The sequence below is a fragment of the Nitratireductor sp. B36 genome (genome assembly GCF_020833685.1).
Classification (GTDB): Bacteria; Pseudomonadota; Alphaproteobacteria; order Rhizobiales; family Rhizobiaceae; genus Nitratireductor.
On sequence record NZ_JACKZY010000002.1, the window covers coordinates 114,887 to 230,229 of the forward strand.

The window sequence follows — 115,343 nt, forward strand, 5'->3', positions numbered from 1 at the left end:
CATTGTCAGCGCCGTGCTCGTGATCGTCGTCAATCTTCTGGTGGATATTGCCTATGCGGCGCTCGATCCGCGCGTTGGCAGCGGGGAGGCGTCGTCGTGAACCGCGTTGCGGGCCGACTCATGCGTTCGCCCGAAGGGGTGGCGGGGTTTTGTCTTCTGGTGCTGCTTGCCGCCATGGCGCTTGCAGCGCCGCTTCTCTTTCCGGGCGATCCGCTGGTGATTGTCGGGCGACCTTTGACCGCGCCTTTCACCGATCCGGCGCTTCCGCTTGGCACGGACCGGCTGGGGCGGGATGTGGCTGCGGGCCTGATGCATGGCGCGCGGACGTCGCTTCTGGTCGGGCTTGCCACGGCGCTGGTCGCACTTGCCGCCGGGGCGCTTGTCGGCACGGTTGCCGGGCTTGCCGGCGGGCTGGTGGACGAGGCGCTGATGCGGGTGGTCGATGCGTTTCAGATCGTGCCGGGCTTCCTTCTGGCGCTTGCCTTTGTCAGCGTCACCGGGGCATCGCTGCCGGTGATCATTCTCGCCATTGCCCTTGGCGCGTGGACCGGGCCGGCGCGACTGGTGCGGGCGGAAGTCCTGTCGATCCGCGAGCGCGACTATGTGGCGTCGGCGCGGGTGATCGGCATGCACCCGGCCGAGATTGCTTTGCGCGAAGTGCTGCCCAATGCGCTGCCGCCGGTTCTGGCGCTCACGGCGGTGATCGTCGCCACGGCGGTTCTGGTGGAGGCGGCGCTTTCGTTTCTCGGGCTTGGCGATCCCAATGTGGTGACCTGGGGCTCGATGATCGCCGAAGGGCGCAATGTGCTGCGCACCGCACCGCATCTTTCCATCGTGCCGGGGCTGGGCCTCGTGGCCACCGTGCTCGGCGTGTATCTTCTGGGCGAGGGGTTGGCGGATGCGATGGCGGGCCGTGAGGCGCGCGGATGAGCGCGCCGCTGGCCGAAATCCGGGGCCTCTCCGTCTCCTACGGGCGTGACGATGCGCGAAGCTTTGCGCTTCAGGACGTCGATCTCGATATTGCCAAGGGCCGCCGGCTGGCGGTGATCGGCGAAAGCGGATCGGGCAAGAGCACACTGGCGCTGGCGCTCGCCGGGCTACTGCCGCCGCAGGCGCGGATTGAGGGGGCTATCGGCTGGCCGGGTCTTGCGCATCCGCCCGTGGCGGGACGCGATATCGGCATGGTGTTTCAGGACCCCGGCGGCAGCCTCAACCCCGTTCTGACCATTGGCGAACAGGTGGCGGAAGGCGCGGTGCGTCATCTGGGGCTCGACTGGCGCGCGGCACAGTCGCATGCGCTGGCCCTGCTTGAGCGGGTGCGCATTCCCGATCCGCAGGCCGCACTTGGGGCCTATCCGCATCAGTTTTCCGGCGGGCAGCGCCAGCGCATCGCCATCGCCGCCGCCATTGCGGCAAAGCCGGGGCTGCTGATCGCCGACGAGCCCACAAGCGCGCTCGACATGGTGGTGCAGGCCGAGATCGTGGCGCTACTCGACGATCTGGTGCGCGAGGCGGGCATGACACTGGTGTTCATCACCCACGACATTGCGCTCGCCTCCGGCTTTGCCGACGACATTGCCGTGTTTCAGCGGGCGCGGCTGGTGGAGAAAGGTCCGGCGCAGGCGGTTCTGACGAAGCCGACGCATGCCTATACGAAACACCTTCTTGCCGCGCAGATCGATTTTTCAACACCGCGCCTGATCGACGGGGCGGCCGATGCCTGAGCCGCTTCTCGTTGCGCAGAACCTTTGCAAGACCTTCACCAGCCGGGGGCGCAGGGTGACCGCGCTTGACGATGTGAGCCTGACGCTTGCTCCGGGCGAGACGCTGGGTCTGGTGGGCGCGTCCGGCAGCGGCAAGTCGACGCTCGCGCGGGTGCTACTCAGGCTGTTGGCGGTCGACGCGGGGGCGGTGCGGCTTCTCGGCGAGGATTGGCTTCAGCTTCGCGGGCAGCCGCTGCGCAGGCAGCGCCGGGCGATCCAGATGGTGTTTCAGGATCCGCTTGCGGCCTTCAATCCGCGCGCGACGATCGGCGGAGTGCTGGCGGACCCGCTGCGCATCCACGCGCTTGCGGACCGTGCGGCGCGCCCGGTGCGGGTGGGCGCGCTTCTGGAGCGGGTCGGGCTTCCCGCAAGCTATGCCGCGCGCGGCGTCCATGAAGTGTCGGGCGGCGAGCGCCAGCGGGTCGCCATCGCGCGTGCCTTGGCTGCGCGCCCCTCGCTGATCGTGTTCGACGAGCCGGTTTCCGCGCTCGACCAGTCGATACGTGGAGAGATCCTGAAACTCATCACTGATTTGCAGAAAAGCGAAGGCCTCTCCTACCTCTTCATCGCGCATGATCTCGCTGTCGTGCGTCTTGTTTCCCACCGGGTGGCTATCATGGAGAGCGGCCGTATTGTCGAGACGGGTCCGACTTCGCAAATCATCGACAGCCCGCAATCGCCGGCGGGGAGGTCGCTCGTGGCGGCGGTGCCACGGCTGGAGTTTCCTCGCGCTCAATAGGCTGAGGGCAACCGCATATCGCGGGTTGTGCAGTTGTTGCGCCATGCCGCTATAGTGATGCCGAAACGCACAACTCGCGCGAGCCCGGAGTCATCGTTCATGACGATCCGCAATCTTGAATTCGCCGCCCGTCCACGCTCCGTTGCCGTCATCGGTGCTTCAAGCAGGCCCGGCGCCGTCGGTCATATCGTCATGCAGAATCTGCAGGACGGTGGGTTTGACGGCGAGATCTGGGCGGTCAATCCGAAATACAGGGAAGTGGCAGGCCGGCGCTGCTATAAGCGCGCCGCCGATATTCCGGGGATCCCCGACATCGCCGTCATCGTCACGCCTCCGAAAACGGTGCCGGGCATCATCACCGAGCTCGGCGGGAAGGGAACACGCACCGCTGTCGTCATCACAGCCGGGCTGACACGGGAAAACGGGTTGCGTCAGGCCATGCTCGACGCGGCAAAGCCATATCTGTTCCGGATCATCGGGCCGAACACGGTGGGGCTGATCGTGCCGCCGATGAATTTCAACGCCAGCTTCGCGCATATGCAGGCAAGGCCCGGCGGGCTGGCGCTGCTTTCGCAATCGGGTGCGATTGCCACGTCGCTCGTGGACTGGGCGGCGGCGGAAGGCGTGGGCTTCTCGCATATCGTCTCGCTGGGCGATATGGCCGACGTGGATGTGGGCGACTATCTGGAAATGCTTGCCGGCGACGGGCGCACGCGCGGCATTCTCATGTATCTCGAAACAATTCCCAACCCGCGCAAATTCATGACCGCCGCCCGGGCGGCGGCGCGGTTGAAACCGGTGATCGCCATCAAGGCAGGCCGTCACGCGCAGGCCGCACAGGCGGCCGCGACGCACACCGGCGCCCTTTCGGGTGCAGACCGCGTGGTGGAGGCGGCGCTGCGCCGCGCTGGCATTCTGCGCGTGCTCGATCTTGGCGAACTGTTCGATGCCGCGGAAGTGCTAGCCCGCTTCCGCCCGCTGCAGCGGGCCCATGTGGGCATTGTCAGCAATGGCGGCGGGGCCGGTGTTCTGGCGGTGGATCGGCTCAACGATCTTGGCGGCACGATGGCGGAGTTTTCGCCCGAAACCATCGCCCGTCTGGACCGGGCGCTGCCGCCCAACTGGTCGCATTCCAACCCCGCCGACATTATCGGCGACGCGCCGCCGGAGCGTTACAGCGAGGCGGTTCTTGCGGTGGCCGACGATGCGGACACGGACGCCGTTCTTGTCTTCAATTGCCCGACGGGGCTTGCCTCGCCCTCCGATGCCGCCCGTGCGGTCGCGGCCCTTGCCGACCGGGGCAAGATCAACGGCAAGCCGCTGATCACCTGCTGGCTGGGCGAGGAGACCGCGCGCGAGGGGCGGCGCATCCTGCAGGAATCCGGCATTGCCAATTTCAGCACGCCGTCCAGCGTCACGGCGGCGCTTTCCTATCTGGGTGAATGGTCCCGTGCCCAGAAGGCGCTGACCCGTGTGCCTTCGAGCCGCAGCGAGGATGTGCAGGGAGACCGCGAAAGCCTGCGCGCCATCCTTGAAAAGGTCGCTGCCGAAGGCCGTCGCATGCTGACGGAGCCGGAGGCCAAGGCGGCCATTGCTGCCTACGGGATTCCCGTGCCTGAAACCGTGATTGTCGAGACACCAGAAGCTGTGAGTGAGGCCACTGCACGCTTGCTCGAAAGCTCGGAAAGGGTTGTCGTCAAACTTCTTTCCAGAACCATCACGCACAAATCGGATGTCGGCGGCGTGGTGCTTGGCCTCAAGACGCCGGAAGCGGCGCAGAAAGCCGCCGAGAACATCATGAAGCGGCTGGACGATGCGGGCATGGCCGACGGGCTTGAAGGCTTTGCCGTTCAGCCCATGGTGGTGCGCAAACACGCCCATGAGCTTATCCTCGGTGTCAGTCAGGATCCGATTTTCGGGCCGGTGGTGATGTTCGGTGCGGGCGGCACGGCGGTGGAGGTGATGGAGGATACGGCCATTGCGCTGCCGCCGCTCGACGATGTGCTGGCCGGCGACCTGATGGCGTCGACCCGCATAGGCAAACTGCTGGCCGGATACCGCGATCGTGCGCCCGCCGACAGCGATGCGATTGCTGGCGCCCTCAACGCCGTGTCGCAGATGATCGTCGATTTCCCCTGCATCAAGGGCATGGACATCAACCCGCTGCTGGCCGATGCCGACGGTGTCGTGGCGCTCGATGCGCGCATAGAGATCGAGCCGGCGGAAATCGACCGCAAGGGTCCGAACCCGGATCTTGCCATCCGCCCTTATCCGGATGGCTGGGAAAAGGATGTAAACCTCGAGGGGCACCGCTACCATCTGCGCCCGATCAAGCCGGCGGATGTGGCGCTGTTTCCGGATTTCCTGGCGCGCGTTTCGCCGGAGGATATCCGGTTCCGCTTCCTCGCGCCGCGCAAGCACTTTCCAGACGAAATGCTGGAACGGCTGACCCAGCTCGACTACGAGCGTGACATGGCCTTCATCGCGCTCAGGGAAGAGGATGGGGAAATGGCGGGCATTGGCCGTCTTTCCGCCGATCCCGACAAGGAGATCGCCGAGTATGGCCTGCTCGTGCGCACTGATCTTCAGGGGCACGGGCTTGGCTTCGCGCTGCTGAAACAGCTCATCGATTATGGCCGGGAAGAGGGCATTGGCGCCATCGAGGGCATTGTCCTGAGCGACAACACCAAAATGCTCGCCATGTGCCGCGATTTTGGCTTCGTGGTGAAGGACAGCGGCGAGGCCGGCGTGACAACGGTGGTGCTGGAGCTCTAGGCAGACCCACTGTAGCCCCTCACCCGTCTGGCGGATGAGGGGTGTTTGACAGCGGTCAAACGTCAGATACAGGCTTCGAACAGCGCCTTCGTGTTGGCAACGGTGAGCTTCACCGGGTTGCCGCCGGCACTCGGATCCTCCAGTGCCATGGCCACCATCTCATCGATGCGGTCCGTTCCGACGCCCATTTCCCCAAGCCTCTCAGGGATGCCGAGCTCTGCGCGAAGGCCCATGACGAAATCGAAGAAACCATCGAACCCGCCCGCAATGCCCAGATAGGCGGCAGCCGCATCGATGCGTTCCTCGATCTCCGGCCGGTTGAGTTTCAGCACAGCCGGCATCACCACCGCATTCGTGGTTCCATGGTGTGTGTTGTAGATCGCCCCGACCGGGTGCGACACCGCATGGATGGCGCCGAGCCCTTTCTGGAAGGCGACCGCGCCCATGGCGGCTGCGCTCATCATCTGCGCACGGGCTTCCAGATCGCTTCCGTTCTGATAAGCCCGGGGGAGATATTCCTTTACCAGACGAAGTCCTTCGAGCGCGATGCCCTGGCTCATCGGGTGGTAGAAGGGTGAGGAATAGGCCTCCAGACAATGCGCAAAGGCGTCCATCCCCGTGCCGGCGGTGATGGCCTTCGGCATGCCAACCGTGAGTTCCGGGTCGCAGATGACCACGGAGGGAAGCACTTGGGGATGGAAGATGATCTTCTTCACATGGGTTTCGGAGTTCGTGAGAACGCCGGCGCGACCCACTTCCGAGCCGGTGCCGGCTGTCGTGGGAACGGCCACGTTCGGTGCGATTTTCGATGCATCCGCGCGGGTCCACCAGTCGCCAATGTCTTCGAAATCCCACACCGGTCTAGTCTGGCCCGCCATGAAGGCGATCAGCTTACCGAGATCGAGACCGGAGCCGCCGCCAAAGGCGACGACGCCATCATGACCGCCATCCCTGAAAACCTTCACGCCGGCTTCGAGGTTCTTGTCGTTGGGGTTGGGGTCGACGTCCGAGAACATGGCCCGGCCAAGGCCCGCGGCCTCCAGAATGTCGAGCGCGTTCTTCGTGATGTCCATGCCGGCAAGGCCGCGGTCGGTTACCAGAAGCGGCTTTGAAATGCCGGCTGCCTTACAGGCTTCGGCGAGTTCCCTGATGCGCCCTGCGCCAAACCGTATAGCGGTGGGATAGGACCAGTTTCCTTCGAGCTTCATGCCTGTTTCTTTCTCATGTGGTAGGATTTCGGGCGGGTCAGATTGTGGTAGCCGATTTCGGAAAGCGCGCCGCCGCGCCCGGTGTTCTTACAGCCGGTCCAGCAAAGGGCCGGGTCGAGATAGTCGGCGCGGTTCATGAACACGGTGCCCGTTTCGATGTCTGCACCGATAGCCGCCGCGCGCTCGGGATCGGATGTCCACAGCGAGGCGGTCAGGCCGAACTCGCAATCGTTCATGAGGTCGAGTGCCTCGGTATCGTCCTTCACCGGCATGATGCCCACGACAGGGCCAAAGCTTTCCTCGCGCATCACGCGCATCTGGTGGTTCACGTCGATCAGGATCTGCGGCATGAGATAGGTGCCGCCATCATCTTCCGGGAAGGCTTTCGGATCGACCAGCGCCTTTGCGCCCTGCGCCAGCGCGTCTTCGGTCTGGCTGCGCACTTCGGCCGCAAACCGCTTGTTGGCCATGGGGCCGATGGTGGTTTCGGCGTCCAGCGGATTGCCGAGTTTCAGCTTGCCCACCCAGTCCACGGACTTCTCGACAAAACTGTCGAAATGCTTCTCCGCGACATAGATGCGTTCGATGCCGCAGCAGCACTGGCCGGCATTGAACATTGCGCCGTCCATCAGCACATCGACGGCCCAGTCGATGTCGGCATCCTCCATCACATAGGCGGGATCCTTGCCGCCGAGTTCGAGCCCGAGCCCGGTGAAGGTGCCAGCTGCGGCGCGCTCGATGGCGCGTCCACCGCCGACGGAGCCTGTGAAATTGATGAAGTCGAAGGAGCGCTTCCCGATCAACTTTTCAGTACCGGCATGGTCAAGGAAGAGATTGACGAACAGCTCTTCGGGAATGCCCGCTTCATGGAAGGCGCGCACGATGCGCTCACCCACGAGCAGCGTCTGCGTGGCGTGTTTGACGGCAACGGCATTGCCGGCGATGAGGGCGGGCACGATGGTGTTCATGGCCGTCATGTAGGGGTAGTTCCACGGCGCGATGACGCCGACCAGCCCGTGGGGAACGCGTTCGATGCGGCGCGCGAAGCTTTCCGAATCCTCCAGAACGATGGGTGCGAGGGCACGCTCGGCAATCTCCGCCATATAGGCGGAGCGCTCGTTCATGCCGCCGAACTCGCCGCCATAGCGCACCGGGCGGCCCATCATGTGGGCAAGCTCCGGCACCACTTCGTCTTTCATCTCGTTGAGGCGGGCAACGCCGGCATTCACCAGCTTGATGCGCTCATCGAGCGGACGTGCGGCCCAGGCCTTTTGAGCATGGCGGGCATTGGCGAGAAGCCTGGCCGCCTTGTCGGGGTCCATCACCGGGCGCTCGGCAAAGACCGTGCCGTCGATGGGGGAAATGCATTGCAGGGTTTTCGTCATGTCATGCTCTCTCAAAACCGCGCCTGACCTCCCAGTCGGTGACGCGGCGATCATATTCGGATTGTTCCCAGCGGGCTGCGTGGACATAATGATCGACAACGTCGTCACCAAAGGCCGCACGCAGCATTTTTGAACCGTCGAGCGCGGTGGCGGCATCGCGCAGGGTTTTGGGGATCTCGCGGATCCCTTCGCCCTCATACGCGTCGCCGACAAAGGCCGGCTCCAGCTCTTTCTTGTTTTCGATGCCATCAATGCCTGCCGCGATCAGGGCCGCGAAGGCAAGATAGGGGTTCAGGTCGGCGCCGCCGACCCGGCATTCCACACGCACTGATTTCGTGTCCTCACCGCAGACGCGGTAGCCCGCCGTGCGGTTGTCGAACGACCAGATCGCCTTGGTGGGGGCGAAGGTGCCGGCGGCAAAGCGCTTGTAGGAATTGATGTAGGGCGCGAGGAAATAGGTAATTTCGCCGGCATGGGCGAGCAGGCCCGCCATATAATGTTTCATCATGTCCGACATGCCGTGCTCGCCCGAGGGGTCGAAGAAGAGCGGCTTGCCATCGAGCGTCCAGAGCGATTGATGGATGTGCGAGGAATTGCCGGCTGCCTTGTCGTCCCATTTGGCCATGAAGCTGATGGCGCGGCCGGCCTTCCAGGCGATTTCCTTGCAGCCGTTTTTCACGATGGCGTGGCGGTCGGCCATGGTGAGCGCGTCGGTGTATCGGACATTGATCTCCTCCTGACCGGCATCCGCCTCGCCCTTGGAGTTTTCCACCGGCACATCCGCGCCGTTGAGGCCGTTGCGGATCGCCCGCATCACATCCTCCTCCTTGGTGGTCTGGAAGATGTGGTAATCCTCATTGTAGGCGCTGATGCGCTCCAGCCCGCGATAGCCTTTCGCTGCGGCTTCCTCGAATGTGTCGCGGAAGAGGAAGAATTCCAGTTCCGAGGCCATCATCGCCTTCATGCCCATGGCGTCCAGCCGCGCGACCTGCTTTTTCAGGATGGCGCGTGGCGAATGGGGCACGTCTTCATGGGTGTGGTGGTCGAGCACATCGCATAGAACCAGCGCCGTGCCTTCCAGCCAGGGAATGCGCCGCATGGTCGAGAGGTCTGGCTTCATCGTGTAATCGCCATAGCCTGCCGACCAGCTCGTCGCGCGATAACCCTCGACCGTGAACATCTCCATGTCGGTGGCGAGCAGGTAGTTGCAGCTATGGGTTTCCTCGAATGCGCTTTCGAGGAAGAAATCCACATGGAACCGCTTGCCCATCAGGCGCCCCTGCATGTCGACCAATGCCACGAGCACCGTGTCGATCTCGCCGGCTTCCGCTGCCGCCTTGAGGCTTTCCAAAGTCAGTTTGCCCGCCATTCAACTCGTCCTGTTGGTGGTTTTGGATATGGCCCCGGCAATGACGCCGGGGCCATGATTTTGTTCTGATCAACCGTAGCGATAGGGAGGACCGGCCTTCTGCATGAGCGTGCGGTAGTCGCGCAGGATTTTCACCACACGCTCCTTGCGCCCGCCTTCGGCAGCAATCTCGTCCCAGAATTTTTCCGCCTCGGCTTCCACCGTCGCCCATTCGGCGTCGGGGATGGTGGTGAGTTCCATCTTGCCGCCATTGACGCGCAGATCCGCTTCGCCGGCCCAGTACCAGTGCAGGCGATAATAATGCGAGGAGTCCATCGCCAGCCGGAAGAGCTGTTTGAGATGATCCGGCACCTCGTTCCAGCGGTCGGAATTGGCGAAGAAGGAGCCAACCCAGGCACCGCAGATATTGTTGGTGAGCAGATAGGGCGTCACGTCAGCCCAGCCCACCGTGTAATCCTCGGTGATGCCCGACCAGGCGATGCCGTCGAGCTCGCCCGTCTGCACGGCAACTTCCACGTCTTCCCATGGAAGCGTGACGGGCACGACGCCGAAGCGGGAAAGGAACTTGCCGGCTGTCGGGAAGGTGAAGACACGCTTGCCCTTCAGGTCTTCAAGGCTCTTGATGGGTTCCTTGGTGTTGAAGTGGCAGGGGTCCCAGGAGCCGGCGGAGAGCCATGTCACACCCTCCACCTCGCCATAGGCCTCTTCCCATATCTCGGCCAGGCCATGCTTGTAGAAGAGCGCCTGCACATCGAGCGAATAGCGCGTGGCAAAGGGGAAATAGCCGCCGAAGACCGACACATCGACCGGCGCCGCCATGGAATCGTCGTCCGACTGCACGGCGTCGATCGTGCCATTCTGCATGGCGCGGAACAGTTCGCCCGTCGGCACCAGCTGGTCGGCATAATAGAGCTCGATTTCCATCTCGCCATTGGCCGCCTTGTTGAAGGCGTCGATGGCCGGTTTGACGACATGTTCGGCAAGGGCAGCGCCGGCATAGGTCTGCAGCCGCCAGCGGATCGGGCTTTGCGCATGAACATAGGGCGTTGCAAGGGCCGTGGTTCCGGCTGCTGCCGCCGATGCCATGCCCGCTTTCTTGAGAAAGTCGCGTCTGTTTTGCATCTTCGTTCACTCCTCTGGTTGTTGTCCCGGTCGTTGTTGCCGGGCATTGCCGCAGGCTGGTTCTGGTCGTCACCTCCTTGGTTGTGTGGTTTCAGCGCGCATAGACATGCTCCGGGAGCCATAGCGCGATCTGTGGGAAGGCCATGACAATGATCAGCGCGAACACCATGACCGCCACGAAGGGCACAATGGACCGGTATATGTCTCCGAGCTTGATTTCCGGCGGCGCCATGGCCCGCATCAGGAACAGATTGTAGCCGAAGGGCGGGGTCATGTAGGCGATCTGGCAGGTGATCGTGTAAAGCACGCCGTACCAGATGAGGTCGAAACCGAGCAGCTTGACAAGCGGCACGTAGAGCGGCGCGACGATGACCAGCATCGCCGTGTCGTCCAGAAACATGCCCATGATGAGATAGGAAAGCTGCATCAGGATCAGCACTTCCCACGGCGACAGGCCGAGCTGATCCAAGAAGAATCCCTCGATGGCCCTGACCGCGCCCAGACCGTCAAACACCGCGCCGAAGCACAGCGCGGCCAGGATGATCCACATGAACATGCACGAGACGGAAAGCGTCTTGCGCACCGTGTCGTGGATCACCTTCAACGTGAGCCGGCCACGGATGGCGGCGGCGGCGGTCGCCGAGACGGCGCCGATGGCAGAGCTCTCGACAAGGCTGGTAACGCCCATGACGAAAAGCCCAGTCATCAGGAAGAAGATCATGAAGGGCAGAATGCCGGCCGACAGGAGCTTGAGCTTTTCCGACATCGGGATGCGGCGCTCTTCGGCAGGAAGCACTGGCCCGAGATTGGGCTGCAGCCAGCACCGCACCGCGATGTAGAGAATGAAAAGCCCGGCCATGAGCAGGCCCGGAAACACGCCTGCAAGCCAGAGCTGGCCGACCGGCTGGCGCGCGATCATGGCGTAGAGCACCAGCACCACGCTGGGCGGGACGAGAATGCCGAGCGATGAGCCGGCCTGAATGACGCCGGTCACCATGATCTTGTCGTAGCCGCGTCTGAGCAGTTCCGGCAGGGCGATTGTCGCACCGATGGCCATGCCGGCGACGGAGAGGCCGTTCATGGCAGAGATGACCACCATCAGCGCGATCGTGCCGATGGCAAGCCCGCCGCGCACGGGGCCGAACCAGACATGGAACATCTTGTAGAGATCGTCGGCAATGCCCGATTCCGAAAGCATGTAACCCATGTAGATGAAGAGCGGCAGCGTCAGCAGCGCGTACCATTTCATCAGCTTCATGGCGGCGGAAAAGGCGATTTCGGATCCGCCCGTGCCCCATAGCAACAGCGCGAAGGCCACGGCGATGAAGCCGATGGCCCCGAACACGCGTTGCCCCGTCAGGAGGAGGCCCATCATGCCGGTGAACATGAGGATTGCTGTCAGTTCATAGCTCATGACAGCTCCTCCCCGCGTGCCCGCGCGATATCCTTGAAGAGCTGGGCAACGGCCTGAAGCAGTGTCAGCGCGATGCCGATGCACATGATGATCTTGATGGGCGCCATGTAGGGCGACCAGGCCGAATAGCTGGTCTCACCATACTTCAATGCATAGGAGGTGGAAGAAAAACCGCCATAGAGCAGAAGCGAGAGGTAGAAGATCAGGAACAGAACGGTGATGGAATCGACAAGCGCCTTCGTGCGGGGCGACCATCGGGCATAGATCAGGTCCATGCGCACATGCGCGTCGTTCTGCAATGCCCAGCCGCCGCCGACCATGTAGTAGGCAACCATGGCAAACTGGGCCATTTCAAGCGTCCAGAGCGGCGGAATAGCCACGGTTTTCATGATCGACGAATAGAGCAATATGCCGATCATCAGGAAGATCATGTACATGACCACCAGGCCGACATAATGATTTGTACGATCGATCAGCCGCACATAGCGCCTTATGGCATTCGGCATCGCTTCCCGTCTCCCATTTTATCTCCTCTGTCTTCCCGCTCTGGTTCTGCGCCGGCCTTTTCTTGTCAGGCTTGTTGTGGTCCGGCTGCGTGTATGTCGATGTGAAAGCGCTCCAGTGTCGTCTCAAGCAGCTTTGCTGTACGCTTTGCCCATTCATCCTGTCCCTGTTCCGTATCGATCAGATCGCTGCAATACTCGATCATGACGTTGAGGAGGCCGTTCTGGACTGCGTGCAGGCGCAGAGTGTGTGTCACACCATCCTCCGGCCCGTAGGGATAATTGCGCATCGCATTGGAGATGCCTTGCTCTTCTGCCAGCTGCAGCATGGCATCGGCGAGCCGGCGGTCCCGGTCGTGCAGAAGCCCGATCGCGCGATGCCGGGCGATGCCGAAATAAACACGGGTGAAGGAATGGACTGTAACGATGACCGGTTGTCTGGATGGAGCCGTCCGTGCTGCGATGAGCTGCGCAAGGGCCTGACGAAAAGGCTCGTAAATCTCTGTGACACGCTGTCTGCGCGCTTCGTCGGAAAGATTGCGATTTCCGGGGATGGCGTGAATCTCGCTCCTCTCCGGGATTGCATCCTGCGCATCCGGGGGACGGTTGCAGTCGTAAACAAGCCTTGAGAAGCGCTGATGGATGAGGGGAGCATCCAGAAGTTCGGAGAGTTTTCGAGCTATGGCCAGAGCCCCAATATCCCAGGCTGCGTGGCTGGTTAGCGTCTCAGGTTTTGCTCCGAGATCGGAAAGGGTCCGGGGAATGGTGCGAGAGGCGTGTTCACAGACGAGAATGACCGGCGACCGCCCATCGGTACGCTCGATCTCGAATGGTTCGCCCTCGGATGGATCAAGCAGCACTCTGACCATCAAACCTCCACACACCCGCCCGCGCCCCTGCGGTTTATCTGTAATATTGATTAGCATTGCGGATAATTTGTCAATTGTGTAATTTTTATTACGGACACGAAGTCGGCAATGCGGGAGAATGGCGTTTGGGTACGAAAGAGCTAGTGCATGGCGCGCTCGGTCAGATGACCGATGCGGAACGCAAGGTGGCCCATGCGTTTCTCGCCAACTATCCAAGCACCGGCCTCTCCACGGTTGCCGAGTTTGCCGGGCTGGCCGGAACAAGTGCGCCGACGGTTCTACGCTTCGTGTCGCGGCTCGGCTTTTCCGGTTATCCAGAGTTTCAACGCGCGCTGCGGACCGAGATCCAGGCGGAATTGCTCTCGCCCTTGGAGAAAGGAGACAGTTCTGCTGCGCGAAATATGGATGGTTCGGCACTCGGCTCCTACTTTTCCCGTGCCACGGCCAACATTCAGGCGACGCTTGAAGCAATTCCTGAAAGCGAGTTTGAAGCCGCCTGTGCGCTTCTCTCCGACCCGAAGACAGCCTGTTACACGCTCGGTGGCCGTTTCAGCGATGCGATTGCCCGCTATATGGCTTCGCATCTGCGCATCGTGCGACCCAATGTGCGCCGCTTTCAGGACCAGACATCCACCTGGGACGATCAGTTGCTCGACGTGAAGGCGGGTGACGTGGTGGTGTTGTTCGATATCCGTCGCTATCAGCGCGATCTGGTGCATTTGAGCGAGCTTTTATGCGAACGCAAAGCGCGCATTGTGTTGATCACCGATAGCTGGCTGTCACCGATTTCGCGCTATGCGAAGGTTGTTCTGCCCTGCGCCATCGATTCAGGCCGAACCTGGGATTCGGGCGTTGTTCTGCTGGCGCTGGTGGAGGCTATTGTAGATCGTGTAACCCACGGAGATTGGGACACGGCCCGGGAACGCATCCAGGCGCTGGAGCATATTCACTGGAACAAACCGGCTGCAGGGGAGTGAACCGGGGTTTTATCCGTACACGGCTGCTGCAGCGTCCTTCAGCGACGCCATCGCCGCCCGGTAGGGCCCGGGGCCATGGCTGATACGGGCTACCCCCAGCTGCCCAAGTGTCGCGGCATCCGGCGCGCTCTTCATGGCCATGATGTTGACGGGCAGGGGCGAGGCGTCGCAAAGGTCCTCAATCAGCACCTCGTCCACCAAGGCGGGGGCGAAGAAACCGCTGGCGCCCGCGTCCGCAAAAGCCTTCGCGCGTTGCTTGGCTTCTTCGATCAGGCCTGAATGACGGTCACGCTCGCTCTCTTTGAGGAAAAGGTCGGTCCGGGCATTGATGAAAAGGGGCACGCCGCGTGCCTCCGCCATCGCCCGGATGGCTGCAATACGTTTTGCCTGATCGGCGATCGTATGCAGGCCGCTGCCACCGACGATCTGATCCTCGAAATTGATGCCCACCGCACCCGCGTCGAGAATGCGCGAGACATTGTCTGCAGCACCTTGTGGATCGGTTGCATAGGCACCTTCGAAGTCGACAGAGAGCGGCAGGCCGACCGTCTCCACGATGCGGCGGGCCACCTGAGCCAAGAACTCGACGGGGATTTTCTCGCCATCGCCAAAACCATGGGCGGCGGCGACCGACCAGCTTCCGGTCGCAAGGGCCTTTGCGCCAGCCTCGGCTACCGCTGCCGCAGAACCTGCATCCCAGATATTATAGAGGATGAGAGGACTGCCTTTGACGTGAAGAGCGTGGAAGGTATGAGCCTTGTCGGTCTGTTGCATGACCGGTCTCCATGAGAAATGGGGTGGATCCGACTTCAGCTTTTCACATTCTTTGGCGGCGCGCTTGCTCCAAAGCGTGCTGTGCCGCGGGCCAGTGCCCCAAGGTCAGATCAGTCACAAAGCGGACGAAGCAGCGTTTGAGTCGCCTTGATGTCTTCGCTGATGGCATCGCACACGCCCGCTGCATCGCGCTTGCGCAGTGCCGCGATCACATCGTGATGGTGGCGCGCGTAGGTTCCGCCTTCGCGTGAGCGCAGGGTCGGCTCGAGATGACGTGTCAGCATGCGCATATAGGGTCCGAAGCGCAGCCATAAGGACTCGGCCAATTGCAACAAAACTTCAGAGCCGGAGCTCTGGTACAGGGTGAAGTGGAACTCCTGGTTCTTCACCAGCATCGTGTAGATGCTTTCCTCGTGACTTGACGTCTCGTGCGCTTTCACCAGTTCTTCAAGCGCTCCGATGTCAGCCGCTCCGCAGTTTGGGGTCGCGAGCTCTGCGGCCAAGCCTTCGACGGCAATCCGAGCGCGGCAGAGATCGTCAAGCCGTGCCTTGCTGATGGCGGGGACACATGCTGAGCCATTGGGTGCGATTTCCAGCGCGTTTTCCGCAGCCAGGCGACGTAGCGCCTCCCGGACCGGCATGTGACTGGTGCCGAAGGAGTCCGCCAGAGAGGCAATGGTGAGCGTCTGGCCTGGGTCGAACCGGCCGACCATCAGCGCGTGACGAAGTTGCTGGTAAACACCGTCCTGTATGGTGACGCGTCTGGACACCGGAACGAATTCGCCTTCCATCGCCCTGCCACCCCTCGTCGACCTCGCCTTTGCCGATACAGCTTCTATGTGTATCGGTTAATGATCGACTAAGCGCGTACTTCTTGTGATGCAAGGTTTTCGGGTAGTGGAATGCTTTAAGTCACATGATTTCGTCACAAAATGGAACAGTGTTGTTTGGCAGGCGGTGAAAAAGTCCCGCCGCCAATATTGCCTTACCGTCTCAATTGGTGGGGCGGATTGCCTGACCCTTGTCGTCGAAACGGAAGACGCGAGTTTCATCGAACTTGGCATGCACCATGCTGTCGATCTCGAAATTCTGCTCGCCGAAGAGGCGGGCGCAGACCAGCCCGGCGGCACCGCAGTCGAGGTAGACATTGGTGTCCGCGCCCAGATGCTCGACATGAGAGACGCGGCCGGAGATGTCTCCGCCCGAAGGCACGATGGAAATGTGCTCCGGGCGTATGCCGATCGTCTTGGCATCTTCGCGGGAGAGGTGGCCGGCCTCGATGAAATTCATCTGAGGTGAGCCGATGAAGCCGGCGACGAAAAGGTTGGCCGGGTCGTTGTAAAGCTCCATGGGCGTGCCCACCTGCTCGATCTTCCCGCCATTCAGAACGACGATGCGGTCTGCGAGCGTCATGGCTTCGGTCTGATCATGGGTCACATAGACCATGGTGGCGCCCAGTTCCCGATGGAGGCGCGCGATTTCAAGCCGCGTGTTGACACGCAATGCCGCATCGAGATTGGAGAGCGGCTCGTCGAACAGAAAGAGCTTGGGCTTGCGCACCACGGCGCGGCCGATGGCGACGCGCTGGCGCTGGCCACCGGAAAGTTCCGCCGGCCGCCGGTCGAGATAGGGTTCGAGCGACAGCATCTTCGAGGCAAAGTCCACACGTTCGGCAATGTGTGCGGCCGGATACTTTGCCTGTTTGAGGCCGAGGCTCATATTGTCGCGCACGGTCAGATGCGGATAGAGCGCATAGGTCTGGAAAACCATGGCGATACCCCGCTTCGAGGGGGGCGTCGAGCTCACCTCCGAACCGTCGATCTCCACGCTCCCGCCGCTGGCATCTTCAAGCCCCGCGATGATGCGTAGAAGGGTGGATTTGCCACAGCCGGACGGGCCGACGAAGATGACGAATTCGCCGTCCTGAACTTCGAGGTCCACGCCCTTGATGACGTCGACCTGGCCGAACGATTTGGTGATGTTCTTGAGTGCGAGTGAGCCCACGGTTTCGTCCTAGAGTTCGATTTCCTTGCCGCTTCGCACGCTTTCGTCGGCGGCGAGGCAGATGTTGAGGGATTGCACGGCGTCATGCATGTGCCGTGAAAGGTCGATGTCTTCGCGGATGGCTTTCAGGACGAAGGCCTGTTCGCGGTCGCACAGTTCCTGATGCCCCGGCTCGCCTTCCATCGACAGAAGCGTGTCCTCTTGGGCGAAACGACCGCTGGCGTCGGTCTCTGCCCTGTGGATGCGGATGCGCGAGGTCTGTGTGTGCGCGTCGATGTCATCCGACTTCGCGCCCTCGTCCATCACGATGGAAACGCAGCCATTGGGGGAGATGATGTCTTTCACGAAGAAGGCCGTCTCCGACATCATCGGTCCCCAGCCGGCCTCGTACCAGCCCACCGAGCCATCGTCGAAAATCACCTGGAAATGTCCGTAATTGTACATGTCCAGGGCGATCTCCTCGGAAAGCCGGACCCCCATGCCGCGTACCTTGACCGGCTTCGCATCGGTGATCTGGCACATCACGTCCACATAGTGCACGCCGCAGTCGACGATGGGTGGCGTCGTCTGCATAAGCTGTTTGTGCGTCATCCAGGTTGGACCGGAGGATTGCTGGTTGAGGTTGAGCCGGAACACATAGGGGCCACCGAGTCCGCGCGCTTCCTCGATCAGCTTCACCCAGGAAGGGTGATGGCGCAGGATGTAACCCACCACGAGCTTGCGCTTGTGCGTTGTCGCCGTCTCCACCACGCGCCTTGCGTCGGAGACATTCGTGGCCAACGGCTTTTCCACGAACACATGCGCACCAGCCTCCATGGCGGCAATCGCATAGGGGGCATGGCTGTCAGAATACGTGTTGATCGAAGCCAGATCCGGTTGTGATTCGGCCAGCGCCTCTTCGAAATTGGTCGAGTGCCGATATCCCTTCAGCGCATCTGGCAGGTCCGGCTTTGAACGGCTCACGAGCCCCACAATCTCGAAGCCGGGATTGGCGTGATAGGCGAGCGCGTGGCTCATGCCCATATTGCCGAGGCCTGCAACCAGCACCCGGACGGGTTTGTCCTGCGCACTCATTTCACCGCTCCCGACGTGATGCCGCGGATCAGCTGGCGCGAGAAGATCAGATAGAGGATCAGCACCGGCAGGATGGCGAGCGACAAGGCTGCCAGAACCGCGTTCCAGTTGGTGACGAACTGGCCGATGAAGACCTGCGCGCCGAGCGTGATGGTTTTTGTTGCTTCGGCTGGCGCCAGGATCAGGGGGAACCACAGATCGTTCCAGATCGGGATCATCGTGAAGACCGCGACCGTCGCCATGGCGGGCCGCACCAGCGGCAGGACGAGGCGGAAGAAGATGCGGTATTCGCTGAGCCCGTCGATGCGACCGGCGTTTTTCAGGTCGTCCGAGACTTGCCGCATGAACTCCGACAGGATGAAGATGGCCAGCGGCAGCCCCTGAGCCGTATAGACAAGAATCAGCGAGGTCAGCGTGTTGACGAGGCCGGAAGCGGCCATCATCTGGAGGATCGCCACCGTGCCGAGCCGGATCGGGATCATGATGCCGAGCGCCAGATAAAGCCCCATCAGCGTGTTGCCCTTGAAGCGGTATTCGGCGAGCGCAAAGGCGGCCATGGCCCCGAAAAGCAACACCATGAACAGCGATACCACGGTGACGACGAAGCTGTTCTGGAAATAGAGCAGGAAGTCGCCCTGTTTCAGAACCGTCTCGAAGCCGACCAGGCTGAAGGTTTCCGCATTGGGTAGCTCCAGCGGCGTACGGAAGATCGCCTTGCGCGACTTGAAGGCGTTGATGACGATCACGAACACCGGGAAGAGCGCGATGATCGTGTATGTCGCCAGCACCGCATGGGCGGCGATCGAACGGACGGGGGAGTGCCTGGCTGTGCTCATCGGTTTCTCCCCCTCAGAATTGGTAGCGGCGCAGCCGCGTCTGGATGCCGAACAGATAGATCGACACGCCGATGAGAATGATGGCGAACATGGCGGTCGCAATCGCCGCGCCAAGGTTCGGGTCGCCAAGCTGAAGCTGGAAGCCGAAGAAGGTGCGGAACATGAAGGTGCCGAGAATGTCGGTGGAGAAATCCGGACCCGCCAGCGCGCCCTGCGTCGCGTAGATCAGGTCGAACGCATTGAAATTGCCGACAAAGGTCAGGATCGAGATGATGCCGATGGCCGGCAGGATCAGCGGCAGCTTCACCTTCCAGAATTGCGACATGCCGGTGATCCCGTCGCATTCGGCCGCTTCCAGAAGCTCGTCGGGAATGGAAAGAAGCGCTGCATAGATGAGCATCATCGGAATGCCCACAAACTGCCAGACCGAGATAAGCGCCAGCGTGGTCAATGCATAGGCTTCCTTGCCAAGCCAAGGCTGGAACAGGCTTTTCAGGCCAACGAGATCAAGCAGGTTGGGCGCCACGCCCCAAAGCGGGCTCAGGATCAGCTTCCAGGCGAAACCTGCAATCACAAAGGAGAGGATCGTCGGGATGAAAATGGCCGTGCGATAGAAGGAGCGCATGCGGAGCCGCGGGCTCGACAGAAGGGCAGCGAGCAGTATGCCGATCGGGTTCTGCACGATCATGTGCACGATGAAGAACCAGGTATTGTTCTTGAGCGCGTTCCAGAACTGGTCCGACCATTGCGGATCTCCGAACAGGGCCCGGAAATTCTGAAGGCCGACAAAGACCTGGCTGTTTTGCACCTCACTGTACAAGGCAAGTTGCAACGTGCTGAACAGCGGTATGATCATGATCGCCGTGTAGATCAGAACGGCAGGCGCCAGAAACACGGCAATGTGCCAGCGTCGGGGCTTCTTTGTGGCTTGGGCCATGGAACGTCTCTCTATGATCCGGGCCCGCGCGAGAGGCGGACCCGGTTTTGTTCAGAGCTTGCGCTTACTGCTGCGGCTCGTACCAGCCGGCAAGGCCGTCCTGAAGCTGTTTTGCACCGTCTTCAGGTGTCTGGGCGCCGCGCAGAACGTTGGCGGAAACGTTCCACATCTCGTTCCACAGGTTCGGCGTGCCGCGCGAGAGAATCTGGTGCGCGGGACGGATGGTGGACTTGCAGTTCTCACGCCAGGAGACGAATTCCTTGGCCAGCGGATCTTCCATCTCCACGGTTTCGTTGGACAGAGAGAAGAAGCCCGGCAGCGAGTTGGCATACAGTGACGCAAACTCCGCGGAGCCGACCCAATTCAGGAAGGTGCGGGCGGCTTCCGGATGTTTGGTCTTGGCGTTCATGCCGATGCCGATATCCGTGTGGTCGGAAATGTAGCACTCGTCGCCCGCATTCTGCACCGGTGGCGGGAATGCACCCAGTTTGAAATCGGCCTGCTCGTTGAAAATGGCGATTTCCCAGGAACCAGCGGGGAAGATTGCTGCACGACCAAGCGTGAAGAGGTTCTGGCTGTCGGGATAGGCCTGCGCCTCGAAGCCGTCGCCAAGATAGGGAGCCCATTTGGCGATCTCGCGGAGGGGCTGGACCCACTGCTCATCGGTGAGCTTCTGCTCGCCGGCGATCAGGGCCAGTCGGCCTTCCTCGCCCTTCCAGTAGTTCGGACCGATATTGGTGTAGCCCATGGTGGCAGCTTCCCATTGATCCTTGGCGCCCATGGCCATCGGGATATAGGTGCCGTCTTCCTTGATTTTCTCGAGGACCGCGTAGAATTCCTCATTGGTTTTCGGCGGTTCGATGCCAAGCTCTTCGAAGGCATCGGCATTGTAGATGAAGCCGTGGATCACGGAAGCCATCGGTACGCAGAAGGTGGCCGAGCCATCGTCCGTGCTCCATGCTGCCTTGGCCACGTCGGAGAAGTTCGACATGTTCTCAAGGTCCTTGAGATCCGTCAGATGGCCTTTTTCATAAAGGCTGAGCGAGGCATCGAACGGGCGGCATGTGACGAGATCGCCTGCCGTGCCGGCGTCGAGCTTGGAATTGAGAACGGCATTGTATTCGGTAGGCGCGCTCGGAGCGAAGTTCACCTTGATGCCGGGATGCTTGGCCTCAAAGGCCGGGATCAGTTTTTCCTGCCAGATGGTCAGGTCGTCATTGCGCCAGCTTTCGATGGTGAGTTCGGCATCCTGTGCCATCGCCGTGCCGGTTGCACCCAGCATGGTCGCGGCAAGCAGTGCCAGTCTGGTGGATTTCATCATGGTAGTCTCCCTGTTTTGCTCAAGAGGCATCTCCATGGCTCGGCATGCAAGCATGGAGCGCGCTCCGGGCGCTGCTGAACTTGTCCGATGGAGGCAATCTTGGCAGGGCCGTGGACCCTACAAAGCCTTGTCAGCGCTTCCGGGTAGTCTGTGCGTGCACGGGATTCTTCTTGTGTGCCCCTTATACGCGCCGCTCCCCGGACCCCTCTGCATCCTCCAATGGAGAAATTAAAGGCCAAAAAGATACCATTTGTCCAGAGTGAATTCTGAGTATTCCCGAGTGGGCTTTGAAGATTCCCATTTTTAAGCTTTTTTATCATGCACTTAAAGTCAGAATGGTGGGTGTTGATTTTTTGTTGTTCCCTGGAGGTATCTTTTTGGTATTATGTTCCAGAGGAGTGATCATGAGCGAATACGTGATAGCGATAGATGGAGGGGGAACCAGTTGCCGGGCTGCGTTGGCGGATCGCCACGGGCGCGTGGTGGGGCGCGGCAAACAGGGATCCGCCAATATTTTCACCACATCGGATACCATCGGCGCGAACATCATTGCCGCCGCAGGGCAGGCTTTGAAAGATGCAGGCATCGAGGGGAGCAAACTTTCGGAGATACCCGCCTTCTTGGGACTTGCAGGGATCAATGTTGGAGAACGTCAGCGGGAACTCGCAAAGGCTCTTCCTTTTGCGGACACCCGGTTTGTTCATGATGGCCTGATCGCGATGCAGGGCGCGCTGGGCGATGAGGACGGCGTGATGGCCATTCTGGGCACCGGCTCGGTTTACGTTTCCCGGGTGGACGGGACCTTGCGCAATGTTGGCGGCTGGGGGTTTGCCATCGGGGACCAGGCAAGTGGCTCATTCATCGGCAGAACACTGCTGCAACAGACGCTTCTTGCCCATGATGGAATTCGTGAACACACGTCGCTGAGCCGCGCAGTGATGGCGCGTTTCAATGATGACCCAGAAGCCATGGTGGAATTTGCACAGCAGGAAGCGTGTCCTGCCGATTATGGCGCTTTCGCTCCAATGATTTTTGAATACGACACCAAGGGTGACCTGCTCGCCAGGGACATCCTGCTCGATGCCGTGCGGGACATTACCATGGCGCTCGATGCCGTTGTTTTCGAAGGCTGTGAAAGGCTTTGTCTCCTTGGAGGGCTGGCCCACGAATATGCCAAGCGGCTCGCGCCGCGTCATAGAGCGATCCTGGCCGAACCCCAAGGCGATGCCCTTGCAGGTGCGGTGCAATTGGCGTTGCGTACGTTTCCGCTTGAGACGGCAAGGGAGAAGCGGTGATGACAGCCCCGGGCCTCTTTTCCGCAGATCGGGTGGCGGCTACGGGGTCAGGCCCCCTTTACCTGCGTTTGCGGCGTTTGCTCGAAGACGCAATTGCCGGCGGGATATTGCGCGAAGGCGAGGCTTTGCCGACTGAGCGAGATATTGCTGAGCTGACGGAGTTAAGCCGCGTAACCGTGCGCCGTGCCGTCGATGATCTGGTGAAGCAGGGGCGGCTTATCCGCCGGCACGGGTCGGGCACGTTCGTGGCGCCTTCCGTTTCCCGTGTTGAACAGTCTCTCTCCCTTCTGACTTCGTTTACCGAAGATATGGCGCGGCGGGGTCTCACGTCACGTTCTGAATGGCTGGAGCGCATCGTTGCAGCGCCATCCCCTGATGAAATGATGGTGCTGGGCCTTTCGATGGGCGATACGGTCGCAAGACTGGAGCGACTACGCATCGCCGACGATGTGCCGATGGCCATCGAGCGCGCCTCAATCATCGGCAGTTTCCTGCCGGATCCGGCTTCGGTGACAGACTCCCTCTACGATGCGCTTGGTAAACGGTCGGCCCGGCCATGCCGTGCCACTCAGCGAATCTCGGCCCGAAATGTGGATGAGCGGGAAGCTTCGCTTCTTAAGGTCGCTCCCGGGGAAGCCGCGCTCTATATCGAACGCGTTTCCTATCTGCCCAATGGTCGGGTCATCGAATTCACCCGTTCGGTCTATCGCGGTGACGCGTATGATTTCGTCGCCGAACTGAAGATTCCCGAGCGCTGACGCGCTCTGACAATTGGAACGTAGCATGTCTTCTTTCGCACTTGCCGGCGCGCGTATTTTTGATGGGGAAACCTGGTTCGACGATCACATCCTGATGGTCGACGATGGCCGGATTTCAGCCATCGAGACGCGAGAAAACGCCTCTCGCGATCTGCCCGTCCGTGATGCCGGCGGCGCCATGATTGTCCCTGGCTTCATCGATCTTCAGGTCAATGGCGGTGGTGGGGTGATGTTCGACGGTAATTGCGGAGTGGAAGGGCTTGGCACGATCTGCCGTGCGCATGCGCGGTTCGGGACCACCGGTCTCTTGCCGACTTTGATTACCGACACGCGAGAAGCAACAGCCGTTTCAGTCGCTGCCGGGTTGGAAGCTGCACGGTCGCGCATGCCGGGATTTCTCGGTTTGCATCTGGAGGGGCCGCATCTTTCTGTTGAACGGAAGGGCGCCCACGATCCGGCTCTTATCCGGCCGATGGAAGACAGGGATCTTGCCGCCTTGATAGAGGCGCGGAAAGGGCTGCCCTCGCTGATGGTGACGCTTGCCCCGGAAAACGTGACAGCCGACCAGGTTCGGGCCCTGGTGGACGCAGGCGTGAAGGTCAGCCTCGGCCACACCAACACCACTTGCGAAACCGCGCTGGCCTACGCGGAGGCTGGGGCGTCGCTCGTCACACATCTTTTTAACGCAATGAGCCCGCTTGCGCATCGTGAGCCGGGCGTTGTGGGGGCTGCGCTGCAGAGCGGGCAACTCTGGGTGGGAATCATCGCCGATGGCGTGCATGTCGATCCGGTGGCCATCGGTGTTGCTCTGCGTGCCAAGAATGGCCCCGCGCGCCTCTTCGCCGTGACGGATGCCATGTCGACCATCGGGACGGACATGACGTCTTTCACGCTGAACGGGCGGACCATCATGAGGGAAAATGGGCGCCTGACACTGGCGGATGGCACTCTGGCTGGCGCAGATATCGATATGATCTCCACGGTTGTCTATCTTCACCGCACGGTAGGCTTGGCGCTTGAAGAGGCGCTGCGCATGGTGAGCGTTTATCCTGCACAGGCCATAGGGCTCGATCACTCCAAGGGTGGTCTTACGGTGGGAAAGGACGCGGATTTCGTCGTACTCGACGATGATCTAGGTGTCGTTTCGACCTGGATCGGCGGTGAAGCGGTATATTCGCTCCTCTGAGCAGAATCTTTATTTTTCTTCTTGAAGCTCTAGTGACTAGAGCTCCTATCCTTGCTGTCATTGATTGACTGCAAGGAGAATCATCGTGTCCTTGAAACAGGATGATAACGCCGCAAACACCCATTCCTGGACCGTGGGCGGCATGGACTGCGCAAGCTGCGCTGGCAAAATCCGGACAGCGCTTGAGCGCCTTCCGGGCGTAAGCGACGTCAAGGTTTCGGTCATGTCCGAGACGCTGGCGCTTGCCCTTGATGAGGGCAAGACCGGACGGGAAACAATTGAACGCACGGTCGAAAAGCTGGGCTACAAGGTTTCCGCACGTCAAAAGTCTCGGACGGATGCTGGTGGAGATGCCAGCGGGGACGCATGTTGTAGCGGTAAGGAGCGGCAGCCTCATCCGGCTTCTGGGTCATCGGAACCTGGGCATGGTAGCGCCGGTCATGTGCATAGCGCGGATGAGGGCAATAAAAGCTGGTATCGCACCGGGAAAGGGCATTTGGTTATTCTGACCGGTCTTTTGCTGGCCGCTGCCTGGGGCGCTGAATTCCTTCTGCCGGGCGACCTGGGCATGTGGGCTTTCGTGGCCGCCTGTCTGATCGGTGTCGCGCCGGTCGCGCAACGCGCTTTCGCGGCCCTGCGCGCCGGCATGCCTTTCACGATTGAAATGCTGATGACGGTGGCGGCTGCGGGTGCGCTGTTTATCGGCGCGGCCGAGGAAGCTGCGCTGGTGGTTTTCCTGTTCGCTGTCGGTGAATTGCTGGAGGGCGTGGCTGCAAACCGCGCCCGCGCCGGCATCAGGGCCTTGGGAGACCTTGTCCCTAAAACAGCTCTGATCGAAGAGAATGGCGCGACCCGAAAGGTGCAGGCATCAGAGCTCGTTATTGGGCAGATCGTGGTCGTGCGACCGGGTGACAGGATTCCTGCCGACGGCGAGATCGTTGATGGGACTGCAGGCATCGACGAAGCGCCCGTGACGGGAGAATCTGTCCCGAAATCGAAGGGGGAAGGGGAGGAGGTGTTTGCCGGATCAATCGTTACCGACGCGGTGATCAGGGTTCGCGTAACACGCGCGCCGGAAGACAACACCATAGCCCGCATTATCCGGCTGGTTGAGGAAGCTCAGGAGGCGCGTGCGCCCACCGAGCGCTTCATTGATCGGTTCAGCCGCTACTACATGCCCGCGATCGTGGCCCTGGCTGTTCTGGTAGCGGTGGTGCCGCCATTGGCAGTGGCTGCTCCCTGGGATGTATGGATCTATCGGGCGCTGGCTTTGCTTTTGATCGGATGTCCATGTGCACTGGTGATTTCGGTGCCTGCTTCTATTGCATCCTCCCTTTCGGCCGGCGCTCGTCGCGGTCTTCTCTTGAAAGGTGGGGCGGTTTTGGAGGCTGCTGCACGGGTCGATCTGGTGGCGCTCGACAAGACAGGCACGCTGACGGTGGGGCGGCCTGCGGTAACGGATATATGGTCGCCTGACAGCGAAGAACGTCGCCTTCTGTCTCTGGCAGCCAGTGTCGAGGCGGCGTCCAATCATCCCCTGGCGGAGGCCATATTGAGATTTTCTGAGAATCTTGGGGTCTCGTTTGAGCCGGCAAGCGATGCTCGGGTTATTCCGGGTCGCGGGGTGGAAGCGCGTATAGACGGGCAGACTGTGTTTGTGGGGTCGCCGCGGCATGCGGAGGAGCAGGGGGCCATGACACCCGAAGCCAGCCAGCGCATCGAAGCATTGGAAGCTCAGGGCAAGACGGTTGCCGCCGTGTTTCAGGCCAATGAGCTTTGCGGGCTGATCGCCTTGCGTGACGAACCTCGTGAAGATGCCGCTGGAGCGATGCGAGAACTGGCGCAAATAGGCGTGCGGTCTGTAATGCTTACTGGAGACAATGCCCGCACGGCCGAAGCTATAGCCGGAAGCCTGTCTATGGAGTTTCGTGCCGAGCTCCTGCCTGACGACAAGGTTTTTGCCATTCGCGAGCTGACTGCAGATCACACGGTGATGATGATTGGCGACGGAATCAATGATGCGCCCGCACTCGCCACAGCCGATGTCGGGGTGGCGATGGGATCGGGCACTGATGTCGCTCTGGAGTCGGCGGATGGGGCTCTTCTGCGAAACCGTGTGAGCGATGTGGGAGGGATGTTGCGGCTGGCGCGGGCGACGATGACCAATATCCGTCAGAACATCGCCATCGCCCTCGGCTTGAAGGCTGTGTTCCTGGTGACAACGGTGCTTGGCATCACTGGATTGTGGATCGCTATCCTCGCCGACACGGGCGCTACCGTGCTCGTGACGCTCAACGCTTTGCGGCTTCTCGGCTTTCGCGCTGAGCGTTGAATCGAACAGCGGGTTGGAGTGTCTCCCGACTTGCGTACGCCGGCCTTTTGGCCGGCGTTTTCATACGTGGTTGTATACGTATATATCGGGCATTTCAGGCGTCTGGGCAGGATGCGATGTCTCTGGTCTCTTTGGGATTATGTTCTACTATCCTGTTGTAAAATAATAATTATTTTTCTTTCTATAATTTACCGCAGCGCCCGGGGTAGAAAGATATCCACATAAACCACTATAGGTTGTATATGTAATCGGAATACGTTATCGTTTAGCCAATCTGGTGATTGGAGGGCGTTGCGAATTCTGGGGGAAAGAGTGTTTCAGCGGACAAGTGTTTAGCGCTGCGGAGATCTCCATCTGAGGTCATGAAGACCCCGGATCTGGTGGATTGGCGAGGTATTGGCAGAGGTTTCTCTGCCGGTGTCAGGCGTTTCCCGCGGGGCGGCGGAACTGCATTGCGCAGATGAGATGCGTGATGCGGACGGACGGATTGTGCCGTCTTTCAACAGTGTTGCGTGCCGCATTCGCGGCGGCGTCCTTCGGGTCAGATTTCCACTCTTATCAAGCGAGGCGTAGAGCATATGGGCATGCACAAACAGGATGGACTTTCATTCGCTACCTTGCGAGCCGCGGAAGCGGTTATCGACACGCGCAGCCTGACCGGTGCGGCGCAGAAGCTGGGCATCAGCCAGCCAGCGGTCAGTATGCATCTGGGGCGCCTGGAGCGGGCAATAGGAACACCTCTTATCAAGAAGCTCGGCAATCGCATTGTCGTAAAAGAAGAAATATCGGGCCTCATTCGGCAGATGCTCGATCTCGAACGCCGGCTTCGTACGGTCGGGTACGAGAAGAATGTCTCTAAACTCAAAGTGGGGATCTGCACCTATACAGCCCCACTGCTTCTGGGTGGTCTCGGGCGACTGGGCAAGATCAAGGAAACCGTGAGCTGGCGTATTTCCGATTCCAGGCGTCTGGAGGAAATGTACGATCTGGGGCAGGTGGATGCCGCATTCCGCGCGCTCTACCCCAATGAACTGGGTCCCGATCTGGTCTGCGACTACTCCATGCGTTGGATGGGCGCGCGTGAACTGGCCGACCAGGTCAAGCGCAACTCCGCCGCGATACCTGTGGTACTTGCAAATCCACAGTCTCCCTTGGGCATTATGGCGCGTGACTGGCTTCGCCAGCGCAACGTACCCTATGAGGTGATCGGCGAGGTGGATGATCTCACAAGTGCCATGAAGCTTGTGGTCGGCGGTGTTGCCGTGTCTCCGTTGCCGGGTTTTGTCTTCGAAGGAAACTCCTCATCGCTGGAGGATTGCGCAGAGATCATCCCTGGTGGACTCGATATTCGCTACGGTATGTTCTTCGATGACAAGCGTTTCAATCTGCGGCTGGCGATGGATATTTTCGAGCTTCTGCAGGGAGAGCTTCACCGGCTCACACCGCCACCCTCCGCGTATCAGGGGCACAGTCTGGCCCGTCAATAAATTCCCACCCATGCCTGACGCCGCGCAGCCTCCTGCGCGGCGTGGTTATGCCTAGAAACTGTCGTCAAAATTTCACCCAGCCGCCGCTTTGCCGTCAGGTTCGGCGCGCAAGATTCCAAACCATGAGCAGATCGATTCACAACGCCCGCCCGGACGCACAAACCGATGCGCAAATTGAGGCTCTCCTGTCACCACAGGACGAGATATCCATTGTCGATTCTCTCTTCGCAATGTCGAAGGCGCACACGCTGCCTGGATCACGCGATGTGCTTGAACGTGTTCTCGCAGCCCGGCTGGAGGCGCGGCTTGCGCGCCGCATGCGCCAGACAATCGAGCAGTCTCCCGATCAATCTGACAGAGCATCAAGGAGTGCGGCATGACACGCCATAGTCTCCCCGGGCACGAGTTGAGCGCCCGCCACGACAACGCACTACTGCAAAGCGAGAAAGTCTTCGATCTCGCGCGCGCCCGCCCGCAGATGGGGCAGGATTGTCTGCTCCATCTCGACGCAGGTGAACCGGGCCGATTGGGTGGAAACGTTGAGCGCAGCCGCAATGCGTCCCGTCTTGTCGCGAACCGGCACCGCAATCGACCGCAGACCGAGTTCCAGCTCCTGGTCGACAATGGCGTAGCCGCGCGCGCCGGCCATATTCACGGCTTCGGCGAGTGCGGTCCGGTCCGTCAACGTTCGCTCGGTCTTGGAGCTGATCGACGCCTGCGCGAGAAAACGGGTGAGTTCGGCCGCGTCCAGGTCTGACAGAAGGACCCGGCCCATCGAGGTGCAATAGGCCGGCAGGCGTGTGCCGACATTGAGCGCCACCGAAACGATGCGTCGTCCGGCCACCCTGGCGACGTACACCACCTCTTCGCCTTCCAGAACCGCTGCTGAGCAGGATTCGCCAAGCGTTTCAGAAATCCGCCGCATGATGGGCTCTGCATAGCGCCAGAGCGCAGCCCCACCCATCCATGTGCGTGCCAGGCCAAGCAGTCTGGCGGACAGCAAGAACTGTCGGTTCTCCTGACGGGCATAACCGCTCGCCACCAGCGTGAGCAACAGGCGCCGGGCGCCCGCGCGCGTCAGACCCGCTTCCGTCGCCACTTCCGTCAGCGTCATGCCGTCCGGCGCATTTGCCAGAATTTCCAGAACGCCAAGCCCCTTCTGCAGCGATCCCACGAGATCGCGCGAAGCCTGGGCGTCAGCTGCGGCGGGGGCATTTGACTCAGTTTCAATCTCCATCTAATAAGTATCGCATACAAAACTTGTGTTCGCAATACGAACTTTTGAGGAATGCCATGGCGCGTTTTGTTCCGCTGTCGCAGGCGGTCGCGGAGAACCTCGGCAATGGCGACAGTGTCGCTTTCGAGGGGTTCACGCATCTCATCCCCACGGCGGCTGCCCATGAGGCGATCCGCCAGGGTTTTAGAGATCTCACCCTGATCCGGATGACCCCAGATGTGGTCTATGACCAGATGATCGGCATGGGGATGGCCAAAAAGCTGGTCTTCTCTTACGCGGGCAATCCGGGGGTCGGGCTTTTGCGACGCCTGCGTGATGCGGTTGAAAACGGCTTTCCGCACCGGATCGAGATCGAGGAACACTCCCATGCCGCCATGGCCAATGCCTATGAGGCGGGTGCGGCCGGGCTTCCCTGTGCTGTTTTCCGGGGTTATCGCGGCGCGGAGCTGGCCCGTGTGAACCCGAACATCAAGTTCATCGAGTGCCCCTTCACCGGCGAAAGCCTGGCCGCCGTCCCGGCGCTCCGGCCCGATGTCACCTTCATCCACGCCCAGAAGGCGGACCGAAAGGGCAATGTTCTAATCGAGGGCATCGTCGGCATTCAGAAAGAGGCGGTGCTGGCGGCGAAACGCGCTGTCGTGACCGTGGAAGAAATCGTCGACGATTTCTCCGACCTGCACCCCAATCTGACCATTCTGCCGCATTGGACGGTGACCGATATTGCCGTGGTGCCGGGTGGCGCGCATCCCTCCTACACCCATGGCTATTACGCGCGTGACAACGCCGAATATCTGAAATGGGACAAGATCGCCGCAGACCGCGACCTGTTCCGCGACTGGATGCAGAAGAATGTGCTTGATGCGACGCCCGAGGATTTTGCAGGCCGTGTCGAGAAGCTGAGGGACGCATGATGAGCAAGCCCGAATTCACTCCCAATGAAATGATGACGATTGCCGCCTCGCGCGCGCTGAAGAATGACGATGTGTGTTTCGTCGGCATCGGCGCGCCCTCGGCTGCGTGCAACATTGCGCGCCTGACGCATGCGCCCGACATCACGCTGATCTATGAATCCGGCACCATCGGCACCGCGCCGGATGTGCTGCCGCTCTCGATTGGCGATGGCGAGCTGTGCGACACCGCGCTGACCACCGTGCCGGTGCCGGAGATGTTCCGCTACTGGCTGCAGGGCGGGCGCATCACCATCGGCTTTCTGGGCGCGGCCCAGATCGACAGATACGGCAACATCAACACCACCGTCATCGGTGACTATGACAGCCCGAAGACGCGGCTTCCCGGCGGCGGTGGCGCTCCGGAAATTGCCACCTCCTCGCAGGAAGTCTACATCACGCTCGCCCAGTCGAAGCGGGGCATGGTGGAGAAGATCGATTTCTACACCTCCTTTGGACATGGCGATGGCGGTGATCACCGCCAGACGCTCGGCATTGACACCAAGGGTCCCACGCTGCTCATCACCGATCTTGCGATCTGGAAGCCCGACCCGGTGACGAAGGAGTTCACCGTCGTGTCGCTGCATCCGGGCGTGACGCGCGATCAGGTGCAGGAAACCTGCGGGTGGAGCGTAAAGTTTGCCGACGGTGTGGAGGAGACGCCGCCGCCCACCGAACTGGAGCTTGCGACACTGCGCGACTTGAAAGCCCGCACCGATGCGGCCCATAAGGGCGCATGATCTTTTTGGCCCGCGTGCGGCGCGGCAACCGGGCGCTGCCCGGTATTGATGGTTAGGAGACCTTACTCATGGCTGAAGCTTTCATCTGCGATTACATCCGCACGCCGATCGGCCGTTTCGGCGGCGCGCTTTCCTCCGTTCGCGCCGACGATCTGGCGGCCCTGCCGATCAAGGCGCTGATGGAGCGCAATCCGAAGGTCGACTGGTCGGCGCTGGACGATGTGTTCTATGGCTGTGCCAATCAGGCCGGTGAGGACAACCGCAACGTGGCGCGCATGGCCGTGCTTCTTGCGGGCCTGCCCATCGAGGTGCCGGGGTCCACGGTGAACCGTCTTTGCGGTTCGGGCATGGATGCGATCACGATTGCCGCCCGCGCCATCAAGGCTGGCGAGGCGGAGATCATGATCGCCGGCGGTGTGGAATCCATGAGCCGCGCCCCCTTCGTCATGCCGAAGGCCGAAACAGCGTTTTCCCGCAACGCCGAGGTCTACGACACCACGATTGGCTGGCGCTTCGTCAACAAGGTGCTCAAGAAACACTATGGCATCGATTCCATGCCGGAAACGGGTGAAAACGTGGCGGCGGATTTTTCCATCAGCCGCGCCGATCAGGATGCTTTTGCCGTGCGCAGCCAGGACAAGGCTGTCGCCGCGCAGGAAAACGGGCGTCTCGCCAAGGAAATCATCCCCGTCACCATTCCCCAGCGCAAGGGCGATCCGGTGGTGGTCGACAGGGATGAGCATCCGCGCCCTGGCACCACGGCTGAAAAGCTCGGCAAGCTGCCGACGCCCTTCCGTGAGGGTGGTACGGTGACCGCCGGGAATGCCTCCGGCGTCAACGACGGTGCGGCAGCACTTATCATCGCTTCGGAAGAAGCGGCAAAGAAATATGGCCTGACGCCGATTGCCCGGATTCTCGGTGGTGCAACCGCCGGCGTTCCGCCGCGCATCATGGGTATCGGCCCCGCACCGGCAACGAAGAAGCTCTGCGCCCGGCTTGGCCTGAAACCCTCCGATTTCGACGTGATCGAGCTGAACGAGGCGTTCGCCTCGCAGGGCATCGCCGTTTTGCGCAATCTCGGGATTGCAGAAGATGCGCCGCATGTGAACCCGAATGGCGGCGCGATTGCGCTTGGTCATCCGCTCGGCATGTCGGGCGCGCGCATTTCCGGCACGGCAGCACTTGAGTTGCAGGCCACCGGCGGCAAACTGGCACTCGCCACCATGTGCATCGGTGTCGGCCAGGGCATCGCACTGGCGATGGAACGCGTTTAACCACGATGGCGATGGGGCGGGGTAACCCGCCCTGTTCTTTTTGGGGCGCTCAGGTGGTGGGGGCCTTTATCCTCGCTGGGGGACAACATCAGCCCTCACAGCACAGTAACGCCAACACAGCCCTAATCCTGAGCTTGTCGTAGGGCGAGGGCGGCTTGACGCGCTCAGGTGGTGACGTTGGCGCGTGCCTCCACCCCGCCCTTCGACAAGCTCAGGATGAGGTGAAGGCAGGGGGATGTGGGGCGCTTGTCTTGCCCCGCCTTGGGTTGCCTCGCTTGGGTTGCGTTGCAGCGCTTTGTGATGCCGTGGGACGCTTGTTTGTCTCTCCCAGATCATCAGCGCTTCCGCATTGTCTTGGTTTTTGAAGCGCTCAGAGCATCGTCTCGCGCGGCGACTTCGCCAACACAGCCCTCATCCTGAGCTCGTCGAAGGGCGAGGGCGGCATGACGCGCGCAGGCGGTGATGTTGTGCGTGCCTTCACCTCGCCCTTCCACAAGCTCAGGATGAGGTGAAGGCAGGGAGGTGTGGGCGCGTCTAAGCGGTCGGTCGGAGCAGACCAGCCCAGCCATCCCCGTCAGTTCAGCGGAATGTCGTTCTCCGCCTTGCTGTCCTGATAGCGCTTGGAAAGGGCGGCATAGGCTGCGGCGAGCGTTGCGATCCGTGCTTTCACCGCTTCCGCATCAGCCTCAGGCAGTGCGGTAGCCAGAGTGGGCAGGGCGTAGCTTTTCCAGAAGGCGTTTTCGGCATTGTAGCCGCCGGGCTCCAGCGTGAAGACCTCTTTCAAAATCTTCAGATCGTGCGGGATGGCGAAGGCGTCGCGCGAATCCTCGTGGCTGAACAGATAGTAGAAATTGTCGAAACCGGTCCAGGTGATCGCCGAAAGACACAGCGAGCAGGGCTCGTGCGTGGACAGGAAAATGCAGTCTTTCGTGTCCGGGCGCGCATCTTTCGGCAGTTCGTAGAACCGCTTCAGCGTGTGCACCTCGCCATGCCAGAGCGGGTTTTCCAGCTCATTGTTGGTTTCGGCAAGCACCAGCGATAGATCGCTTTTCTTCAGGATCGCCGCGCCGAAGAGCTTGTTGCCATGGGCGACGCCCTCGGCGGTCTTCGGCAGGATGTCCTGTTCGATCACGTCGAGCAGCCGGTTGATGAGATGAATGTCGGGCGCAGTCATGGGAAGGATCGCACCGTGATTTCATAGGGGTCGGGGAAGTGGAATTCTTCGAGATTGTTTCCGTCGCCACCCCGGTCGACCACGACGAAATCCTGAGGCTCGCCGATGGGTGTCAGCACGCCATGCCAGGTGCCGCGCGCATAGTTCACGCCCTGCCCGGGGCGGGTGATGAAGGCGCGGGGTTCGCCGGGCCGCCCGTCTTCATCCGGGCAGACGATCACCAGAAAGGGAGCCGGCGAAAGCGGCACGAAGGCCTGGCTTCCAAGCGGGTGCCGCTCGACCATCGAAAGCTCGAGCGGCAGCGTATAGGGTGTGCCGCGAAAGATGTTGATGAGCACGCGGGCGTTTTCGCCCGCCGCCTCGACCGTCGCCAGATCATGGAAGCGGCGGCACTTGCCGGCATTGATGAGGAAGCTCTCCGCGCCTTCGGTCTCGATCACGTCGCCGAAGGGCGCGAAGGCCGCGCGTGTCAGCTTCTCGGCTTCGATCCGTTTCATCGCGCGAAGCTGCCACCCAGCCGGGCGTGCCGGTTGACATCCTTGTAGAGCAGGTAGCGGAAATTGCCCGGCCCGCCCGCATAGCAGGCCTGTGGGCAGAAGGCGCGCAACCACATGAAATCGCCGGCTTCCACTTCCACCCAGTCCTGGTTGAGCCGGTAGACGGCCTTGCCTTCCAGCACATAGAGACCGTGTTCCATGACATGCGTTTCGGCAAAGGGGATCACCGCGCCGGGCTCTAGCGTGACGATAGTTACATGCATGTCGTGGCGCAGATCGGCCGGGTCGACAAAGCGTGTCGTTGCCCATTTCCCATCCGTTCCCGGCATGGGAGAGGGCGCGACATCGGCCTCGTTCAGAAACAGCGGATCAGGCGTGTCGAGTCCGTTGACGGGCTCATAGGCCTTGCGGATCCAGTGGAACCGCGCGGGTGCATTTCCCCGGTTGTGCGCGGTCCAGCCGCTCGATGGTGGCAGATAGGCGTAGCCGCCGGGCGTCATCTTGTGCGTTTCGCCGGCGATCTCGACGGTCAGCTCGCCCTCGACGATGAAAAGCACACCTTCCGCAGTCTCATCGAGTTCGGCCCGGTCGCTGCCGCCGCCGGGCTGAACCTCCATGATGTACTGTGAAAAGGTTTCTGCAAAACCGGAAAGCGGCCGCGCGATGATCCAGCAGCGGGTTTTTTCCCAGAACGGCAAAAGGCTGGTAACGATGTCCTGCATGACGCCCTTTGGCATCAGCGCATAGGCATCTGTCAGAACCGCGCGACCGGTCAGGAGCTGGGTCTGTGGCGGATGCCCGCCATGCGGGGCGTAATAGGTGCGGGCGCTCATCTTCTTTGTCCTGAACTCATGCGGGAAGGATGTCGTTGAGCCGCAGCCGGGCGATCCGCTCCACCTGCCGGCAGGCGGTGGCGAATTCCTCGTCGCGGCTGTTCTCTAACCGGGTTTCGAAGGCCTTCAGAATGCTGTCCTTGGTATTGTCCTTGACGGCGATGATGAAGGGAAACCCGAATTTCTGCGTATAGGCGGTGTTGAGTTCGGTGAAGCGCGCGCGCTCGCTGTCGGTCAGCGCATCGAGCCCTGCCGAAGCCTGCTCCTTGCTCGATTCCTTGGTCAGCCTTTTGGCTGCCGCCAGCTTGCCGGCAAGGTCCGGGTGGGCTTTGAGAACGCCGAGGCGCTCGTCTTCGCTGGCGGAGCGGAAAACGCGTGCCAAAGCATTGGCAAGGCCGCCAGCCGTGTCATGTGCGGGGCCAAGCTCCAGCTTTGCCGCGCGCTCGGCGATCCAGGGCGAATGCTCGTAGATGCTGCCGAACCGCTCGATAAATTCCGGTTCGCTCATGCGGCTCGGGCGCAGGGCCGGCGCTTCATAAGGGTGCTTTTCGCGCCAGTGCCGGGCGATCTCGCCGCGTGTCGCAAGCCACACATGATCGTGGCTCTTCACATAGTCGATGAAGCGCTGGAGGGCCGCGGCGCGTCCCGGCCGGCCGATGAGGCGGCAATGAAGGCCGATGCTCATCATGCCCGGTCGTCCTGCTTCCCCCTCGGCGTAAAGCGTGTCGAACGCATCCTTCAGATAGCTGAAAAACTGATCGCCCGAATTGAAGCCCTGCGCCGTGGCAAAGCGCATGTCGTTGGCGTCGAGCGTGTAGGGGATGACCAGCTGTGCGCGCGTGCCGTGCCCATGGCCGTCATGGTCGATCCAGTAGGGCAGGTCGTCGTCATAGGTGTCGGAAATCCAGTCGAACCCGCCTTCCTCGATGGCCAGTTTCACCGAATTGACCGAGGTGCGTCCGAGATAGAGGCCGCGCGGGCGCTCGCCCACCACTTCGGTGTGCAGCCGGATGGCCTCCAGAAGGTCGGCGCGCTCGCTTTCTTCCGAGTGGGCGCGGTAGTCGATCCATTTCAGGCCGTGCGAGGCGATCTCCCAGCCGGCGTCCTGCATGGCGGCAAGCTGGTCGGGGCTGCGGGCAAGGGCCGAGGCGACGCCGAAAACGGTGACGGGGATATTGGCTGCCGTGAACATGCGATGGAGTCGCCAGAATCCGGCACGCGCGCCATATTCATAGATGGATTCCATGTTCCAGTGGCGCATGCCCGGCCAAGGGGCTGCGCCCACCACTTCCGAAAGGAAGGCTTCTGAGGCTTCGTCGCCATGCAGAATGCAGTTTTCGCCGCCTTCCTCATAGTTGACGACGAACTGCACCGCGATCTTCGCGCCGCCAGGCCAGTCAGCATTGGGTGGGGTCTGGCCGTAGCCGATCATGTTTCTGAGGTAGCGGGTCATGCAATCTGTCCGAAATTCGCCATTGGCAAGGATAATAGATGGAATGCTGGAGGTACTTTCCTGAAAAATTTGAAAGAGTTTAGTTGTCGATCCTCCGCAGGGCCTCTTATGCTCGCAGCCGATTTGCCCCACAATCAACACTATATATAGGGCAAGTGGCTTGAGCGAATTCAAAGGGAGGCCGCATGAGCAATGCGGGTGAGGGCCGTCTGACGACCCATGTGCTGGACACGGCCAGCGGAGAGCCGGCTGCAGGGCTGGAGATCGCGCTCTATCGTCTGGAGGGCGAGGCGCGGGTTCATGTGAAAACCGTCACGACCAACAGCGATGGTCGCTGCGATGCGCCGCTGCTTGAAGGGGAGGCTTTTCGCACCGGCTTCTATGAGCTGGTGTTCGAGGCCGGTGCCTATCTGCGGGCCCAGGGTTCTAAGCTGCCGGCCCCGGCCTTTCTGGATCAGGTGCCGATCCGCTTCGGAATGGCCGACCACGCGCATTATCACGTGCCGCTGCTTCTCTCGCCGTATGGCTACTCCACCTACAGGGGAAGCTGATGAAAGCGCGTTCTGAAATCCGCTTTCTCTTGAACGGCGCGCCTGTCTCGCTCGCCGACGTGCGGCCGGACGAAACCCTTCTCGATTATCTGCGCCTGCGCCAGCGTCTAACAGGCACCAAGGAAGGCTGCGCGGAAGGCGATTGCGGCGCCTGCACAGTTCTTGTCGGGCGGTTGCGCAAAGGCGAGATCGTCTACGAGGGCGTCAATGCCTGCATTCGTTTCCTCGGTTCGCTCGATGCCTGCCATGTGGTGACGGTGGAGCATCTGAAACGCGCCGATGGCAGTCTACATCCGGTGCAACAGGCGATGGTCGATTATCATGGCTCGCAATGCGGCTTCTGCACACCGGGCTTCGTCATGTCGCTTTACGCGCTCTGGATGCGCGAACCGCAGCCCACCGAGCGTGCGGTCGAAAAGGCACTGCAGGGCAATCTCTGCCGCTGCACCGGCTATGAGCCCATCGTGCGCGCGGCGCTCGCCGCCTCCACCTATGGCGATGCGGCGTCGGATCCGCTGGCGACGGAGCGCGCTGCGGTGATCGCTGCGTTGGAAGGTATGAAGGATGGCGCGCGGGTGGAGATCGGCTCGGGCCGCGAGCGCCTGCTTATCCCGGCCGACGTCGATGATTTCGCCGCGATCCTCGAAAACGAGCCAAAGGCCACCATCGTTGCCGGTGCCACGGATGTAGGCCTCTGGGTCACGAAGTTCATGCGCGAGATTGCACCGGTGGTGTTCATTGGCGGGCTCGATGAATTGCGCGATATCCGCGAAGACAATGGCACGATCAATATCGGCGCTGGCGTCAGCTATTCCGATGCGTTCGCACTATTAGCGAAACGCATTCCCGCGCTGGGCGCACTGATCGACCGCATTGGCGGCGAGCAGGTGCGCAATATGGGAACGATCGGCGGCAACATCGCCAATGGCTCGCCCATCGGTGACACACCTCCGCCGCTGATCGCACTTGGCGCGACACTCACCCTCCGCAAGGGCAAGACCCGCCGCACGATTCCACTGGAAGATTTCTTCATCGACTATGGCAAGCAGGACCGCGCGCCCGGCGAGTTCGTCGAGGCGGTGCATGTGCCGGTGCCCGATGCGGCCTCCCGTTTCGCTGTCTGGAAAATTTCCAAGCGCCGTGACGAAGACATCACCGCCGTTCTCGGCGCGTTTGATCTGCGGATCGCCGATGGCCGGGTCGATGCCGCGCGCATCGCCTATGGCGGCATGGCGGCGACACCAAAACGCGCCAAAGCCGTTGAGGTAGCGCTTGTTGGAAAGCCGTGGACTGAGGAAACTGTCGAGGCAGCACTTTCGGCCTATGAGGAAGATTTCCAGCCGATCAGCGACATGCGTGCCTCTGCCGACTATCGCATGATGGTTGCGAAAAACCTGCTCCGCCGCTTCTATCTTGAAAGCACAGGCGGCTCGGCAAACCTCTCCAGATATGAGGCGGCCTGATCATGACTCGGCACGAAACGCTTGATCTGGACAAGGCAAGGATCGCCGGCGGCGTCGCCAGTGATCAAAAACACGATTCCGCGCACAAGCATGTCAGTGGCGAGGCGATCTACATCGATGACATGGCGGAACCGGCGGGCACACTGCATGCCTGTCTCGGCCTTGCCGAAGTGGCGCATGGCACGATCACGAGCATGGACCTCTCGAAAGTGCGTGCCGCGCCCGGTGTGGTCACCGTTCTGACAGCGGACGACATTCCCGGCGAAAACGACATCAGCCCCACCGGTCTGCATGACGAGCCCATTCTCACAAAAGATCTCGTTCAGTTCTTCGGCCAGCCCATCTTTGCGGTGATAGCCGAAACGCGCGAAGCCGCCCGCCGTGCCTGCCGTCTGGCCAAGATCGAGTATGCGGAAGAACCCGCACTGATCGACATTGCCGATGCGGGCGCCGATGCGCGGCTTGTCACCGCGCCTCTCAAGCTTGAGCGCGGCGACAGTGCCGCGGCCATCGCAGCCGCCCCGCGTTCCATCAAGGGCCAGATGCGCGTCGGCGGGCAGGACCATTTCTATCTGGAAGGGCAAATCGCCTTCGCCATGCCGGGCGAGGATGGCGATGTGACCGTGTTTTCCTCCACCCAGCACCCGAGCGAGGTGCAGCACATGGTGGCGCATGCGCTGGGCGTTTCCTCCCACGCCGTCACCATCGAGGTGCGGCGCATGGGTGGCGGGTTCGGCGGCAAGGAAACGCAGGCCAATTTGTTTGCGGTGATTTCGGCCATTGCCGCCAAAAACCTCAACCGCCCCGTCAAGCTGCGTCCCGACCGCGACGACGACATGACGGCGACCGGCAAGCGCCACGATTTCCTGATCGACTACGAGGTCGGCTTCGATGATGAGGGAAACATTCTCGGCGTCGATTTCACCTATGCCGCGCGCTGCGGCTATGCGGCCGACCTCTCCGGTCCGGTGACCGACCGGGCGCTGTTTCACTGCGACAACACCTATTTCTACCCCGCCGCCCGCGCCATCTCGCGCCCGCTCTACACCAACACCGTCTCCAACACTGCGTTTCGCGGTTTCGGTGGGCCGCAGGGCATGGTCGGCGCAGAGCGCATCATCGATGAGGTGGCTTTTGCGCTGGGCAAAGACCCGCTCGAAATCCGCAAGAAAAACCTCTACGGCACCGACGACCGCAACGTCACACCCTACCACCAGACGGTGGAGGACAATGTTGCCGAACGGGTCATCGCCGAACTGGAGGCAAGTGCTGATTATGCCGCGCGTCGGCGTGAAATCGCGGCCTTTAATGCGAAAAGCCCGGTCATCAAGCGTGGGCTTGCGCTGACACCGGTCAAGTTCGGCATCTCCTTCACGGCCACCCATTTCAACCAGGCCGGCGCGCTGGTGCATGTCTATACGGATGGCTCGGTGCATCTGAACCACGGCGGCACCGAGATGGGGCAGGGGCTCTACACCAAGGTGGCGCAGGTGGTGGCCGAGGAATTCCAGATCGACATTGATCAGGTGAAAATCACCGCCACGACCACCGGCAAGGTGCCCAACACCTCCGCTACGGCGGCCTCCTCCGGTTCCGATCTGAACGGCATGGCGGCGCAGGACGCGGCGCGCCAGATCAAGACCCGGCTGATTGACTTCGCGTCCGAAGCCCATGACGTGCCGAAGGATCAGGTCGTGTTCCTGCCGGGCCGCGTGCGTATCGGAAACCGCGAAATCCCCTTTGCCGACCTCATCCGCGAGGCCTATATGGCCCGCATCCAGCTTTCGGCTGCCGGTTTCTACAAGACACCGAAAATCCACTGGGACCGCGACAAGGGCGAGGGGCGGCCGTTCTACTATTTCGCCTATGGCGCGGCGTGCGCCGAGGTTTCCATCGACACGCTGACCGGCGAATACATGGTCGAGCGCGTCGACATCCTGCATGAGACAGGCCGCTCGCTGAACCGCGCCATCGACATCGGCCAGATCGAGGGTGGCTTCATTCAGGGCATGGGCTGGCTGACGACCGAGGAACTGGTCTGGGACGGCAAGGGGCGGCTTCGGACCCATGCGCCGTCCACCTACAAGATCCCGCTCGCGTCCGATCGCCCAAAGGTGTTCAACGTGGCGCTTGCCGACTGGGCGGAAAATGCCGAACCGACGGTGCACCGTTCCAAGGCCGTGGGTGAGCCGCCCTTCATGCTCGCCATGTGCGTGCTTCACGCGCTGTCCGATGCGGTGGCGAGTGTTGCCGATCACAAGGTCTGCCCGCGTCTCGATGCGCCGGCCACGCCTGAGCGTGTGCTGATGGCGGTGGAGCGGGTCCGGGCGGAAGGTGCGCGCTGATCGATATGGCCGATTCGACCTCCGGTCTCAAAACCTTCCTGCAAGCCTCGCCGTCCGTCGCGCTTGTCGAGGTGCGCGAGGCGAAAGGCTCCACCCCGCGCGAAGAGGGCGCGTGGATGCTGGTTTCGCCAGAATCGATTTTCGGCACCATCGGTGGCGGCCAGCTTGAATTCATGGCGATTGCCAGGGCGCGCGAACTGATCTCGGACAATCTTGCAAACGGGGCTCTCGACATTCCGCTTGGGCCGGAAATCGGCCAGTGCTGCGGTGGTCGGGTGGCGCTCGACATTCGCGTTCCAGATCAAGAGGAACGCAGCGCCATCCTGAAACGCGCCAGCGAAGAGGCGGCTTCCTTCCCGCAGGTGATCCTGTTTGGCGGCGGCCATGTCGGTCATGCGCTGGCGGCAGCGCTGACCCCGCTGCCCGTGCGGGTGCTGGTGGTCGAGACCCGCAAGGAGGCGCTTGAGGATTTTCCGGACGATGTGGAGACGCGCCTTGCGGCCCTGCCGGAAGAGGCGGTGCGTGAAGCCCCCGCCGGAACCGCCTTCGTGATCCTGACCCACGATCATGCGCTCGACTTCCTGCTGGTTGCCGAGGCGCTGGCGCGCGATGACGCGGCCTATGTCGGCATGATCGGCTCGAAGACCAAGCGCGCGACTTTCAAAAGCTGGTATCTCAAGAATGGCGGCGATGAAGACTGTTTTTCGAAGCTCGTCACCCCCATCGGCGGCGATGCCGTACACGACAAACGCCCCGCCGTCATCGCGGCGATGGCGGCTGCGGAGATACTGGTGGCTTTGAACCGCTGACTATTTTACATCGAGTACATCGCCGATCATCTTCTGGCAGCGGCTTGCCATGAAGTCGACCAGCAACCGCACTTTCGGGTCCTGAAATTTCTTGTGCGGGTAGAGCGCGGCTAGTTTCACCGGCACGGGCGGTGTGTCGGGCAAAACCACCTGGAGCCGGCCGTCGCGCAGGAATGGTTCGATCTCGAAGCGCGGCTTGTTGACGATGCCGCGCCCGGCGAGCGCCCAGTCGGTGATCACGTCGCCATCGTCGGAATCGAACGGGCCGCCCACCTCGAACTTTCGCGCACCCTCCGGCGTCTGCAACACCCAGAAATGCTCGCGTGCGCCGGGAAAGCGCAGCATCAGGCAATCGTGCCGCTCATCGATCAGCGCTTCGGGCGTCTTCGGTTCGCCGCGCCGTTGCAGGTAATCAGGCGCCGCCGCCAGAACGCGCTCGCAATCCATGATGCCGCGCATGCGGAAGGAGGAATTCTCCAGAATGCCGAGCTTGAAGGCGACGTCGATGCCCTCGCGCATCATGTCCACCTCATGGTCTGAAAGTCTTAAGCGAACCTCGATCTCGGGATACCGGTCACGAAATTCGGGAATGCCGCTGGCGATCAGCCGCTTGCCGATGCCGAGCGGCGCGGTGACGCGGATCGTGCCGCGCGGCTGGCCGGAAAGATCGGCCACCGAGGCTTCGGCTTCCGCCACCGCTTCGAGAACCTTGCGCGCGCCCTCATAGAAGACGCGGCCCTGCTCGGTCGGGGTCAGTTGCCGCGTGGTGCGGTTGAAGAGCCGCACGCCCAGGTGCTTTTCGAGCTCCTTCACCCGGTTCGAGGCAACGGCCGGTGAAAGCCGCATGTCGCGTCCGGCAGAAGATAGGTTGCCGAGCTCCACCACGCGGACAAAAACAGCGATGTTGTCGAGATAGGCCATGCACTGCCCCCAGAAGTTTCGCGCGCATTATTTTCCAAAAATTTTTGAAAGTCATCGTGATCTTATCCGCTTTCCGTTTATATCGGGTTCCGTCACCCTGCGCCCGGTGGAGTTGAGGAAACTGGCATGAACGAATACGCGGTTTTGTGGGATTGGCTGTCCTTTGGCGTGCGCTGGCTGCATGTGGTCACGGCCATCGCCTGGATTGGCTCATCCTTCTATTTCATCGCGCTCGATCTGGGGCTCGTTAAGCGGCCGGCTCTGCCCGAGGGCGTGCATGGCGAGGAATGGCAGGTCCATGGCGGCGGTTTCTACCACATCCAGAAATACATGGTTGCGCCGGCCTCCATGCCCGAGCACCTGACCTGGTTCAAATGGGAATCCTATTCCACCTGGCTCTCCGGCTTCGCGCTGCTTGCCATCGTCTATTATGCGGGCGCGGATCTTTATCTTATTGACCGCAACGTGCTCGATGTGCCGGCCTGGGGCGGCATCCTGATCTCGCTCGCCTCCATCGGGCTTGGCTGGCTGCTCTACGACCTTCTGTGCAAGTCGCCGCTCGGCAAAAGCGACACGGCGCTGATGCTGGTGCTCTATGTGATCCTTGTGGTGATGGCGTGGGGCTATACGCAGCTCTTCACCGGCCGCGCGGCCTTCCTGCACCTGGGCGCTTTCACCGCGACGATCATGACCGCGAACGTCTTCCTGATCATCATCCCCAATCAGAAGATCGTGGTGGCCGATCTGAAGGCGGGAGGCACGCCCGACCCAAAACTTGGCCTGCAGGCCAAGCAGCGTTCGCTGCACAACAATTACCTGACACTGCCCGTCGTCTTCCTGATGCTGTCGAACCATTATCCGCTGGCCTTCGGAACCCAGTTCAACTGGGTGATCGCATCGCTCATCTTCATCATCGGCGTGCTGATCCGCCATTATTTCAACACCATGCATGCCCGCAAGGGCACACCGCACTGGACCTGGGGGCTGGCCGGCGTTCTCTTCATCATCATCATGTGGCTTTCCACCGTGCCGCAGGTGCTGATGGGCGAGACGAAGCTTTCGGCGACGGGCGAGACCTTCGTCGCCTCGACCCATTTTCCGGCGGTGCGTGACACGGTCATGGGGCGTTGCGCCATGTGCCATGCCGCGGTGCCGGGCTATGAGGGCGTTCCCTTCCCGCCGAAGAATGTTGTGCTCGACACGGATGCCTCTATTGCCGAGCACGCGCGTGAAATCTATCTGCAGGCAGGCCGCAGCCACGCCATGCCGCCCGGCAATGTCTCGGGCATCACCGAAGAAGAGAGGCGGCTGATCGTGACCTGGTTCGAGGAGGCACGCTAGCGCATGGCACAGAAACTCATCCGTGGCAGGCTTCTGTCCTTCAAGACCGAACCGCGGAGCATCGACGACCACGACGCCTATATCTTTGAAGAGGACGGTGCGGTTCTGGTCGAAGACGGCGTCATCCTCGCTGCCGGCAGCTTTGCCGAGGTCGTAGCCGGCGCCGAAGCGGGGCACGCGGTGGTGGATCACCGCCCGCATCTCATCCTGCCGGGCTTCATCGACGCCCATGCGCATTTCCCGCAGATGCAGGTGATCGCGAGCTATGGCGCCGAGCTTCTGGACTGGCTGAACAACTACACCTTCCCCGAAGAAACCAAATTCTCCGACATTCAGCATGCCCGCCACATTGCCCGTCTGTTCTTCGATGAGCTGCTGCGCAACGGCACGACCACGGTGGCGGCCTATTGCTCGGTTCACAAGGAAAGCGCGGAAGCGTTTTTTGAGGAAGCGCTGGCGCGCAATCTGTGTGTCGTCGGCGGCAAGGTGATGATGGACCGCAACGCGCCGGCAGCGCTCACCGACACGCCACAATCCTCCTATGACGACACGAAAGCGCTGATCGGCGCATGGCATGGCAGGGGCCGGCTCCACTATGCCGTCACGCCGCGTTTTGCCATCACCTCCAGCCCAGAGCAGCTGGAAATGGCCGCAGCACTGATGCGGGAGTTTCCCGACCTGCACATGCAGACGCATCTTTCCGAAAACCACGACGAGATCGCCTTCACGCTGGAGCTTTATCCAGACGCGCCGGACTATACAGGCATCTACGAGCATTACGGCCTGCTTGGCCCCAAGGCGTTGCTCGGCCATTGCATTCATCTTTCCGAGCGCGAGGCGGATGTGCTTTCGGACACGGGCTCGGTCGCTGTGTTCTGCCCTACGTCCAATCTCTTCCTCGGCTCCGGCCTGTTCGACTATCAGCGCTATCGCAAACGCGAAAAACCGCTGCGGCTGGCCTCGGCGACGGATGTGGGTGGCGGCACCAACTACTCCATGCTGCGCACCATGGATGAGGGCTACAAGGTGATCGCGCTCAATGGCGAGAAGCTGAACCCGCTCGCTTCCTTCTGGCAGATCACGCGCGGCAATGCCGAGGCGCTTTCCCTGTCGGAGCGCGTGGGCACGCTGGAACCGGGCACCGACGCCGATATCGTGGTTCTGAATGTGCGCGCGACGCCGGTCATGGAGTTGCGCATGGAGCGTGTGGAAACTCTCGCCGAGGAGCTTTTCCTGCTTCAAACGCTTGCCGATGACCGCGCAATCGTGGAAACCTATGTCTCAGGACAGGCGGCCAAAAGCGCCTTGTGAATCAGGGGGGCGCATTTGAACCGCAGCATCGATCCGAAAGCATTTTTCACAACGCTGTTCGAGGCTGCCGTCTCTGCCGCCGACCCGTCCAAGACCATCCGAACGTTCCTCCCGCCAAAGCCGAAGGGCCGCACCATCGTTGTCGGTGCAGGCAAAGGGGCGGCGCAAATGGCGGCAGCGCTCGAGGATGCCTGGGACGGCCCGCTTGAGGGGACTGTCGTCACCCGCTACGGATACGGTGCGCCAACCCGCGTCATAGAAGTGCTGGAGGCAGCGCATCCGGTGCCGGATGAGGCAGGCCTTGCCGGCGCGAAACGTCTCATGGAAACAGTTGCCGGTCTCGGGCCGGATGACTTGGTGATCGCGCTGGTGTGTGGTGGTGGCTCGGCTTTGCTTCCTGCACCTGCAGGCTCCCTGACGCTCGCCGATGAGATAGCCGTCAACGAGGCGTTGCTTGCCTCCGGTGCGCCCATCTCGGCCATGAACACTGTCCGCAAGCATATTTCCACCATCAAGGGAGGCCGGTTGGCGGCTGCCGCACATCCTGCCCGTGTCGTGTCGCTCGTGGTCTCCGACATACCGGGGGACGACCCGGCTCTTGTGTCTTCCGGGCCCACCGTTCCCGATTCTGCAGGCCGCGCCGATGCGCTGGCCATTGTGGAAGCCTTCGGCATGGATCTGCCCGAGGCCGTCATGCAGCATCTTGCTTCGCCGCAGGCCGATGCTCCATCTCCCGATGATGAGGGATTTGCGCAGAATGAGGTCCACGTTATTGCCTCGGCCGCCCGTTCGCTCGAAGCGGCGGCTCGCGAAGCCGAGAAGCAGGGCGTGCCGGCCGTGATCCTGTCTGATGCGATAGAAGGCGAGGCGCGAGAAGCGGGTGGGTTTCACGCGGCAATCGCGCGTGAGATCGCCGCGAAGGGCCGGCCTTTCCAGAAGCCGGTCATGCTGTTGTCCGGGGGGGAGACCACGGTGACGCTTTCTGGCAAGGGAGGCCGTGGCGGTCGCAACACCGAGTTTCTGCTGGCCCTTGCGCTTGGCATCGAGGGTGTCGCGGGCGTTTCCGCTTTCGCCGCCGACACTGACGGCATAGACGGTTCCGAAGACAATGCGGGTGCTTTTGCCGATCACCACACGGTCGTGCGGTTGCGTCAGGCAGGGCACGATCCGAAGGCACTTCTGGCCAAACATGACGCCTGGGGCGCGTTCGACACGCTCGATGATCTGTTCGTGCCGGGTCCTACCGGCACGAATGTCAATGATTTGCGTGTGGTTCTGGTACGCTAATCCCGGCCACTCGACCGGATTGGCCGAAATATTCTACACACGGTTCCGAGGGCGCTCCTCCGGCTGATAGACGGACAGGACATGTCCATCCGGGTCGGCAAACTCTGCCGACCAGCCGCCCGGCGCGTGACTGACAGGCGTGACGATGGTTGCGCCCTTTTTCGCCAGCCCCGAAACCACATCGTCGATGCCGCCTTCGGAAAGATCGAACACCACGATGGGCGTGTTGCCGGGCCGGGATTCCATCTGAAAGAAGATGAGTTCGATATTGTTCTCGATGCTGGCGAGCAGCCAGTCGCCCGATTCTTCGTCTCCTGCCATCCGCTGAACATCGAGCCCGATCACATCGCGATAGAACGCCTCCGTGCGGTCGATGTCGTTGACGTAGTAGCAGATATTGCCGATGCGGATGTTGGAAAGCATGTGGGTCTCCTGATGTTACACTGCTGGTTCTGCTTCCCTATTGCCGCAGAAATCCGTTTCGTGAGCTTTGGAAGAAGAAAAACTGACCGTGAAGAGATGTCCGTCCGGGTCATGGCTTGCCAGGAACGCCCCGTCGCGACGGGTCAAAGGAAGGAGGCTCTGCCGGATGGCGCCGAAAGCGAGCGTGCCTGACAAATGCTCCTTGCCCGGTTGATCACCGTCATCTGCCGCGTTGCGGCAGCGCGCGCGCAGCCCGGCAATGCGCTGTCGCAGACTTTCATCCGAGATACGCAGCAAATGGCGAATTTCCTTACGCGTGTGCCCTCCCAGAGCAAGAAGAGCGACAATTCTTTGGCTCTTCGGCAGGCTTGCGAGGAATTCGGCTGGGAGAAACGGCACGGCGCCGTTCCCGGAAACGTCCGTGGTGCGCTCGCGTTTCATGCGGCGATAGGCAGAGCGCCGCCTTGTCGCTGCCACATTGCGCATCACACCCTGCAGCCAGGCGCCACTGGCCACTTCCGGTCGCTTGGATGCTGTCAGCGCCACGATGAGCGTTTCATGGAGCAGGTCTTCCGCTTCCATGAGCTGTGAAGCGTGGCGACGCGCTGTCTTCAGCAGGTGATTGTAGGTGGCGGTGGTGAGGTCGAGCCGGGCATGCGCGTCCATTGTTTCTGTCCTGCTTTCCACCTGCGGCTCCCATCGGTTCTTGAGCAGATCAACGCTAGAGGTCGTGACGCGCTCTGCAAGAGAGGGTCGTGTGGGGGGCGTGACGGGTCAGCCGGCGATATCGATCACGCCGCTTTCGCCGCTTTCCGTGCCAAAGGCGAGGCGCCGTCCCTCATCGTCCCAGGCCATGGCCGTGATCGCACCCTTGCCCTGTCGGCGCAGCAGCACCTCTTTCTGGTCTGCAAAGCGTCCGGCCAGGATCATGCCGTCGGTATAGCCTATCGCGACGATTTCCTCCGTGGGATGGCAGCAAACCTGCGTCACCATTGTGTCGCCGCGTGTGCCGAGCTCCAGCGGTGCCTTGCCCATCGGGCCGTCCTTGGCCTGGAATGGCCAGATGATGGCGGCTGGGGCGCCAGACGTAGCCAACCATTTGCCCTTCGCACTCCAGGAAAAACTCTTCACCTTGGCTGGATAGCCGGCCATGCGCATGTGCTTTCCGTCGGCGAGTTTCCAGCCATGCAGGGCATTTTCCTGCATGGTGGTGACAAGGAACTTTCCATCGGGGGAAAAGGTGATGCCGGTGTGGGGCCCGGCCCATTCCAGCTCCGTCGGCTTGCCCTCGGTTGCGGGAAAATGCAGCGTTGCGCCATTGTATCGAGCGATGGCGAGACGCATGCCCTTCGGCGCGAAGGCAATGCCTTCCACCGAGCGCGGGTGCTGAAACTCGCGCTGTTTTCCATCGGCAAAGCGCACATGGGCTGAGCGCCCGACCGCGAAACCGACTGCGCCCTGCGGACCAGCCGCTACGCTGGTCACCCATTTGCGCCCGATCTCGGCCAGCGTTTCCATCGCCCCGTCGGATGAAAGCCGCGCCACGCGCCCGTCTTCGCCTCCCGTGATGAGGCAGGCGCTGTCCTGACCGATGCAGGCGGCCAAAAGCCCGTCATGAAGCTCAGTCCATTTGTGGCCATTGTCGAGGCGATGCACCACGCCATCGGCCAGGGCGAAATGCGGTATGTTGTTCAGCCACGCGGCAGCAATGCATTGGCTGTCGAGATCGAGCGGTGCGACTGTTGGCATACATCAGGCCTGACAGGCTTCGAAGGTGCGTTGCAGGCGCTCGGTATCGAGATCCCGTCCGATGAAGACGAGACGTGTCTCGCGTTTCTCGTCGTCGCGCCAGGGACGCTGGTGGTCTCCTTCGACGATCATGTGGACGCCTTGCACGACGAAACGGTCGGGATCGTCCGCAAACGCGATGATGCCCTTGAGGCGCAGAATGTTCGGTCCGTCGATCTGCGTGGTCTTTTCCAGCCATGGAAGAAACTTCTTTGGATCCATCTCTCCCGCACGCAGCGAGAGCGATTTCACGCCTGCATCATGAATGGGCGACGCTTCGCCGTGATGGTGATGATGCCCGTGATCATGATCGTGGTGGTGATGATCGTGATCGCAGTCGGGGCCGCAGACATGATCGGGGTGATCCTGATCGAGGAAGTGCGGGTCATTGTCGAGCACACGCTTCAGGTCGAAGGCGCCCCGATCGAGCACTTCGGACAAGGAAACGCTCGCACGTTCGGAGCGGTGGATGCGCGCCATCGGATTGATCGCGCGGATCGTCGCCTCCAAGGCGGCGAGTTCTTCAGGTGTGACAAGATCGGTCTTGTTCACGATCACGACATCGGCGAAGGCGATCTGGTCTTCCGCCTCATTGGAATCCTTCAGGCGCAGGGGCAGGTGTTTGGCGTCGACCAGTGCCACAACGGCGTCAAGCCTGGTCTTGGCTCGCACATCGTCATCCATGAAAAAGGTCTGCGCCACCGGTGCCGGATCTGCCAGCCCCGTGGTCTCCACGACGATGGCATCAAAGCGCCCGGCACGTCTGGTCAGGCCCTCCACGACCCGCACCAGATCGCCGCGCACCGTGCAGCACACGCAGCCATTGTTCATTTCGTAGATTTCCTCGTCGGATTCCACGATCAGGTCGTTGTCGATGCCGATCTCGCCAAACTCGTTGACGATCACTGCATAGCGTTTGCCGTGATCTTCGGTAAGGATCCGGTTCAGAAGGGTCGTTTTGCCTGAACCGAGATAGCCGGTCAGTACCGTTACGGGGATTTGCTTCGCTTCGGCTTCGCCGGGTGTCTCAGTCTGCACGTCGGACATGATTTCTCGCAAAACTAGAATGGTGTTTCGACTATATAAGATGGAGGCGCATCGATTGCACGGTCAGCGCTCGAAATGACCGATATCGAACCGATGCACATCCTCGAGCAGTTCAAGGAAGCCGGCAACGCTGTGGGCGATGATACGGCGCCCGGCCTCAGCACTCGCTGCAGACGCGTCCCCAGTAACGCCTTCTGGGGCGAGGTCGCGCATCATCCATCCAAAGGCGTGCGGTCCATAGGCCCGCAGATGCTTGAACCGGCTTTGGAATTCTTCCTGGGCGGATTTGAAATCCGCGGCCTTTTGCATGTCCACAAGGTCTGGACGCAGGGCAAGCATGACCGAGGTTTCGATAAAGCCTCCGTGAATGCCCAGAGCTCGCTCCTTATCAGAAACCAGGCCCTGCGGGTAGCCGAACCGAGTCCAGCTTGTGGCGGCAGCCAACATGCCGAATCGCACGCGAAGCTCTGTCGTCACAATGGTGAGCAGCGGCGAGTTCCCTCCATGGGCGTTCAATATGACCAGTTTTCGCACACCGGCTTTGAATTGCCGGGCACCGATGTCGATCCACCGGTTCGCAGCATCCTCGAATGGAATGCTTCGGGTTGAGCTGGAATCGGAGTGCTCGACCGAATAGCCAATCTTCTCGACGGGAAGAAAAACGACATCCAGATGCTCGGGGATTTCTTTTTTGACTTCTTCTACAATGCCTTGCGCGATGATCCAGTCGGTATCCGGGGACAGATGCGGGCCATGTTGCTCTGTCGCTCCAATTGGCAAGACCGCAATTTTCTCTGCGATAGCGTGGGTGTTATCTTGTGTATTCACAGCGTCCCCCGCGATGTATCAAGAAACTTGTCCGGCAAAACTCTTATCCAAAAGTAGTGGATAATTATTTGTCTAAACAAGAGCAATCTATGGTTGCAATGGGAATCGTTAGAGCTATTTTGTGTACGGGGCGTTCTATCTCATCGTTAAGGATGTCTAAAGGGGAGTTTGTATGGCCAAAGCTGCAAAAGGCGCGACAATTGGCTTATTACAGTCGGCCGCCCGGCTTTCACGTACCGCTCTGGCCGAACGGCTTTTAGAGCACGGGCTATATGCGGGGCAAGACAAGCTGATGCTGGCACTGTCGGTGGAGAATGGGCAAACGCCCAGTCAACTCGCCAATCTTCTGGGGGTCCGTCCGCCAACAATCACGAAAACCATCAACCGCCTGACGAATCAGGGGTTTCTCGAAAAGCGATTATCTCAGGAAGATGGGCGCCGAGCCTATGTCTTCCTGACCCGGGAAGGTGAAGAGGCTATTCGCTCCATCGAGAAGTCGGTGCGCAAGACAGAAAAAATCGCGCTCAAAGGATTCGATAAGAAGGATCGTCAGACCCTAACGGATCTTCTTTCCAAGATCGAAGCCAACCTCAATGGTACCGGTTTTGAGGGGGTCGATGACGATGAAAATGTCGACGTTGATGCCTAGCCCCTGAGTTTCCTCTCCATATTCCCACAAAACTGACCGATTTTTCCGGAACAGGACGTTGCGGGCACGCATCCTGATTGACCTTTCAGTCATCCGTGGCGTAATCAGGTCTTTAAACAGTTTAGGCAGGGTGCATTCGCGAGGCCGATCTCCAGATAAATGGAGGGAGTGATCGCGGATCGGCCATGTCTGGCATCGACGGCCATCCGCATGTGGGGGAAATCAGGCTGGCGCAGAAGATCAAGCTTTCTACCATCGCCGAGGCGCTTGGCGTCTCCACGGCCACTGTTTCTCTGGCGTTGCGTGACAGCCCGTTGGTTGCGGATGCCACGCGCCAGCGGATCAAGGAACATGCGCGCGAGATCGGTTATATCTACAATCGGCGCGCCGCCAGCCTGAGAACGTCGCGTTCGGGCATTATCGGGGTCGTGGTGCATGACATCATGAACCCGTTCTTTGCCGAAATCCTGCGCTCCATCGAAACCGAGCTTGATCGATCCCGGCAAACCTTTCTTTTGTCTAATCATTACGATCAGTTGGAAAAGCAGCGCACCTTCATCGATACGCTCCTTCAACTGGGCGCCGATGGTGTGATCATGTCGCCGGCTATCGGTACGCCGCCACAGGATATCCGCCTTGTGGAGGAAAATGGTTTGCCGACAGTGCTTATTGCGCGATCTGTCGAAGGCGCGCGCGTGCCGGTGTTTCGCGGTGACGATGCCTATGGAACCGGTCTTGCGACCAACCATCTGATTTCGCTCGGTCACACACGCATCGCTATGATCGGCGGCACGGACCAGACTTCGACCGGACGTGACCGGTATCAAGGCTATGTGGACGCGATGGGCAAGGCCGGGCTTGAGATCAAACCGCAATGGCGTTTTCCGGGGCCGCGCACAAAGCAGGCCGGTTTTGAGATTGCCGGTGCTTTTCTAGCGCTCAAGGACAAGCCGACAGCTGCGGTGTGCTGGAACGATCTTGTCGCAATCGGCCTGATGAACGGTATAGCCCGTGCAGGTCTGGTGCCGGGAGTCGATATTTCCGTCACGGGTTATGACGATCTCGAAGAGGCGGCGATCGCCACACCGGCGTTGACGACCGTATGGAATGGTCAGCGCGATGTGGGTCGGCGGGCAGCGCGCGTTCTGCTCGACAGGCTCAACGGGGCCGAGGTGAACCCGGCGCAGGAGCTAATCAAGCCGGAGTTGCATGTGCGTCAGTCAACCGGCAAACCTGTCGAGCGCTGATCTCATTGGTGAGATGTTCGCCGGCTTACCCGATCAGGAGAATGGAATTGGCAGAGACAAGCAAAATCGCAATCCTGGTGCCTGGGAAACTGCATCCACACGCGGCAAAACGTATCGATTCACGGTTCGAGCTCCTGACGATCGAGAAGGCCGATCCGTCGCTCGTGACGGGGGAGGTCGCGGCAAGGGTGCGCGGGATGGCTGCAATGACCGTTGTGGATGCGGCCTTCATTGATGCATTGCCCAATCTCGAGATCATCGCCAATTTCGGCGTTGGCTACGATGCTGTCGACGCCGCGCATGCCGGTCGGCACAACATCATGGTCACCAACACGCCCGACGTTCTCACCGAGGAGGTAGCCGATACCGCGGTGGGGCTTCTGCTCAATACCGTTCGCGAGTTCCCCCGGGCGGAGGCGTGGCTGCGTGAGGGGCGTTGGGCGCGGGAGGGGGGCTACCCGTTGTCTCGCGGTTCATTGCGCGGACGGACCGTTGGCATTTTCGGCATGGGACGTATCGGTCGTGCCATTGCCCACCGCCTTTCTGCCTTCGGTTTGCCGATCGCCTATCACAACCGCAGGCGACTGAATGACGTATCCTATGCCTATCATGAAACGCTTGTCGGGCTGGCTGCAGCGGTCGATACATTGATCTGCGTTGCTCCGGGAGGTGCGGAAACGCACAAGGCGGTCAACGCCGACGTCTTGAAGGCGTTGGGCGAGAACGGCGTGTTCGTGAACATTGGACGCGGCAGCACGGTCGATGAAGCTGCCCTGATCACTGCCCTGAAAGAGGGCACCATCTTCGCCGCGGGACTGGATGTATTCGAGAATGAACCTCAAGTGCCGGAGGCTTTAGTCGCTTTGGAGAATGCGTCCCTCCTTCCGCATGTGGGCTCGGCTTCGGTCGTGACCCGCGAGGCGATGGCGGATCTGGTGGTCGACAATCTCATTTCCTGGTTCACGCAGAATTGCGCAATAACGCCAGTGCCTGAAACCAGCCATGTGAAGCGAGAAGGTATTTCCTCATCAGTGGAATGACGCCTTAAAGTTGTATTTTTAGCAAACGATTAACCAGAACATTGGAAGCTCTCGGAAAGACATTCCGTTGGCGATGGAGCTCCCGATTTATGAAACTAATTGCGTCAGGCGCTCTGGTGTTCGCTCTTGTGGGAGCGTTCGGCTATTTTTCTGATGTGCGGGTGGCAGAGATGGCTGCAGCTCCGGGTGAGGAGATGACCGCGTCTCAGAAAGAAGCCGTTTCGGAGTACACCCTGACAGGGGTGGGGCTGAATGACATCTGCCGCGTCCGCCACGCGCCGGGACCGGAGAAGACGCAACTTGATCTTGATGGAAGCTGTGCCCGCTTGATGCCAAGCCTTGTGGAGGCGCGTATCTGGGAGGAGCGCGAAGACGGGACGGTCGCTTTTGTCTCAGCGACCGGAGAGGCTCTGGTGGAATTCTATCCCGGCGACGGCGCAGCCTATGAATCACTGCGGCCCGGTTCGCCGCTGCTCAGCATGTACCCCGGAAACTGACTACTCTGCGGCGATGTGTGCGTTGCTGCGCTTGGCCGCGTGCTGGCGAACCGCGTTGCCGAAGGCTTCGAAAATGCGGGCCGAGGCGCTGTCCTTGTGAGCCCAGTATTCGGGATGCCACTGGACGCCGACGGCAAAGCCCGCCGCATCCTTGACCGAAACGGCCTCCACCGTTCCATCATCCGCCACAGCTTCGATCTCAAGACGCGGAGCGGGCGTGTCCACGCCCTGCCTGTGAACTGAGTTCACGCGGACCTCTGACGTATCGAAGATGCGAGCGAGGCATCCATCCGGCGCCACCTTCACCGTCTGTCGAATGGCGAAACGCGTGTCCTGGTCTGCCTCCTGCGGGCCCCGATGGTCGAACGCGCCTTCGCGTTCGTGGATTTCCGTCGCCAACGTGCCTCCCAGCGCGACGTTCAATTCCTGGATACCGCGGCAGATGGCCAGAAGCGGCACACCGCGTTCAACAGCCTTGCGGATCAAAGGAAGCGTGGTGGCATCGCGTGCGTGGTCGTAGGGGCCGTTCTCTTCGCTGGCTTCGCCGCCGTAGAGCGCCGGATAGACGTTTGACTTCGACCCCGTCAGCAATACGCCGTCGACAGTGTCCAGCAGGCTGTCCAGGTCGAGCTTTTCGCCGAGCGAGGGGAGCAGAACCGGCAGAACGCCGGCGGCGGCGATTGCTGCCTCAAGATATGCTTGTGGCGTGGCATGCCAAATATATTTCTCGAAATCCTTTGCATCGGTCGAGACGGCGATCAGTGGCGTGCGCATTCGAAAATCCATTGGTTTGCAGTCGCTCTTCAGACAGCGAATGTAGAGATTTCTCGCGCCTTTCCAATGGGCAGTCCGAGGATTTCGTTGGGCCTTCGACATTGGTCGCAGACAGGGTCCATTTGCTGGACTTGGGGCGCCATGCATGCATTGATACCAGTGGTTTTCGGCGCCTGACAAAAAGTAAACAGCAGCGGGCGGCGAGGCCGGCATACAGCCGGGTGCCAGCGGCACTGCGGCGGACGGTTCCAGAATGGGAGGAGTACATATGGACCGCAGAACCTTCTTCAAGAAGGCAGGTATTGCAGGGACGGGCGTTGCCGCCGCGTCGGCACTTTCTGCACCTGCCATTGCCCAGTCGATGCCAAAAATCACGTGGCGTTGCACGTCTTCGTTTCCGAAGGCGCTCGACACGATCTATGGCGCGGCCGAAACGATGGCCGAGTTCGTGAAAGGTGCAACGGACGGCAATTTCGAGATCCAGGTCTTTGCTGCCGGCGAGATCGTGCCGGGGCTTCAGGCCGCGGACGCGGCAGCCGCCGGCACTGTCGAGATGGCGCACACAGCGTCCTACTACTATTGGGGCAAGGACCCGACCTATGCGTTGGGCACGGCTATTCCGTTCGGCCTCAACTACCGCCAGCAGAATGCGTGGTTCTATTATGGCGGCGGCAATGATCTCATGAACGAGTTCTACCACACCGAGGGGCTCCACACATTGCCCTGCGGCAACACAGGTGCCCAGATGGGAGGCTGGTTCCGCAAGGAGATCAACACCGTTGAGGATCTCAAGGGCCTCAAGATGCGCATCGGCGGCATGGGCGGCAAAATCATCGAGAAGCTCGGTGTGGTGCCCCAGCAGATTGCCGGCGGCGATATCTACCCCGCGCTTGAAAAAGGCACCATCGACGCAACCGAGTGGGTCGGGCCCTATGACGATCAGAAGCTCGGCTTCAACAAGGTCGCACAGTATTATTACTACCCTGGATGGTGGGAAGGTGGGCCGGTCCTCAATGCCATGTTCAACAAGGCAAAGTGGGATGAACTGCCCGCGGCCTATCAATCGGTGCTCGACGCGGCATGCCGCGCGGCCAATGCCGACATGATGGCGAGTTACGACTACAAAAACCCGTCGGCTCTGCGGCAGCTGGTGGCGGATGGGGCACAGCTGCGTCCCTTCAGTCAGGAGATCCTTGAAGCGTGCTATAACGCCGCCATGGAGACCTATGAGGAGATCAACGCCTCAAACCCCACCTTCAAGAAGATCTACGACAATCAGCAGGCCTTCAAGAAGGATGCATATCTCTGGGCTCAGTTGTCCGAATATACGTTCGACACTTTCATGATGATTCAGCAGCGGGCAGGCAAACTCTGACCTGTTCTGATGTTGCAGGAAAACCCCGGGGTAGGTGCCCCGGGGTTTTTTATTGGGTGAATGCGTCAGTTGAAACTTGGAGGCTGACTGAGATCTGGCAGTGCCGGCTGTTCAGGCGAGCGTTCCTCTTCAGCGTCCTTTGGTGATGTGCCAAGTGGCGGGAGCCCGCCGAGCCCCGGTAGCTGCAAGCCGTTGTCTTGTTGGTCGTCCCTGTCATCCTGCGGGGACGGTGGGGAGCCGAAGGGTGAGCCACCCAATGCGCCCGGCAGTCCAAATCCCGGTCCCCCGGAACCATTGTTCCCGAAAGAGGGAATGTTGATTTCCACCTCGTTCGGGTCGACCGTGCTCTCCTGCTTGTAGTGCGTGACAAGACCGGGAAACGAAATCACCAGAATGATCATCAGAAACTGGATTATGATGAACGGTATGGCGCCCTTGTAGATTTCCGTTGTTCTGACGGCGGGCAGGATGCGTCCGGAAACCTCGTCTTTCCATTCCTTCATCGGTGCGATGGATCTCAGGTAGAAGAGCGAAAAGCCGAAAGGCGGCGTCAGGAACGACGTCTGCAAATTAATGCCGAGAATGACCCCGAACCAGATCAGGTCGATGCCAAGCGTTTCGGCAGCCGGCACCAGAAGCGGGACCATAATGAAGGCGATCTCGAAGAAGTCGAGAAAGCAGCCCAGAATGAACACGATGACGGTCACGGTCAGAAGAAAACCGATCTCCCCGCCAGGCAGTGCCAGAAGCAGTTCCTCGATCCACACATTGCCGTTGATACCGTAGAAGGTCAGGCCGAACACCCGAGCGCCGATCAGGATAAACATCACGAAGGCTGCAAGTTTCGTGGTGGCGTCGAGTGCCTGTTTGAGGACAGAGAAGGATAGTCTGCGCTTGACCAGAGCCAGAACGAGCGCGCCGGTAGCACCCATTGCACCGCCTTCCGTCGGTGTCGCAATGCCGAGAAAGATGGTTCCCAGCACGAGGAAGATCAGCGCCAGCGGCGGTATCAGGACGATCACCACCTGTTCGGCGAGCCGGGACAGAATGTTCAGTTTGAGGTAGCGGTTGGCCAGGCTGAAGGCGAGCGCGAAGAGCGTGGCAGCCGTTGCTGCCCAGACCAGCCTCACCTCGCTGCGCATGTCGGCGAACAGCGTGTGATAGGTGGCGAAATAGATTGCAACTGATGCAGCAAGAAGGACGACCAGCGAGGTGACGCCGCCACCGAGCGTGCGGGTTTCAGGGGGCAAAGCCGGTGCCCAGTGAGGCTTGACGATGGTGACGGCGAAGACCAGAAGGCAGTAGGCGCCGATGATGGCGAGCGCCGGCAAAAGCGCGCCCACATACATATCCCCCACGGAGCGCCCAAGCTGATCGGCCATGACGATCAGAACGAGCGAAGGAGGCACGATCTGCGCCAGCGTGCCGGATGCGGCGATGGTGCCGGTCGCAAAGCCGCGATTGTAGTTGTAGCGCATCATGATCGGCAGTGAGATGAGGCCCATGGCGATGACCGATGCTGCGACCACACCCGTTGTCGCGGCAAGCAGGGCCCCCACCAGCACGGCCGCATAGGCAAGCCCGCCACGCACCGGGCCAAAGAGCTGACCGATCGTGTCCAACAGATCCTCTGCCATCCGGGAGCGCTCCAGGATCAGCCCCATGAAGGTGAAAAATGGAATGGCGAGCAGGGTGTCGTTGTACATGATCCCGTAGATGCGCTCGGGATGTGACTGGAGCAGGGGCCAGAAAAGACGGATCTCGCTTGAGATGTGCGAGAGTTCAACGCCGAAAACGAAAAAGAGAAGGCCGCCGGCGGCAAGCGTGAACGCTACGGGGTAGCCGATCAGCAGCATCGCCATCACGGTCACGAACATGATGGGCGCGAGATTATGCGCGATCAGGTCAATCATCGCGCTTCTCCTCCATCTCAATGGCTGCTTCAGCGGCCGGATGAATATCGTGTTGAGGGTTGGGCTCGTCGATCAATCCCCGCAGAACCGCGTATCGTTTGACGATCTCCGAGATGGCCTGGGCCGTGAGAAGCACGAAGCCGGCAAGCACCATGAATTTGGCGGGCCAGATGATCAGACCGCTTGCATTGGCTGAAATCTCGCCGGAGATGAAGGAGCGCTTGAACCAGGGCCAACTCAGCCAGACGATCAGAGAGACGAAGGGTAGCAAAAAGAATACGTGGCAGAAGAGATCGATCCAATCTCGGGTTCGCTTGGAGAACAGGCTCGAAACGATATCGATGCGAATGTGTTCATTGCGCTGCAACGTATAGGCTGACGCCAGCATGAACACGGTGCCGTAGAGGTACCACTGCAGTTCAAGCAGGCTATTGGAAGCCCTTGGTATCGGCAGATAGGCAGGCAGGCCGTCGCCGAGAAACCGAATGATGGCGTTATAGGCCGATACAAGAACGGCGACCAGGATTAGCCATGAGACCTGTTTGCCGATGAATTGGTTGACAGCGTCGATCAGGCGCGAAAGGCCAAGAAGCCCCGCCATGCTTTCCTCCCAGCAATGTGTTCCCCCCGGATCGTTTTTGTGATTCTCGGGTTTTATGCTTTGTCTTGCATCTGCAGCCTGCCTTCAAGTGAGCCAAAAGTCGACATTGAAGACGCAGCCAAGGCAATCCAGGGCAGGTTCGAAGCTTGCAACGGGAAAACACGGCCAGATCGAACAGATTGCAAATCGTCTCCCCCCGCAGATAGCGGTCTGGACAGTTGTGCTTGTGCGTGTATTGATAAGTTTCCGCTGCGCCGGGGAGGTTGTTACCGGCGCTGTAGTAAAGTCGAAGAGGCCGTTCTGCGGCCCTTTTTTTCGCTTGATGTTCTTTTGGGAGGTATTCATGGATCGTCGTTCTTTCCTCGGGAAAGCGGGGCTGGCCGCTGCTGGGGCGGGTGCAGCCGCATTAGCGACGCCTGCCATCGCGCAGGGCAACCAGACCTGGCGCATGGTCACCACTTGGCCGAAGAATTTTCCTGGCCTGGGTGTTGGCGCACAGCGGCTTGCGGATCGCATCACGGCCGCTTCCGACGGTCGGCTGACCGTGCAGGTCTATTCTGCAGGCGAACTCGTTCCGCCGCTGCAGTCGCTGGATGCCGTTATCGATGGTTCGGCCGAGATGAGCCACGGTGCGGCGTATTACTGGCAGAACAAGAGCCCGGCCCTGTCATTCTTCACGGGTGTGCCCTACGGCATGACCTCGCGTGAAATGGCGGCGTGGGTCCGCTATATGGGCGGTCAGGAGATCTGGGACGAGATTTATGACCAGTTCGGCGTTCAGGGCTTCCTGTCCGGCGATACGGGCACCCAGGCCGGTGGCTGGTTCCGCGAGGAACTGACGGGCCTCGACTCCGTCAAAGGTCTGCGCTTCCGTACGCCCGGCCTCGGCGGTCGGGTATGGGAGAAGCTTGGCGCGACGGTGACCAACATGGCTGCCGGCGAAATCTTCCAGGCACTGCAGTCGGGCACGCTTGATGCGGCTGAGTTCGTCGGCCCCTACAATGATCTGGCGCTCGGCTTCTATCAGGTTGCCAAGAACTATTATTTCCCGAGCTTTGTGGAGCCGGGTCTGGCAACCGAACTGGTGGTCAACAAGGCGAAATATCAGGAACTGCCCTCCGACTTGCAGGCGATCGTCAAGGATGTCTGCCAGGCGGAATATGACCAGGTGGCTTCGGATTTCTATGCCAATGACCCGCGGGCGCTGAAAACGCTCGTCGATGAGCATGGCGTCAATGTTCGCCAGTTCCCCGACGATATTATCGAGGCAGGTGCGAAGGCCGCGACCGAAATCCTCGGTGAACTGCGCGATTCCGGAGACGCCCTGACGAAAAAGACGACCGAGAGCTTCATCGAGTCGCTCAACATTCTGCGCACCCGTACAGAAGGCACAGACGGTGCCTTTGTCGAGGCACGCAAGAAATACTTCTCGATCTGATCCGGATTGCGATCTACGAAAAAGCCCGGCTTGTGCCGGGCTTTTTTGTTGCCTGTCGTTTGTGATCCTAGCTGTAGATCGCTCTCGGCAACCAGGTGGCGATCTCCGGGAACATGAACATGATGGCGATAGCCAGGAGCTGAAGCAGCACGAAGGGCAGAACCCCCTTGTAGATCATCGATGTCTTCACTGAATCCGGGGCAACCCCGCGCAGATAGAACAGTGCGAAGCCGAAAGGCGGGGTGAGGAAGCTCGTCTGCAGGTTTACGCCGACAAGAACGCCAAGCCAGACCGGATCCACATCAAGAGCCAGCAGGATCGGTGCGGTGATCGGGATCACGATGAAGATGATCTCGAACGTGTCGAGAATGAAGCCCAGAAGGAACATGATGAACATCACAACAGCGACCGCCGCCAGCGTGCCGCCGGGCAGGTTGGCGAGGAATTCGTGCACCAGGTTGTCGCCACCCATCAGGCGGAAAACGATAGAAAACACTGAAGCGCCGAACAGGATGATGAACACCATGCAGGTGATGGAGGCTGTGGCGATTGCCGTTTCCCTCAGCACGGCAAAGGAGAGCCGCCAGCGTAAGGCCGCAAGCACCATCGCGCCGACGGCGCCAACGGAGGCGGCTTCCGTCGGCGTTGCAATGCCACCGAGAATGGAGCCGAGAACGGCCATGATCAAAAGAAGCGGCGGCAAAAGTGCGACAGAGACCTCTCCCAAAAGCTCCTTTTTCTCTTCCGCGGGAACTGGCGTGGCTGGACAGGAGGCTGGATCGAAGATCGCCTTCAGGATTGTCCAACCGAGATAAAGGCCCACCAGCAGCACACCCGGCAGAAGGGCGCCTGCGAAGAGGTCGCCTACCGATACAGGAACCGGGGCGAAGTTGCCCTTGGCCATCTGCACCTGTGCGTTGATGCCCGAAAGCATGTCTCCCATGAAGATGAGAACGGTCGAGGGCGGGATGATCTGCCCGAGTGTGCCAGAGGCGCAAATGACGCCGGTTGCAAGCCGGGGATCGTAGTTCGCGCGCAGCATTGCCGGGAGCGAGATCAGGCCCATGGTGACGACTGTGGCGCCCACCACGCCGGTGGATGCGGCCAGAAGCGCCCCCACGATGATGACTGACATGCCAAGTCCGCCACGCAGATTGCCGAACAGCTTGCCCATGGTCAAAAGCAGTTGCTCGGCGATCTTGGAGCGCTCCAGCATCACGCCCATGAAGATGAAAAGCGGGACCGCCACCAGCACTTCATTGGTCATGTAGCCGATATAGCGGTTTGCCAGGCTGCCGAAGTTCGAGGGGTCGAATACGCCGAACCACATACCGACGAGACCGAACATGAGCGATACGCCCGCCAGTGTGAAGGCTACGGGAAAGCCCAGAAGAAGAAAGCCGATAATGCCAAAGAACATGAGCCCCGAAAGGAGCTCGCCAATCAGAACCGGATCCATCAGACGTTTGCCTCCGGCTGCTCTTCGTCATTGGTTTCGTATCTCAGGTGCTGCGGAAGCAGGTCTTCCCTGTCGCTCAGGACCAAGACCGAACGCAAGGCCATCGCAATGCCCTGCAGCGCAAGCAGAACGGCAAAGCCAAGTATGAAGGCCTTGAGAATGAACAGGCCCGGCATGCCGCCTACATTGGCGGATGCTTCTCCCAATCGCCAAGCACGGCTGACAAAGCCCCAACCGTAGTAGAAGACGATCCAGGAGAAGGGGAGAAGAAAGAGGATCACACCGATCAGATCCACGGTCGCCTTACGCCGCGTGCTGGCCGGCCGGTAGAAAATATCGACCCGCACATGATCATTTCTGAGGAGTGCGAAGCCGGCCACGGCTGTGAACATCGCTCCGTTCAGCCAGATATAAAGATCCTGCATCCACACAAAGCTGGTTGAGAACACGTAGCGTTGCACCACAACGGTGAAGCAAACCAGAACGATGGCCAAGGACAGCCATGAAAAGACATTGCCGACAAGGGCGTTCAGACCGCTGATTGCGCGGACCAGGAAAGCGATCGCGCGCACGGTCAGTTGCCTCCGCCGTTGGCGCGCACGGTGTGCAGCGCTTGATGGTATGCCATGTGGCCCTCTTGCGTTTCCCCGATGCGGGCGGAAGTTGTTTCCTGTCCTACCCTTCAACCTGACAACCAGGCAGCGCCTGATTAGCAGCTTTGTTTCAGGTGAAAAAGTAACCGGGTGGGAAAACTCGCCATTTTGCCTGTCGAAACGCAGTGCCGACCCTAAATAATCAGGTGAATAGGCTCTGTCGCTTGCTGTGCTTGGGTGGGAGGCAGGTATACTCAGGTCAGATTCGTGCGTTGTGTATGCGGTTCAGCTAATAAAATGTCCGGGGAAATACCGGTTCCTGTGTCGGCGTTGCTCATTGTTGCAGAGCTCGCAAATTCGTTTGACGGGATGCCGGGCGGATAGAAAACTACCCTTGCGGAAACGTTTCCAACCGTGATCCGCAGAGGAGGAATTGTTATATGACGCTTCACGACGTCACGCTCGATGACAAGTTCGATTTAACGAAGGAGCGCATCTTCGTATCCGGCGCGCAGGCCATCGTGCGGATGCTTTTGATGCAGCGTGAGCGTGATCGACGTGCAGGGTTGAATACGGCCGGCTTCGTGTCCGGCTATCGGGGATCGCCCATTGGCGGTCTCGATCAGCAGCTCTGGAAGGCGAAAAAGCAGCTCGAAGCGTCGAATGTGATTTTTCAGCCCGGGCTGAACGAGGAGTTGGCGGCCACCGCCTGTTGGGGGTCCCAGCAGACCGAGCTTCTTGGCGAAGGCAAATATGACGGTGTCTTCAGCGTCTGGTATGGCAAAGGGCCCGGCGTCGACCGTTCCGGTGATGTTTTTCGCCATGCCAACCACGCCGGCTCCTCAAAGCATGGTGGTGTGCTGGCGCTGATGGGCGATGACCACACAGCCGAATCCTCGACGGTTGCCAACGCCAGCGAGTTTGCTTTCGTCGATGCGATGATCCCGATCCTGAACCCCGCCGGCGTTCAGGAGCTGATAGACTATGGTCTCTATGGCTATGCGCTGTCGCGTTTTGCAGGGACCTGGACGGCCATCAAATGCGTCAAGGACAACATTGAATCGACAGCCGCCGTGGATGTGTCGCTTGAGCGGCTGAACATCGTCACACCCGAATTCGAGATGCCGCCCGGCGGTCTGAACATCCGCAACGAGATCAATATGCTGGGGCAGGAGGCACGGCTCTACGATTTCAAGCGCGCTGCGGCCGCCGCCTTCGTCCAGGCAAACAATCTCAACCGCATCATCTATTCGGGCGGGGCCAAGGCAAAGATCGGCATTGTCACGCTCGGCAAGAGCTACCTCGACACGCGTCAGGCCCTGGATGATCTCGGGATCGATGAAGCACGTGCCCAGCAACTTGGCATCCGTCTGTTCAAAGTGGCATGCCCCTGGCCTTTCGATGTTGAGCATATGCGGGAATTCGCGCGCGGGCTCGACATGGTGATCGTGGTCGAGGAAAAGCGTTCGCTCATTGAAGTGCAGTTGCGGGAAAATCTCTACGGCACAGCCAATCAGCCGGAAATCATTGGTAAGGTGGATGAAGGAGGCAGTCGGCTTTTTGCGCCCACGGCAGCGCTTGATCCCAATGAAATTGCCATCGCGATTGGCGAGCGCATCCTGCGCGTTATCGGACCGTCGGAGGAAATCTCCGCTCACGTGTCACGACTGCGCCAGTTTCAGGCGATGCTCGCGGATACGCAGGACGTGTCAGGCCGCACGCCCTATTTCTGCTCCGGCTGCCCGCACAACACCTCCACCAATGTCCCCGAGGGCTCGATTGCCGGTGGCGGGATTGGCTGTCATTTCATGGCCACCTGGATGGATCGTTCCAATATAGGCTTCACCGCGATGGGCGGTGAGGGCGCCCAGTTCATCGGCCAGGCACCGTTCTCGAAACGTGAGCATTTTTTCCAGAATCTCGGCGACGGCACCTACAACCACTCCGGCTCCATGGCGATCCGGTTTGCAATCGCTTCGGGCGCAAACATCACCTACAAGATCCTCTACAATGATGCCGTTGCCATGACGGGTGGCCAACCGCATGAGGGTGGGCTCACCGTCGACATGATCGCGGATCAGGTGCGTGCGGAAGGTGTGCAACGCATCGCCGTGGTCAGCGATGAGCCTGAGAAATATGCTGGGGCCGTGAGCTTTCCCCAGGGCACCACGATCAATCACCGCGACGATCTCGATCAGGTGCAGCGCGATCTGCGCGAAGTGAAGGGCGTTTCCGTTCTGCTCTACGATCAGACCTGCGCTGCCGAGAAACGTCGCCGCCGCAAGCGTGGCACTTTCCCTGATCCGGACAAGCGCGTCTTCATCAACGAACTCGTGTGCGAAGGCTGTGGTGATTGCGGGGTCAAGTCGAACTGCGTTTCGGTGCAGCCGCAGGAAACCGAGTTCGGCCGCAAACGCCGGATCGATCAATCGAGCTGCAACAAGGATTTCTCCTGTGTAAACGGATTTTGCCCATCTTTCGTGACGGTGCACGGGGCCAAGCTGAAAAAGGCAAAAGCCGCAACCGGCGCCAGTGATCCGCTGGAAGGCGTTCCAGAGCCGCAACTTTACGGCCTCGCGCGCGGCTGGTCGGCGGTGGTGGACGGGATAGGCGGCACCGGTGTTGTCACCATTGGTGCGATCGTCGGCATGGCCGCACATCTGGAAGGCAAGGGTGCGGGTATCATCGACATGGCGGGGCTGGCGCAGAAGGGTGGTGCGGTTTTCACTCATCTTCGCGTCGCCGAAACACCGGAAGATATCCACGCGATCCGCGTCTCCGCCGGGGAGGCAGATCTCGTTCTTGGTTGTGATCTGGTGGTTTCCGGCGCTAAGAAGGTTCTCGCAGCGGCCCGTCAGGGGCACACGCTTTTCATGGCCAATACGGCAGAAGTTATGCCGGGAGATTTTGCCCGCTCAGCCGATTTCTCGCTCCCGACCGAGCGTCTGAAAAAGGCAATCCGCGCCGCGGTCGGCGAAGATAAGGCGCATTTCTTTGATGCCACGCGCACGGCCAGCGTTCTCTTTGGCAATTCGGTGGGCGCCAATATGCTCATGCTTGGCATGGCCTACCAACTTGGAGGTCTGCCAATCTCTGCCGAAGCCATCGAGAAAGCGATAGAGCTCAATGGTCAGGCGGTGAGCATGAATGTATCCGCATTCCGTTGGGGACGGCGTGCGGCACATGATCCCGAGTTTGTGAATCAACTGGTCGCGAAATCATCCAATGGCGATGTCCGACAACCTGTTTCCCGGTCGCTTGATGAGATTATTGATCGGCGCGCAGCCTTTTTGGCCGGGTATCAGAACCAGGCATATGCCGAGCGCTATCGCAGCCGTATTGCCCGTTTGCGTGCCGCAGAGGAAAAAGCTGTGCCGGGTTCCACCGCCGTGACGGAGGCAGCGGCGCGGAACCTGTTCAAGCTCATGGCCATCAAGGATGAGTACGAAGTGGCGCGCCTCTACACCGATGGGAGCTTCAAACGCCAACTTGCGGCGGAATTTGAAAGCTATGATCGTCTCGAATTTCATCTTGCTCCGCCGATCCTCGGTCGTCGCGATGCTGCCGGCCATCCCAAAAAGTCGAATTTTGGGCCTTGGATGATGACTGCCTTCCGCCTGCTTGCGCGCATGCGCGGCCTGCGGGGCACGGCTTTCGACCTTTTCGGCCGCACCGAAGAACGCCGGATGGAACGACGCCTGCTCACCGAATATGAAGGAGATCTCGATCGCATCGAGGCGCTGCTTTCTCCGGAACGGGCGGATGCCGCGGTGGCACTGGCATCGGTGCCGGCTCTCATTCGCGGGTACGGGCACATCAAGGAGGCCAACGCAGCGAAAGCGGCGCAGGAGCGTGCGAGATTGATCCAGCGCCTGGAAGGTGGTGAAAAGGAAGATCCGTTTCTAAAGGCAGCAGAATAGCCGGCTTTCTTCAAGCAGCCGGCTCAAAAACTTTACTAAACCTTTCTTAATGCTGTTGTGGCATATCTTGCCCGTCAATCGGGCTCATGCGGTGAAAAACAGCAATAACAGCATACCGGAAGACGTCTATGTTGGGTACATCCGTTCGTTGTTTCAAGACGTCGGTGTGCTCCCCGTGGGCGCGGCGTGCTATGGTCTGATTGCAGTTCTTCTTTTTTACAAGACCGGCCAGCCTGCCTTCCTTGCTTTTGGACCGGCGATGTTCATTGCCGGTGTCTGGCGCTATTTCAAGATTACGCGCGTCGATCATGCGTTGATCTTCGACTATCCGTCAGCACTTGCATGGGAAGCGCGATATCTCTGGTGGGGCAGCATCCACGGATTTGTTGTCGGAGCGTTCGGCTTCTTTGCCACGATGTGGTCGAACGACAATTTCAGCGAGCTTGCAGCCGTCTCGGCCATCCTCAGCGGAACGATCACGATTGCCGGACGCAACTACGGCTCCCACAAAATGGTGTCGATCCTGACGCTGACGATTGTGTTTCCAATGGCGCTCGGCCTGATGTTGAAGGGCGATTTATATCATTTCGTGCTTGGACTTTTTATCGCGCCATTCATGCTGGTCGTGACCAAAATGGCAGATCTGGTGCGCACGGTCCTCTTCACTGCCATCAGTGAGGAAAAGCGCTCCACTCGGCTGGCGCAGCGGTTCGATCGCGCTCTCAATACGATGCACCACGGCCTGCTCATGTTGAACAACGAGGAGCGGGTGGTGGTGAGCAACACCCAGGCGGCAGAGATGCTTGGGTTCAAGTCCTCCGAACAGATGCTTGGTCGGACGTTGAAATCACTGCTCATGCGTGGTGTGGCGAGTGGGCTGCTTTCGGAGCGCGATTACGCTTATGCCGAGGAGCAGCTTTCGCGGGCGCTGCGTGAAGGGCGTAACCGCAAGGTTCTGCTGCGCATGACCAACGGGCGGCATTTTGAGTTCGCTGCTCGCGAGGGACACGATGAGGTAGGAGTGCTCACCTTTGAGGAGGTGACAAGTCGCGTCGAAGCAGAAGAGAAAATCCGTTTCATGGCGCGCTATGACAGTCTTACCAGTCTGCCCAATCGCGCATATTTTCACGAGAAGGTAACGGAGGCGATGGCGGCGGGCGATCAGGATCGCCTCTGCGGTCTCGCGGTTCTAGATCTGGATGATTTCAAATCAGTGAACGATACGCTCGGCCACCCGGTCGGGGATGGTCTGATCTATGCCGTGGCAGAGCGCCTTTCTGCGTTTGCGAACCCCAATGTCCGCATCAGCCGGTTCGGCGGCGACGAGTTCATGGTCTATTTCAATCAGGTGGCTGATGAAGAGGAGTTTTCCCGACAGTTCGAGGAAATTTTCGCATCGCTCGCCGGTGAGGTCGATGTTGCGGGACATGCAATGCGCATTCAGGCCAGTGGTGGAGCCGTGGTCGCGCCTGTTCGTGCAAGTGATGTGGACTCCATGATCGTCAAGGCGGATCTGGCGCTCTTCCGGGCCAAGGAATTGGGCAAGAATGCCTGGAGCCTGTTCGAAACCGAGATGGATATCGCATTCCGAAACCGGCAGGTGATGAAAGCGGATCTCCGCAACGCCATTGAAGCGCGCAGCCTGCGTGTCGTCTATCAGCCGATCGTCGACGCTGCCACAATGCGGATTACGAGTTGTGAAGCGTTGTGTCGCTGGGACCATCCGGACCTGGGACTTGTCTCACCAGCAGTTTTCATACCTCTCGCCGAGGAGATGGGGCTCATCTCAGAGATCAGCACGATTGTGCTTGAGGCAGCCTGCCAGGAATGCGTCAAATGGCCAGAGCATGTGGGTGTGTCGGTAAATTTGTCGGCGAAGGATTTTCGCTCTGACGCGGTTATCGGCAAAGTGGAGCGAGCACTCAACGGCGCGGGGTTGAAGCCGGATCGTCTCGAGATAGAAGTGACGGAGACCGCACTTTTGAATGATACGGAAGCGACGGTTCGCTACATCAACAGCTTGAAGACGCTCGGCGTGCGTATCGCTTTGGATGACTTCGGGACCGGGTATTCCTCGCTTAGCTATCTGCATACTCTGCCGCTCGATAAAATCAAGATCGATGGTAGCTTTGTCGCAAATCTGAAGGAAGGCGAGCGCTCGCTTCACCTTCTGCAGGGGGTGGTCGAACTGTCCCGCAAGCTGGGCCTCGCTGTAACGGTTGAAGGCGTTGAGCGGTTTGATCAGCTGAAGCTGCTCGAAAGCTCGGTCAAGCCCGATCTCTTGCAGGGATTTTTGTTCGGCCCGGCCCTGACGGCCTCGGGTATTGAAACCATGGCCGAAATGAAACAGCTTTATTCCCCCGCTCAGCTCGAGCGCCAGGAACGTCTTTCCAACTGACTTTTCGAAGCTTTTTCTTATGCAAGTCCAATGCGCAGAAACCCTTTGTTAAGGTTAATAAAACCTGAACAGTTTGATTACGAGTTTCAGCTTTACATCGCTGGTCATGCGGCTACCCTTGACTATATGAGAGGTGGTAGAAGTCGACGTGGGGCATGCGGCAATGGTCATGAGTACCGGCCTGGTCGGACTGAAACCGGGAGCTGAACGCTTCGTTCGCGAACCGTCAAAGAAATCTTCCAGCTTCATCGATAGCGTCATGGCGCTTCTCGAACGCACGGAGTATCGCCGGTGCGAGACCGGTGAAGATCGTGAAGAGATTTTTCATCTGCGATACCGATCCTACCGCGCGCATGGTTTCGTGCCCGAGACGGAAGGACAAATCGTCAAAGACGATCTCGATGATCTTCCCAATTGTTACAATTTCGCCGTTTACATCGACAAACGCCTTGTCAGCACGGTGCGGCTGCATCAGATCGACCGGGAAAACCCACTCGGTCCGGTAACCAAGGGGTTTGGAGATATTATGTCGCCTCTGATCGAGCAGGGTGACACTTGTATCAACCCCAGCATGCTCGCTGCAGATCCGGAGCTTGCGCGCGATTACCGGGCATTGCCCTACGTGTCCTTGCGGTTGGTGATTGCTGCCTATGAACATTTCCGCTCAACTTATTGCGCCTGTCTGATCCGCCAGGAACACACCGCATTCTACCGACGGATTTTCGGCGCGCGCCAGATGAGCCCGGAGCGCATCTATCCGCCTATCAGCATTCCGCTGATGTTGTTTGGAGGGGTTTGCGCGAAAGAGTTCGGCCCCATCGTGGAACGATTTCCGTTCTTTCTATCGGCGCGGTCGGAACAACGGCTTCTGTTTGAACGTGGCAGCGCCCGTCTTGCGCCCCCTCTGACCATTCTCCCCACGGCCAAATACTCGGCGCACGCGGCCTGACACGCACTCTCGTTACTCCCGACTGCTTGCCGCCCGCGGGAAGCCGGGTTATCGAAGTGGTATGAGCACAAAACGGGACACGGTCGCAGATACCATCTGGGCTGCCGAACTCACCGATGACGAACTCGACCGCGCCCGTCGCGGACTGACGGAACGAACCTTTTCCAAAGGCAGCTATATCTGCCATCGGGGAGACCGGCTCGACCACTGGACGGGTGTTACCGAAGGGCTCATCAAGATCAGTGCCATTTCGGCTGCCGGGAAGGCGATGACCTTCGCCGGCGTGACGGATGGCGGCTGGTTTGGAGAAGGATCGGTGCTCAAGAACGAACCCCGGCAATATGATGTGGTGGCGATCCGCGATACGCGACTTGCCATGCTGTCCCGCTCAAGCTTCCTGTGGCTCTATGAGAACAGCACTGGTTTCAACCGCTTTCTCGTGCGCCAGCTTAACGAGCGTATGGGCCAGTTCATCGCGACGATAGAATACGATCGCATTCTGGGGCCGACGGCGCGTGTGGCGCGCAACCTCTCCTGGTTCTTCAATCGAACGCTTTATCCGCGTGCGGGCACCACGATCGAGATCAGCCAGGAGGAGCTCGGTCTTTTGGCCGGCGTCTCGCGCCAGGTTGTCAATCGCGCCTTGCGTGCGCTGGAAGAGGAAGGTCTGCTGAAGGCCGAGCATGGCCGCATCACAGTGGTGGATGCGGGTGCACTGAGCCATTACGAGTCCTGATCCCGCAGGCTCCATCATTCTTCTAGATTGATGCTTTAGACTTTGGTCGGAGCAGGCGCCTTGCGCCTCTGAAACACTCGCATCCGCGCACAGAATTCCGTTAGTATAAAGGCAAACTGATCGCCTGTCTGTCAAGGGGCGTGTTGATCGGTTGTGGGTTTCGTGGAACCCTCGATCCAATCAAGAACCGGTTCTGGGAGGAGCCGGGAAAACAGCGGGTCTACCGCTGACAGTGGGAGGAAGCGACTTGGCGCATCATGACGCGTCTAAGGATACGTTTGCCAAATATCTGCTCTGGAACGCCGAGCGGTTTCGTGACCGGCCGGCCATGCGCTTCAAGGATTATGGCATCTGGCAAAGCTGGAGCTGGGCGGAGCAGCTTGAGGAAGTGCGGGCTTTCGCGCTGGGCCTACAGAAGATCGGCCTCAAGCGTGGCGACAAGATCGCCGTCATCGGGTCCAACCGGCCAAGGCTTTACTGGACATTCGCCGCCGCCCAGTCTCTGGGTGCCGTTCCGGTGCCGGTCTACGCCGATTCTGTCGCTGAAGAGATGGCCTATGTGCTCAACCATGCCGAGGTCACCTTCGCCGTGGTGGAGGATCAGGAGCAGGTGGACAAGGTGCTCTCCATCTCGGAAGAGGTGCCGCTCCTGACCGAGATCGTCTATGACGAGGAGCGCGGTCTCAGGGATTACGACCACACCCATCTCCATGCCTATGATCATTTGCGCGAAGAGGGCTTTCGTCGCCTTGCCGAGGAACCGGAGGCGAGTGCCAACTGGCTGGTCGAGATCGACAAGGGGCGCGGCTCCGACCTTTCCGTCATGCTCTACACATCCGGCACCACGGGCCGCCCCAAGGGCGTGATGCTGTCGAACGACAATTTCGTCCGTTCCGCCATCAACGGCAATGCCTTCGACAATCTGACCGAGAACGAGACGATCATCGCCTATCTGCCGCTGGCCTGGGTGGGCGATCACCTGTTCTCCTACGCGCAGTCCTACACGGCTGGCTTCTGCGTCGCGTGTCCCGAAAGCCCCGAAACGGTGAACGAGGACCGCCGCGAGATCGCGCCGACCTATTTCTTCGCGCCGCCGCGTGTTTTCGAGGCCATGCTGACCGCGATCATGGTGCGGATGGAAGATGCCGGAAAGATCAAGAAGGGTATGTTCGACTATTTCCTCGCCCACGCCGCAAAGGTGGGCGAGCGCATTCTGAACGGCGAAGAGGTCGGGCTCGTGGACCGGCTGAAATACCGGCTCGGAGAGTTCATGGTCTATGGCCCGCTGAAAAACCGCATGGGCTTTTCGAACATGCGTGTCGGCTATACGGCCGGCGAGGCCATCGGGCCGGAGCTTTTCTCCTTCTACCGCTCGCTTGGTCTGAACCTGAAACAGCTCTACGGCCAGACGGAAGCCACCGTCTACATCACCGCGCAGGAAGACGGTAAAATCCGTCCCGACACGGTCGGTCTGCCATCGCCGGAGGTGGAAATCCGCATCGCCGAGAGCGGCGAGGTGATGTATCGCTCGCCGGGCGTTTTCGTCGGCTACTACAAGAACGACGAGGCCACCCGCGAGACCAAGACCGAGGATGGCTGGGTGCACACGGGTGACGCCGGATTCTTCGACACGGACGGCCAGCTCAAGATCATCGACCGGGCCAAGGATGTCGGCAAGCTCGCCTCGGGCGCGCTGTTCGCGCCGAAATACATCGAGAACACGCTGAAGTTCTTCCCCGACATTCAGGAGGCGGTGGCGTTCGGCCATGGGCGCGAGTTTTGCGCGGCCTTCATCAATATCGATCTGCAGGCGGTCGGCAACTGGGCCGAGCGCAACAACATCGCCTATGCGTCCTATCAGGAGCTGGCCGGGCATCCGCGTGTCTACGAGACCATCGCCGCCCATGTGAACGAGGCCAATCGCAGGCTCGCCCGCGAGCCGCTGATGGCGGCCTCCCAGATCAGGCGCTTCCTTGTGCTGCACAAGGAACTGGATGCTGATGACGGAGAGCTGACCCGCACCCAGAAGGTGCGCCGCAAGTTCATCGCCGAGCGCTATGGCGAGCTCATCGAGGCACTTTACGATGGCTCGTCGGAGAAGTTCGTGGAAACGCAGGTCACCTATGAGGACGGCCGCAAGGGCATCATCCGCGCGACGGTGAAGATCGTCGATGCCGAGATCCACGCGGTTCCGGCCGAAAATGTCCGGGAGGCTGCCGAATGAACCCGCGTCCCGATCCCAACCAACTCACCGCGCCGGACGATGGCATCGCCAGGGGCGGCGTGCTGCTCGACGTGAAGAACGTCTCGCTTTCCTTCGGCGGCGTGAAGGCGATCACCGACATTTCGCTTGATGTGCTGAAGGGCGAAATTCGCGCCATCATCGGCCCCAACGGTGCCGGCAAGACCTCGATGCTCAATGTCATCAACGGGTTCTACACGCCTCAGGAAGGCGCGATCATCTTTCGTGGGCGCGAGCGCCGCTCCATGAAGCCACACGAAGCGGTGGGGCAGGGCATTGCCCGCACCTTCCAGAACGTCGCGCTCTTCAAGGGCATGTCGACGCTCGACAACATCATGGCCGGCCGCTCGGTCATGATGAAGCGCAATATCGGCTGGCAGATGCTCTGGCATGGGCCGGCGCTGCGCGAGGAGATCGAACATCGCGAGAAGGTCGAGGAGATCATCGACTTTCTGGAGATCCAGCACATTCGCCGCACACCGGTGGGCAAGCTGCCCTATGGCCTGCAAAAGCGTGTCGAGCTTGGCCGCGCGCTTGCCATGGAGCCGACGCTTCTTCTCCTCGACGAGCCCATGGCGGGCATGAACCTTGAGGAAAAGGAAGACATGAGCCGCTTCATCATCGACGTGAACCAGCAGCGCGGCACCACGATTGCGCTGATCGAGCACGATATGGGCGTGGTCATGGACCTGTCCGACCGCGTGGTGGTGCTCGATTACGGCAAGAAGATTGCCGATGGCCCGCCCGATGAGGTGAAGAACAATCAGGATGTGATCGACGCCTATCTGGGCGTCCCGCACTAGGGGCAGGACGGAGGAACGCATGGAATTCTTGAACGATGTTCTGGTGCAGCCCTTCGCCGATATGGCGGCGGCCCCCGATTTCCTGCTTCAGGTGCTCTGGGAAGGGCTCGTCGGCGGGGTGCTCTACGCGCTGATCGCGCTCGGCTTTGTGCTGATCTACAAATCCTCGCGCATCTTCAATTTTGCGCAGGGCATCATGGTGGTGTTTGCCGCGCTGACGCTGGTGGGCCTCTATGAAAAGGGCGTGCCGGCCCTGCTTGCGCTGCCGCTCACGCTGGCCGTAATGCTGGTGCTTGCCATGACGATCGAGCGCGTGGTGCTGCGGCCGCTGGTCAACCAGCCCGACATCATCCTGTTCATGGCGACCATCGGTATCACCCTGTTCCTGATCGGCTTCGGCGAACTGATCTTCGGCGGCGAGAACAAGGTGATGATTACAGAGCAGCTGTTCATCCCGACAGGCAGCATTGTGTTCGAGCCATTCGGCGGCTTCGTCTCCATCGAGGAGAAAGACCTGACGGCGGTCATCGGCGCCATGGTGCTGGTGGCGGCTCTTCTGGTCTTCCTCAACAAGTCCAAGATCGGCCGTGCCATCCGGGCGCTTGGCGATGACCATCAGGCCGCTCTCTCGGTCGGCATTTCGCTTTCCACCATCTGGGTGATCGTCTGGTTTATCGCCGGTGTCATCGCGCTTGCCACGGGCATTGTCTGGGGCGCGCGGGCCGGTGTGTCCTTCGCGCTGGAGGTCATCGCCTTCAAGGCGCTGCCGGTGCTCATGCTCGGCGGTCTGGAAAGCGTCATGGGCGCGATCATCGGCGGGCTGGCCATCGGCATTCTGGAAAAGCTCTTCGAGATCTATTGGGGTCAGCCGCTGCTTGGCGGCAACACCGAAGCGTGGTTCGCCTACATGCTGGCGCTGCTCGTGCTTCTCTTCCGCCCGCAGGGGCTGTTTGGCGAAAAAATCATCGAGCGGGTATAATTCATGTTCTACCGCACAGCAGGTCAGTTCAAGACCAGTTACCAAGCCGATCACGCGCTGTTTCCGGTGCGACAGGATGCGTTTCTGCTCGGCGTCATCCTCATCTTCGCCTTTGTCATCTTTCCGCTCACGGCGAGCGAATTCACCTTCCGAGCGCTGTTGATCCCGGTATTGATCTATTCGCTGGCAGCCCTCGGCCTCAACATTCTCACGGGTTATGCGGGACAATTGTCGCTCGGCACCGGGGCCTTCATGGGCGTGGGCGCCTATGCCTGCTACAAGCTCATCACCATCTTTCCGGAAATGAACATCGTGGTGGCGATTGCGATGTCCGGCTTTTTTTCTGCCGCCATCGGCGTGCTGTTCGGCCTGCCTTCGCTGCGCATCAAGGGGTTCTACCTCGCCATTGCCACGCTGGCCGCGCAGTTCTTTCTCGTCTGGCTGTTCCAGAAATGGGCATGGCTCTACAATTACAACGCGTCCGGCGCGATCCAGGTGCCCAATATCGAGATGTTCGGCATCACTGTCGCAGGTCCGCGTGCCACGGCCATCACGCAATATTACTTCGTTCTCTGCGTTGTCTGCGTGATCACCTTCTTTGCCATCAACATCACGCGCGGTCGCATCGGCCGCATGTGGAAGGCGGTGCGCGACATGGATATCGCCGCAGAGCTTGTGGGCATCAATCTGATGCGCTCCAAGCTCATGGCCTTCTTCGTTTCATCCTATGTGGTGGGCATTGCCGGCGCGCTGTTCGTGTTCCTGTGGCGTGGTGCGGCGGAGGCGAACCTGTTCGACATTCCATTGTCGTTCCGCGTGTTGTTCATTGCCATTATTGGCGGGTTGGGTTCGATCCTCGGCAATTTCCTCGGCGCCATCCTTATCGTTGCCCTGCCGGTCATCATCGGCAGTGTGCCGCAGGCGTTCGGCATCCCGCTCGATTCAGCCATGGTCGAGCATTTGAACATCATGATCATCGGTGCGCTCATCATCGCCTTCCTGATCATCGAGCCGCACGGGCTCGCGCGATTCTGGGCGATGATCCGCGAGAAATTCATTCTGTGGCCTTTCCCGCATTAGGCGGAAAAGGTGTCTGAGACGGGGAGTGTTCGCCCCTTCCTTTCGGAGAACGGAACAAGTGGAGGAAAGAGTATGAAGAGAATGCTCAGAAATGCGATCCTGTCGTCAGCCCTTCTTGCTGCCGCCAGCGTCGCCGTCCCTGCTGTTGCGCAGGACGAGGCCATCTACATTCCGAACCTGGCCTACCGCACCGGCCCCTTCGCGGCCACCGGCACACCGCTCATGAATGGCCAGCGCGATTACATCACGCTGTTAAACGAGCGCGATGGTGGGCTGAACGGCGTCAAACTCGAATATGACGAGTGCGAAACCGGTTACAACACCGAGAAGGGTGTCGAGTGCTACGAAAAGACCAAGGCGCGCGCCGTGGTCACGCAACCCTGGTCCACCGGCATCACGCTACAGGTGCTGCCGAAATCGAATGTCGACAAGATACCGATCCTCGCGCCCGGCTATGGCTTCTCGCCCATGGCCGATGGCAAGGTGTTCCAGTGGGCCTACAACCCGCCGTCTTCCTATTGGGATGGCGCGTCGATGATCCTGAAGAACATTTCGGATGGCAATCTCGACAGTCTCAAAGACAAGAAGATCGCCTTCCTGCATCTCGATCATCCGTTCGGCAAGGAGCCTCTGCCCCTGCTTGAAGTGCTGGCCGAAAAGCATGGCTTCAACCTGGTTCCGATCCCGGTCGGTTTGACCGAAATGCAGAACCAGTCGGCGCAGTGGCTGCAGATCCGCCGCGAGCGTCCCGATTTCGTGGTGATGTGGGGCTGGGGTGCGATGAACGCCGGCGCCATCACCGAAGCGGTAAAGACCAAATATCCGATGGACCAGTTTGTCGGTGTTTGGTGGTCCGGCCATGATGGTGACCTCAAGCTGGTCGGCGACCAGGGCAAGGGCTACCGTTCCATTTCCTGGAGCGTGCCGAATTCCGAGGCTCCGCTCATGGCCGACATCAAGAAATATGTTGTCGATGCCGGCAAGTCGCAGATCAACCAGTCTGAAGGCGAGTTCGATTCCGTCTTCTATCAGCGCGGTTTGATGATCTCCGTCATTCTGGTCGAGGGCATCAAGGCCGCTCAGGAAGAGTTCGATGTGCGCAATCCCAGCCCGGAGCAACTGCGCTGGGGGCTGGAAAACATCAAGCTGGATGAGGCGCGGCTGAAGGAGCTCGGTGCCGAAGGCATGCTCGTCCCCTTCAGCACCTCATGCGCCGATCACACCGGCCATGGTGGCGGCTGGATGCTGCAGTGGGACGGTGCCAAATTCGTCAAGGCATCGGATCTGCTGACACCAGACCGTACCGAGATCGAAAAACTGGAAGCTGAAAAGGCCAAGGAATATGCGGAAGCCAACGCGCCCTGGCCGGTCAATGAAGAGTGCAGCATGTAGGCACTTTTTGCCACGGCTCCCCGCCGCGTGCGGGGAGCAATTCTCCGAGACGTCTCCGAGACATGGGAACCGACGGCATGACGACATCAGCGCCCGCGCCGCAGACAGACGAGCAGATCCTCGAAGTCAACAATATCGAGGTCATCTACGATCACGTCATTCTTGTTTTGAAAGGCGTTTCGCTCTCAGTGCCGCGTGGTGGCATCACCGCGCTGCTTGGAGCAAATGGAGCGGGCAAAACCACGACGCTTAAAGCTATTTCCAACCTTCTGCATGCCGAGCGGGGCGAGGTGACCAAGGGGTCGATCCTGTTCGGCGGCGACGAAGTGCAGAACCTCTCGCCCAACGATCTGGTGCGCCGGGGCTGTATTCAGGTCATGGAAGGGCGGCACTGTTTCGGCCATCTCTCGGTGGAGGATAATCTGCTGACGGGCGCCTTCACCCGGCGCGACGGGCAGGCAGCGATCCGCGAGGATCTGGATCTCGTCTACTCCTATTTCCCGCGTCTGAAGGAGCGGCGCAACTCGCAGGCCGGCTACACCTCAGGCGGCGAGCAGCAGATGACGGCAATCGGCCGGGCGCTCATGTCGCGACCGAAGATGATCCTGCTTGACGAACCTTCCATGGGGCTTGCACCGCAACTGGTCGAAGAAATCTTCGAGATCGTCAGAAAGCTGAATGAGGAGCAGGGCGTCTCCTTTCTCCTGGCAGAGCAGAACACCAATGTGGCGCTGCGCTATGCCAAATACGGATACATTCTGGAATCGGGCCGGGTCGTGCTCGATGGTGAGGCGAAGGCGCTGCGCGAGAATGAGGACGTGAAGGAGTTCTATCTCGGTGTCGGCGGCGAGGGCCGGCGCTCTTTCCGGAACGTCAAACACTACAAGCGGCGCAAGCGCTGGCTCTCGTGATTCATGCGTTTTTTGGAGCGTAGCGTCTGAATTGTGGAACACCATTCCACGTCGAACGAACTGATTTTTCCACATTCCGTACCGTTTCCGTGAAATCAGTTCTGTTCTGGTGCCTCAAACCGCATTGGATTGTTCATGCGGCAATCCTCCCATTGCCCTTCCGTCATCTTTTCGCTATCTCCCAAGACCAATTCTATTCCCATGGGGTTTTGAGATGGCAGAGAATTTGCCGGCCGGACCGGCCGAAACGGGCGCGGAAATGGACTACGCCGAACACGAAAAGACCTATGATCTTTTCCTGGCCGTCATCAAATATTCGAGCGTCGTGGTTGTCGCCATTCTGATCGCAATGGCATTTGGTTTCTTCACCTCCGCTGGTTTCTTCTCCAGCACCGTTCTCTTCATTCTGATCTCGGTGATCGGCAGCTGGCTGCTGCGCTAGGAGCCATTCTGCCGTGACGTGACGTGCGGAGCCGCTCCCTCGGCTCCGTGAATTGGGGGGACGGTCCAACCGAAAGGATATGACGGTGGGACAAAGCATATTTGTGCCTAAAGAAATTGACGTAACGGAAGGCCGTGTTGCGGTCTCTCCGGAAACGGTCAAGCGATTTGTGGGTCTCGGTTTCGACGTGATTGTCGAGAAAAACGCAGGCGAACAATCGCGCATTGTCGATAGCGAATTTGAAAAGGCCGGTGCAAAGATCGGCAAGGCGTCCGATGCCGGCAAGGCCGATGTCGTCCTGAAGCTGCGCCGCCCGACACCTGCCGAGGTGAAGACCTACAAAAAGGGTGCGCTCGTCCTCGCCTCCATGGATCCATATGGCAATGAGGGTGACGTCGCCGCGATGGCATCAGCAGGCGTCACCGCCTTCGCCATGGAGTTCATGCCACGCATCACGCGCGCCCAGTCCATGGATGTTCTGTCCTCGCAGGCCAACCTTGCCGGTTACCGCGCCGTGATCGATGCCGCCGCCGAATATGATCGCGCGCTGCCGATGATGATGACCGCCGCCGGCACCGTGCCTGCCGCCAAGGTGTTCGTCATGGGCGCCGGCGTTGCCGGCCTTCAGGCCATCGCCACCGCGCGCCGCCTGGGTGCAGTCGTTACCGCCACCGACGTGCGTGCGGCAGCGGGCGAGCAGGTCCAGTCGCTCGGCGCGAAATTCATCATGACCGAGGCGCTGAAGGATGCCTCGGGCGAGGGCGGGTATGCCCGCGAACTGACCGACGAAGAAAAGAAGGCCCAGGCCGAACTCGTCGCCGAACACATCGCCAAGCAGGATATCGTCATCACCACGGCGCTCATTCCGGGCCGGCCTGCGCCGCGTCTTGTCAGTGCCGATATGGTCAAGTCCATGAAGCCCGGCTCCATCATCGTCGACCTGGCAGTCGAGCGCGGTGGCAATGTGGAAGGTGCAAAGGCCGGAGAGGTCGTCACCACGCCCAATGGCGTCAAGATCATCGGCCATCTCAATGTGCCGGGCCGCGTCGCCGCATCCGCATCGCTGCTCTATGCGAAGAACCTCTACACCTTCCTGGAGACCATGGTCGACAAGGAGAAGAAGGTGCTCGCCGTCGATATGGAAGACGAGCTGGTGAAGGCCACCATGCTTACCCATGATGGCAAGGTCGTGCATCCCAATTTCGTCGACACCGCAAAACCCGCTGCCAAGGCCGCCGCGCCGAAAAAGGCGCCAGCCCGCAAGGCGACGCCGGCGCGCAAGCCCGCAGCCAAGGCTGCTGCCGGCTCCGCCGCGGCGAAGAAAACGGCAGGAAAGCCGGCTGCTGCGTCCAGCGCTGCCGATAAGCCTGCCGCAACCAAATCGGGGGGAGAATCCTGATGGAACCAACCGCACTAGAAAAGGCGCTCGACCAGCTCGAAAGCGCCGCGGCGAGCGTTCGCGCCGCCATTGAAGGCATGCAGGCGGCCGAAGTCGCCGATGCCGCCGGCGCGCTTGCGCATGGCGCATCCGGCGGGGCGATCGATCCGTTTGTCTTCCGCTTCGCCATTTTCGTGCTGGCGATTTTCGTCGGCTACTACGTGGTCTGGTCGGTAACGCCGGCGCTGCACACGCCACTCATGTCGGTCACCAACGCGATCTCGTCGGTGATTGTCGTTGGCGCGCTGCTGGCCGTGGGCATTTCCGCTTCAGGCCTTGCCACCGGCTCCGGCTTCATCGCGCTCATCCTGGCGTCGGTGAACATCTTTGGCGGCTTCCTCGTGACCAGCCGCATGCTTGCCATGTACAAGAAGAAGGACAAGTGACGTGAGCGCCAATCTTGCATCCTTCCTCTACCTCGTTTCCGGCATTCTCTTCATCCTCGCGCTGAGGGGCCTGTCGCATCCCACAACCAGCCGTCAGGGCAATGTCTACGGCATGGTCGGCATGGCCATCGCCATCGGCACCACGCTGCTCTACGCAACGCCGTCCTTTGGCGGTTTCGTGCTCATCGTCGTCGGTCTTGCCATCGGCGGTGGCATCGGTGCGGTGATTGCCAAGCGCATCGCCATGACCGCCATGCCGCAGCTCGTGGCGGCCTTCCACTCGCTTGTCGGCCTTGCCGCCGTCATGGTGGCTGCTGCCGCCCTCTATGCGCCCGAGAGCTTTGGCATCGGCGAACTGGGCGCGATCCACGCCCAGGCGCTTGTCGAGATGTCGCTCGGTGTCGCCATCGGCGCGATCACCTTTACCGGTTCCATCATCGCCTTCCTGAAGCTTGATGGTCGCATGTCCGGCAAGCCGATCATGCTGCCCATGCGGCATGTGGTGAATGCGGGCCTTGCCATTGCGCTGGTCGTCATGATCGTGTTGCTCGTCACCACGCAGAGCACGACCATTTTCTGGCTGATCGTTGCCGCCTCTTTGGTGCTGGGTGTTCTCATCATCATCCCGATCGGCGGCGCAGACATGCCGGTCGTCGTGTCGATGCTCAACTCCTATTCGGGCTGGGCTGCAGCCGGCATCGGTTTCACACTCGGCAATCTTGCGCTCATCATCACCGGTGCTCTGGTCGGCTCTTCCGGTGCGATCCTGTCCTACATCATGTGTAAGGGCATGAACCGCTCCTTCATCTCGGTCATTCTCGGTGGCTTCGGTGGCGAGACGGCTGCTGCCGCCGATGACGGGATCGACCGCACGGTCAAGCAGGGCTCCGCCGACGATGCGGCCTATCTGATGGCGAATGCGCAGAAGGTCATCATCGTGCCGGGTTACGGCATGGCGGTCGCGCAGGCGCAGCACGCTCTGCGTGAATTGGCCGACAAGCTGAAGGAAGCAGGCGTCGAGGTGAAATACGCCATTCACCCGGTCGCGGGCCGCATGCCCGGCCACATGAACGTGCTGCTCGCCGAGGCGCAGGTGCCTTATGACGAGGTGTTCGAGCTCGAAGACATCAACTCCGAGTTCGCTCAGGCAGACGTTGCCTATGTCATCGGCGCCAATGACGTGACCAACCCGGCCGCGCGCGACGACAAGTCCTCGCCGATCTATGGCATGCCGATCCTTGACGTGGACAAGGCGCGCACCTGTCTCTTCGTCAAGCGCTCGCTCGGCTCCGGCTATGCCGGCATCGACAACACGCTGTTCTACAAGGACGGCACGATGATGCTGCTGGGCGACGCCAAGAAGATGACGGAAGACATCGTCAAGGCGATGGATCACTGACACAAAAGACTGGCATCAAAGAAAAGCCCGGCGCGAAGCCGGGCTTTTTTGTTGCCGGGTGGGGCAGGGGATGATCACTCGGCAGCAGATGTGGAGCGCAACTGAAACTCGCTCACGCCCAGCGCGACATTGATGCCGGTCTTGCCTTCAAGGCTCACAGGCTGGAGCATCAGGCTCTGGCTGTCCTGGGTAACGAGAATGTTCGCGCCAGCGCCAAGACCGGCTGCGACCTCCGCGCTCACACCAGCATAATCGCCTTCAAGTGCGCCCGGAGCATAGGCATCAGCCGTGGGAGCCATGACCAGCCACTGCATCTGCGTGGCGTCCTTGACGCCCACATCCAGACCGAACTTGTTCACGACACCCACATAGGTTTCAGGCGGACGGCTGTCATCGACGGGCTCGAATGTGCATGCCAGTTCCTGGGAGGAGGCGATCACCACGCCGGCTCCGCCTTCGATGACACAGTCGAGGACACCGACTTCCACACGCTCTTGGGAAAGGGCAGGCGCGGCGGCTGCGGCCGTCAGGACGGAAGCGAGAATGATTGCTTTTTTCATCACTGGAACTCCTTTTGTGGTCCGGGCTCAAAACACGCCACTGCAAAGAAGGTTCCAGATAAATTTGTGCACACAGTGTGAGGGCAACAAAAAGCCCCGGCTTAGATGGCCGGGGCTAAGATTCTGATAAATATGAGAAATCAGATGCGTGTGCGGGCCAGACCATCGCGGGCGGGCATATATTCCGGATCGAGCTGAAGGGCGCGTGCGTAGGATTTCGCAGCCTTCTCCTTGTCACCACGCTTTTCGTAAACGAGAGCCTGATTTGCCCAGCTTTCGGCCAGATCATCATCAAGCCGAATGGCTGTATTGAAATCGGAGAAGGCGTTTTCATCGTCGCCTTGCGCCAGATAGGAGAGCCCGCGCCCATTATAGCCGTAAGGAGCATCCGGCGAGAGCGAGATCGACTTGGCAAAATCCTCAATGGCAAACTGATGCTGGCCGCTTGCCTGATATAGCAGACCACGACGGTAATAGGCCCGCGGATCCGTCGTGTCCAGCTGGATGGCCCGTTCCAGATCTGCAAGGGCATCGGTTGACCGGCCGGAGAGGCGATAGATTTCTGCACGCCCGATATAGGCGGTGTCATAGTTGGGATCGAGTGAGATCGCCTGATTGTAGTCCGCCAGCGCCTGCTGATTGTTGCCCATGTAGCGATGGATCAAGGCACGATTGGCATACGTGTTCGGTGAACGTGGATTCAGCGAGATTGCTTTGTCGAAGTCCTTCAGCGCGTCCTGGTACCGGCCGGCGCGGCCGTAAGCCGCGCCACGCATGTTGTAGGCTTCCGGTTCATTGGGGGTTCTCTGGATGACCGCACTCAGCGAGCCGATGTTCTCGGCGGAACCCTGCGCAGTGTCGATCCGACTCAGATCGGTGGCTGGATTGGTGGCGGTTTGGCAGGCGGCCAAGGGCAGAAGCGCTGCGAGGGCAAGGCCCGCAAGCATCTTGCGCGAAGTGCGGGACGGGGACGTGTCGAAAGAAGTCATGCCACTTAATGCCATAAGCCGAGTGTCAAACCAAGCCATTGCCGTCCCCATGCAAAAAGTCATCGGATATGCGAAAACGCGGCACGACCAAAAGATCGTACCGCGTCCTCTAAAAGCAAAAATCGTCGAAAGCTGGGCGCTATCAGCGGGCGCCCGGACGTCCGCCGACCAAACCTTCGCGCTGAGCGCGCTTGCGCGCCAGCTTGCGTGCGCGGCGAACGGCTTCAGCCTTTTCGCGTGCGCGCTTTTCTGACGGCTTTTCGTAGTGCCCACGCATCTTCATCTCGCGGAAGATGCCTTCGCGCTGCATTTTCTTTTTCAGCGCGCGAAGCGCCTGATCAACATTGTTGTCGCGGACGAGTACCTGCACGTGGGTTTCCTGTCAGAACGTTGGTCTTCGATATGTTCAGCATTGAATTCAATTTTTCCTTTGCCCATGGGCAAAGGGTTCCGCAGCAGAATTCAGCCACGAATAGCGGTGGCACATAGCAGAAGCATTGCCCGCTGTCGAGTGCTTTCTTGTGGACGCCTCTTTCGAGAGCTTATTCCTTCCTTCGCGTTAACGTAGAGAAAAGGATGCGCTACTACACAGGCGTGTTCTGCATATTGGAGTATATCGACATGGCGAATGGATATGGACGGGCTGTCGCCGGCTCTGGAACGGGCGCCATGCGGCTTGGTTTTGGCGCGGCGACTTTTGCACTGGTTGTCGGCTCGGCTGTCTACGGCGAGGTGGTCCATGGATATGGCTTGTTGCGCAAGGGCGACCCTGATTTCACGCCCTTCGGCCGCGCCCGTATCGGTTTTTCTGCCCTTGCAGCTTTGCTCTTGTACTTTGCTTTGAGACCTGTGATCCAAATTCTTCCAGTCAGGATCGAAGATCGCAATCGGGTGATGGTTGGCATCGTTCTGGCTGCCGCGTTTCTCCTGGCTGTCGCAGCCGCTGTTCTTTTCGTACCCACGGCACTGAATGATTATGTGCGTGAAATGCAGCCGCTTGGCATGGCCACGGAAGTCTTGCTCATTGCAGCCATTGGAAGCCTCTTGATGGCCGCCTGGGGCGCGCGTGGAAAAAGAGAGGGACGTCTGCTCGCCATTTTTCCGCCTGCGTTGGTGCTCACGGGCATGGCCGGCGTGGTGTTTCTTATTCTCATGGAGGAAATGTCGTGGGGACAGCACTGGATTGGTTGGGCCACTCCGGAGTTGTTTAGCCGGAATGTGCAGAACGAGACGAACCTTCACAATTTCTACACGTATCAATTCGAGGCAATCTATTACACGAGTGCTATCTTCTGCTTCATTGTGATGCCGTGGTGCTGGCTGCGCGGTGCCGGCGCGTTTTCCGCCCAGGTAGAGCCTTATCTGCCGTCACGCTTCTTTGCGTTGATGGCGCTTCCGGTCGCTTCGCTGATGTACGAAGCCTGGAACATTGTCCCCTATCAGGTCTGGTATTTTCTGGGCCTGATGATCGGTGTCGACATTGCCCGGCGGATTCAACCTGCAAGACTGCGCGCAGCTGCCTTCGGATTGGTGATCGTCTACGCCCTCACCATGCTGGTGTTCCTCTTTGGCGGAGAGGCGATGGTGGATGGGTACGAACTTTCCGAGGTTCGAGAATTCTATATCGCTTTTCTCTTCCTGGCGTTTGGCGGGATGCTGATGGAGCGTTTTTCGGGCAAGACACCAGTTTTCAGGCAGACGAAAGCCCATCAGGAAGATTGACGCAAAACGGCAATCTCCGTCGCAATCAGTGCAAGGCATTGCCTCGTATTTCGCTACTGCTAGGCTGATGTCCGGGGCGTCCGGTTCCAAGGCGCCTTGATTGTTTGCGGGGAGGCCCATGCGCAAATATTCTGTCTTCGCTATCGCCCGCGAGGCCATGCGTGGTCACAGGGGCTGGCCGCAACAGTGGCCGTCTCCCGAGCCGAAGAAGAACTACGATGTCATCATCGTCGGTGCCGGCGGTCATGGCCTCGGAACGGCCTATTACCTTGCAAAGGAGCACGGCATCACCAATGTCGCCGTGCTGGAGAAGGGCTGGCTCGGCGGCGGCAACACGGGCCGCAACACCACCATCATCCGCTCCAACTATCTCTATGACGAGAGCGCGGGCATCTACGATCATTCCGTGAAGCTCTGGGACGGGCTTTCGCAGGATCTGAATTACAACGTCATGTATTCACCGCGCGGCGTGATGATGCTGGCGCACAATGTGCACGATGTGCAGGTGTTCAAACGCCATATCCATGCCAACCGGTTGAACGGCGTGGACAATGAGTGGTTGACGCCCGAAAAGGCGAAGGCCTACTGCCCGCCGCTCAACATTTCGCGCGAGGCCCGCTATCCGGTCATGGGCGCGGCGCTGCAAAGGCGCGGCGGTACGGCCCGCCACGACGCGGTTGCTTGGGGGTATGCGCGGGCCGCCGCCGCGCGCGGCGTCGACATCATCCAGAACTGCGAGGTCACCGGCATCAATCGCGGGCCGGATGGCGCCGTCACCGGCGTGGAGACCACGCGCGGAACCATCGGTGCGAGGAAAGTTGGCGTTGTCGCCGCCGGCCATTCCTCGGTGCTGATGCAGATGGCGGGCGTTCAGGTGCCGCTGGAATCCTACCCGCTTCAGGCGCTGGTGTCGGAGCCGGTCAAGCCGGTCTTCCCCTGCGTGGTCATGTCCAACACGGTTCACGCCTATATCTCCCAGTCCGACAAGGGCGAACTGGTCATCGGGGCAGGCACGGACCAATACACGTCCTATTCGCAGACCGGCGGGCTGCACATCATCCAGCACACGCTCGACGCCATCTGCGAGACGTTCCCGATCTTCACCCGCATGAAGATGCTGCGGTCGTGGGGCGGCATTGTGGATGTCACGCCAGACCGCTCACCCATTCTCGCAAAAACGCCGGTCAGCGGGCTTTATGTCAATTGCGGCTGGGGCACGGGCGGTTTCAAGGCGACACCGGGCTCGGCGCATGTGTTTGCCCACACGATCGCGCGCGACGAGCCGCATCCCATCAACGCGCCCTTCACGCTGGAGCGGTTCCGCAATGGTCGGCTTATCGACGAGGCGGCTGCCGCCGCCGTGGCGCATTAGGCGCAAGGGGATCACATGCTTCTCATTCACTGCCCCTATTGCCAGGAAGACCGGCCGGAGCTGGAGTTCCGCCATGCCGGCGAGGCGCATATCGCCCGACCTGAAAACATGGCCGAAATGTCGGATGAAGATTTCGAGCGCTTCTTCTTCATTCGCTCAAACCCCAAGGGCATTGTCTATGAACGCTGGCGGCACATCCATGGTTGTGCCCGCTTCTTCAACGCCGCACGCGACACGGTGTCAGACAAGTTTTTGATGACCTATAAGGCTGGCGAGCCAAAGCCGGATCTCGATGGGGAGGGCAAGTGATGACCCAGCCCTTCCGCATCGCCACCGCTGGCCGGCTTGGCAAGGCCGATCCCGTTCGTTTCACCTTCGACGGCAAGTCCTTCGAGGGGCTTACCGGCGACACGCTTGCATCGGCCCTGCTGGCCAATGGCGTGCATCTCGTCGGGCGTTCTTTCAAATATCATCGCCCGCGGGGTATGGTCTCCGCCGGTGCGGAAGAGCCCAATGCGCTGGTCGGCATTCACCGCGATGCGGCCCGCAGGGCGCCCAATGTGCGCGCCACGGTTCAGGAAATATATGAAGGTCTGAACGCGGTCTCGCAAAACCGCTGGCCCTCGCTCTCCTTCGATATCGGCGCGCTCAACGATCTGGCATCGCCCTTCTTCTCCGCTGGCTTCTACTACAAGACCTTCATGTGGCCGAAGGCCGCCTGGGAGCGGGTTTACGAGCCCTTCATCCGGCGCGCTGCCGGTCTAGGAGAGGCACCTGACCGGCCCGATCCGGACTGTTACGCAAACCGATTCGCCCATTGCGACGTGCTGGTCATCGGCGGCGGGGCTGCCGGGCTTTCCGCAGCGCTTGCTGCCGCCGATACAGGCGCGCGTGTCATTCTGGCTGACGAACAGGCGGAAACGGGCGGCGCGCTGCGCTACGAGACCGGCGCGATGATCGACGGCAAGCCCGGCTGGGACTGGGCGCAGGCGGTGGCGGCGGATCTCGTCTCGCGCGAGAACGTCCGGCTTCTCACCCGCACAACGGGTTTCGGCTACTACGCACAGAATATGGTGGGGCTCGTCGAGCGGCTGACCGATCATCTCGCGAGTCCTGCGCAAGACCAGCCGCGTGAGCGGCTCTGGCAGGTGCGGGCAAGGCGCGTGGTGCTCGCCACAGGGGCTATCGAGCGGCACATGGTGTTTCCCGACAACGACCGGCCGGGCATCATGCTGGCGTCCGCCGCCCGCACTTATCTCAACCATTACGGGGTAGCGGTCGGGCGCAATGTGGCGGTTTACACGGCTGAAGACAGCGCTTGGTACGCGGCCATCGATCTGAAACGTGCAGGTGTTGCAATTGCTGCCATCGTCGATTGCCGGCCCGATCCGCAGGGGCCGCATGTGGAAGAGGCGCAACGTCTCGGCATTGAGTGCCTGACGGGGCATGCCGTCAACGGCACGGGCGGGCGGCTCAGGGTTTCATCCATAAAGGTAGGACCGATTTCCGGCGGGGCCGAGCGCAGCATTTCTTGCGATGCGCTCCTGACCTCTTCCGGCTGGACGCCAGCCGTCCACCTCTTCTCGCAGTCGCGCGGCAAGCTTGCCTTTGATGCCGAAACACAGCGCTTCCTCCCCGGCCAGACGGTTCAGGAACTGGTTTCGATTGGCGCGTGTGCGGGCAGCGTCGATCTGGAGGAGACGGTGGCCGACGCCCTGAAGGCCGGTCATGAAGCTGCCGGCGCATCCGGCAATCCACCAAAGCTTTCTTCCAATAGCACCGAGCGCTGGAGCGGCGGCATGCTGGGTGCGGGCGAGGGGGCAGGGGCGGAAAGCACCGCCAAGGCCTTTGTCGATTTTCAGAACGATGTGACCGCGAAGGACATCCGCCAGGCGGTGCGCGAGGGCATGCGCTCCATCGAGCACGTCAAGCGCTTCACCACCACCGGCATGGCGACCGATCAGGGCAAGACGTCCAACATGCACGGTCTCGCAATCGCGGCCGAGATGCTGGACAGGCCGATCCCCGACGTCGGCCTCACCACCTTCCGCGCGCCCTATACGCCCGTCACCTTCGGCGCGCTTGTGGGACACGGCAAGGGCCGTCTGTTCGAGCCGGTGCGGCGCACGCCCATGCACGACTGGGCAGCAGCCCATGGTGCCGTGTTCGAGGATGTCGGCCAGTGGAAACGCGCCTGGTATTTCCCGAAGCCCGGTGAGGACATGCATGCAGCCGTTGCCCGCGAGTGCCGCACGGTGCGCCAGAGTGCGGGCATCTTCGACGCCACCACGCTTGGTAAGATCGAGGTCGTCGGCCCGGACGCCGCGCGCTTCATGGAACTCATGTACACGAACCCGTGGCAGAAGCTCGGCGTCGGGCGCTGCCGCTATGGCGTCATGCTGCGCGAGGACGGGTTCATCTATGATGACGGCGTGGTGGGGCGGCTTGCCGAAGACCGCTTCCACGTGACCACCACGACCGGCGGCGCACCGCGCGTGCTCAACCATATGGAAGACTATCTCCAGACCGAATTCCCGGATCTGAAGGTCTATTTGACCTCCACTTCGGAGCAATGGGCGGTGATCGCCGTTCAGGGACCGAAAAGCCGCGACATCATCGCCCCGCTGGTGGAAGGGATCGACCTCTCCGACGAGGCGATGCCGCATATGTCGGTGCGGGAAGGGATGATCTGCGGCGTGCCAACGAGGCTTTTCCGCATGTCGTTCACCGGCGAGCGCGGTTTCGAGATCAATGTGCCGGCCGATTATGGCTGCGCCGTGTGGGAGGCCGTCTGGGCGGAAGGCGAAAAGCATGGGGCCTGCGCCTATGGCACCGAAACCATGCATGTGCTCAGAGCAGAAAAAGGCTTCATCATTGTTGGGCAGGAGACGGATGGCACCGTCACGCCGCACGACGCCGGGCTTTCCTGGGCGATCGGCAAGAAGAAAACGGATTTCGTCGGCATGCGCGGTCTGATGCGCCCGGACCTCGTGGCTCCCGGGCGCAAACAGCTCGTTGGCCTCAGGACGCGCGATCCGAAAACGGTTCTGGAAGAGGGCGCGCAGATTGTTGCCGACCCGCAAGCGCCGGTGCCCGTGCCTATGCTCGGCCATGTCACCTCCTCCTACTGGTCGGAGAATTGCGGGCATTCCATCGCGCTGGCGCTGGTTGCTGGCGGGCATGAACGCATGGGTGAGACGCTTTATGTGCCCATGCCCGACGGGGTGATCGAAGTGGAGGTCACCTCCACCGTTTTCTTCGACGAGAAGGGAGAGCGCACCAATGGCTGACACGATTGCACGGGCGAACGCGCTCGAAGGCCGCTTTCTCAATGATGAAGGCATCACCCTGGTGCGCGCAGAGCCATCCACGCGGCTTTCCCTGCGTGCGCCGAAGACTGCGGTAAAGTCTCTCTCGAAAGCCCTGGGTCTCGATTTGCCACAGCGCCCGAAGGCGTCCACCGCTAAGGATGGTCGCGTCGCCCTGTGGCTAGGTCCGGATGAATGGCTGGTGATCGACGAGACCGAAGCCGATCTGGTCGGTGTGTGTGCCTCGGTCACGGCATTCCACTCTGCCGTGGAAGTCTCGCATCGCAACACCGCGGTTCTGGTTTCCGGCCCGCGTTGCGAGACTGTGCTCAATGCCGGATGCCCACAGGACCTTTCTCTGGTTGCCTTTCCGGTCGGTGCCTGCTCGCGAACCGTTTTCGGCAAGGCTGAGATCGTTCTGTGGCGCACTGGCAGCGATGCTTTCCGGGTGGAGTGTTGGCGCTCCTTCTCGGATTATGTCTTCATGCTGTTGGAGCAGGCTGCCCGCGACCGATGATCGGCGTAGCGTGGAACCGGACAGGCTGTTCCCGCATTGACCTGAAAAGGGAATACATCAATGCAGCCTGACCACAAGAAACCGAGTTCTGAAACCAAAACCGAGAAGATGGAAAAGGAAGAAGCCCTAAGGGAAGGGCTGGAAGAGAGTTTTCCAGCGAGTGACCCGGTTTCCGTGACGCGCACGACCCGCACCGGAGCGCCGGGGGAGTTCGCGAAAAAGCCTCCGAGGGAGGCGACGGACCCGGAGGAACTCGAGGAAGAGCTGGAAGAAGGTCTCGAGGACACGTTTCCAGCGAGCGACCCTGTGTCCGTGACCTCGACGACCCACACGGGGCGACCCAAGAGAGAGCGCTAGCGGTTTTCGCTTCTAGCGGGCAACCCGCCAGACTGCCGCTGCACCGAAGGCCGCCAGCGGGACAAAGCTGGCAAATACCCAGATCGCCACTGTTTGCATGGTCTCGGACGCGCCGCTCTCGGCGAAGCCGGCCATGTTGGCAACAATGCCGGCAAGCGCCGCGCCGAGCGCAAATGCGATCTGCTGCGTGGTCGGCATCGCGGAGGATGCGCTGTCGCGCTCGGTTTCGGAGGCGGCAGCGACCACGCGGCGGATCAGAAATCCCCACAACATGCCGAAGCCCGCGCCCTGAGCGATTGAGAGCAACACGACCGCCCACACTGGGCCGTCCGCCATTGCGGGACCGAGCAGAGTGACCGCCAGGAGGATCAGCAAGGCTCCGGTTTTCATCACCCGACGCTCTCCCATCTCATTCACCCCGGCGAAAACCACGGCCGTTGTGCTCCAGGCAACCGCTTCAGCCGCAATCACGTAGCCGGCTCCCAGTGCCGACAGGCCGTGGATGCGTTGCAGAAAGAATGGGCCATAAACCGTGAACGACATGGCTGCCGTACCAAGGGCAATATTGGCAATGAAGCCAGCGCCCACAGGCGTGCGGATATCGAAAGCGCGCGTCGGAAACATCTTGTCGCTCTTGCGACTCCCATCCCTTTTAAGAAAGAGAAGAAACAGCACCGCGCCCGCTATCACCAGCGGGAGAGAGATGGACGGCGTCACATAGATCCCCGCTGTCGCTACCGAGAGTACGGCAAGCGACAGGAGCGTGAGCCTCATCATCGGAAAACGCTGCGCGCTCGCCATGCCCGCTTTGGTCGGGCGCAGGAATACTGGAACGAGAACCGCAAGCAGCAACGCCTGGATCGCGAAGGTCCAGAAACCCCAGCGCCACAGGCCGACATCTGCGAAAAAGCCACCAATCATAGGGCCGCAGAAGGCGGAAGCGCCCCAGATCGCCGACATCAGCGCAATCAGGCGCGGCCACATGTCCTTGGGAAAAAGACGCTGGATCGCGACATAGGTCAGCGCCACCAGCAGGCCGCCGCCCACCCCCTGACCGAAGCGCCCCAGCAGCATCACAGGCATGTTGGGCGCAAGTGCGCTGATCATGCAGCCCATCGTGTAGACGAGTGCCGCGATCACAAAGGCCCGGCGCAGGCCCACCGCCGTGGCTGCGAGGGCTGCCGCCGCCGCCGAGATGATCGACCCCAGCAGATAGAGTGATAGCGTCCAGCTCACCAGTCGGTCGCCGCCGATCTCCGCGACCGCCGCAGGCATTGCCGTTGCCACAAGCAGTGTGTCGGCGGCGTGAAGCCAGATGCCGAGGCACAGCAGTGCAAACTGGCCCAATTGTCCGGTTTTCAGGATTGCCGCCCAGCCGGTGTTGCCGAGAGGGCCCTCGGTGCTTGTATCTGTCATAATGACCTCGGCTTTTCAGGTTCAGTCGGCTGAACGTTCTTCTATGCGGTAGGCGCAGCGCCTTGCGCCGGCCAGAATATGATCCGTCCTTTCGACCCGGGTCTCAGGGCCAAGAACGGTTTTGAAAACGTTGAGTTCGGAGCGGCAAAAGCCCTGGCAGGCCATCGCGGCGGCACAGATAGGGCAATGATTTTCAATCAGGAGATAGGCGCCGTCCTCGAGAGGCTCGATTTCGGCCATATAACCCTCCCGCGCGCGGATACGGGCCAGAGCAGCAACACGCTCGGCGAGATCCGAATGTTCCCGGACCGCATGTTTGTAGGAGGTCTGCATTGTCTGTTCACGCTCGCCGATCAGCCTGTCGAGCCCTTCCTCTCCAAACACCCGTCGGATCGAGTTGATCAGTTCGAGTGTCAGGTCCGAATGGCTGTCGGGGAAACGGCCATGCCCCTTCGCCGTCAGGCGCCACACCCGCTCGGGGCGTCCAGGTCCACGTACCTCTTCCTGAAACTGCACCAGTTCACCCTGTTCCAGGCGCGAAAGCTGTTTGCGCACGGCTACAGTTGAGATGCCGAGCTGATGCGCCAGACGCTGGGCTGTCATCGCCCCCTTTGTTTTGAGGGCAAAGAGCAAACGGTCGTCAGCACTTTCTGGTGCGTCTTCGCTCTGAACTGATGCAGCAGGTTTGGTCATGGCACTCTCCGATTGATATTAAATAACCAATTGGTTTCTTTATTGTCAATCGGCTTGTCACCATCCCCAATGCGTGGCATCCCTCCGTCCGTGGGGGCGCAGAACATGATTCTTCGCCGTGAACCAGATAGCTCGCTTGTCCAAATTTGATCGCCTGAGCGACAACGCTCTTCTCACCGACAATCAGCGCCATGCGCTTCTTCAGCGGCACGGATGTTTCGTGCTTGCCTATTCGGTCGCGCATCAGCCGGGAATGCGGTATTTCGGCAATGAGGATGGTGTCATCGCTTACCGGATGGTGGGACGAACAGCCTATGCGCTGGCTGACCCGCTTGCACCAAGAGAACTTTGGCCTGCCCTGCTAGACGCGTTTGTAGCGGTCAAGAACGACGTGACCTTTTGGCAGGTCTCCCGCCCGATGGCAGAGCTTCTTTCGTCCAAGGGGTTTTTCGTCAATGCGCTGGGTATAGAAAGCCTGATCGATCTAAAAACCTATAGTTTCACCGGGCCTTCCAGGCGCAGTTTCCGCACGGCCGCGAACCGTTTCACCCGCATGGGATGCCGCGTTGCGGAGGTTCCCGTGGCATCGCTGCAAGTGAAGCAAGTCGAGGATATCTCTCTCGGCTGGCGGCGCACCCGCACCACAAAACGCCGCGAGCTTTCCTTTCTCGTGCGCCCCATCCAGTTGCGTGATGAGCCCGATGTTCGAAAATTTTTCATACTGGATGGCGATAATCAGCCGCTCGCCTTTGCATTCTTTGATCCGTTGTATGAAGAAGGGAAGCTGATCGGATATCTTTCGGCAACACGCCGCTGGCTGCCGGATACCGATCCTCTGGCCGCTTACTTTCTCGTGCGCCATGCCGTGGAAACGTTTCAGGCTGAAGGCGTGCCGAAGCTTTATCTTGGTCTCATGCCGTTTCACAAGATCGAGGATCAGGAGTTCGAAAAGGACTGGCTGACCCGTCGTGCATTCCGATTCATCTACACCAATCCCCTTGCCCAGAAGCTGGTCTATCCCACGCAGTCGCTTGCAAGGCACAAGGAGAGCTATGGAGGGGAAGCGCGCGAGACCTGGTGCGCGATGAACACGAAGCCCTCCCTGCCGCGCCTCCTCAAGCTTGTTCGGGCGTGCGGAATCGTCTGAGCCCACGCCTCTTCTGTCAAGCGTTACCCGAAAGCCGACCTTGGCTTTGTCCGCCAAACATTGACAATCCACCTTATGCACCGCAGAAACGAGACGCTTGCCGCCGGCGCTCTGACCGCGTGTCCCAGCCATTCAGGGGGTGTTTCCGCCCTTTGCGAGCCATTTTTTGAGAGCGCCAATCGCCATTTCAAAAACGGAAGCGCAGAGAGTATCCCTCATGTTCAAACGCTTTGTTATCAACCCACCGGTCTTTTTCGGTGCGGTATCCATCATCGCCGTGTTTCTTTTGATCGGTATCGTTTTTCCCGGCCGGGCAGGGGAGATGTTCTCCGCTTTGCAGAGCAACATTTTGGCGAGCTTCGGTTGGCTCTATCTCCTCTCCGTCGGTATTTTCCTGGCTGCAGTGCTTCTGTTTTCGTTCGGACAGTTCGGTAGACTGAAACTCGGTCCAGACGATTCTGAACCAGAGTTCAAATATCATTCCTGGGTTGCCATGCTTTTTGCGGCTGGCATGGGCATCGGCCTGATGTTCTATGCGGTTGGTGAGCCCATGACCCATTTTCTGGCGCCGCCCACAGCAGAGCCGGGAAGCATCGCCGCCATGCGAGAAGCCATGACGGTCACCTTTTTCCACTGGGGTATCCATGCCTGGGCCATCTATGCGGTGGTGGGGCTTTCGCTTGCCTATTTTGGCTATCGCTACAATCTTCCGCTCACCATCCGTTCCGGCCTCTATCCGCTGTTGAAGGACAGGATCAACGGCCCCATCGGCCATGCGGTGGATATCTTCGCCATTGTCGGGACCATGTTCGGCATCGCCACATCGCTTGGGCTGGGCGTCACCCAGATCAACGCAGGTCTCAATTATCTGATCGGATTGCCCATTGCGCCTTGGGTGCAGCTGCCACTTATCGCGGTCATCACCGCGTTTGCCACAATCTCGGTGGTTACCGGGCTGGACAAGGGGGTCCGCATCCTGTCGGAGACGAACCTGGTCGTGGCGGTCCTTTTGATGATCTTCGTGCTTGTGGTCGGGCCGACAGCAGATCTCTTTCGCGATTTCGTGCAGAACATCGGGCTTTATCTCGACACGCTCGTTCTGCGCACCTTCAACATCTATGCCTATGAGCCGACGCCGTGGGTTGATGGCTGGACCTTGTTCTACTGGGCGTGGTGGATATCCTGGTCGCCTTTCGTGGGCATGTTCATCGCGCGCATCTCACGCGGCCGCACAGTGCGTGAATTCGTGACGGCCGTCCTTTTTATTCCGGCAGGGTTTACCTTCTTCTGGATGACCGTCTTCGGCAACACGGCAATCTTCGTGGATACGGGCATTGCAGCGGGGGAACTGGGTGCGGAAGTGGCGAAGGATGTTTCCGTCGGTCTTTTCCAGTTTTTTACCTATCTGCCGTTGACGGGACTGACATCGACGCTGGCCGTGGCGCTTGTCGCGATCTTCTTTGTCACCTCGTCCGATTCCGGTTCGCTCGTCATCGATACCATCGCAGCAGGTGGTGAAACGGAAACCACCACCCTTCAGCGGGTCTTCTGGTGTGCGCTTGAAGGCCTGGTTGCCGCATCTCTGCTGCTCGCCGGTGGATTGGGCGCGCTGCAATCTGCCACCATCGCCAGCGCATTGCCCTTCACGTTTGTGATGCTCGCCCTGGTCTGGGCGCTCTATGTGGGCATGCGGGCCGATCTGGCGCAGCGCGAAGCGCATGCCGCCGTGCCGCAGGTTGCTCCCGCTTATCCGGCTTCCGGGCTGACCTGGCAGCGCAGGCTTGGATTGATGCTCCATGCGCCAAGCGAAAAGGAGATCCTTTCCTTCATTCAGAAGGAGGTGAAACCCGCCCTCGAACAAGTGGCCAGGGAGCTCACCGAGCGAGGCCGTGAGGCGTTTGTGGAGGAAGAGGAGAGTGGCGCCATTGCCTTGACCTCGCCAGCCGAAGACATGCGAAACTTCGTTTACGGTGTCGCGCCAGCCTCTCAGAAACTGCCGGCCTTTTCTGCCTTCGATGCGGCAAGATCCGGCCTGCGCTACGAAGCCCGGACCGAGTTCTCGAGCGGTAGCAAGGGGTATGACATCATGGGAATGACGCGCGACCAGATCATCCATGATGTGCTGATTCAGTATGAGCGTTATTTGCTGTTGGTTCAGTCGACAGCCTCAGAGCTCGTCTCTGCTGCACCGGAACATGACGTTCAGGCGCAAAAGGAGGACTAAAAACCTCCCTGGGGCCGGATTGCAGTCGCCTCCGGCCTCATTCGCCGTCCAGGCCTGAGCGGTAGTTCGATCAGCGCGCGCGTATGGCCATGATCGACTTGTTCAGGAAGGCGAACTTCTCGAAAATGATGTTTCCGTCGTCGAAGAGCTCATGCATCTGTGCCGCTGAAATCAGCGTGTTGTGCCTGACCAGCGAGCATGCTTCTCCGCGATCCGGCGTGCGGGGGAAAAAGCCCAGTTGGAACCGCTGAACGAGTGAGACCTTCATGGTTTTGGGCAGGTACTGAAACCCGGGCAGGCGAAAATGCGGCTCGAAAGGAAACCAGTAATTCGGGGTCTGGACGAAGTAACGGCTGGACAGTCTTTTGCTGTTTTCGGCAAACCGCTGCATTCTGTCCCAGCTTCCCATGTGCTCAACCACGGAATTGGAGTGGACAAGGTCGAATCCTTCTCCCTGCAGGAGCTTCGGGTCCGCCGCGTCGCCGGCAATAGCTTCAAATATGTTCGTGTCTTCCACCTCTTCCGCTTCCAGATTGAGAAGCGTGATCTTGAGCTTGTTACGGTGGTGGTTGAGAAAGTCTGCGCCAATCTGCCAGTATTCTTCTGTGCCGCCGAGATCGAGAATGTTGATCTTTTGCTTCTCGTCCAGGGCGTCTTCGATAAGCGGGCGGATATGTTGAAATCGCCTTGCTCTGAAGTTGAACTCTAGGCTTTCGGGATCGCGGTAGGGGTTCTTCCGTTCTTCCTTTTGAAGTGATGGGCTGGAACTGAGCGTCATGGAGAACTCTTGGAGGAACGGTAATGCCCTCCAGAATCTGAAAGGCCGCAAGTATTATTAACGTGAATAACTGCGGAATACAGGTCGAGCAATTGTTGGCCGTCCGGTAACGTTAACGTCTGGCCCGAAACCGGCTTCCTGAAGCCAGCGCCCATGAGCGAGCCACTCTTTATTCATCCCGCCCACGGTCCGGCATCGCCAGTGTCAGCCAGTGTGCTGTAAGTGCTGGCTTCAGTGAATTCTCGATTTCGACGGAAACGTCGTAATTCACCTCGGCGATACCCGAGGGACGTAATTTAATCGCGGCGAGCACGAAACGCGCGCGAATGCGGGCACCGCATCGCACCGGTGCCAGAAAGCGGATACGCTCGAAACCGAAATTCACACCCATCGCCGAGCCTTCAAGACGCGGCACTGCCTCGAACACCATTGTCGAAAGGAGGGACAGGGAGAGAAAGCCGTGAGCGATCGTGCCGCCATAAGGTGTTTCCCGCGCGGCACGCTCGGGGTCGGTGTGGATGAACTGGTGATCATCGGTCGCTGCGGCGAACTGATCGATCATTTCCTGGGTGACGACACGCCAGTTGGACAGGCCGACTTCCTGTCCCACCAGTTTCTCGGCTTCCTCAATGCTGATTGTCCCGGTACTCAACGGGGCACTCCGTGGCTGTTGAAGGGGTCGCGCGGGCTCCATTCGCCCCCGCGCGCCGCGCACAGATACAGTTTTGTACGGCGATTGTCACCCGCTTCAGCCCCAATGTTCAGGAGAGCTTGCCACCGAGGCGCGACGCGTGGTGAAGCTCGCGCTCAAGCCTTTCTTCTTCTTCCACTTTCGGAGTGATGAAACGGCCAAGCAGCAGATAAGCCACCGGGGTCAGGAAAAGGGTGGACAATGTGGAAAGGCCAAGGCCACCCACGATCACCCAGCCAAGCGCGACACGCGCTTCCGCGCCGGCGCCGCTTGCAAGCACCAACGGTACCCCGCCGACGATCGTGCAGATCATTGTCATGGCAACCGGGCGCAGTCGGATGAGCGATGCCTCTTCAACGGCCTGGCGGACACCCATGCCCCGATCTCTGAGCTGGTTGGCGAACTCGACGATGAGAATGCCGTTCTTGGCCATAATGCCAACCAACAACACGAGGCCGATCTGGCTGTAAACATTGAGGCTGGTGCCCGTCAGCAACATGGCGAACACAGCGCAGGCAAGCCCGAGCGGCACCGTTGCCATGATGATGATCGCGCTGGTGAAGCTCTCGAATTGGGCAGCGAGTACAAGGAGAATGATGACCAGCGCAAAGCCGAAAATGATCAACATGGAATTGGCGGTTTCGCCAAGCGCAGCCGCCTCGCCGAGCGGCACGAGGCGCATGCCGGGCTCGAGGAAAGGTTCGGCAATTGTCTGCGCCCTTTCATAAGCTTCGCCCAGCGCCACATTGCCGAGTGCTGCATTGACCCCCACCGAGCGCAGTTGATCCTCGCGCGACAGGGATGGCGGAACGGCCTGTTCCTTGAGCGTTGCAATGACGGACAACGGCACGAAGCGGCCATCGCCTGCCTTGATGTAGATATTTTCCAGGTCGGTCGGATCGTTCACCGGGTTCGTGGTCGAGACCAGTTTCACGTCCACGCTTCGGTCATCGATGAAGACCGAGCCGATCTTGCGGCCATCGAGCATTGCCTGGATGGTGTTGCCAAGGCCATCAATATCGATCCCCAGATCAAAGGCGCGTTCACGGTCGATGGCGATCGAAAGCTGTGGTTGTGTCGTGTCATCGGAAAGGCGCGCCTGGCGGAAACTCGGATCCTCATCCATCGCTGCGACGATCTTCTCCGCGGCTTCCGTCAACTTGGCGTAGTTGTTGCCGGCTATCGCGAAACTCAGGCCGTTGCCCGCGCCGCGAATGCCGAGGCTGTTGGGTTGGAAAACAAAGGCACGCACACCGGGCTCATCGCGCACACGGGCAGAGATATCGGCAACGATCTCCTGCTGGCTGCGCTCGCGGTTTTCCCAGTCGGCCAGCCGCAATACAAGAAAGCCGCTGTTGGAGGAGCCGCGTCCGGCGATGGAAAATGTGCTGACCACTTCGCCGCTTTCGCGCAGTGGTTCTATCAGGGCCTCGATACGACGCATCCGTTCGGCAAAGTAGTCAAGGCTGACGCCCTGCGGTGCTGACACGCGCATGAAGGCGATCGAACGGTCCTCGCTCGGCGTGATCTCGGATTTGATGAAACCGAAGGCTCCATAGGAAGCGGCAGCGAAAAGCACCGAAATCACCACCACCACGGCCGGCGCGTTCAGGCAGGCTTGCAGGCAGCGCCGATAAAGGGTCGACAGGACACGCCCGGTACCTGAACCGCTGCCTTGCTTTTCCTCCCCTTCGGGGTGTGAGGCCAGCATGCGAGAAGCAAGCATCGGACACAGCGACAGAGCCACGATGGAGGAGAGGAACACGGCCATCGCGAGCACGAAACCGAATTCCTTGAAAAGACCGCCTGCCTGCCCGGGCAGGAAGGAAATGGGAACGAAGACCGCTATAAGCGTGGCCGTCGTTGCCAGAACCGCGAAGAAAACCTCCTGCGTGCCGAGCACGGCGGCAGCGCGCGCGCCCATGCCTTCATTGCGCCGGCGCACGATATTCTCCAAAACCACGATGGCATCATCCACCACAAGACCTGTCGCCAGAACCAGAGCCAGCAGGGTCAAGATGTTGATGGAAAAGCCGGTCAGATAAATGGTTGCCAGCGTGCCGATCAGCGCAACCGGGATGGCGAGACCTGGTATGATCGTCGCGCGAACGTCGCGCAGGAAGATGAAAATGACCAGAAGCACCACGGTCACGGAAATCAACAGCGCAATCTCGACTTCGTGTATGGCGCCGTTGATAAAGGTCGCATCGTCACTGGTCACCTCGATGTCGACCCCTTCGGGCAGGATCGCGCGCACTTCTTCCACCGCTTTGCGGACGCCGGTAGAGATCTCGAGCGTGTTCGATTGGGCCTGGCGCACGATGCCCAGTCCGATGCCGGTGCGGCCATTGGCGCGCAACTGGCTTTCCCCGAGATCGCCACCTAACGTTACAGTCGCAACCTCTCCCAGCCGGACATTGTCCTTCAGATAGATCGCCTCGAACTCTTCCGGCGTCGAGATGGCGGCAGTGGCACGCACCGTCAGGTCCTGCGTCGTGTTGCTGAGCGAGCCGGCCGGTGTATCGAACGCGACAGTGCCAAGAGCCTTCGAAACATCGGCCACTGTCAGCCCCATACTGGAGAGCTTCGTCTGGTCGATGTCGACGCGGAAGATTTCCGTCCGATCACCATAAACCTGAACGTCTGCAACTCCGGGCACAGCCGAAAACGCATCAACGACCTCATCCTCCACCAGGGTGGTGAGTTGCTGCACCGGCATGCTTGCGGAGGTCAGCGCAATCCGCATGACCGCTTGCGCGTCGTTGTCGGATTTGATGATGCGCGGCGCTTCGGCATCATCGGGAAGACTGTTCTGGATGCGGCTCACCGCATCGCGCAGATCGGAAGCGGCTGTATCCAGGTTGACGTTATCGCTGAACTCCACTGTCACGCGGCTGCGGCCATAGGAGGAGTCTGAAGAAATCGCCACCACGCCGGAAACGCGAGCGGCCGCACCTTCGATCATGGCCGTCACTTCGCGGTCCATCGTTTCTGCGGCCGCGCCGGAGAAATTGGTGGAGACGGTGATAACCGGGCGATCGACATCCGGCAGTTCCCGAACTTCGATGCCGAAGAGCGCCGCAAGGCCGGCCACCGCGATCAGCGTGTTGAAGACAAAGGCAAGAACCGGGCGCCGGACAAACAGGGCGGTGATGCCGGTTTGGGCGTTCTGAAGCGTTTCCTTCACGACGCGGATCCTCCCGCATTGGCCTGTCTGGCGCCGGCACTGGCCGGCTTGCCGGCTGTTTCAATGGGAGTGCCTTCGCGCACATTGTGAATGCCCTGGGTGACGACGAGCGCGTTCTCGCCAAACTCTGCGTCAACAAGCACACTGTCGGCGTTGCGCTGAACGATTCGAACGGGCTTCTGGCGCGCCATACCGTCTTCAACTGCCCAAACGAATGGCCCGTCAGAGCTCCACTGAATGGCCAGCGGATCAATGGCCGGGTAGGTTTCGCCGGGAAAGCGCATGGAGATGGTGAAGGCCATGCCGGCGCGCAGGCGGTCATCGGGGTTGTCAATCCGTCCCTCGATGCGCAGCGTCCGGCTTTCCGGGTCGATCCGATTGTCGATCGCGCTTATTTCGCCTTCATGAACCGAAGACGCGCGTGCGACCGAAATGGCGGTCAGCGGCGATCCGATATCGATCAGGCCCGCATAGCGTTCGGGAATCCAGAAATCCACCAGGATTTGCGACCGGTCGTCTATGCTGGCGATTTCCGTGCTGTTGGTGACATAGCTGCCTGCGGAAATCGGGAGAATGCCGACCGTGCCGTCAATCGGCGCGGTGATGGATCGGCGTTCAAGGGCAAGTTCCGCTTCGCGTTTGGCCAGCTCCGCATTGCGCAGAGCAAGCTCGGCCTCGTTCTGTTGCACCACGCTCACCGTGTTGGAGGTGCGTAGCGCCTTGATGCGCTCGAGCGTCGCGCGGGCATCCTCCAGTGCGATGACGGCGCGATCAAGTGCGATCTCTTCGGCATCTGAATCGAGTTTGGCGATCAGATCGCCGGCCTTCACCTCCGCTCCCGAGGAGACCGCGATTTCGACCAGCGTGCCAGCGGTGAGCGGATTGACGACCACCGAGCGCCGCGCCCTGCCGGTGCCGATCGCGGTGAGCCGGTCGTTGATCGTCGCATGTGTGATCGGTGTTGTCACCACCGGGCCCGGCGCACCGCCCCCGCCACGGCCTCCACGCTGCGGGCCGCGCTCTGCTGCGGCCTGTTGCGATCCAGATTGGGGTGAGACAAGCCCCGAGCGGGCCAGAACATCCTGTGCGCCGGGGTAGTAAAGGAACCAGACGAATGCTGCGACGATAAGAATGATGAGGCAGGCAACTGCCTGTTTCCAGAAAGACATGCACGCTCCGGCAATTCGGTTTTGGCAATGGAGGCGGCACTGATCAGCCGGTATACCGGTCGCTTCGAGCCTTGCCCTTTATGCCAGCTTCCGGGCGGCTTTTCATCTGTTCTAGTATTAAATTATCGTAAGGCTACGGGAAGCAAACGGCGTTGCTTCCCGGGTTGATGTTGAATGCATCGCCGCTGCCGGCTGTCAGGTCACCTTCGCGCGTCGGCGATATTCTTCCCGGTCCCACAGTTTTTCGCGCATCACACGTTCGAGTGTTTCCGCAGCAGCCAGGATGTCGGTGTGTCGCAAGTAGAGCGGGGTCATGCCGAAGCGCAGAATATCGGGAGCCCGAAAATCGCCAATAACGCCGTTGGCAATCAGCGCCTGCATGATCGCATATCCTTCAGGGTGCCTGAAGGACACCTGGCTGCCCCGCATCGCGTGATCGCGAGGGGTCACAAGCTTCAGTTCAGGGCAGCGGCGTTCGACCTCTAAAATAAAGCGGTCGCACAGTTCCTGCGATTTCTGACGCACCAGTGTCATGTCGACACCGTCGAATGCATCGAGTGCAATGTTGAGTGCGGAGAGGGAGAGGATCGGAGGCGTGCCCACCTTCATGCGGTCAATCCCCGCAGCCGGGGTATAATCCGTTGTGAAGGCAAACGGGGCGTTATGCCCCATCCATCCCGACAGCGCGGGGGTGACGCTCGTCAAGTGCCGTTCGGCGACATAAAGAAAGGCGGGCGCGCCGGGGCCCCCATTCAGATATTTATAGCCGCAGCCAACGGCAAAATCCGCCCCGGCGGAATCCAGATGAACCGGGAAGGCGCCGGCGCTGTGGCACAGATCCCAGATCGCCATCGCGCCTTTTTCATGAATGTGCCGGGTCATGGCCGCCATGTCGTAACGCTCACCGGTACGATAATCGACTTCCGTCAGAAGCACCGCAGCCACGCTTTCGTCCAGGGCGTCAATCATCGTCTCGGCCGTGGCGAGCTTCAACTCGTAGCCCTGCCCGAGGAGACGCGTGAGGCCGTCGGCGACGTAGAGATCGGTCGGAAAATTGTTCCGGTCGGATAGAATAACGCGCCGGGAGGGGCGCAGGGAGAGGGCGGCAGAAAGCACCTTGAAGACGTTGATCGATGTGGAATCGCCAACCGCGATGCAGCTTGCACTCGTCCCGACCAGGGCGGCTAACTTCCCCGCTACCTGAGAAGGGAGGTCGATCCAGCCAGCGTCGTTCCACCCGCGCACCAGACGTTCGCCCCACTGATGTTCAATGATTTCGCTCATGCGATAATTGAGATCAGCCGGCAGCACACCGAGACTGTTGCCGTCCAGGTAGATGACGCCGTCTGGAAGACTGAATCGGGAGCGATAGTCTTTCAACGGGTCCTTGCGGTCACTCTCCCGGGCACTTGCCATCATCGCGATATCCTGATTTTGTTCGGCTGTGCTCATTTGATCAAAATCCTGTTGGCCCGGCAGATTATATATAATATGATTGATTATATGAAATCTGAGACCGAGACAATGCCGAAGCGTGACCTGCAGGAGCCTGAAGACGCGCTTTCCGCCCTAAAGCGGGACATTGTGGATGGAGTTCTGGCGCCCGGGGAGCCGTTGCGCCTGATGACGCTGTCGAAGCGCTACGGGATCGGATACACGCCTCTGCGGGAAGCGCTACCGCGTCTGGAAGAGGCTGGACTTGCGGTTCTCAGCCCCAATCGCGGTTACCGTGTTGCGTCCGTTTCCGTCGCGGAACTGGAGGATCTTGAGCAGGCGCGAGCGGTGGTGGAGACGGCGCTTCTCAAGGACTCAATAGCCCATGGCGATCTGGATTGGGAAAGCGCCATCGTGGCGTGTCATCACCAATTGTCTCGTGCGTCGACCTCGCTGCGCCGCGGCAGCTCCACGGCTTTTACGGTATGGATGGACGCGCATGACGCCTTCCATCAGTCACTTCTTTCGGCCGGCAGATCAGGCTGGTTGAGATCCTTTCAGCGTCAGATCTCCGAGCAGTTGAGGCGCCATCATCAGGCTCTTCTGTTTTTGCCGGATGATGACACGGGGAACCCTGTCGAACACGACGCAGCGACTATGGCGCTCCTTGAGGAAGCGCTGTCTATTTCCAATCACACGCGGTTGATGGATGCCGTGCTTGCCCGCGATGCGGAGCTCGCTGCTAGCCTGCTGCGCGAGCACGTCCAGTTCACGCTGGCAGTCTATCAATCGGTAGCGAAACAATCGGTGGGGGATGGCCCGGCCAGGGCGTGAAGCCAGTCGAGCACGAGAACCGGGAAAGGGGTGCCTGACCCGTGTCTCGGTCAAACAGGATCAACCGGCCATCCGTGGGGATGCGGGGAGTGCCGCGGGAGGATTAAAAACATGCCGGGTTTCGTCGATACATTCCTTAATGCCGAGGTTTTTATCCGTATCTTTCCGATGCTCTTGAAGGGGGTTTGGAATACGATCCTGCTTGCCCTCACAACGATTACGCTCGGAGGGCTCGCGGGGGTGCTCATCTGCCTGGCGAGGCTTTATGGGCCGCGTCCATTGCGCCTTCTCGCTGTTTTGCACGTGGATGTGTTTCGGGCGCTGCCGATTCTCGTTGTCCTCGTACTGATTTATTATGCCTTGCCCTTTGTCGGCATCCGCCTCAACGCGTTCACATCCGCAACCTTGGCGCTCGGACTGGTCTTTTCTGCGTTCACCGCGGAGGTCTTCCGCGCTGGCATCCAGTCGATTCCCGAGGGGCAAACCGAGGCGGCGAAGGCTCTCGGCATGCCGTTCTGGGCGATCATCTACAAAATCATCCTGCCACAGGCATTTCGCGTGGCGATCCCGCCGCACACGAGCAATTCCGTGGCAATTGCCAAGGATACGTCGCTGGCTTCCGTGGTAGCCATGCCCGATCTTCTCAAGCAGGCGACCGATGCCCAGGCGCTGACGGCCAATCCCACACCGCTAATCGCCGCCGCGGTCATGTATCTGATCGTGCTTTGGCCAGCGGTGCGTCTGGTGTCGTATCTGGAAGAGCGTTTTCGCACCGTGAGGCGCTGAGCCGACCGGTTTCCTCCCGGCTCTCGCGGCGCCCACCGGCCGGCTCGGTCGGGCCCGGCAAAAGGCAGGTCGCAAAACACCGAACGCCACCGATCCTGCAGACGAACGCAGCAGATGTAGCGCACCAACACAATGTATTAACTTGAAAGAGGGTTCGGATGGTGGGCGTGACTGGGATTGAACCAGTGACCCCTACGATGTCAACGTAGTGCTCTCCCGCTGAGCTACACGCCCATCCGACGCCGCGCATAGATCATAAAATTGCGGCAGGCGTCAATAGGTAGTTTGGGGATTTTACCGCAATTTCGACACCCGTCTCGAATGCCGCATCTCCCCGCTACGAAACGCCTCTCAGGCTGCCTGCAAAAGCTTTTCCACCTCATTCACGAGATCGCGCAGGTGGAAGGGTTTGGAAAGGACTTTTGCATCCTGCGGAGCGTTCGAGTCGGGGTTCAGCGCGACAGCGGCGAAACCCGTGATGAACATCACCTTGAGGTCTGGGTCGATTTCCGTCGCGCGCCGTGCCAGCTCGATGCCGTCCATTTCCGGCATCACGATGTCCGTCAAAAGGAGAGAAAAGGGCTCTTCACGCAGCCTGTCATAGGCGCCGGCGCCATTGTCGAAGTCCACCACTTCGTAGCCTGCTCGTTCAAGCGCCTTCACGAGAAAGCGCCGCATATCGTTATCATCTTCCGCCAGGAGAATCCGTGCCATTGTGCCGTCCGAATCGTGCGAGAGCGGTCGTCCCGCCAACCGCTTATGTGTTACCAGCTATATGATTCTCGCATGGTAAATATCAAGTGAATCCTTATGGGCCAGTCTGTGGAGCGGCTGGACAGGCGGGGGCGCCGGTGGCAGGCTTCGGAAGAATACAGCGTTGCGGAGGCGCAAAACACGAATGAATGCTGCAGCGGATTTCGGCACGGTGCCCGCCTTCGAGGTGTATGCTCCAGCGTCGCAGGAGGTGCCCTTTGTTTTCAACTCGCCACACAGTGGACGCCATTATCCGCAACGTTTTCTTCAGATGAGCAAGCTCGACGCCAGGGTGATCCGGCGGTCGGAAGACTGTTATGTGGATGAACTTTTTTCCGGTGTTGTCGCCTGTGGCGCCCCTTTCCTGAAAGCCAACTTCCCGCGGGCCTATCTCGATGTGAATCGTGAGCCCTGGGAGCTTGATCCACGCATGTTTTGCGAGCCGGTGCCGCCCTATGCCAATATCCGCTCGCCACGGGTGGCGGGCGGGCTTGGTACAGTGCCCAAATTGGTGGGGGAGGGGCTCGATATCTATCAGGGGCGGTTGCCGCTGGTTGAGGCGGTTTCACGAATAGAATCGATCTACCAGCCTTATCATGAATGCCTCAAACGCCTTCTCATCGACACGCATTGCGCGTTCGGGCATGGCATTCTCATTGATTGTCATTCCATGCCCGCCGGGGTGCGGTCTGGTGACGGCGGTCTGCGGCCGGATTTCATCATCGGCGACCGTTTCGGCGTGTCGGCTGCCCCTGTTCTCACGGAGTGGGTGATCGGGCTTTTAACCGCGCGCGGTTACTGCGTGGTGCACAACAAGCCCTATGCGGGCGGTTTCATTACAGAGCATTACGGGCGTCCCGCGCAGGGGCTTCACGCCTTGCAGATCGAGATCAATCGAAGCCTCTATATGGATGAGCGCACGCTGGAGAAGACGGCAGGCTTTCACGCGCTTAGAGAGGATTTAACAGATTTCGCCCGCGAGCTGATGCTCACCGCCAGCCAGCACTTCAGCGCTTTTCCCCTGGCCGCCGAATGATCCACGATTTTGCGGCAGTGCAGCATATGCTGTTGCCGATCTGCGGAAAAAGACACAAAAAAAGACCGCATCGTTTTGGCGACGCGGCCTAAAGTCTAGGGAGGAAACGCCCAAAAAGGGCATTCGGCAGATAAACTGCCTGATTGGAAGTTTATGTTGCATTGCAGCATTGTCAAGCGTTAACCGTTCCTGAACCGTTGCAAACGGTCGCATTCACAGCGAAAATCGGCTCCCGACCATTCGCCCGCCAGAAAATCCAGTATCCAGGAGTTTTCCATGACCGTCTCGCCGGCTCTGATGCGCCGCATTGCCGAAGCTGCCGCACAACAGACCCTGCCGCGCTTTCGTCAGCCTGTGCTGATCGACAATAAGGTGGATGGTGGTTTCGATCCGGTCACGGAGGCCGATCGGGAGGCAGAGAAAGCCATTCGCGCGCTGATCGGTGAGGCCTATCCCGATCATGGCATACTGGGTGAGGAATTTGGCCTTGAGGGCGAGGCGAGCGATCACCGCTGGATCATCGATCCGATTGACGGCACACGCGCGTTCATCTCGGGCTTGCCGCTTTGGGGAACACTGGTGGGGCTAACGGTGTCGGGCCGGGCGGTTGCGGGCATGATGTCCCAGCCATTTACGGGTGAGCTGTTCTATGCGGTGGGTGAGGGCAGCCACTATGAGGGCCCCGGCGGTGCGCGCCGGTTGAAGACCCGCGACACGACCGAACTTTGCGATGCCACGCTGTGCACCACCACGCCTGCGCTCTTTGATGCTCTGCGTCGCGCGGCTTACGACCGGGTGGAAGAAGCGGTCTGTCTCGCCCGCTATGGCACCGATTGCTATGCCTACGCCATGCTGGCTGCGGGGCAGGTCGATCTTGTCATCGAGTCTGGCCTGCAGCCTTACGACATTGTCGCGCTGGTTCCGATCATCGAACAGGCAGGTGGGGTGATCACGAGCTGGGCAGGGGGGCGACCTGAAAGCGGTGGCGACATCATTGCTGCGGCAACCCGCGAGCTCCACGAAAAAGCGATGGCGCTGCTGCGCTGATCCAGTTCAGTGGTCGATGTCGTCCGCGCCTTCCACAAAGGCAAAGAAAGCTGCAAGCGCCTGCTCGCGAAAGCGATCAGCCTCCTGAAGCAATTCGTGCCGCGCTCCGTCGATCGTCAACAGGGATCCGCTGCGCAGGTGCTGCACATAGGCTTCAATCGCCCTGTTGGAAACGACCCGGTCGCCGCCTGCTGCCAGTGTCAGCGAGGGGATGTGCAGCCGTGCCATGAACTCCGGCTCCGTCACCTGTTCCACCGCGCGGAACATCGCCCGCGTCCAGGCCACTGTCGGGCCATTTATGGCCAGCCCCGGCCAGGCCGTCACAGTCGCGCGGTTGCGGTTGAAGCGTTTCGGGTCGGAACTCAGCGCCGCGGGTGAAAAATCCGGGGTCTTGAGCCGGTTTCGACGGCCCGGCATGTACATTTTGCCCAAGCCGATCGCATAGAGAAACCGGGCGAGACGCCTGACCCACACCGTTGTCGAAGAAGACGCCGCAAGGCCGAGCAGGGGCGCACAGAGCACCATGCGGCGCACGCGATTGGCAAGGCTGGGGGACGCAAGAAGGGCGATCAGCACACCGGTCGAATGCGCAAGGATGTAGTAGGGGCCCCGGCAATCGGGCAGAACAACCTGCTCAAACAGCGCGTCCAGGTCGCGGACATAATCGCCAAAGCTCTCCACATAGCCGCGATTGGCATTCGCCAGAAGCCTTTCAGAGCCACCCTGCCCACGCCAGTCGAGGATTGCCGTCCCATAACCCCGTTGCGCAAGATCATCGACCGTTTCGAAATATTTTTCGATGTATTCGTTGCGGCCGGGAAGCAGCACCACTGTGCCGCGTTTCGTCTCGCCCCGGCCCGGCACGCGGGCATACCGGATCGAGATCCCGTCGCTTGTCCGCAACAGACCTGCCTTAATCCCCTCTGGTGCGGGATTTTCAGGAACCACAATCAGCAGGTCATCCATGCGGAAACATTGGCCTCAAGAGCGAAGATGAGGGGCGGAAGAAGATGATTTTCCTATGGATTGATAGAGCCGGGTCGGCTGAAAGGCAAGAAATGGAAAGGTTTGGGGAAATGAATGCCGGAAGCGACGTCATGCCGCTTCCGGCGTTCCGCACCGGTGGAAGGGACGTTACATCCGGTGCTTCCCCGATGGCAGCGCGAGGCCAACCATCAGGTTCGCCAACCCTACCGTGATCAAGCTGAACGATTCCCGAGTGCACTGTTCATCGGCTGTTCATGTGCCTGGGACACGCTCTTGAACCGGATTTTTGATGTCCCCATATTATCTCTGCGGCCGCCAGGATGGGGCCGTTGGCCACTCAGAAACGCCCAAAGCGGGTTTCGGAACAGGGCCATAACGCAATGTTGCTCAACAGGAGAACAGACCATGCGTCACGTTGATTTTTCACCTCTCTATCGTTCCACCGTCGGGTTCGACCGGCTCTTCTCGATGCTCGATACGCTCGGGCAACCGGATAACGGCCAGACCTATCCGCCCTACAATATCGAGCGCACGGGTGAGGACGCCTACCGCATCTCCATGGCGGTCGCCGGGTTCGGCGAAGAAGATATTTCCATTGAGGCCCACCGCAATGTGCTCACCGTCAAGGGTGAGAAGAGCACCGAACAGAAGGATGAGGGCGAGCTGCTTTACCGCGGCATTGCCTCGCGCAGCTTCGAGCGCCGCTTCCAGCTTGCCGATCATGTCGAGGTGACTGGGGCCAATTTGGAGAACGGCCTGCTTCACATCGAGCTTACGCGCAACATCCCCGAGGAGATGAAGCCGCGCCGCATCCCCATCGCTTCGGTGAAGGATGCGAAGGAGATCGAGGCGAAGGCCCACTAAGGCGAATAATGCCTTGAAGACCTGACGGCGGCGCCCTTGTGGCGCCGCTTTTGGTTCAGGTGTTTGCAATCGCGCGGCGGCGCGAAAGAAGCGCGTCGAGCGAGATCAACCCCGCGCCTTTGACCCCGAGATAGAGAAGCAGGAAAACCCAGAGCGTGCGCTGGTCCCAGATCAGTCCGTCCGAAAAGCGATCGAACCAGGCGCCTGCCGTCTGGGAGCCGACCTTGTGAACGGCGATGTCGACATAGGACTGTACGAGCACAAAACCGATCATGCCGAGCGCGGCGAGACGGGTGAAAAGCCCCACCACGATCAGCAATGGCAACACAAACTCCGAATACGTCCCCAGCCACACGATGATCCCCCACGGGATGAACGATACGGCGGAAACGTTGCCGCCCGCCGCCTCCACTGCCGGCAGCGCGATCTGGTAATAGGCGCCGTCAGCGACGTGAAAGAAACCGAAAAAGCCGTCTCCGACTTTCGTACGTGCCGAGTTCAGGAAGTAGAAATAGAGAACGGCGAAGAAGGAGAAGCGGGCGGTGAGGCCCAGGAACCATCCGTCAAGCAGGCGCTCGACGGTCGAGAATACACGCGCATGCAGCGCCTCGATTGTCTGAAACACGGGCCTTAGTCCTTTTCGTCGATATCGTTGCTTGAACGGCAACCTGCAAAAGCGCCGCTTTCAATGGTCAAGGCAATTGCAGCCTGAAGATCGAATTCCGGAACCGCCTCAAGGGAGAGGCCCACGGCCTGCTGCAGTGGGGCTCCGCGGCTGAGCGCCTCAATAAAAAGAAACTGGCCGTGGTCGATTTTGCGCACCTGCACCGTAAGAGCTGGCCGCGTCACAAGGACTGCCTGCGCGAGACCGGCATTGATGCGTTCGGGCATCGGCCCTTCCCGATGGGCGGTAAAGATCGTGTGGATCGCGTAGGCGGACGAAATGAACCTTGCAGCCGGATGTGGCGTGAAGACCGCTGTCGCCAGGGCCTCCGGCGGCAGCGCACCCAGATCATCTGCGTCAAGCGGTGCATGGTCGGCCGCGTGATAGGCGTCCAGCCAGGCGCGTTCCAGCCGGGCAACGTCAGGCAGGTATTTCAGGTGGCTGATCGGTGCGCAGCCGGCGAGGAACCGAGCAAAATCTTGACCATACTCAAAGACCAGCGGCGAGCGTGGCGGATGCGCACGCACAAAATCTCGTGCGATCATGCGAAAGTTTTCCTTCCCGAGGATTTGCGCCACCGTCGGGAAGATCTCGGTCAGAGCCGTGACAAGACTGTGCGTGACATTGTTGCGGTAGACGTTGAAGCGCTTGTTTGCGGACTTTCCGCAGGGGCCGGTCAAACCTTGGGGCGTGGCGCGCCCGGGATCGAGCAGCACGGAACCAAACGCGCCGTCATACGCTGCTGAATTGCCTTCGGCGGGCATGTCAGGAGTGGAGGGCATGGCGTTTCACGTTCTGCTGTCGACCGCGATGGCGGTCGAGAATGCGCTCGGCAGCAATGGCCTCCGAGCGAAGGATTGGCCAATCGGGCACATCGGAATCCCATTCTACAAGCGTGTCGATCGGTCCACATTGTTCGATCACTGTCTCGTAAAGGCTCCATACGGGATCGGCGACCGGTCGGTCATGGCTGTCGATCAGAAGCGGCGCGCCCTCGTCGTCTTCCTGTTCGTCATGGCCGGCGAGATGAACCTCGCCTACATGTTCAAGTGGAAACTCGGCCAGATATTCGGTGGCGCTGAAACCGTGATTGGTTGCGGAAACGAAAACATTGTTGATGTCGAGCAGCAAGCCGCAGCCCGTGCGCTTCACGATTTCACGCAGGAAATCGGTTTCGTTCCAGCTGGATTCTGAGAAAAGGACATAGGTGGAGGGGTTTTCCAGCAGCATCGGTCTGCCGATGGCTTCCTGCACCTGGTCGATATGCTCACATACGCGCTTCAGCGTCTCGTCGGTATACGGTAGGGGCAGAAGGTCGTTGAAGAATACATCGTCATGGGTCGACCATGCGAGGTGCTCGGACACCTTGAAGGGTTCGTAGCGTTCGACCAGGTTTGCAAAGCGGGACAGATGTTCGGGATCGATCGGGTCCAGACCGCCGATGGACATGCAGACACCGTGCAGCGAGACGGGCAGAAGTGTACGTATTTCGCTCAGGACGGCGTGCGGCGGTCCGCCCGCGCCCATGTAGTTTTCAGCGTGGATTTCGAGGAAGCCCACGGATGTGGGTTCCGCTTTTATCGCATCGAAATGCTGTGGTTTGAAACTCGCGCCGGCCCTGCCGGCGGGATGGAATGCCGGGAAGCGGTTCTGGTTTGCGGATTGAATCGCAAATTTGCGTGTCATCAGGCGCCTCCCGGCATTGCTGGTTCAGGATGCTGTCAGGCCGATCAGGACGGCAGGTCGCGATCGAGCGGCTCAAGCGAACCCATGCGGTCGCCAGGAAGCTCCATCGTGGTGCATGTACCGGAATCGACATACGTCCAGGCATTGCCCTGATAGTCGACCTTCGATGTGCCGGCGCAGGTGGTGCCGGGGCCGGCAGCGCAGTCATTCTTGCCTGCCATGGAAACGCCGTAGCATTTCTCTTTTTCCTGCGCCTGGGCAGCCGTGGTCGTGGCAAGGGTGCCTGCAGACAGGGCGGCTGCAACCGTTCCAGCGATATAGGCAGCGGTCAGTGCGGTTTTCGTGGACATGAAAAGATCTCCTCTAGAGGTCGCGTCGAAGCCGGATTCAACTCCGGCACGACCCGTTTTTTCAGAGGGACAGTTCACTTGGAAATCAAGCGCGCGCGAGCCACCATCACATGGGCGTGAAAGCGTGTTTATCGTCAGGCACGCGCGCGTGAGTTCAGCCTTGCAGCAGGTCTGCAAACCGACTGATTTCAGAAGGCTCGGTTGCGAAGCTGGTCACGAAGCGATGAAGTATGTCCCCCTCGCTGATCTCGCTGGCGAAAGACAATGGTGGTTTCCAGGGGTAGAACCGCGCACCTGCCGCCTGAAGGCTCTCCGCCTTTTCGGCTGACATGAGTGCAAACACCTCGTTCGCCTGCGGCTGCCAGGCAAGGCGTATGCCTTCGGCACTATCGATTGCGGAGGCCAGTTCGCTGGCCATGGCGTTGGCGTGGCGGGCGGTGTTGAGCCACAAGTCGTCCCTGAAATAGGCTTCGAACTGTGCGGCGATGAAGCGTGACTTGGAAAAGAGTTGTGCGGCCCGCTTGCGCAGAAAATGCATCTGCCCGACCTTTGCAGGATCAAGCACAACAATAGCCTCCGCACACCAGCAGCCATTCTTGGTGCCGCCGAAGGAAACAATGTCGACGCCGCGCTTCCATGTCATTTCGGCCGGAGTGGTGTCGAGCGCTACAAGAGCGTTGGCAAAGCGCGCTCCGTCCAGATGCAACGGAATACCGGCCTTGCGGCAGATGCCGGCGATCTTCTCGATATCGTCGAGAGAGTAGAGCGTGCCGATCTCGGTGGCCTGGGTGATGGAAGCGGCCATGGGTTGTCCCGCATGCACGAATTCAGCCGGGTGTTCGTGGATCGCGGCGTCGAGCGCGTTCGGATCCATGCACCCCAACCGACCGGCAACCCCCTTCAGGCGCGCCCCGCCGGTCAGATATTCCGGCGCCCCGCCCTCGTCTTCGATGGCGTGGGCTTCCGTGTGGCAGAAGGCGACCCCGCCCGGCCTGGCCGCCCAGGCAAGCGACAGGCTGTTTGCGGCCGTGCCGGTGCCGACAAAGAAAACCGACACCTCGCGCTCGAAGACGTCGCAAAAGATTCGCTCTACCTGTTTGTCCAGATCGCCTGTCCCATAGGCCGATGCGTAGCCGCCTGCATTGTTTGTGAGCGCTTCGGCGATTTGCGGATGGGCGCCGGCCCAGTTGTCGGAGGCGAAATTCATGCAGTCGATCTCTCTTTTGACCTTAAAATAAGCAGTGGCGGCGCGACATTGCGCGCTTCGCACCCTTCTATCAAGTCCCGAAGATTAGATGTTGCGGTCATTCGGTTGCTTTGCAGGATGATCTGCGGTCATGACGGATAATTTCGATAATACTTGCAGCTTGGGAATTTTCTTTCGCTTTTTGCGCAAAAAATTTGCATTTCCGTCTTGTCTGGTGTTGGTATTTCTGGCATTTCAGCGAATAGGACAGCACTCCTGTCTTATTGCGCGCAGATTGCGCTGCGGTGCATTGCAAACGCCTCCCCGGGTCGTGGTAATGTAGCAGTGATCGGCGCGACACAGGCGGTCCGGCAATGACCGGAGCAAAATCCATAGGCAGGAATGCCCCGCCCAAGAACAAGAAAATGCGCCGGAGCGAACCGGTAGCGTTCCTCCGGCTTCTAAATGGAAATGCCGTGCATACACCCCGGATGGCCGCAAGGGCAGCCCGGCGACTGAACGACCGCTCAGGGAGGAGAGGCTCTGGGCAACAATAGTGAGGAATTGCGATGACGGAAATGACGCCATCTGTTTCGACCAAGTTCGAACCTGCCGCCGAGGCTGGAGCGGCCACCGTCAAACGCACAGAAAAGCACGCTGTACCCGGCCTGCCGGCAGCGCAGGGGCTTTATGATCCGCGCAATGAACACGATGCCTGCGGTGTCGGCTTTGTCGCGCATATGAAGGGCAAGCGTTCGCACAGCATCGTCCAGGACGGGCTTGCCATGCTCGAAAACCTCACCCATCGCGGTGCCGTTGGCGCCGATCCGCTTGTCGGTGACGGTGCGGGCATGTTGATGCAGATTCCGGACCGTTTCTATCGTGAGGAATGGGCCGAACGCGGTGTCGAGCTTCCTGAGCCTGGCCATTATGGCGTCGGCCATTTCTTCATGCCGCGCGATGGCGCGCTGCGCGAAAAGATCGATACGATCATCGCCGATGTGGTGCGCTCGGAAGGGCAGGAGCTGATCGGTTTCCGCGATGTGCCGGTCGACAATTCCTGCCTCTCCAAGGCGCCCGAAATCGTGGCGTCAGAGCCGGTTCATCGGCAGATTTTCATCGCGCGCGGTGCCGGCATCGAAAATGAAGAGGATTTCGAGCGCAGGCTCTACATCCTCCGCAAGGTGATTTCGGGCCGTGTGCGCGAGGAGCTGGAAGGCGGCACGCATGGTTTCTACACCGTCTCGCTGTCGGCGCGCACCATCGTCTACAAGGGCATGTTCCTCGCCTATCAGCTTGGCGCCTATTATAAAGACCTGAAGGACCCGCGTTTCGAGACGGCGTTGGCTCTCGTGCACCAGCGTTTCTCCACCAACACCTTCCCCTCCTGGGAACTCGCGCATCCCTATCGCATGGTCGCCCACAATGGCGAGATCAACACGGTGCGCGGCAACGTCAACTGGATGGCGGCGCGGCAGGCTTCGGTGGATTCGGAGCTCTTCGGCAACGACATTTCCAAGCTCTGGCCCATTTCCTATGAGGGCCAGTCCGACACGGCCTGTTTCGACAACGCGCTGGAGTTCCTGTTCCAGGGCGGTTATTCGCTCGTCCATTCCATGATGATGCTGATCCCGGAAGCCTGGGCCGGCAACCGCCTGATGAGCGACGAGCGCAAGGCGTTCTACGAATATCACGCCGCATTAATGGAGCCGTGGGACGGCCCCGCCGCCGTGGCGTTCACCGACGGTGTCCAGATTGGCGCCACGCTCGACCGCAACGGCCTTCGCCCGGCGCGCTACATCGTCACCGACGATGATCGGGTCATCATGGCGTCGGAAGCCGGTGCGCTGGTGGTGCCGGAGGAGAAGATCGTCAGCAAATGGCGTCTCCAGCCCGGCCGCATGCTTCTGATCGATATGGAAGAAGGCCGCATCATCTCGGATGAAGAGGTGAAGGCGAAGATTGCCACCAAACATCCGTTCAAGAAGTGGCTCGACAACACCCAGCTCATTCTTGAGGACCTGAAGCCGGTGGAGCCCCGCGCCCTGCGCAAGGATGTCTCCCCGCTCGATCTGCGGCAGGCTTTCGGCTACACGCAGGAAGACACGAAGATGCTGATGGCGCCCATGGCCACGACCGGCCAGGAGGGCATCGGCTCCATGGGCACCGACACGCCGATCTCGGCCATGTCCGACAAGCCCAAGCTGCTCTACACCTATTTCAAGCAGAACTTTGCGCAGGTAACCAACCCGCCGATCGATCCGATCCGCGAAGAACTGGTGATGAGCCTGGTCTCCTTCATCGGCCCGCGGCCCAATATTTTCGATCTGGTCGGCTCCTCGCGCCGCAAGCGGCTTGAGGTGCGCCAGCCCATCCTCACCAATGGCGATCTGGAAAAAATCCGCTCCATCGGCCACACCGAGGACCGGTTCGACACCAAGACCATCGACGTCACTTATGCCTCGGGCGAGGGGGCTGCCGGCATGCGCGGCGCGCTGGAGCGCGTGTGCGACCGTGCCGAGGCAGCC

General features: G+C 60.2%; 103 protein-coding genes and 1 tRNA gene (2 of these 104 running past the window's edge). 56 read left to right on the forward strand and 48 right to left on the reverse strand.

The genetic code is table 11. The annotated features are described in order from the left end of the window. The 5 genes from H7H48_RS07135 to H7H48_RS07155 all read left to right on the forward strand — a co-directional run. A protein-coding gene (locus tag H7H48_RS07135) for an ABC transporter permease (protein WP_229448303.1) crosses the window boundary here: on the forward strand, positions 1-100 show its final stretch. Its footprint begins 890 nt before the window's first position; the window shows 100 of its 990 coding nt (coding positions 891-990); its start codon lies off the left edge, out of view; its stop codon occupies positions 98-100. Between the two features lie 20 nt (positions 101-120). Further along, positions 121-930: an ABC transporter permease gene (locus H7H48_RS07140; protein ID WP_229449207.1), complete on the forward strand. Its 810-nt coding sequence runs from the start codon at positions 121-123 to the stop codon at positions 928-930. After that, the gene (locus H7H48_RS07145; RefSeq protein WP_229448304.1) at positions 927-1,724 is read left to right on the forward strand and encodes an ABC transporter ATP-binding protein; all 798 of its coding nucleotides are present in this window, start codon (positions 927-929) and stop codon (positions 1,722-1,724) included. Before H7H48_RS07140 ends, H7H48_RS07145 begins: the two co-directional genes overlap by 4 nt. Then, positions 1,717-2,502: an ABC transporter ATP-binding protein gene (locus H7H48_RS07150; protein ID WP_229448305.1), complete on the forward strand. Its 786-nt coding sequence runs from the start codon at positions 1,717-1,719 to the stop codon at positions 2,500-2,502. The genes H7H48_RS07145 and H7H48_RS07150 overlap by 8 nt, the downstream gene beginning before the upstream one ends. 99 nt (positions 2,503-2,601) lie before the next feature. Next, positions 2,602-5,277, forward strand: coding sequence for a bifunctional acetate--CoA ligase family protein/GNAT family N-acetyltransferase (locus H7H48_RS07155; protein ID WP_229448306.1), 2,676 nt, complete (start codon positions 2,602-2,604; stop codon positions 5,275-5,277). Between the two features lie 62 nt (positions 5,278-5,339). Here the strand turns inward: H7H48_RS07155 and H7H48_RS07160 are convergent, their stop codons facing one another. The 7 genes from H7H48_RS07160 to H7H48_RS07190 all read right to left on the reverse strand — a co-directional run bounded on the left by H7H48_RS07160 (position 5,340) and on the right by H7H48_RS07190 (position 13,147). Beyond that, positions 5,340-6,485 carry an iron-containing alcohol dehydrogenase gene (locus H7H48_RS07160; protein ID WP_229448307.1) on the reverse strand — a complete coding sequence of 382 codons (1,146 nt, stop codon included), beginning with the start codon at positions 6,483-6,485 and terminating at the stop codon, positions 5,340-5,342. Next, complete coding sequence (locus H7H48_RS07165; RefSeq protein WP_229448308.1) at positions 6,482-7,870, reverse strand: aldehyde dehydrogenase family protein; 1,389 nt, start codon at positions 7,868-7,870, stop codon at positions 6,482-6,484. Before H7H48_RS07165 ends, H7H48_RS07160 begins: the two co-directional genes overlap by 4 nt. A 1-nt stretch (position 7,871) precedes the next feature. Next, a complete protein-coding gene (locus tag H7H48_RS07170) occupies positions 7,872-9,239 on the reverse strand; it encodes a glutamine synthetase family protein (RefSeq protein WP_229448309.1) in 1,368 nt (455 codons plus the stop codon). 69 nt (positions 9,240-9,308) lie between these two features. After that, the gene (locus H7H48_RS07175; RefSeq protein WP_229448310.1) at positions 9,309-10,361 is read right to left on the reverse strand and encodes a TRAP transporter substrate-binding protein; all 1,053 of its coding nucleotides are present in this window, start codon (positions 10,359-10,361) and stop codon (positions 9,309-9,311) included. Between the two features lie 91 nt (positions 10,362-10,452). Continuing rightward, complete coding sequence (locus tag H7H48_RS07180; RefSeq protein ID WP_229448311.1) at positions 10,453-11,775, reverse strand: TRAP transporter large permease subunit; 1,323 nt, start codon at positions 11,773-11,775, stop codon at positions 10,453-10,455. Then, on the reverse strand, positions 11,772-12,281 hold the full coding sequence (locus tag H7H48_RS07185; protein ID WP_229448312.1) for a TRAP transporter small permease subunit: 510 nt from the start codon (positions 12,279-12,281) through the stop codon (positions 11,772-11,774). Before H7H48_RS07185 ends, H7H48_RS07180 begins: the two co-directional genes overlap by 4 nt. A gap of 65 nt (positions 12,282-12,346) precedes the next feature. Further along, on the reverse strand, positions 12,347-13,147 hold the full coding sequence (locus tag H7H48_RS07190) for an N-formylglutamate amidohydrolase (RefSeq protein WP_229448313.1): 801 nt from the start codon (positions 13,145-13,147) through the stop codon (positions 12,347-12,349). Positions 13,148-13,272: 125 nt separating this feature from the next. Between H7H48_RS07190 and H7H48_RS07195 the strand changes: the two genes are divergently transcribed. Continuing rightward, positions 13,273-14,124 (forward strand): MurR/RpiR family transcriptional regulator, encoded by an 852-nt coding sequence (locus tag H7H48_RS07195; protein WP_229448314.1) that lies wholly within the window; start codon positions 13,273-13,275, stop codon positions 14,122-14,124. Between the two features lie 9 nt (positions 14,125-14,133). Here H7H48_RS07195 and H7H48_RS07200 read toward each other — a convergent pair whose 3' ends face one another. From H7H48_RS07200 to H7H48_RS07230, 7 genes are all read right to left on the reverse strand, one after another. After that, a complete protein-coding gene (locus tag H7H48_RS07200; RefSeq protein WP_229448316.1) occupies positions 14,134-14,898 on the reverse strand; it encodes an isocitrate lyase/phosphoenolpyruvate mutase family protein in 765 nt (254 codons plus the stop codon). A gap of 110 nt (positions 14,899-15,008) precedes the next feature. Then, a complete protein-coding gene (locus H7H48_RS07205; protein ID WP_229448318.1) occupies positions 15,009-15,689 on the reverse strand; it encodes a GntR family transcriptional regulator in 681 nt (226 codons plus the stop codon). A 202-nt stretch (positions 15,690-15,891) separates the two neighbouring features. Continuing rightward, positions 15,892-16,902 (reverse strand): ABC transporter ATP-binding protein, encoded by a 1,011-nt coding sequence (locus H7H48_RS07210; protein ID WP_229448320.1) that lies wholly within the window; start codon positions 16,900-16,902, stop codon positions 15,892-15,894. Positions 16,903-16,911: 9 nt separating this feature from the next. Beyond that, on the reverse strand, positions 16,912-17,976 hold the full coding sequence (locus tag H7H48_RS07215) for a Gfo/Idh/MocA family protein (RefSeq protein ID WP_229448321.1): 1,065 nt from the start codon (positions 17,974-17,976) through the stop codon (positions 16,912-16,914). Beyond that, entirely contained in the window at positions 17,973-18,812 is an 840-nt protein-coding gene (locus tag H7H48_RS07220; protein ID WP_229448322.1) for a carbohydrate ABC transporter permease, read from the reverse strand. The genes H7H48_RS07215 and H7H48_RS07220 overlap by 4 nt, the downstream gene beginning before the upstream one ends. A gap of 13 nt (positions 18,813-18,825) precedes the next feature. After that, positions 18,826-19,749 (reverse strand): carbohydrate ABC transporter permease, encoded by a 924-nt coding sequence (locus H7H48_RS07225; RefSeq protein ID WP_229448323.1) that lies wholly within the window; start codon positions 19,747-19,749, stop codon positions 18,826-18,828. 64 nt (positions 19,750-19,813) lie between these two features. After that, positions 19,814-21,070 carry an ABC transporter substrate-binding protein gene (locus H7H48_RS07230; protein ID WP_229448324.1) on the reverse strand — a complete coding sequence of 419 codons (1,257 nt, stop codon included), beginning with the start codon at positions 21,068-21,070 and terminating at the stop codon, positions 19,814-19,816. 404 nt (positions 21,071-21,474) lie between these two features. Between H7H48_RS07230 and H7H48_RS07235 the strand changes: the two genes are divergently transcribed. The 6 genes from H7H48_RS07235 to H7H48_RS07260 all read left to right on the forward strand — a co-directional run bounded on the left by H7H48_RS07235 (position 21,475) and on the right by H7H48_RS07260 (position 28,508). Continuing rightward, a complete protein-coding gene (locus H7H48_RS07235) occupies positions 21,475-22,365 on the forward strand; it encodes an N-acetylglucosamine kinase (RefSeq protein WP_229449208.1) in 891 nt (296 codons plus the stop codon). Continuing rightward, positions 22,365-23,123 (forward strand): GntR family transcriptional regulator, encoded by a 759-nt coding sequence (locus tag H7H48_RS07240; RefSeq protein ID WP_229448325.1) that lies wholly within the window; start codon positions 22,365-22,367, stop codon positions 23,121-23,123. The genes H7H48_RS07235 and H7H48_RS07240 overlap by 1 nt, the downstream gene beginning before the upstream one ends. A 25-nt stretch (positions 23,124-23,148) precedes the next feature. Further along, a complete protein-coding gene (gene nagA, locus H7H48_RS07245) occupies positions 23,149-24,309 on the forward strand; it encodes an N-acetylglucosamine-6-phosphate deacetylase (RefSeq protein WP_229448326.1) in 1,161 nt (386 codons plus the stop codon). An 85-nt stretch (positions 24,310-24,394) separates the two neighbouring features. Then, on the forward strand, positions 24,395-26,641 hold the full coding sequence (locus tag H7H48_RS07250; RefSeq protein ID WP_229448327.1) for a heavy metal translocating P-type ATPase: 2,247 nt from the start codon (positions 24,395-24,397) through the stop codon (positions 26,639-26,641). A gap of 578 nt (positions 26,642-27,219) precedes the next feature. Then, positions 27,220-28,128 (forward strand): LysR family transcriptional regulator, encoded by a 909-nt coding sequence (locus H7H48_RS07255; protein ID WP_229448329.1) that lies wholly within the window; start codon positions 27,220-27,222, stop codon positions 28,126-28,128. A 122-nt stretch (positions 28,129-28,250) separates the two neighbouring features. Continuing rightward, positions 28,251-28,508, forward strand: a complete 258-nt coding sequence (locus tag H7H48_RS07260) for a hypothetical protein (protein WP_229448331.1) — start codon at positions 28,251-28,253, stop codon at positions 28,506-28,508. A 50-nt stretch (positions 28,509-28,558) separates the two neighbouring features. Here the strand turns inward: H7H48_RS07260 and H7H48_RS07265 are convergent, their stop codons facing one another. Further along, the gene (locus tag H7H48_RS07265; protein ID WP_229448333.1) at positions 28,559-29,365 is read right to left on the reverse strand and encodes an IclR family transcriptional regulator C-terminal domain-containing protein; all 807 of its coding nucleotides are present in this window, start codon (positions 29,363-29,365) and stop codon (positions 28,559-28,561) included. 56 nt (positions 29,366-29,421) lie between these two features. On the opposite strand from H7H48_RS07265, the gene H7H48_RS07270 reads away from it, so the two are divergent. From H7H48_RS07270 to pcaF, 3 genes are all read left to right on the forward strand, one after another. Next, entirely contained in the window at positions 29,422-30,276 is an 855-nt protein-coding gene (locus H7H48_RS07270; protein ID WP_229448334.1) for a CoA transferase subunit A, read from the forward strand. Beyond that, complete coding sequence (locus H7H48_RS07275) at positions 30,276-31,052, forward strand: CoA-transferase subunit beta (RefSeq protein ID WP_229448335.1); 777 nt, start codon at positions 30,276-30,278, stop codon at positions 31,050-31,052. The genes H7H48_RS07270 and H7H48_RS07275 overlap by 1 nt, the downstream gene beginning before the upstream one ends. 68 nt (positions 31,053-31,120) lie before the next feature. After that, positions 31,121-32,326 carry a 3-oxoadipyl-CoA thiolase gene (pcaF, locus tag H7H48_RS07280; protein WP_229448336.1) on the forward strand — a complete coding sequence of 402 codons (1,206 nt, stop codon included), beginning with the start codon at positions 31,121-31,123 and terminating at the stop codon, positions 32,324-32,326. Positions 32,327-32,900: 574 nt separating this feature from the next. Here the strand turns inward: pcaF and H7H48_RS07285 are convergent. From H7H48_RS07285 to puuE, 4 genes are read right to left on the reverse strand one after another with little or no spacing between them, the layout of a single operon-like run. Beyond that, positions 32,901-33,500, reverse strand: coding sequence for a nucleoside deaminase (locus H7H48_RS07285; RefSeq protein ID WP_229448337.1), 600 nt, complete (start codon positions 33,498-33,500; stop codon positions 32,901-32,903). Next, positions 33,497-33,997 carry an ureidoglycolate lyase gene (locus tag H7H48_RS07290; RefSeq protein ID WP_229448338.1) on the reverse strand — a complete coding sequence of 167 codons (501 nt, stop codon included), beginning with the start codon at positions 33,995-33,997 and terminating at the stop codon, positions 33,497-33,499. Before H7H48_RS07290 ends, H7H48_RS07285 begins: the two co-directional genes overlap by 4 nt. Continuing rightward, on the reverse strand, positions 33,994-34,830 hold the full coding sequence (locus tag H7H48_RS07295) for a bifunctional allantoicase/(S)-ureidoglycine aminohydrolase (RefSeq protein ID WP_229448339.1): 837 nt from the start codon (positions 34,828-34,830) through the stop codon (positions 33,994-33,996). Before H7H48_RS07295 ends, H7H48_RS07290 begins: the two co-directional genes overlap by 4 nt. 16 nt (positions 34,831-34,846) lie before the next feature. Continuing rightward, a complete protein-coding gene (gene puuE / locus H7H48_RS07300) occupies positions 34,847-36,283 on the reverse strand; it encodes an allantoinase PuuE (RefSeq protein ID WP_229448340.1) in 1,437 nt (478 codons plus the stop codon). Between the two features lie 185 nt (positions 36,284-36,468). Between puuE and uraH the strand changes: the two genes are divergently transcribed. The 4 genes from uraH to xdhC are packed head-to-tail and all read left to right on the forward strand — an operon-like array spanning position 36,469 to position 41,451. Further along, complete coding sequence (uraH, locus tag H7H48_RS07305) at positions 36,469-36,834, forward strand: hydroxyisourate hydrolase (protein ID WP_229448341.1); 366 nt, start codon at positions 36,469-36,471, stop codon at positions 36,832-36,834. After that, positions 36,834-38,297, forward strand: coding sequence for a xanthine dehydrogenase small subunit (gene xdhA, locus H7H48_RS07310; RefSeq protein WP_229448343.1), 1,464 nt, complete (start codon positions 36,834-36,836; stop codon positions 38,295-38,297). Before uraH ends, xdhA begins: the two co-directional genes overlap by 1 nt. Positions 38,298-38,299: 2 nt before the next feature. Then, a complete protein-coding gene (xdhB, locus tag H7H48_RS07315; RefSeq protein ID WP_229448344.1) occupies positions 38,300-40,642 on the forward strand; it encodes a xanthine dehydrogenase molybdopterin binding subunit in 2,343 nt (780 codons plus the stop codon). A gap of 5 nt (positions 40,643-40,647) precedes the next feature. Further along, positions 40,648-41,451: a xanthine dehydrogenase accessory protein XdhC gene (gene xdhC / locus H7H48_RS07320; RefSeq protein WP_229448345.1), complete on the forward strand. Its 804-nt coding sequence runs from the start codon at positions 40,648-40,650 to the stop codon at positions 41,449-41,451. On the opposite strand, the gene H7H48_RS07325 is transcribed toward xdhC, so the two are convergent. Then, complete coding sequence (locus H7H48_RS07325) at positions 41,452-42,372, reverse strand: LysR family transcriptional regulator (RefSeq protein ID WP_229448346.1); 921 nt, start codon at positions 42,370-42,372, stop codon at positions 41,452-41,454. A 126-nt stretch (positions 42,373-42,498) separates the two neighbouring features. Between H7H48_RS07325 and H7H48_RS07330 the strand changes: the two genes are divergently transcribed. From H7H48_RS07330 to H7H48_RS07340, 3 genes are read left to right on the forward strand one after another with little or no spacing between them, the layout of a single operon-like run. After that, a complete protein-coding gene (locus tag H7H48_RS07330) occupies positions 42,499-43,713 on the forward strand; it encodes a urate hydroxylase PuuD (protein ID WP_229448347.1) in 1,215 nt (404 codons plus the stop codon). A 3-nt stretch (positions 43,714-43,716) separates the two neighbouring features. Continuing rightward, positions 43,717-45,024, forward strand: a complete 1,308-nt coding sequence (gene guaD, locus H7H48_RS07335) for a guanine deaminase (protein ID WP_229448348.1) — start codon at positions 43,717-43,719, stop codon at positions 45,022-45,024. Positions 45,025-45,039: 15 nt separating this feature from the next. After that, entirely contained in the window at positions 45,040-46,311 is a 1,272-nt protein-coding gene (locus tag H7H48_RS07340; RefSeq protein WP_229448349.1) for a glycerate kinase, read from the forward strand. Between the two features lie 33 nt (positions 46,312-46,344). On the opposite strand, the gene H7H48_RS07345 is transcribed toward H7H48_RS07340, so the two are convergent. From H7H48_RS07345 to H7H48_RS07365, 5 genes are all read right to left on the reverse strand, one after another. Next, the gene (locus tag H7H48_RS07345; protein WP_229448350.1) at positions 46,345-46,734 is read right to left on the reverse strand and encodes a VOC family protein; all 390 of its coding nucleotides are present in this window, start codon (positions 46,732-46,734) and stop codon (positions 46,345-46,347) included. 15 nt (positions 46,735-46,749) lie between these two features. After that, entirely contained in the window at positions 46,750-47,400 is a 651-nt protein-coding gene (locus H7H48_RS07350; protein WP_229448351.1) for an RNA polymerase sigma factor, read from the reverse strand. A gap of 108 nt (positions 47,401-47,508) precedes the next feature. After that, the gene (locus H7H48_RS07355) at positions 47,509-48,483 is read right to left on the reverse strand and encodes a WD40 repeat domain-containing protein (protein ID WP_229448353.1); all 975 of its coding nucleotides are present in this window, start codon (positions 48,481-48,483) and stop codon (positions 47,509-47,511) included. A 3-nt stretch (positions 48,484-48,486) separates the two neighbouring features. Beyond that, complete coding sequence (locus H7H48_RS07360) at positions 48,487-49,569, reverse strand: GTP-binding protein (RefSeq protein ID WP_229448354.1); 1,083 nt, start codon at positions 49,567-49,569, stop codon at positions 48,487-48,489. 63 nt (positions 49,570-49,632) lie between these two features. Next, positions 49,633-50,397 carry a creatininase family protein gene (locus tag H7H48_RS07365; protein WP_229448355.1) on the reverse strand — a complete coding sequence of 255 codons (765 nt, stop codon included), beginning with the start codon at positions 50,395-50,397 and terminating at the stop codon, positions 49,633-49,635. A 172-nt stretch (positions 50,398-50,569) separates the two neighbouring features. Here H7H48_RS07365 and H7H48_RS07370 point away from each other — a divergent pair, with 172 nt between their 5' ends. From H7H48_RS07370 to H7H48_RS07385, 4 genes are all read left to right on the forward strand, one after another. Next, positions 50,570-51,046, forward strand: a complete 477-nt coding sequence (locus H7H48_RS07370) for a MarR family winged helix-turn-helix transcriptional regulator (protein WP_229448356.1) — start codon at positions 50,570-50,572, stop codon at positions 51,044-51,046. Positions 51,047-51,273: 227 nt separating this feature from the next. Further along, positions 51,274-52,293, forward strand: coding sequence for a LacI family DNA-binding transcriptional regulator (locus H7H48_RS07375; RefSeq protein ID WP_025030476.1), 1,020 nt, complete (start codon positions 51,274-51,276; stop codon positions 52,291-52,293). A 41-nt stretch (positions 52,294-52,334) separates the two neighbouring features. Beyond that, positions 52,335-53,333: a 2-hydroxyacid dehydrogenase gene (locus tag H7H48_RS07380; protein WP_229448357.1), complete on the forward strand. Its 999-nt coding sequence runs from the start codon at positions 52,335-52,337 to the stop codon at positions 53,331-53,333. 89 nt (positions 53,334-53,422) lie between these two features. Further along, positions 53,423-53,830: a hypothetical protein gene (locus H7H48_RS07385; protein ID WP_229448358.1), complete on the forward strand. Its 408-nt coding sequence runs from the start codon at positions 53,423-53,425 to the stop codon at positions 53,828-53,830. Here the strand turns inward: H7H48_RS07385 and H7H48_RS07390 are convergent, their stop codons facing one another. Next, a complete protein-coding gene (locus tag H7H48_RS07390; protein ID WP_229448359.1) occupies positions 53,831-54,604 on the reverse strand; it encodes a gamma-glutamyl-gamma-aminobutyrate hydrolase family protein in 774 nt (257 codons plus the stop codon). 268 nt (positions 54,605-54,872) lie between these two features. Between H7H48_RS07390 and H7H48_RS07395 the strand changes: the two genes are divergently transcribed. Beyond that, entirely contained in the window at positions 54,873-55,979 is a 1,107-nt protein-coding gene (locus H7H48_RS07395; RefSeq protein WP_229448360.1) for a TRAP transporter substrate-binding protein, read from the forward strand. A 65-nt stretch (positions 55,980-56,044) separates the two neighbouring features. On the opposite strand, the gene H7H48_RS07400 is transcribed toward H7H48_RS07395, so the two are convergent. Together H7H48_RS07400 and H7H48_RS07405 are read right to left on the reverse strand one after the other, a co-directional pair. Beyond that, positions 56,045-57,892 (reverse strand): TRAP transporter large permease subunit, encoded by a 1,848-nt coding sequence (locus tag H7H48_RS07400; RefSeq protein WP_229448362.1) that lies wholly within the window; start codon positions 57,890-57,892, stop codon positions 56,045-56,047. Further along, the gene (locus H7H48_RS07405; protein ID WP_229448364.1) at positions 57,885-58,493 is read right to left on the reverse strand and encodes a TRAP transporter small permease subunit; all 609 of its coding nucleotides are present in this window, start codon (positions 58,491-58,493) and stop codon (positions 57,885-57,887) included. Before H7H48_RS07405 ends, H7H48_RS07400 begins: the two co-directional genes overlap by 8 nt. 343 nt (positions 58,494-58,836) lie before the next feature. Here H7H48_RS07405 and H7H48_RS07410 point away from each other — a divergent pair, with 343 nt between their 5' ends. Beyond that, positions 58,837-59,931, forward strand: a complete 1,095-nt coding sequence (locus H7H48_RS07410) for a TRAP transporter substrate-binding protein (RefSeq protein ID WP_229448366.1) — start codon at positions 58,837-58,839, stop codon at positions 59,929-59,931. 67 nt (positions 59,932-59,998) lie between these two features. Here H7H48_RS07410 and H7H48_RS07415 read toward each other — a convergent pair whose 3' ends face one another. Both H7H48_RS07415 and H7H48_RS07420 read right to left on the reverse strand, forming a co-directional pair. Beyond that, positions 59,999-61,390: a TRAP transporter large permease subunit gene (locus H7H48_RS07415; RefSeq protein WP_229448368.1), complete on the reverse strand. Its 1,392-nt coding sequence runs from the start codon at positions 61,388-61,390 to the stop codon at positions 59,999-60,001. Continuing rightward, positions 61,390-61,962: a TRAP transporter small permease subunit gene (locus H7H48_RS07420; protein WP_229448369.1), complete on the reverse strand. Its 573-nt coding sequence runs from the start codon at positions 61,960-61,962 to the stop codon at positions 61,390-61,392. Before H7H48_RS07420 ends, H7H48_RS07415 begins: the two co-directional genes overlap by 1 nt. Before the next feature lie 461 nt (positions 61,963-62,423). Between H7H48_RS07420 and H7H48_RS07425 the strand changes: the two genes are divergently transcribed. From H7H48_RS07425 to H7H48_RS07490, 14 genes are all read left to right on the forward strand, one after another. Next, positions 62,424-65,903, forward strand: a complete 3,480-nt coding sequence (locus H7H48_RS07425) for an indolepyruvate ferredoxin oxidoreductase family protein (RefSeq protein WP_229448370.1) — start codon at positions 62,424-62,426, stop codon at positions 65,901-65,903. 49 nt (positions 65,904-65,952) lie between these two features. Then, a complete protein-coding gene (locus H7H48_RS07430; protein ID WP_229448371.1) occupies positions 65,953-68,301 on the forward strand; it encodes a bifunctional diguanylate cyclase/phosphodiesterase in 2,349 nt (782 codons plus the stop codon). Between the two features lie 169 nt (positions 68,302-68,470). Next, entirely contained in the window at positions 68,471-69,250 is a 780-nt protein-coding gene (locus tag H7H48_RS07435; RefSeq protein ID WP_229448372.1) for a hypothetical protein, read from the forward strand. A gap of 61 nt (positions 69,251-69,311) precedes the next feature. Beyond that, positions 69,312-69,986: a Crp/Fnr family transcriptional regulator gene (locus tag H7H48_RS07440; RefSeq protein ID WP_229448373.1), complete on the forward strand. Its 675-nt coding sequence runs from the start codon at positions 69,312-69,314 to the stop codon at positions 69,984-69,986. A gap of 247 nt (positions 69,987-70,233) precedes the next feature. Further along, positions 70,234-72,210 (forward strand): long-chain fatty acid--CoA ligase, encoded by a 1,977-nt coding sequence (locus tag H7H48_RS07445; RefSeq protein ID WP_229448374.1) that lies wholly within the window; start codon positions 70,234-70,236, stop codon positions 72,208-72,210. Then, positions 72,207-73,031 carry an ABC transporter ATP-binding protein gene (locus tag H7H48_RS07450; RefSeq protein ID WP_229448375.1) on the forward strand — a complete coding sequence of 275 codons (825 nt, stop codon included), beginning with the start codon at positions 72,207-72,209 and terminating at the stop codon, positions 73,029-73,031. Before H7H48_RS07445 ends, H7H48_RS07450 begins: the two co-directional genes overlap by 4 nt. Before the next feature lie 19 nt (positions 73,032-73,050). Next, positions 73,051-74,010: a branched-chain amino acid ABC transporter permease gene (locus tag H7H48_RS07455; RefSeq protein WP_065815812.1), complete on the forward strand. Its 960-nt coding sequence runs from the start codon at positions 73,051-73,053 to the stop codon at positions 74,008-74,010. Positions 74,011-74,013: 3 nt separating this feature from the next. Further along, positions 74,014-75,090, forward strand: a complete 1,077-nt coding sequence (locus tag H7H48_RS07460) for a branched-chain amino acid ABC transporter permease (protein WP_229448376.1) — start codon at positions 74,014-74,016, stop codon at positions 75,088-75,090. Positions 75,091-75,162: 72 nt separating this feature from the next. Further along, a complete protein-coding gene (locus H7H48_RS07465) occupies positions 75,163-76,482 on the forward strand; it encodes an ABC transporter substrate-binding protein (RefSeq protein WP_229448378.1) in 1,320 nt (439 codons plus the stop codon). 77 nt (positions 76,483-76,559) lie between these two features. Continuing rightward, a complete protein-coding gene (locus H7H48_RS07470) occupies positions 76,560-77,393 on the forward strand; it encodes an ABC transporter ATP-binding protein (RefSeq protein WP_229448379.1) in 834 nt (277 codons plus the stop codon). Between the two features lie 214 nt (positions 77,394-77,607). Beyond that, on the forward strand, positions 77,608-77,835 hold the full coding sequence (locus tag H7H48_RS07475) for an aa3-type cytochrome c oxidase subunit IV (protein ID WP_229448380.1): 228 nt from the start codon (positions 77,608-77,610) through the stop codon (positions 77,833-77,835). Between the two features lie 85 nt (positions 77,836-77,920). After that, positions 77,921-79,234 (forward strand): Re/Si-specific NAD(P)(+) transhydrogenase subunit alpha, encoded by a 1,314-nt coding sequence (locus H7H48_RS07480; RefSeq protein WP_229448381.1) that lies wholly within the window; start codon positions 77,921-77,923, stop codon positions 79,232-79,234. Then, entirely contained in the window at positions 79,234-79,659 is a 426-nt protein-coding gene (locus tag H7H48_RS07485) for a proton-translocating transhydrogenase family protein (protein WP_229448383.1), read from the forward strand. The genes H7H48_RS07480 and H7H48_RS07485 overlap by 1 nt, the downstream gene beginning before the upstream one ends. Before the next feature lies 1 nt (position 79,660). Further along, positions 79,661-81,058 carry an NAD(P)(+) transhydrogenase (Re/Si-specific) subunit beta gene (locus H7H48_RS07490; RefSeq protein WP_229448384.1) on the forward strand — a complete coding sequence of 466 codons (1,398 nt, stop codon included), beginning with the start codon at positions 79,661-79,663 and terminating at the stop codon, positions 81,056-81,058. A gap of 74 nt (positions 81,059-81,132) precedes the next feature. On the opposite strand, the gene H7H48_RS07495 is transcribed toward H7H48_RS07490, so the two are convergent. The 3 genes from H7H48_RS07495 to rpsU all read right to left on the reverse strand — a co-directional run bounded on the left by H7H48_RS07495 (position 81,133) and on the right by rpsU (position 82,977). Continuing rightward, complete coding sequence (locus tag H7H48_RS07495; RefSeq protein WP_229448385.1) at positions 81,133-81,618, reverse strand: DUF992 domain-containing protein; 486 nt, start codon at positions 81,616-81,618, stop codon at positions 81,133-81,135. 140 nt (positions 81,619-81,758) lie between these two features. Continuing rightward, a complete protein-coding gene (locus H7H48_RS07500; protein ID WP_229448386.1) occupies positions 81,759-82,607 on the reverse strand; it encodes a tetratricopeptide repeat protein in 849 nt (282 codons plus the stop codon). A gap of 142 nt (positions 82,608-82,749) precedes the next feature. Then, positions 82,750-82,977 (reverse strand): 30S ribosomal protein S21, encoded by a 228-nt coding sequence (rpsU, locus tag H7H48_RS07505; RefSeq protein WP_007008828.1) that lies wholly within the window; start codon positions 82,975-82,977, stop codon positions 82,750-82,752. Between the two features lie 206 nt (positions 82,978-83,183). On the opposite strand from rpsU, the gene H7H48_RS07510 reads away from it, so the two are divergent. From H7H48_RS07510 to H7H48_RS07535, 6 genes are all read left to right on the forward strand, one after another. After that, positions 83,184-84,329, forward strand: coding sequence for a hypothetical protein (locus H7H48_RS07510; protein WP_229448387.1), 1,146 nt, complete (start codon positions 83,184-83,186; stop codon positions 84,327-84,329). Between the two features lie 118 nt (positions 84,330-84,447). Further along, complete coding sequence (locus H7H48_RS07515) at positions 84,448-85,701, forward strand: sarcosine oxidase subunit beta family protein (protein ID WP_229448388.1); 1,254 nt, start codon at positions 84,448-84,450, stop codon at positions 85,699-85,701. Between the two features lie 15 nt (positions 85,702-85,716). Further along, positions 85,717-86,010, forward strand: a complete 294-nt coding sequence (locus tag H7H48_RS07520; RefSeq protein WP_229448389.1) for a sarcosine oxidase subunit delta — start codon at positions 85,717-85,719, stop codon at positions 86,008-86,010. After that, entirely contained in the window at positions 86,010-88,991 is a 2,982-nt protein-coding gene (locus H7H48_RS07525) for a sarcosine oxidase subunit alpha (RefSeq protein WP_229448390.1), read from the forward strand. Before H7H48_RS07520 ends, H7H48_RS07525 begins: the two co-directional genes overlap by 1 nt. Further along, positions 88,984-89,526 (forward strand): sarcosine oxidase subunit gamma, encoded by a 543-nt coding sequence (locus tag H7H48_RS07530; protein WP_229448391.1) that lies wholly within the window; start codon positions 88,984-88,986, stop codon positions 89,524-89,526. The genes H7H48_RS07525 and H7H48_RS07530 overlap by 8 nt, the downstream gene beginning before the upstream one ends. A gap of 60 nt (positions 89,527-89,586) precedes the next feature. Further along, complete coding sequence (locus H7H48_RS07535) at positions 89,587-89,883, forward strand: hypothetical protein (protein WP_229448392.1); 297 nt, start codon at positions 89,587-89,589, stop codon at positions 89,881-89,883. Positions 89,884-89,895: 12 nt separating this feature from the next. Here H7H48_RS07535 and H7H48_RS07540 read toward each other — a convergent pair whose 3' ends face one another. Further along, a complete protein-coding gene (locus H7H48_RS07540) occupies positions 89,896-91,299 on the reverse strand; it encodes an MFS transporter (RefSeq protein ID WP_229448393.1) in 1,404 nt (467 codons plus the stop codon). Between the two features lie 21 nt (positions 91,300-91,320). After that, positions 91,321-91,992, reverse strand: coding sequence for a metalloregulator ArsR/SmtB family transcription factor (locus H7H48_RS07545; RefSeq protein WP_229448394.1), 672 nt, complete (start codon positions 91,990-91,992; stop codon positions 91,321-91,323). Between the two features lie 136 nt (positions 91,993-92,128). On the opposite strand from H7H48_RS07545, the gene H7H48_RS07550 reads away from it, so the two are divergent. Together H7H48_RS07550 and H7H48_RS07555 are read left to right on the forward strand one after the other, a co-directional pair. Then, on the forward strand, positions 92,129-93,139 hold the full coding sequence (locus tag H7H48_RS07550) for a DUF2156 domain-containing protein (protein ID WP_229448395.1): 1,011 nt from the start codon (positions 92,129-92,131) through the stop codon (positions 93,137-93,139). A gap of 217 nt (positions 93,140-93,356) precedes the next feature. Further along, complete coding sequence (locus H7H48_RS07555) at positions 93,357-95,363, forward strand: BCCT family transporter (RefSeq protein WP_229448396.1); 2,007 nt, start codon at positions 93,357-93,359, stop codon at positions 95,361-95,363. 70 nt (positions 95,364-95,433) lie between these two features. Here H7H48_RS07555 and H7H48_RS07560 read toward each other — a convergent pair whose 3' ends face one another. The 5 genes from H7H48_RS07560 to kynU form a co-directional block, all read right to left on the reverse strand. Continuing rightward, positions 95,434-96,141 carry an SAM-dependent methyltransferase gene (locus H7H48_RS07560; RefSeq protein WP_229448397.1) on the reverse strand — a complete coding sequence of 236 codons (708 nt, stop codon included), beginning with the start codon at positions 96,139-96,141 and terminating at the stop codon, positions 95,434-95,436. A 169-nt stretch (positions 96,142-96,310) separates the two neighbouring features. Further along, positions 96,311-96,793: a MaoC family dehydratase gene (locus tag H7H48_RS07565; protein WP_229448398.1), complete on the reverse strand. Its 483-nt coding sequence runs from the start codon at positions 96,791-96,793 to the stop codon at positions 96,311-96,313. A gap of 109 nt (positions 96,794-96,902) precedes the next feature. Continuing rightward, positions 96,903-100,019 (reverse strand): efflux RND transporter permease subunit, encoded by a 3,117-nt coding sequence (locus tag H7H48_RS07570; protein WP_229448399.1) that lies wholly within the window; start codon positions 100,017-100,019, stop codon positions 96,903-96,905. Beyond that, positions 100,016-101,188, reverse strand: coding sequence for an efflux RND transporter periplasmic adaptor subunit (locus H7H48_RS07575; RefSeq protein WP_229448400.1), 1,173 nt, complete (start codon positions 101,186-101,188; stop codon positions 100,016-100,018). Before H7H48_RS07575 ends, H7H48_RS07570 begins: the two co-directional genes overlap by 4 nt. Positions 101,189-101,383: 195 nt before the next feature. Beyond that, positions 101,384-102,607 carry a kynureninase gene (kynU, locus tag H7H48_RS07580; RefSeq protein ID WP_229449209.1) on the reverse strand — a complete coding sequence of 408 codons (1,224 nt, stop codon included), beginning with the start codon at positions 102,605-102,607 and terminating at the stop codon, positions 101,384-101,386. A gap of 84 nt (positions 102,608-102,691) precedes the next feature. Between kynU and H7H48_RS07585 the strand changes: the two genes are divergently transcribed. Together H7H48_RS07585 and H7H48_RS07590 are read left to right on the forward strand one after the other, a co-directional pair. Next, complete coding sequence (locus tag H7H48_RS07585) at positions 102,692-103,456, forward strand: GntR family transcriptional regulator (protein ID WP_229448401.1); 765 nt, start codon at positions 102,692-102,694, stop codon at positions 103,454-103,456. Between the two features lie 111 nt (positions 103,457-103,567). Then, the gene (locus tag H7H48_RS07590; RefSeq protein ID WP_229448402.1) at positions 103,568-104,242 is read left to right on the forward strand and encodes an amino acid ABC transporter permease; all 675 of its coding nucleotides are present in this window, start codon (positions 103,568-103,570) and stop codon (positions 104,240-104,242) included. 159 nt (positions 104,243-104,401) lie between these two features. Here the strand turns inward: H7H48_RS07590 and H7H48_RS07595 are convergent. Together H7H48_RS07595 and cpdR are read right to left on the reverse strand one after the other, a co-directional pair. After that, positions 104,402-104,476, reverse strand: a tRNA-Val gene (locus H7H48_RS07595). 117 nt (positions 104,477-104,593) lie between these two features. Then, the gene (gene cpdR / locus H7H48_RS07600; RefSeq protein ID WP_007008549.1) at positions 104,594-104,956 is read right to left on the reverse strand and encodes a cell cycle two-component system response regulator CpdR; all 363 of its coding nucleotides are present in this window, start codon (positions 104,954-104,956) and stop codon (positions 104,594-104,596) included. Positions 104,957-105,140: 184 nt separating this feature from the next. Here cpdR and H7H48_RS07605 point away from each other — a divergent pair, with 184 nt between their 5' ends. Further along, a complete protein-coding gene (locus tag H7H48_RS07605; RefSeq protein ID WP_229448403.1) occupies positions 105,141-106,031 on the forward strand; it encodes an N-formylglutamate amidohydrolase in 891 nt (296 codons plus the stop codon). A gap of 276 nt (positions 106,032-106,307) precedes the next feature. After that, positions 106,308-107,078: a histidinol-phosphatase gene (hisN, locus tag H7H48_RS07610; protein ID WP_229448404.1), complete on the forward strand. Its 771-nt coding sequence runs from the start codon at positions 106,308-106,310 to the stop codon at positions 107,076-107,078. A 6-nt stretch (positions 107,079-107,084) separates the two neighbouring features. On the opposite strand, the gene H7H48_RS07615 is transcribed toward hisN, so the two are convergent. Then, a complete protein-coding gene (locus tag H7H48_RS07615; protein ID WP_229448405.1) occupies positions 107,085-108,044 on the reverse strand; it encodes an alpha/beta fold hydrolase in 960 nt (319 codons plus the stop codon). Between the two features lie 426 nt (positions 108,045-108,470). Between H7H48_RS07615 and H7H48_RS07620 the strand changes: the two genes are divergently transcribed. After that, entirely contained in the window at positions 108,471-108,929 is a 459-nt protein-coding gene (locus H7H48_RS07620; protein WP_229448406.1) for an Hsp20 family protein, read from the forward strand. A 55-nt stretch (positions 108,930-108,984) separates the two neighbouring features. Here H7H48_RS07620 and H7H48_RS07625 read toward each other — a convergent pair whose 3' ends face one another. The 5 genes from H7H48_RS07625 to H7H48_RS07645 all read right to left on the reverse strand — a co-directional run bounded on the left by H7H48_RS07625 (position 108,985) and on the right by H7H48_RS07645 (position 112,836). Next, positions 108,985-109,554 carry a DoxX family protein gene (locus tag H7H48_RS07625; protein WP_229448407.1) on the reverse strand — a complete coding sequence of 190 codons (570 nt, stop codon included), beginning with the start codon at positions 109,552-109,554 and terminating at the stop codon, positions 108,985-108,987. A 5-nt stretch (positions 109,555-109,559) separates the two neighbouring features. Then, the gene (locus H7H48_RS07630; RefSeq protein ID WP_229448408.1) at positions 109,560-110,375 is read right to left on the reverse strand and encodes a DUF2063 domain-containing protein; all 816 of its coding nucleotides are present in this window, start codon (positions 110,373-110,375) and stop codon (positions 109,560-109,562) included. After that, positions 110,359-111,279, reverse strand: a complete 921-nt coding sequence (locus H7H48_RS07635; protein ID WP_229448409.1) for a DUF692 domain-containing protein — start codon at positions 111,277-111,279, stop codon at positions 110,359-110,361. Before H7H48_RS07635 ends, H7H48_RS07630 begins: the two co-directional genes overlap by 17 nt. A gap of 44 nt (positions 111,280-111,323) precedes the next feature. Next, on the reverse strand, positions 111,324-111,629 hold the full coding sequence (locus H7H48_RS07640; RefSeq protein ID WP_229448410.1) for a DUF2282 domain-containing protein: 306 nt from the start codon (positions 111,627-111,629) through the stop codon (positions 111,324-111,326). Between the two features lie 154 nt (positions 111,630-111,783). Then, entirely contained in the window at positions 111,784-112,836 is a 1,053-nt protein-coding gene (locus H7H48_RS07645; RefSeq protein WP_229448411.1) for a low specificity L-threonine aldolase, read from the reverse strand. Positions 112,837-113,384: 548 nt separating this feature from the next. Here H7H48_RS07645 and gltB point away from each other — a divergent pair. Then, on the forward strand, positions 113,385-115,343 hold the 5' end (the start) of the coding sequence (gltB, locus tag H7H48_RS07650; RefSeq protein WP_229448412.1) for a glutamate synthase large subunit. It continues 2,775 nt past the right edge of the window; the window shows 1,959 of its 4,734 coding nt (coding positions 1-1,959); its start codon is at positions 113,385-113,387; its stop codon lies off the right edge, out of view.

Coding starts and splice junctions, on each gene's coding strand:
- H7H48_RS07140 (WP_229449207.1), top strand. CDS start 121: ATGCGTTCGCCCGAAGGGGTGGCGGGGTTTTGTCTTCTGGTGCTGCTT.
- H7H48_RS07145 (WP_229448304.1), top strand. CDS start 927: ATGAGCGCGCCGCTGGCCGAAATCCGGGGCCTCTCCGTCTCCTACGGG.
- H7H48_RS07150 (WP_229448305.1), top strand. CDS start 1,717: ATGCCTGAGCCGCTTCTCGTTGCGCAGAACCTTTGCAAGACCTTCACC.
- H7H48_RS07155 (WP_229448306.1), top strand. CDS start 2,602: ATGACGATCCGCAATCTTGAATTCGCCGCCCGTCCACGCTCCGTTGCC.
- H7H48_RS07160 (WP_229448307.1), bottom strand. CDS start 6,485: ATGAAGCTCGAAGGAAACTGGTCCTATCCCACCGCTATACGGTTTGGC.
- H7H48_RS07165 (WP_229448308.1), bottom strand. CDS start 7,870: ATGACGAAAACCCTGCAATGCATTTCCCCCATCGACGGCACGGTCTTT.
- H7H48_RS07170 (WP_229448309.1), bottom strand. CDS start 9,239: ATGGCGGGCAAACTGACTTTGGAAAGCCTCAAGGCGGCAGCGGAAGCC.
- H7H48_RS07175 (WP_229448310.1), bottom strand. CDS start 10,361: ATGCAAAACAGACGCGACTTTCTCAAGAAAGCGGGCATGGCATCGGCG.
- H7H48_RS07180 (WP_229448311.1), bottom strand. CDS start 11,775: ATGAGCTATGAACTGACAGCAATCCTCATGTTCACCGGCATGATGGGC.
- H7H48_RS07185 (WP_229448312.1), bottom strand. CDS start 12,281: ATGCCGAATGCCATAAGGCGCTATGTGCGGCTGATCGATCGTACAAAT.
- H7H48_RS07190 (WP_229448313.1), bottom strand. CDS start 13,147: ATGGTCAGAGTGCTGCTTGATCCATCCGAGGGCGAACCATTCGAGATC.
- H7H48_RS07200 (WP_229448316.1), bottom strand. CDS start 14,898: ATGCAACAGACCGACAAGGCTCATACCTTCCACGCTCTTCACGTCAAA.
- H7H48_RS07205 (WP_229448318.1), bottom strand. CDS start 15,689: ATGGAAGGCGAATTCGTTCCGGTGTCCAGACGCGTCACCATACAGGAC.
- H7H48_RS07215 (WP_229448321.1), bottom strand. CDS start 17,976: ATGAGTGCGCAGGACAAACCCGTCCGGGTGCTGGTTGCAGGCCTCGGC.
- H7H48_RS07220 (WP_229448322.1), bottom strand. CDS start 18,812: ATGAGCACAGCCAGGCACTCCCCCGTCCGTTCGATCGCCGCCCATGCG.
- H7H48_RS07225 (WP_229448323.1), bottom strand. CDS start 19,749: ATGGCCCAAGCCACAAAGAAGCCCCGACGCTGGCACATTGCCGTGTTT.
- H7H48_RS07230 (WP_229448324.1), bottom strand. CDS start 21,070: ATGATGAAATCCACCAGACTGGCACTGCTTGCCGCGACCATGCTGGGT.
- H7H48_RS07235 (WP_229449208.1), top strand. CDS start 21,475: ATGAGCGAATACGTGATAGCGATAGATGGAGGGGGAACCAGTTGCCGG.
- H7H48_RS07240 (WP_229448325.1), top strand. CDS start 22,365: ATGACAGCCCCGGGCCTCTTTTCCGCAGATCGGGTGGCGGCTACGGGG.
- nagA (WP_229448326.1), top strand. CDS start 23,149: ATGTCTTCTTTCGCACTTGCCGGCGCGCGTATTTTTGATGGGGAAACC.
- H7H48_RS07255 (WP_229448329.1), top strand. CDS start 27,220: ATGGGCATGCACAAACAGGATGGACTTTCATTCGCTACCTTGCGAGCC.
- H7H48_RS07260 (WP_229448331.1), top strand. CDS start 28,251: ATGAGCAGATCGATTCACAACGCCCGCCCGGACGCACAAACCGATGCG.
- H7H48_RS07265 (WP_229448333.1), bottom strand. CDS start 29,365: ATGGAGATTGAAACTGAGTCAAATGCCCCCGCCGCAGCTGACGCCCAG.
- H7H48_RS07270 (WP_229448334.1), top strand. CDS start 29,422: ATGGCGCGTTTTGTTCCGCTGTCGCAGGCGGTCGCGGAGAACCTCGGC.
- H7H48_RS07275 (WP_229448335.1), top strand. CDS start 30,276: ATGAGCAAGCCCGAATTCACTCCCAATGAAATGATGACGATTGCCGCC.
- pcaF (WP_229448336.1), top strand. CDS start 31,121: ATGGCTGAAGCTTTCATCTGCGATTACATCCGCACGCCGATCGGCCGT.
- H7H48_RS07285 (WP_229448337.1), bottom strand. CDS start 33,500: ATGACTGCGCCCGACATTCATCTCATCAACCGGCTGCTCGACGTGATC.
- H7H48_RS07290 (WP_229448338.1), bottom strand. CDS start 33,997: ATGAAACGGATCGAAGCCGAGAAGCTGACACGCGCGGCCTTCGCGCCC.
- H7H48_RS07295 (WP_229448339.1), bottom strand. CDS start 34,830: ATGAGCGCCCGCACCTATTACGCCCCGCATGGCGGGCATCCGCCACAG.
- puuE (WP_229448340.1), bottom strand. CDS start 36,283: ATGACCCGCTACCTCAGAAACATGATCGGCTACGGCCAGACCCCACCC.
- uraH (WP_229448341.1), top strand. CDS start 36,469: ATGAGCAATGCGGGTGAGGGCCGTCTGACGACCCATGTGCTGGACACG.
- xdhA (WP_229448343.1), top strand. CDS start 36,834: ATGAAAGCGCGTTCTGAAATCCGCTTTCTCTTGAACGGCGCGCCTGTC.
- xdhB (WP_229448344.1), top strand. CDS start 38,300: ATGACTCGGCACGAAACGCTTGATCTGGACAAGGCAAGGATCGCCGGC.
- xdhC (WP_229448345.1), top strand. CDS start 40,648: ATGGCCGATTCGACCTCCGGTCTCAAAACCTTCCTGCAAGCCTCGCCG.
- H7H48_RS07325 (WP_229448346.1), bottom strand. CDS start 42,372: ATGGCCTATCTCGACAACATCGCTGTTTTTGTCCGCGTGGTGGAGCTC.
- H7H48_RS07330 (WP_229448347.1), top strand. CDS start 42,499: ATGAACGAATACGCGGTTTTGTGGGATTGGCTGTCCTTTGGCGTGCGC.
- guaD (WP_229448348.1), top strand. CDS start 43,717: ATGGCACAGAAACTCATCCGTGGCAGGCTTCTGTCCTTCAAGACCGAA.
- H7H48_RS07345 (WP_229448350.1), bottom strand. CDS start 46,734: ATGCTTTCCAACATCCGCATCGGCAATATCTGCTACTACGTCAACGAC.
- H7H48_RS07350 (WP_229448351.1), bottom strand. CDS start 47,400: ATGGACGCGCATGCCCGGCTCGACCTCACCACCGCCACCTACAATCAC.
- H7H48_RS07355 (WP_229448353.1), bottom strand. CDS start 48,483: ATGCCAACAGTCGCACCGCTCGATCTCGACAGCCAATGCATTGCTGCC.
- H7H48_RS07360 (WP_229448354.1), bottom strand. CDS start 49,569: ATGTCCGACGTGCAGACTGAGACACCCGGCGAAGCCGAAGCGAAGCAA.
- H7H48_RS07370 (WP_229448356.1), top strand. CDS start 50,570: ATGGCCAAAGCTGCAAAAGGCGCGACAATTGGCTTATTACAGTCGGCC.
- H7H48_RS07380 (WP_229448357.1), top strand. CDS start 52,335: ATGGAATTGGCAGAGACAAGCAAAATCGCAATCCTGGTGCCTGGGAAA.
- H7H48_RS07385 (WP_229448358.1), top strand. CDS start 53,423: ATGAAACTAATTGCGTCAGGCGCTCTGGTGTTCGCTCTTGTGGGAGCG.
- H7H48_RS07390 (WP_229448359.1), bottom strand. CDS start 54,604: ATGCGCACGCCACTGATCGCCGTCTCGACCGATGCAAAGGATTTCGAG.
- H7H48_RS07395 (WP_229448360.1), top strand. CDS start 54,873: ATGGACCGCAGAACCTTCTTCAAGAAGGCAGGTATTGCAGGGACGGGC.
- H7H48_RS07400 (WP_229448362.1), bottom strand. CDS start 57,892: ATGATTGACCTGATCGCGCATAATCTCGCGCCCATCATGTTCGTGACC.
- H7H48_RS07405 (WP_229448364.1), bottom strand. CDS start 58,493: ATGGCGGGGCTTCTTGGCCTTTCGCGCCTGATCGACGCTGTCAACCAA.
- H7H48_RS07410 (WP_229448366.1), top strand. CDS start 58,837: ATGGATCGTCGTTCTTTCCTCGGGAAAGCGGGGCTGGCCGCTGCTGGG.
- H7H48_RS07415 (WP_229448368.1), bottom strand. CDS start 61,390: ATGGATCCGGTTCTGATTGGCGAGCTCCTTTCGGGGCTCATGTTCTTT.
- H7H48_RS07425 (WP_229448370.1), top strand. CDS start 62,424: ATGACGCTTCACGACGTCACGCTCGATGACAAGTTCGATTTAACGAAG.
- H7H48_RS07430 (WP_229448371.1), top strand. CDS start 65,953: ATGCTGTTGTGGCATATCTTGCCCGTCAATCGGGCTCATGCGGTGAAA.
- H7H48_RS07435 (WP_229448372.1), top strand. CDS start 68,471: ATGAGTACCGGCCTGGTCGGACTGAAACCGGGAGCTGAACGCTTCGTT.
- H7H48_RS07440 (WP_229448373.1), top strand. CDS start 69,312: ATGAGCACAAAACGGGACACGGTCGCAGATACCATCTGGGCTGCCGAA.
- H7H48_RS07450 (WP_229448375.1), top strand. CDS start 72,207: ATGAACCCGCGTCCCGATCCCAACCAACTCACCGCGCCGGACGATGGC.
- H7H48_RS07455 (WP_065815812.1), top strand. CDS start 73,051: ATGGAATTCTTGAACGATGTTCTGGTGCAGCCCTTCGCCGATATGGCG.
- H7H48_RS07460 (WP_229448376.1), top strand. CDS start 74,014: ATGTTCTACCGCACAGCAGGTCAGTTCAAGACCAGTTACCAAGCCGAT.
- H7H48_RS07465 (WP_229448378.1), top strand. CDS start 75,163: ATGAAGAGAATGCTCAGAAATGCGATCCTGTCGTCAGCCCTTCTTGCT.
- H7H48_RS07470 (WP_229448379.1), top strand. CDS start 76,560: ATGACGACATCAGCGCCCGCGCCGCAGACAGACGAGCAGATCCTCGAA.
- H7H48_RS07475 (WP_229448380.1), top strand. CDS start 77,608: ATGGCAGAGAATTTGCCGGCCGGACCGGCCGAAACGGGCGCGGAAATG.
- H7H48_RS07485 (WP_229448383.1), top strand. CDS start 79,234: ATGGAACCAACCGCACTAGAAAAGGCGCTCGACCAGCTCGAAAGCGCC.
- H7H48_RS07495 (WP_229448385.1), bottom strand. CDS start 81,618: ATGAAAAAAGCAATCATTCTCGCTTCCGTCCTGACGGCCGCAGCCGCC.
- H7H48_RS07500 (WP_229448386.1), bottom strand. CDS start 82,607: ATGACTTCTTTCGACACGTCCCCGTCCCGCACTTCGCGCAAGATGCTT.
- H7H48_RS07510 (WP_229448387.1), top strand. CDS start 83,184: ATGCGCTACTACACAGGCGTGTTCTGCATATTGGAGTATATCGACATG.
- H7H48_RS07515 (WP_229448388.1), top strand. CDS start 84,448: ATGCGCAAATATTCTGTCTTCGCTATCGCCCGCGAGGCCATGCGTGGT.
- H7H48_RS07520 (WP_229448389.1), top strand. CDS start 85,717: ATGCTTCTCATTCACTGCCCCTATTGCCAGGAAGACCGGCCGGAGCTG.
- H7H48_RS07525 (WP_229448390.1), top strand. CDS start 86,010: ATGACCCAGCCCTTCCGCATCGCCACCGCTGGCCGGCTTGGCAAGGCC.
- H7H48_RS07530 (WP_229448391.1), top strand. CDS start 88,984: ATGGCTGACACGATTGCACGGGCGAACGCGCTCGAAGGCCGCTTTCTC.
- H7H48_RS07535 (WP_229448392.1), top strand. CDS start 89,587: ATGCAGCCTGACCACAAGAAACCGAGTTCTGAAACCAAAACCGAGAAG.
- H7H48_RS07540 (WP_229448393.1), bottom strand. CDS start 91,299: ATGACAGATACAAGCACCGAGGGCCCTCTCGGCAACACCGGCTGGGCG.
- H7H48_RS07545 (WP_229448394.1), bottom strand. CDS start 91,992: ATGACCAAACCTGCTGCATCAGTTCAGAGCGAAGACGCACCAGAAAGT.
- H7H48_RS07555 (WP_229448396.1), top strand. CDS start 93,357: ATGTTCAAACGCTTTGTTATCAACCCACCGGTCTTTTTCGGTGCGGTA.
- H7H48_RS07560 (WP_229448397.1), bottom strand. CDS start 96,141: ATGACGCTCAGTTCCAGCCCATCACTTCAAAAGGAAGAACGGAAGAAC.
- H7H48_RS07575 (WP_229448400.1), bottom strand. CDS start 101,188: ATGTCTTTCTGGAAACAGGCAGTTGCCTGCCTCATCATTCTTATCGTC.
- kynU (WP_229449209.1), bottom strand. CDS start 102,607: ATGATGGCAAGTGCCCGGGAGAGTGACCGCAAGGACCCGTTGAAAGAC.
- H7H48_RS07585 (WP_229448401.1), top strand. CDS start 102,692: ATGAAATCTGAGACCGAGACAATGCCGAAGCGTGACCTGCAGGAGCCT.
- H7H48_RS07590 (WP_229448402.1), top strand. CDS start 103,568: ATGCCGGGTTTCGTCGATACATTCCTTAATGCCGAGGTTTTTATCCGT.
- cpdR (WP_007008549.1), bottom strand. CDS start 104,956: ATGGCACGGATTCTCCTGGCGGAAGATGATAACGATATGCGGCGCTTT.
- H7H48_RS07605 (WP_229448403.1), top strand. CDS start 105,141: ATGAATGCTGCAGCGGATTTCGGCACGGTGCCCGCCTTCGAGGTGTAT.
- hisN (WP_229448404.1), top strand. CDS start 106,308: ATGACCGTCTCGCCGGCTCTGATGCGCCGCATTGCCGAAGCTGCCGCA.
- H7H48_RS07615 (WP_229448405.1), bottom strand. CDS start 108,044: ATGGATGACCTGCTGATTGTGGTTCCTGAAAATCCCGCACCAGAGGGG.
- H7H48_RS07620 (WP_229448406.1), top strand. CDS start 108,471: ATGCGTCACGTTGATTTTTCACCTCTCTATCGTTCCACCGTCGGGTTC.
- H7H48_RS07630 (WP_229448408.1), bottom strand. CDS start 110,375: ATGCCCTCCACTCCTGACATGCCCGCCGAAGGCAATTCAGCAGCGTAT.
- H7H48_RS07635 (WP_229448409.1), bottom strand. CDS start 111,279: ATGACACGCAAATTTGCGATTCAATCCGCAAACCAGAACCGCTTCCCG.
- H7H48_RS07640 (WP_229448410.1), bottom strand. CDS start 111,629: ATGTCCACGAAAACCGCACTGACCGCTGCCTATATCGCTGGAACGGTT.
- H7H48_RS07645 (WP_229448411.1), bottom strand. CDS start 112,836: ATGAATTTCGCCTCCGACAACTGGGCCGGCGCCCATCCGCAAATCGCC.